Origin of the sequence: Hydrogenophaga palleronii, assembly GCF_031457455.1 — a bacterium.
In the GTDB taxonomy this organism is placed as follows: Bacteria; Pseudomonadota; Gammaproteobacteria; order Burkholderiales; family Burkholderiaceae_C; genus Hydrogenophaga; species Hydrogenophaga palleronii_A.
In genome coordinates, this window is sequence record NZ_JAVDWU010000007.1 from 56,652 (window position 1) to 170,195 (window position 113,544).

Annotated in this window: 105 protein-coding genes, 1 pseudogene and 1 riboswitch (2 of these 107 running past the window's edge); of the genes and pseudogenes, 51 read left to right on the top strand and 55 right to left on the bottom strand. The window is 65.0% G+C overall.

Annotation, left to right across the window (positions count from 1 at the left end; all coding sequences use genetic code 11):
- Positions 1–642 carry the 3' portion of an IS91 family transposase gene (locus tag J2W49_RS16420; protein WP_310318522.1) on the top strand. It extends 552 nt beyond the left edge of the window, so only the last 642 of its 1,194 coding nucleotides appear in the window; its start codon lies off the left edge, out of view; the stop codon is at positions 640–642.
- A gap of 517 nt (positions 643–1,159) precedes the next feature.
- On the opposite strand, the gene J2W49_RS16425 is transcribed toward J2W49_RS16420, so the two are convergent.
- The 4 genes from J2W49_RS16425 to J2W49_RS16440 all read right to left on the bottom strand — a co-directional run bounded on the left by J2W49_RS16425 (position 1,160) and on the right by J2W49_RS16440 (position 4,766).
- On the bottom strand, positions 1,160–2,104 hold the full coding sequence (locus J2W49_RS16425; RefSeq protein WP_405001042.1) for a DUF3298 domain-containing protein: 945 nt from the start codon (positions 2,102–2,104) through the stop codon (positions 1,160–1,162).
- Between the two features lie 44 nt (positions 2,105–2,148).
- On the bottom strand, positions 2,149–2,937 hold the full coding sequence (locus J2W49_RS16430; protein ID WP_310318528.1) for a hypothetical protein: 789 nt from the start codon (positions 2,935–2,937) through the stop codon (positions 2,149–2,151).
- A gap of 101 nt (positions 2,938–3,038) precedes the next feature.
- Positions 3,039–3,512, bottom strand: a complete 474-nt coding sequence (locus tag J2W49_RS16435) for a hypothetical protein (protein WP_310318531.1) — start codon at positions 3,510–3,512, stop codon at positions 3,039–3,041.
- A 366-nt stretch (positions 3,513–3,878) separates the two neighbouring features.
- Positions 3,879–4,766, bottom strand: a complete 888-nt coding sequence (locus tag J2W49_RS16440; RefSeq protein WP_310318534.1) for a LysR family transcriptional regulator — start codon at positions 4,764–4,766, stop codon at positions 3,879–3,881.
- Positions 4,767–4,871: 105 nt separating this feature from the next.
- On the opposite strand from J2W49_RS16440, the gene J2W49_RS16445 reads away from it, so the two are divergent.
- From J2W49_RS16445 to J2W49_RS16465, 5 genes are all read left to right on the top strand, one after another.
- Complete coding sequence (locus J2W49_RS16445) at positions 4,872–5,915, top strand: NAD-dependent epimerase/dehydratase family protein (RefSeq protein WP_310318537.1); 1,044 nt, start codon at positions 4,872–4,874, stop codon at positions 5,913–5,915.
- Between the two features lie 87 nt (positions 5,916–6,002).
- On the top strand, positions 6,003–6,947 hold the full coding sequence (locus J2W49_RS16450) for a chromate resistance protein ChrB domain-containing protein (RefSeq protein WP_310318540.1): 945 nt from the start codon (positions 6,003–6,005) through the stop codon (positions 6,945–6,947).
- Positions 6,944–7,264, top strand: coding sequence for a Fe-Mn family superoxide dismutase (locus tag J2W49_RS16455; RefSeq protein WP_310318542.1), 321 nt, complete (start codon positions 6,944–6,946; stop codon positions 7,262–7,264). Before J2W49_RS16450 ends, J2W49_RS16455 begins: the two co-directional genes overlap by 4 nt.
- A 10-nt stretch (positions 7,265–7,274) precedes the next feature.
- On the top strand, positions 7,275–8,201 hold the full coding sequence (locus J2W49_RS16460; RefSeq protein ID WP_310318545.1) for an amidohydrolase family protein: 927 nt from the start codon (positions 7,275–7,277) through the stop codon (positions 8,199–8,201).
- Between the two features lie 18 nt (positions 8,202–8,219).
- Positions 8,220–9,251 carry a Cj0069 family protein gene (locus J2W49_RS16465; protein WP_310318548.1) on the top strand — a complete coding sequence of 344 codons (1,032 nt, stop codon included), beginning with the start codon at positions 8,220–8,222 and terminating at the stop codon, positions 9,249–9,251.
- 93 nt (positions 9,252–9,344) lie between these two features.
- On the opposite strand, the gene J2W49_RS16470 is transcribed toward J2W49_RS16465, so the two are convergent.
- The 3 genes from J2W49_RS16470 to J2W49_RS16480 are packed head-to-tail and all read right to left on the bottom strand — an operon-like array spanning position 9,345 to position 12,918.
- Positions 9,345–10,328 (bottom strand): helix-turn-helix transcriptional regulator, encoded by a 984-nt coding sequence (locus J2W49_RS16470; RefSeq protein ID WP_310318551.1) that lies wholly within the window; start codon positions 10,326–10,328, stop codon positions 9,345–9,347.
- Positions 10,325–12,463 carry a xanthine dehydrogenase family protein molybdopterin-binding subunit gene (locus J2W49_RS16475; protein WP_310318554.1) on the bottom strand — a complete coding sequence of 713 codons (2,139 nt, stop codon included), beginning with the start codon at positions 12,461–12,463 and terminating at the stop codon, positions 10,325–10,327. The genes J2W49_RS16470 and J2W49_RS16475 overlap by 4 nt, the downstream gene beginning before the upstream one ends.
- Positions 12,460–12,918, bottom strand: coding sequence for a (2Fe-2S)-binding protein (locus J2W49_RS16480; RefSeq protein WP_310318556.1), 459 nt, complete (start codon positions 12,916–12,918; stop codon positions 12,460–12,462). Before J2W49_RS16480 ends, J2W49_RS16475 begins: the two co-directional genes overlap by 4 nt.
- Before the next feature lie 212 nt (positions 12,919–13,130).
- Here J2W49_RS16480 and J2W49_RS16485 point away from each other — a divergent pair, with 212 nt between their 5' ends.
- Positions 13,131–14,717: an alkaline phosphatase D family protein gene (locus J2W49_RS16485; protein ID WP_310318560.1), complete on the top strand. Its 1,587-nt coding sequence runs from the start codon at positions 13,131–13,133 to the stop codon at positions 14,715–14,717.
- Positions 14,718–14,801: 84 nt separating this feature from the next.
- Here the strand turns inward: J2W49_RS16485 and J2W49_RS16490 are convergent, their stop codons facing one another.
- On the bottom strand, positions 14,802–15,632 hold the full coding sequence (locus J2W49_RS16490) for a phosphodiesterase (protein WP_310318563.1): 831 nt from the start codon (positions 15,630–15,632) through the stop codon (positions 14,802–14,804).
- A 410-nt stretch (positions 15,633–16,042) separates the two neighbouring features.
- Between J2W49_RS16490 and J2W49_RS16495 the strand changes: the two genes are divergently transcribed.
- The 3 genes from J2W49_RS16495 to J2W49_RS16505 are packed head-to-tail and all read left to right on the top strand — an operon-like array spanning position 16,043 to position 18,755.
- Positions 16,043–18,214: a hypothetical protein gene (locus J2W49_RS16495; RefSeq protein WP_310318566.1), complete on the top strand. Its 2,172-nt coding sequence runs from the start codon at positions 16,043–16,045 to the stop codon at positions 18,212–18,214.
- Between the two features lie 2 nt (positions 18,215–18,216).
- The gene (locus J2W49_RS16500; RefSeq protein WP_310318569.1) at positions 18,217–18,522 is read left to right on the top strand and encodes a hypothetical protein; all 306 of its coding nucleotides are present in this window, start codon (positions 18,217–18,219) and stop codon (positions 18,520–18,522) included.
- A 26-nt stretch (positions 18,523–18,548) separates the two neighbouring features.
- Positions 18,549–18,755: a hypothetical protein gene (locus tag J2W49_RS16505; RefSeq protein ID WP_310318572.1), complete on the top strand. Its 207-nt coding sequence runs from the start codon at positions 18,549–18,551 to the stop codon at positions 18,753–18,755.
- A gap of 52 nt (positions 18,756–18,807) precedes the next feature.
- On the opposite strand, the gene J2W49_RS16510 is transcribed toward J2W49_RS16505, so the two are convergent.
- The 3 genes from J2W49_RS16510 to J2W49_RS16520 form a co-directional block, all read right to left on the bottom strand.
- Positions 18,808–19,185 carry a VOC family protein gene (locus J2W49_RS16510; protein ID WP_310318575.1) on the bottom strand — a complete coding sequence of 126 codons (378 nt, stop codon included), beginning with the start codon at positions 19,183–19,185 and terminating at the stop codon, positions 18,808–18,810.
- Between the two features lie 220 nt (positions 19,186–19,405).
- Positions 19,406–19,774, bottom strand: coding sequence for an antibiotic biosynthesis monooxygenase family protein (locus J2W49_RS16515; protein ID WP_310318578.1), 369 nt, complete (start codon positions 19,772–19,774; stop codon positions 19,406–19,408).
- 15 nt (positions 19,775–19,789) lie between these two features.
- The gene (locus J2W49_RS16520) at positions 19,790–20,557 is read right to left on the bottom strand and encodes a nuclear transport factor 2 family protein (protein WP_310318581.1); all 768 of its coding nucleotides are present in this window, start codon (positions 20,555–20,557) and stop codon (positions 19,790–19,792) included.
- Positions 20,558–20,789: 232 nt separating this feature from the next.
- Between J2W49_RS16520 and J2W49_RS16525 the strand changes: the two genes are divergently transcribed.
- On the top strand, positions 20,790–21,680 hold the full coding sequence (locus tag J2W49_RS16525) for an AraC family transcriptional regulator (protein WP_310318584.1): 891 nt from the start codon (positions 20,790–20,792) through the stop codon (positions 21,678–21,680).
- A 28-nt stretch (positions 21,681–21,708) separates the two neighbouring features.
- Here the strand turns inward: J2W49_RS16525 and J2W49_RS16530 are convergent, their stop codons facing one another.
- From J2W49_RS16530 to J2W49_RS16580, 11 genes are all read right to left on the bottom strand, one after another.
- A complete protein-coding gene (locus J2W49_RS16530) occupies positions 21,709–22,716 on the bottom strand; it encodes a zinc-binding alcohol dehydrogenase family protein (RefSeq protein WP_310318589.1) in 1,008 nt (335 codons plus the stop codon).
- A 14-nt stretch (positions 22,717–22,730) separates the two neighbouring features.
- Entirely contained in the window at positions 22,731–23,690 is a 960-nt protein-coding gene (locus tag J2W49_RS16535; protein WP_310318592.1) for a sugar kinase, read from the bottom strand.
- Positions 23,687–25,195, bottom strand: a complete 1,509-nt coding sequence (locus tag J2W49_RS16540) for a mannitol dehydrogenase family protein (RefSeq protein WP_310318595.1) — start codon at positions 25,193–25,195, stop codon at positions 23,687–23,689. Before J2W49_RS16540 ends, J2W49_RS16535 begins: the two co-directional genes overlap by 4 nt.
- Positions 25,196–25,203: 8 nt before the next feature.
- Positions 25,204–26,415 carry a D-mannonate dehydratase ManD gene (manD, locus tag J2W49_RS16545; RefSeq protein ID WP_310318597.1) on the bottom strand — a complete coding sequence of 404 codons (1,212 nt, stop codon included), beginning with the start codon at positions 26,413–26,415 and terminating at the stop codon, positions 25,204–25,206.
- Between the two features lie 22 nt (positions 26,416–26,437).
- The gene (locus J2W49_RS16550; protein WP_310318600.1) at positions 26,438–27,961 is read right to left on the bottom strand and encodes a UxaA family hydrolase; all 1,524 of its coding nucleotides are present in this window, start codon (positions 27,959–27,961) and stop codon (positions 26,438–26,440) included.
- Complete coding sequence (locus tag J2W49_RS16555) at positions 27,958–29,364, bottom strand: TRAP transporter large permease (RefSeq protein WP_310318603.1); 1,407 nt, start codon at positions 29,362–29,364, stop codon at positions 27,958–27,960. The genes J2W49_RS16550 and J2W49_RS16555 overlap by 4 nt, the downstream gene beginning before the upstream one ends.
- 74 nt (positions 29,365–29,438) lie before the next feature.
- The gene (locus J2W49_RS16560; RefSeq protein ID WP_310318607.1) at positions 29,439–30,050 is read right to left on the bottom strand and encodes a TRAP transporter small permease; all 612 of its coding nucleotides are present in this window, start codon (positions 30,048–30,050) and stop codon (positions 29,439–29,441) included.
- A gap of 10 nt (positions 30,051–30,060) precedes the next feature.
- On the bottom strand, positions 30,061–31,029 hold the full coding sequence (locus J2W49_RS16565; protein ID WP_310318609.1) for a sialic acid TRAP transporter substrate-binding protein SiaP: 969 nt from the start codon (positions 31,027–31,029) through the stop codon (positions 30,061–30,063).
- A gap of 41 nt (positions 31,030–31,070) precedes the next feature.
- The gene (locus tag J2W49_RS16570; protein WP_310318612.1) at positions 31,071–32,090 is read right to left on the bottom strand and encodes an L-idonate 5-dehydrogenase; all 1,020 of its coding nucleotides are present in this window, start codon (positions 32,088–32,090) and stop codon (positions 31,071–31,073) included.
- Between the two features lie 69 nt (positions 32,091–32,159).
- Entirely contained in the window at positions 32,160–32,873 is a 714-nt protein-coding gene (locus tag J2W49_RS16575) for a FadR/GntR family transcriptional regulator (protein WP_310318614.1), read from the bottom strand.
- Between the two features lie 133 nt (positions 32,874–33,006).
- Positions 33,007–33,846 carry an IclR family transcriptional regulator gene (locus tag J2W49_RS16580; protein WP_310318617.1) on the bottom strand — a complete coding sequence of 280 codons (840 nt, stop codon included), beginning with the start codon at positions 33,844–33,846 and terminating at the stop codon, positions 33,007–33,009.
- Between the two features lie 161 nt (positions 33,847–34,007).
- Between J2W49_RS16580 and J2W49_RS16585 the strand changes: the two genes are divergently transcribed.
- From J2W49_RS16585 to J2W49_RS16630, 10 genes are all read left to right on the top strand, one after another.
- Positions 34,008–34,769 carry an SDR family oxidoreductase gene (locus J2W49_RS16585; protein ID WP_310318619.1) on the top strand — a complete coding sequence of 254 codons (762 nt, stop codon included), beginning with the start codon at positions 34,008–34,010 and terminating at the stop codon, positions 34,767–34,769.
- 224 nt (positions 34,770–34,993) lie between these two features.
- The gene (locus tag J2W49_RS16590; protein WP_310318622.1) at positions 34,994–36,544 is read left to right on the top strand and encodes a sugar ABC transporter ATP-binding protein; all 1,551 of its coding nucleotides are present in this window, start codon (positions 34,994–34,996) and stop codon (positions 36,542–36,544) included.
- Between the two features lie 59 nt (positions 36,545–36,603).
- Positions 36,604–37,602 carry an ABC transporter permease gene (locus J2W49_RS16595; protein ID WP_310318624.1) on the top strand — a complete coding sequence of 333 codons (999 nt, stop codon included), beginning with the start codon at positions 36,604–36,606 and terminating at the stop codon, positions 37,600–37,602.
- A 94-nt stretch (positions 37,603–37,696) separates the two neighbouring features.
- The gene (locus J2W49_RS16600; protein WP_310318626.1) at positions 37,697–38,638 is read left to right on the top strand and encodes an ABC transporter substrate-binding protein; all 942 of its coding nucleotides are present in this window, start codon (positions 37,697–37,699) and stop codon (positions 38,636–38,638) included.
- 128 nt (positions 38,639–38,766) lie between these two features.
- Positions 38,767–39,621 carry a fumarylacetoacetate hydrolase family protein gene (locus tag J2W49_RS16605; RefSeq protein WP_310318630.1) on the top strand — a complete coding sequence of 285 codons (855 nt, stop codon included), beginning with the start codon at positions 38,767–38,769 and terminating at the stop codon, positions 39,619–39,621.
- Positions 39,622–39,641: 20 nt separating this feature from the next.
- Entirely contained in the window at positions 39,642–40,940 is a 1,299-nt protein-coding gene (locus tag J2W49_RS16610) for an L-fuconate dehydratase (protein ID WP_310318632.1), read from the top strand.
- Entirely contained in the window at positions 40,937–41,827 is an 891-nt protein-coding gene (locus J2W49_RS16615) for an L-fucono-1,5-lactonase (protein WP_310318633.1), read from the top strand. Before J2W49_RS16610 ends, J2W49_RS16615 begins: the two co-directional genes overlap by 4 nt.
- 37 nt (positions 41,828–41,864) lie before the next feature.
- Positions 41,865–42,641 (top strand): L-fucose dehydrogenase, encoded by a 777-nt coding sequence (locus J2W49_RS16620; protein ID WP_310318636.1) that lies wholly within the window; start codon positions 41,865–41,867, stop codon positions 42,639–42,641.
- Between the two features lie 27 nt (positions 42,642–42,668).
- Positions 42,669–43,007, top strand: a complete 339-nt coding sequence (locus tag J2W49_RS16625; protein ID WP_310318639.1) for an L-rhamnose mutarotase — start codon at positions 42,669–42,671, stop codon at positions 43,005–43,007.
- 333 nt (positions 43,008–43,340) lie between these two features.
- Positions 43,341–43,685, top strand: coding sequence for an RNA recognition motif domain-containing protein (locus J2W49_RS16630; protein WP_310318642.1), 345 nt, complete (start codon positions 43,341–43,343; stop codon positions 43,683–43,685).
- A 183-nt stretch (positions 43,686–43,868) separates the two neighbouring features.
- Here the strand turns inward: J2W49_RS16630 and J2W49_RS16635 are convergent, their stop codons facing one another.
- The 3 genes from J2W49_RS16635 to J2W49_RS16645 form a co-directional block, all read right to left on the bottom strand.
- Entirely contained in the window at positions 43,869–44,849 is a 981-nt protein-coding gene (locus J2W49_RS16635) for a hypothetical protein (RefSeq protein WP_310318646.1), read from the bottom strand.
- A 10-nt stretch (positions 44,850–44,859) separates the two neighbouring features.
- Positions 44,860–45,627 (bottom strand): ABC transporter permease, encoded by a 768-nt coding sequence (locus J2W49_RS16640; protein WP_405001043.1) that lies wholly within the window; start codon positions 45,625–45,627, stop codon positions 44,860–44,862.
- A gap of 73 nt (positions 45,628–45,700) precedes the next feature.
- Positions 45,701–46,714, bottom strand: coding sequence for an ABC transporter ATP-binding protein (locus tag J2W49_RS16645; RefSeq protein WP_310318649.1), 1,014 nt, complete (start codon positions 46,712–46,714; stop codon positions 45,701–45,703).
- 271 nt (positions 46,715–46,985) lie between these two features.
- On the opposite strand from J2W49_RS16645, the gene J2W49_RS16650 reads away from it, so the two are divergent.
- The 4 genes from J2W49_RS16650 (at position 46,986) to J2W49_RS16665 (ending at position 53,100) form a co-directional block, all read left to right on the top strand.
- Positions 46,986–48,656 (top strand): ShlB/FhaC/HecB family hemolysin secretion/activation protein, encoded by a 1,671-nt coding sequence (locus tag J2W49_RS16650; RefSeq protein ID WP_310318652.1) that lies wholly within the window; start codon positions 46,986–46,988, stop codon positions 48,654–48,656.
- A 75-nt stretch (positions 48,657–48,731) separates the two neighbouring features.
- Positions 48,732–51,167 (top strand): two-partner secretion domain-containing protein, encoded by a 2,436-nt coding sequence (locus J2W49_RS16655; RefSeq protein ID WP_310318654.1) that lies wholly within the window; start codon positions 48,732–48,734, stop codon positions 51,165–51,167.
- Positions 51,168–51,435: 268 nt separating this feature from the next.
- Positions 51,436–51,939, top strand: a complete 504-nt coding sequence (locus J2W49_RS16660) for a L,D-transpeptidase (RefSeq protein WP_310318658.1) — start codon at positions 51,436–51,438, stop codon at positions 51,937–51,939.
- Positions 51,940–52,002: 63 nt separating this feature from the next.
- The gene (locus tag J2W49_RS16665; RefSeq protein ID WP_310318660.1) at positions 52,003–53,100 is read left to right on the top strand and encodes a PA0069 family radical SAM protein; all 1,098 of its coding nucleotides are present in this window, start codon (positions 52,003–52,005) and stop codon (positions 53,098–53,100) included.
- 8 nt (positions 53,101–53,108) lie between these two features.
- Here J2W49_RS16665 and J2W49_RS16670 read toward each other — a convergent pair whose 3' ends face one another.
- The 21 genes and pseudogenes from J2W49_RS16670 to J2W49_RS16770 form a co-directional block, all read right to left on the bottom strand.
- Entirely contained in the window at positions 53,109–53,273 is a 165-nt protein-coding gene (locus J2W49_RS16670) for an oxidoreductase-like domain-containing protein (protein WP_310319170.1), read from the bottom strand.
- 93 nt (positions 53,274–53,366) lie between these two features.
- Positions 53,367–53,621 (bottom strand): annotated as a pseudogene (locus J2W49_RS16675) (DUF1653 domain-containing protein); the annotation flags it as partial.
- A 46-nt stretch (positions 53,622–53,667) separates the two neighbouring features.
- Complete coding sequence (locus J2W49_RS16680) at positions 53,668–54,582, bottom strand: universal stress protein (protein ID WP_310318663.1); 915 nt, start codon at positions 54,580–54,582, stop codon at positions 53,668–53,670.
- Positions 54,579–56,282 carry a cation:proton antiporter gene (locus J2W49_RS16685; protein ID WP_310318666.1) on the bottom strand — a complete coding sequence of 568 codons (1,704 nt, stop codon included), beginning with the start codon at positions 56,280–56,282 and terminating at the stop codon, positions 54,579–54,581. The genes J2W49_RS16680 and J2W49_RS16685 overlap by 4 nt, the downstream gene beginning before the upstream one ends.
- Before the next feature lie 111 nt (positions 56,283–56,393).
- Positions 56,394–56,939, bottom strand: a complete 546-nt coding sequence (locus J2W49_RS16690; protein ID WP_310318668.1) for a peroxiredoxin-like family protein — start codon at positions 56,937–56,939, stop codon at positions 56,394–56,396.
- A gap of 34 nt (positions 56,940–56,973) precedes the next feature.
- Entirely contained in the window at positions 56,974–57,258 is a 285-nt protein-coding gene (locus J2W49_RS16695) for a helix-turn-helix transcriptional regulator (protein ID WP_310318672.1), read from the bottom strand.
- Positions 57,219–57,863, bottom strand: coding sequence for a cupin domain-containing protein (locus J2W49_RS16700; RefSeq protein WP_310318675.1), 645 nt, complete (start codon positions 57,861–57,863; stop codon positions 57,219–57,221). Before J2W49_RS16700 ends, J2W49_RS16695 begins: the two co-directional genes overlap by 40 nt.
- Before the next feature lie 23 nt (positions 57,864–57,886).
- Positions 57,887–59,452 (bottom strand): bifunctional hydroxymethylpyrimidine kinase/phosphomethylpyrimidine kinase, encoded by a 1,566-nt coding sequence (gene thiD, locus J2W49_RS16705; protein ID WP_310318677.1) that lies wholly within the window; start codon positions 59,450–59,452, stop codon positions 57,887–57,889.
- Positions 59,453–59,456: 4 nt separating this feature from the next.
- Positions 59,457–60,263 carry a thiazole synthase gene (locus J2W49_RS16710; protein ID WP_310318680.1) on the bottom strand — a complete coding sequence of 269 codons (807 nt, stop codon included), beginning with the start codon at positions 60,261–60,263 and terminating at the stop codon, positions 59,457–59,459.
- 143 nt (positions 60,264–60,406) lie between these two features.
- Positions 60,407–60,634 (bottom strand): sulfur carrier protein ThiS, encoded by a 228-nt coding sequence (gene thiS / locus J2W49_RS16715; protein WP_310318683.1) that lies wholly within the window; start codon positions 60,632–60,634, stop codon positions 60,407–60,409.
- Between the two features lie 24 nt (positions 60,635–60,658).
- A complete protein-coding gene (locus tag J2W49_RS16720) occupies positions 60,659–61,987 on the bottom strand; it encodes an FAD-dependent oxidoreductase (RefSeq protein WP_310318686.1) in 1,329 nt (442 codons plus the stop codon).
- Positions 61,988–61,993: 6 nt separating this feature from the next.
- The gene (gene thiC, locus J2W49_RS16725; RefSeq protein ID WP_310318689.1) at positions 61,994–63,904 is read right to left on the bottom strand and encodes a phosphomethylpyrimidine synthase ThiC; all 1,911 of its coding nucleotides are present in this window, start codon (positions 63,902–63,904) and stop codon (positions 61,994–61,996) included.
- A gap of 117 nt (positions 63,905–64,021) precedes the next feature.
- A riboswitch (TPP riboswitch) is annotated at positions 64,022–64,136 on the bottom strand.
- 39 nt (positions 64,137–64,175) lie between these two features.
- Positions 64,176–65,516, bottom strand: a complete 1,341-nt coding sequence (locus tag J2W49_RS16730; protein ID WP_310318692.1) for a TRAP transporter large permease — start codon at positions 65,514–65,516, stop codon at positions 64,176–64,178.
- A gap of 3 nt (positions 65,517–65,519) precedes the next feature.
- Positions 65,520–66,062, bottom strand: coding sequence for a TRAP transporter small permease subunit (locus tag J2W49_RS16735; RefSeq protein WP_310318695.1), 543 nt, complete (start codon positions 66,060–66,062; stop codon positions 65,520–65,522).
- Positions 66,062–67,165, bottom strand: coding sequence for a TRAP transporter substrate-binding protein (locus tag J2W49_RS16740; RefSeq protein WP_310318698.1), 1,104 nt, complete (start codon positions 67,163–67,165; stop codon positions 66,062–66,064). The genes J2W49_RS16735 and J2W49_RS16740 overlap by 1 nt, the downstream gene beginning before the upstream one ends.
- Positions 67,166–67,283: 118 nt before the next feature.
- Complete coding sequence (gene eutC / locus J2W49_RS16745) at positions 67,284–68,063, bottom strand: ethanolamine ammonia-lyase subunit EutC (RefSeq protein ID WP_310318701.1); 780 nt, start codon at positions 68,061–68,063, stop codon at positions 67,284–67,286.
- Between the two features lie 31 nt (positions 68,064–68,094).
- Positions 68,095–69,492 carry an ethanolamine ammonia-lyase subunit EutB gene (locus tag J2W49_RS16750; protein WP_310318702.1) on the bottom strand — a complete coding sequence of 466 codons (1,398 nt, stop codon included), beginning with the start codon at positions 69,490–69,492 and terminating at the stop codon, positions 68,095–68,097.
- A 65-nt stretch (positions 69,493–69,557) separates the two neighbouring features.
- Positions 69,558–70,889, bottom strand: a complete 1,332-nt coding sequence (gene gudD, locus J2W49_RS16755) for a glucarate dehydratase (protein WP_310318706.1) — start codon at positions 70,887–70,889, stop codon at positions 69,558–69,560.
- A gap of 16 nt (positions 70,890–70,905) precedes the next feature.
- Positions 70,906–71,862: a Bug family tripartite tricarboxylate transporter substrate binding protein gene (locus tag J2W49_RS16760; protein ID WP_310318709.1), complete on the bottom strand. Its 957-nt coding sequence runs from the start codon at positions 71,860–71,862 to the stop codon at positions 70,906–70,908.
- A 68-nt stretch (positions 71,863–71,930) separates the two neighbouring features.
- Positions 71,931–72,842 (bottom strand): 5-dehydro-4-deoxyglucarate dehydratase, encoded by a 912-nt coding sequence (gene kdgD, locus J2W49_RS16765; protein ID WP_310319173.1) that lies wholly within the window; start codon positions 72,840–72,842, stop codon positions 71,931–71,933.
- 116 nt (positions 72,843–72,958) lie between these two features.
- The gene (locus J2W49_RS16770) at positions 72,959–74,011 is read right to left on the bottom strand and encodes a LacI family DNA-binding transcriptional regulator (protein ID WP_310318712.1); all 1,053 of its coding nucleotides are present in this window, start codon (positions 74,009–74,011) and stop codon (positions 72,959–72,961) included.
- Between the two features lie 169 nt (positions 74,012–74,180).
- Between J2W49_RS16770 and J2W49_RS16775 the strand changes: the two genes are divergently transcribed.
- From J2W49_RS16775 to J2W49_RS16790, 4 genes are all read left to right on the top strand, one after another.
- Positions 74,181–74,669 (top strand): hypothetical protein, encoded by a 489-nt coding sequence (locus J2W49_RS16775; protein ID WP_310318715.1) that lies wholly within the window; start codon positions 74,181–74,183, stop codon positions 74,667–74,669.
- Between the two features lie 47 nt (positions 74,670–74,716).
- On the top strand, positions 74,717–75,868 hold the full coding sequence (locus J2W49_RS16780; RefSeq protein WP_310318719.1) for an FAD-dependent oxidoreductase: 1,152 nt from the start codon (positions 74,717–74,719) through the stop codon (positions 75,866–75,868).
- A gap of 84 nt (positions 75,869–75,952) precedes the next feature.
- Entirely contained in the window at positions 75,953–76,951 is a 999-nt protein-coding gene (sigJ, locus tag J2W49_RS16785; RefSeq protein ID WP_310318722.1) for an RNA polymerase sigma factor SigJ, read from the top strand.
- Between the two features lie 99 nt (positions 76,952–77,050).
- Positions 77,051–77,554, top strand: a complete 504-nt coding sequence (locus tag J2W49_RS16790) for a carboxymuconolactone decarboxylase family protein (protein WP_310318726.1) — start codon at positions 77,051–77,053, stop codon at positions 77,552–77,554.
- Between the two features lie 351 nt (positions 77,555–77,905).
- Here J2W49_RS16790 and J2W49_RS16795 read toward each other — a convergent pair whose 3' ends face one another.
- Together J2W49_RS16795 and J2W49_RS16800 are read right to left on the bottom strand one after the other, a co-directional pair.
- Entirely contained in the window at positions 77,906–78,862 is a 957-nt protein-coding gene (locus J2W49_RS16795) for a ketopantoate reductase family protein (protein WP_310318729.1), read from the bottom strand.
- A 16-nt stretch (positions 78,863–78,878) separates the two neighbouring features.
- The gene (locus tag J2W49_RS16800; RefSeq protein ID WP_310318731.1) at positions 78,879–79,178 is read right to left on the bottom strand and encodes a hypothetical protein; all 300 of its coding nucleotides are present in this window, start codon (positions 79,176–79,178) and stop codon (positions 78,879–78,881) included.
- Positions 79,179–79,372: 194 nt separating this feature from the next.
- On the opposite strand from J2W49_RS16800, the gene J2W49_RS16805 reads away from it, so the two are divergent.
- The 9 genes from J2W49_RS16805 to J2W49_RS16845 all read left to right on the top strand — a co-directional run bounded on the left by J2W49_RS16805 (position 79,373) and on the right by J2W49_RS16845 (position 89,522).
- The gene (locus tag J2W49_RS16805; protein WP_310318736.1) at positions 79,373–80,374 is read left to right on the top strand and encodes a BMP family protein; all 1,002 of its coding nucleotides are present in this window, start codon (positions 79,373–79,375) and stop codon (positions 80,372–80,374) included.
- Positions 80,375–80,420: 46 nt separating this feature from the next.
- Positions 80,421–81,386: a 5'-methylthioadenosine/S-adenosylhomocysteine nucleosidase gene (locus J2W49_RS16810; RefSeq protein ID WP_310318739.1), complete on the top strand. Its 966-nt coding sequence runs from the start codon at positions 80,421–80,423 to the stop codon at positions 81,384–81,386.
- Positions 81,383–82,966: an ABC transporter ATP-binding protein gene (locus J2W49_RS16815; RefSeq protein WP_310318742.1), complete on the top strand. Its 1,584-nt coding sequence runs from the start codon at positions 81,383–81,385 to the stop codon at positions 82,964–82,966. The genes J2W49_RS16810 and J2W49_RS16815 overlap by 4 nt, the downstream gene beginning before the upstream one ends.
- Positions 82,956–84,014 carry an ABC transporter permease gene (locus J2W49_RS16820; protein ID WP_310318746.1) on the top strand — a complete coding sequence of 353 codons (1,059 nt, stop codon included), beginning with the start codon at positions 82,956–82,958 and terminating at the stop codon, positions 84,012–84,014. Before J2W49_RS16815 ends, J2W49_RS16820 begins: the two co-directional genes overlap by 11 nt.
- 15 nt (positions 84,015–84,029) lie before the next feature.
- The gene (locus J2W49_RS16825; protein WP_310318749.1) at positions 84,030–84,953 is read left to right on the top strand and encodes an ABC transporter permease; all 924 of its coding nucleotides are present in this window, start codon (positions 84,030–84,032) and stop codon (positions 84,951–84,953) included.
- Between the two features lies 1 nt (position 84,954).
- Entirely contained in the window at positions 84,955–85,593 is a 639-nt protein-coding gene (locus tag J2W49_RS16830) for a LysE family translocator (RefSeq protein WP_310318752.1), read from the top strand.
- Between the two features lie 12 nt (positions 85,594–85,605).
- Positions 85,606–86,919, top strand: coding sequence for an amidohydrolase family protein (locus J2W49_RS16835; protein WP_310318755.1), 1,314 nt, complete (start codon positions 85,606–85,608; stop codon positions 86,917–86,919).
- A complete protein-coding gene (locus J2W49_RS16840; RefSeq protein WP_310318758.1) occupies positions 86,916–88,034 on the top strand; it encodes an MBL fold metallo-hydrolase in 1,119 nt (372 codons plus the stop codon). The genes J2W49_RS16835 and J2W49_RS16840 overlap by 4 nt, the downstream gene beginning before the upstream one ends.
- A gap of 339 nt (positions 88,035–88,373) precedes the next feature.
- Positions 88,374–89,522: an alpha/beta fold hydrolase gene (locus J2W49_RS16845; protein WP_310318761.1), complete on the top strand. Its 1,149-nt coding sequence runs from the start codon at positions 88,374–88,376 to the stop codon at positions 89,520–89,522.
- A gap of 132 nt (positions 89,523–89,654) precedes the next feature.
- Here J2W49_RS16845 and J2W49_RS16850 read toward each other — a convergent pair whose 3' ends face one another.
- A complete protein-coding gene (locus J2W49_RS16850) occupies positions 89,655–90,014 on the bottom strand; it encodes a hypothetical protein (protein WP_310318763.1) in 360 nt (119 codons plus the stop codon).
- 230 nt (positions 90,015–90,244) lie between these two features.
- On the opposite strand from J2W49_RS16850, the gene J2W49_RS16855 reads away from it, so the two are divergent.
- A complete protein-coding gene (locus J2W49_RS16855; protein WP_310318765.1) occupies positions 90,245–91,852 on the top strand; it encodes a gamma-glutamyltransferase family protein in 1,608 nt (535 codons plus the stop codon).
- Between the two features lie 18 nt (positions 91,853–91,870).
- On the opposite strand, the gene xdhB is transcribed toward J2W49_RS16855, so the two are convergent.
- Complete coding sequence (gene xdhB / locus J2W49_RS16860) at positions 91,871–94,255, bottom strand: xanthine dehydrogenase molybdopterin binding subunit (RefSeq protein WP_310318768.1); 2,385 nt, start codon at positions 94,253–94,255, stop codon at positions 91,871–91,873.
- Positions 94,252–95,772 (bottom strand): xanthine dehydrogenase small subunit, encoded by a 1,521-nt coding sequence (xdhA, locus tag J2W49_RS16865; RefSeq protein WP_310318772.1) that lies wholly within the window; start codon positions 95,770–95,772, stop codon positions 94,252–94,254. Before xdhA ends, xdhB begins: the two co-directional genes overlap by 4 nt.
- Positions 95,773–95,866: 94 nt before the next feature.
- Between xdhA and J2W49_RS16870 the strand changes: the two genes are divergently transcribed.
- The 9 genes from J2W49_RS16870 (at position 95,867) to guaD (ending at position 106,434) form a co-directional block, all read left to right on the top strand.
- Positions 95,867–96,814: a LysR family transcriptional regulator gene (locus tag J2W49_RS16870; RefSeq protein WP_310318774.1), complete on the top strand. Its 948-nt coding sequence runs from the start codon at positions 95,867–95,869 to the stop codon at positions 96,812–96,814.
- Between the two features lie 22 nt (positions 96,815–96,836).
- Positions 96,837–98,375 (top strand): ABC transporter ATP-binding protein, encoded by a 1,539-nt coding sequence (locus J2W49_RS16875; protein ID WP_310318777.1) that lies wholly within the window; start codon positions 96,837–96,839, stop codon positions 98,373–98,375.
- On the top strand, positions 98,362–99,417 hold the full coding sequence (locus J2W49_RS16880; protein WP_310318779.1) for an ABC transporter permease: 1,056 nt from the start codon (positions 98,362–98,364) through the stop codon (positions 99,415–99,417). The genes J2W49_RS16875 and J2W49_RS16880 overlap by 14 nt, the downstream gene beginning before the upstream one ends.
- A 2-nt stretch (positions 99,418–99,419) precedes the next feature.
- Entirely contained in the window at positions 99,420–100,340 is a 921-nt protein-coding gene (locus tag J2W49_RS16885) for an ABC transporter permease (RefSeq protein WP_310318783.1), read from the top strand.
- 58 nt (positions 100,341–100,398) lie between these two features.
- Positions 100,399–101,553 (top strand): BMP family ABC transporter substrate-binding protein, encoded by a 1,155-nt coding sequence (locus tag J2W49_RS16890; protein ID WP_310318786.1) that lies wholly within the window; start codon positions 100,399–100,401, stop codon positions 101,551–101,553.
- Between the two features lie 171 nt (positions 101,554–101,724).
- Complete coding sequence (locus J2W49_RS16895; protein ID WP_310318789.1) at positions 101,725–102,750, top strand: aromatic ring-hydroxylating dioxygenase subunit alpha; 1,026 nt, start codon at positions 101,725–101,727, stop codon at positions 102,748–102,750.
- 10 nt (positions 102,751–102,760) lie between these two features.
- Positions 102,761–103,795, top strand: a complete 1,035-nt coding sequence (locus tag J2W49_RS16900) for an adenosine deaminase (protein ID WP_310318791.1) — start codon at positions 102,761–102,763, stop codon at positions 103,793–103,795.
- Between the two features lie 115 nt (positions 103,796–103,910).
- The gene (locus J2W49_RS16905) at positions 103,911–105,014 is read left to right on the top strand and encodes a BMP family ABC transporter substrate-binding protein (protein WP_310318795.1); all 1,104 of its coding nucleotides are present in this window, start codon (positions 103,911–103,913) and stop codon (positions 105,012–105,014) included.
- A gap of 139 nt (positions 105,015–105,153) precedes the next feature.
- Positions 105,154–106,434, top strand: a complete 1,281-nt coding sequence (gene guaD / locus J2W49_RS16910) for a guanine deaminase (RefSeq protein ID WP_310318798.1) — start codon at positions 105,154–105,156, stop codon at positions 106,432–106,434.
- Between the two features lie 421 nt (positions 106,435–106,855).
- Here the strand turns inward: guaD and J2W49_RS16915 are convergent, their stop codons facing one another.
- From J2W49_RS16915 to J2W49_RS16925, 3 genes are all read right to left on the bottom strand, one after another.
- Complete coding sequence (locus J2W49_RS16915; protein WP_310318801.1) at positions 106,856–107,863, bottom strand: cytochrome d ubiquinol oxidase subunit II; 1,008 nt, start codon at positions 107,861–107,863, stop codon at positions 106,856–106,858.
- Between the two features lie 181 nt (positions 107,864–108,044).
- Positions 108,045–109,412, bottom strand: coding sequence for a cytochrome ubiquinol oxidase subunit I (locus J2W49_RS16920; protein ID WP_310318804.1), 1,368 nt, complete (start codon positions 109,410–109,412; stop codon positions 108,045–108,047).
- A 37-nt stretch (positions 109,413–109,449) separates the two neighbouring features.
- Positions 109,450–110,055 carry a GbsR/MarR family transcriptional regulator gene (locus tag J2W49_RS16925; protein ID WP_310318809.1) on the bottom strand — a complete coding sequence of 202 codons (606 nt, stop codon included), beginning with the start codon at positions 110,053–110,055 and terminating at the stop codon, positions 109,450–109,452.
- A 168-nt stretch (positions 110,056–110,223) separates the two neighbouring features.
- Here J2W49_RS16925 and dcd point away from each other — a divergent pair, with 168 nt between their 5' ends.
- The 3 genes from dcd to J2W49_RS16940 all read left to right on the top strand — a co-directional run bounded on the left by dcd (position 110,224) and on the right by J2W49_RS16940 (position 113,483).
- Positions 110,224–110,790, top strand: a complete 567-nt coding sequence (gene dcd, locus J2W49_RS16930; protein ID WP_304911578.1) for a dCTP deaminase — start codon at positions 110,224–110,226, stop codon at positions 110,788–110,790.
- 101 nt (positions 110,791–110,891) lie between these two features.
- Complete coding sequence (ypfJ, locus tag J2W49_RS16935; protein WP_310318813.1) at positions 110,892–111,791, top strand: KPN_02809 family neutral zinc metallopeptidase; 900 nt, start codon at positions 110,892–110,894, stop codon at positions 111,789–111,791.
- 180 nt (positions 111,792–111,971) lie between these two features.
- Positions 111,972–113,483, top strand: a complete 1,512-nt coding sequence (locus J2W49_RS16940) for a DEAD/DEAH box helicase (RefSeq protein ID WP_310318816.1) — start codon at positions 111,972–111,974, stop codon at positions 113,481–113,483.
- A gap of 1 nt (position 113,484) precedes the next feature.
- Here J2W49_RS16940 and J2W49_RS16945 read toward each other — a convergent pair whose 3' ends face one another.
- Positions 113,485–113,544 carry the 3' end of a symmetrical bis(5'-nucleosyl)-tetraphosphatase gene (locus J2W49_RS16945; protein ID WP_310318819.1) on the bottom strand. 813 nt of this gene lie beyond the right edge of the window, so the window shows 60 of its 873 coding nt (coding positions 814–873); the start codon falls outside the window, past its right edge — the gene reads right to left on this strand; its stop codon occupies positions 113,485–113,487.

Below are 113,544 nucleotides of genomic sequence, written 5' to 3' on the forward strand. Positions count from 1 at the left end.
GGGTTCTTCCTGCCGGTGCGCGTGCTGTCCCGGCTGTTCAGGCGCCGCTTCCTGGAGGAGCTGCAGCGCTTGCACGATGGCGGCAAACTCAGGTTCTTCGGCGAGCATGCGGCGCTGACCAACACCGATGCCTTCAAGGCGTGGCTCGCGCCACTGCGCAAGAGCGAGTGGGTGGTCTATGCCAAGCGCCCGTTCGCCGGACCGCAGGCGGTGCTGGCCTACCTGTCGCGCTACACGCACCGCGTGGCCATCTCCAACAGCCGGCTGCTCGCGATGGACGAGCGCGGCGTCACCTTCCGCTGGAAGGACTACCGGGCGAACAAGCCTGGCAGGGGCAAGACGCGTCACAAGGCGATGACGCTGAGCCCGCAGGAGTTCATGCGCCGCTTCCTGCTGCATGTGCTGCCGGGCGGCTTCCATCGGATCCGGCACTACGGCCTGCTGGCCAACAGCAACCGGCGGGACAACCTGGCGCTGGCGCGTCAGTTGTTGCAGGTCGCACCGCCACCGACCGAAGCGGCGGGCGCCGATGGCTTGGACTCGCCACGTCCGACCTTCGTCTGCGCGCACTGCGGCCACGTGATGACGGTGCTGCAGATCTTCTTGCGCGACTGCTCGATTCGGGCGCCGCCGCCACCATGACCACGCTCGAACACCGCCGATCAACTCGACGCTGGACATGGCGTCCGGTGGGCTGCTGCGTGCGTCGCTTGGTCAGCGTCTGCGCAGGCTCGGCTAAGAACTACTGCCGTATCGAAGTGGCGCACGGATGGGCACCTGCGGTCATCGATGGGGTGTCGATGCTCAGTCGTAGGCTGCCAACTCGCGACGCGAGCGTAGAGCAATCGCCATAGCCACCGCGCTCGACAACTACCGTGGCGCTCGCCGCGGTTTCCTCCCTCGAGGCTTATGCAACACCTGCCCGACAGCGGTGAGGGGGTTCGACCGCTTGTGCGGCTGGGCAGGTGTCACACAAGCCTTAACTACTTGCGCCAGCGGGGGTCAGAGAAAGCGGTCGTTCGGCCCGGCTCTACAGCGGGTGTCGGCTTCCTGGCAAGGCCGTGAACTGGAAGTCCCGGCCAGGAGCGGTCTTTGTGCATCCGTAAAACCTACCGTTCAACGAGGTTGTAGAAAAACGTCCCAGGGCATGTTTTTACTGTCATGAGTCTGGTGAAGCGAGGGCGTAAAGCTGCTCTCGTTTGAATAGCTCAGCCAACTCTTCAAATGAGAGACTTACGTGCTGCGGTCCTTGCGCGTAGCACGCAACCTCATACGGATCGAACATGAAGGTAAGGCCATACTGATCGACTACGAACCTCGAGAAACGGTCCGGATCCGGCGCCGTACCAAACTCAACGTCAGTTGGATCTAGGTCTCCAACTGATAGCAGCTTTCGCCTGACTGCTTCCGCCAAAGGTTCTATCGCCTGAGGCGAAGCGAGAAGTTCCTCAAGCAGCATTGGCGAAAATGGGTCGACGAAGAAGTTTTGCACTCTTGTCTCGTACGACCGATGGGCAGCTCCAAAGGCCATTTGCTCAATGTCATATCGAACGCTGATAACTTGCGCATCTCGTCGGGAGACTTGGTAGGAGCCAGTAAGCCAACTGATCGGGTAGTCTGGTTTGGTTGGGTGTAGACGGTGCTCCGCATCCTGTGACTGACGAAACGTCGCCAAGAGTTCGAGCCCCCAGGCCTCAATGTTTTTTGAAACGATTCGAGCCGTTGGATTGACAAAGTCGGGGAACTCGAAGCTGAACGTGCATTCCGCACTCGCCGGATCCACCTCGTAGATGCGTCGCTTGATCTCCACCGCTGGAGCCGAGAACAGCGCTTCGCCGGAGACTTGGAATGAGGCCACCAAAGCAGCCTTGTAGAGATGAAGTGACTTACGGTCGATCTCACCCTTATGTGCACGGCGATGACAGTTTGGGCAAAGAGATATCAAGTTCGCGTACTCATGCTTACCGCAAGTCTCCCACGGAATGATGTGGTGGATATCCACCTCTCCATGCCCACATCGCGGAATGGCGCACTTGTGTCCGGCTTCAACTAGGACGGCGCGTCGAACAGCAGCGGGAATTGAGGGTCTAGAGGCGCGACTCATAACGATGGAGATCAGTCGGCCGCCTGGAATGGCTTGTTATACCTTTACTTGGCATCATCATTAGAAAACCATACTGATAGCCGCCTGAATTCTTTGCGTTTTATATAGTGCTCTAGGTCACGAAGCTCTTCATCCAGCTCATTGGTCAAGTTAGCCTTTTCTTCTTCGCCCAAAGAGCCAGAATTTGATATAGATTCAAGTACCTGTTCCACAAGATGGTCCTGATTCTTGATTTGCCGAAGGTCACGAAGGTTGCCAATTTCCTTGCCAACTTCGTTGCGAAGTTCAATCAGCCTTCTATATTCATCCATTCTTTCCGGCGTTATCGGCTGCTTGAATTCTCTAAGAGCCTTCTCCCTCTCTTGCTGAACCAGCTTCAGCTTCTCCGAAATTTTCTCAAAAACTGGGGTGGCCAGATCAAAGATATTATAATAGTGCCAGTCTTTCTTAGCTCGATCTAATTGAGAGTCTTCGACGCCGCACTTTTTTAGTTCGCTCTCAATCCTTTGCATAAGTTCATATTTTTGGGTTCTGGGCATACCAGAACCCCAACGACCAGACCTTGCAGCGGAAGAAATCAGCATTTCTGCAATTGGGGCGGTTATATCTCTAAGCTGCTTGAGAAGCCTGTCTGTTTCTTCTATCTTCTTATCGAGTAGCTCAGCCTCGATGCCTAGGCCTTTAAACTTCTTGAACTCAGGGAGAAAGGCAAAAATTAGACTCAAGACCGCGGCCGTGTACGTGACTGTTGCCGCTCCAACCTTATCCATATAACCAAGCCCAACGCCCGATAAAAAAAGGAGGATTGCCACGATGAAAATAATTATTTGCAAGCCTCAATCTCCTTGGCGGATATAATGATTAAGCTAAGGGGCTGGCTTTAGCCCGTCCCAGCGAACGAAGTGAGCTATTTGAGCGCATTGTTAGGTGCGAATTAGTAGATCTCGTTGACGCCTTTTGAAGTTAGTGAAATTTTCTCATTTGTATACTCAATGATCCCATCTTCTATTAGCTTGGATAGAGTGGCGTCAAACGCATTTTTTTGTTTTGGATTCCAGTGAGTCATGCGCTGATGATAGAAGGCCTGTGTATTCAATACATGCCCAGCATCGGCCTTGCTGTCGATGAAAAAGCCGAGGATATCGTTGCGCACAGAATTGCCAACCTCTGGATAGATTTTATTAACTCCAGCTTCTGTTATCGATATTTTTTCGTCTTTAACTTCAATTACCCCTTCGGAGGTCAGCTCCTCAATGGCTTGATCTAGCGAGTCTTTTTGTTTTGGGTTCCAATGCATCATGCGTTGATGGAGAAAAGCAGGTGTGTGTAAAACATGCCCTACATCCGATTTCCTTTCCTCAAAAAAGCCGATGATTTCATTTTTTACGAATTGAACTGGGTCTGACATGAATATCTCCTTGAGTACCTAACACTTTGATTTAAACGGCAAAACACCGGATACCCGCAATGCCAGTCCTTAAAAAAGTCGCATGCTTCCTCCGAAAGTTGTTTTTAATCAATCAGTTGGCTCAGTCTGGTGGTTCAGTGAGCAGGTATAACAGATCCGGCCAACTCGACCAAGCCCGAACACCCGACCGAGATCGCCGGTCAGTCCACCAAATCGCTTTGCCAGTTTACTGCGGCACTCACGTTTGACTCCACAGAACAGGCCGTTTGCGGCAATCGGGATGGCGGCCATGAGGTCCCTTGCTGAAAGACCGCCCCGGGTCGAAACCAGGCGCACATACCTTCTTGGCAATTGCCATACGCCGTCTCACTTCACATACCCCCTCAACCCCTTCACCAACCCATCAAACACCACCCTGCAACGCGGGCTGTTCCGCAACCCCTCGTGCATGGCCACCCAGGTGGTCAGTTTGAGGGCCAGGCGGGTGGGCAGCACACGCACCAGGTTCGGGTCGCGGCGGGCCAGGGCGGTCTGGCAGCCGCCGATGCCGGCGCCGGCGCGCAGCAGGGCCAGTTGGGCCAGATCGCTGTCGCAACGCCAGTGAAAGTTTTCGCGTTGCCAGATGGGCAGCTTGGCGGTGGCGCTGCGCAGGAACGGGGTTTCGCGGTCGAAGCCGATGAGCACGTGGTGGGCCAGGTCGGCCATTGACGTGGGCTTGCCGTGGCGTTCCAGGTAGCTGCGGTGGGCGTGCAGGCCCACTTCCACGTCGCCCACGCGGGTGGCCAGCAGCACCTCTTGTTTGGGTGGCGTCATGCGCACGGCGATGTCCACTTCGCGGCGCACCAGGTCTTGCAGGGCGTTGCTGGTGACCAGTTCCACGCGCAGGTCCGGGTGCTTCGCATGCAGCGCGGCCAGCATGGGTGGCAGCACTTCCACGCCCATCACTTCGCTGGCGGATATGCGCACCGTGCCGCGCACGCCTTCGCCCAGGCTGCGCGCGCTGCGTTCCAGCGATGCGGCCATGCTGTGCATGGCTTCGGCGCCGTCGCGCAGCGCCAGCGCGGCTTCGGTGGGTTGCAGGCCGGTCTGCGAGCGCATGAACAGGGTGGTGCCCAGCGCGGCTTCCAGCAGCGCCACGTGCCGGCCCACGGTGGGCTGCGTGAGGCCCAGCGTGCGCGCTGCGCCTGAGAGCGAGCCTTCTTCCAGCACCGCCAGCAGAGAGCGGTACAGCTCCCATCCAATTCTTTGGTCCATACAAAAACGTTGAGCATGTGTTAATGATTAGGCGTTTATTTTCTACACCGAAACGCCGACCATAACGCCATCACTACCCCATCACCCCTTTTTCAGGAGTTTTTCATGTCGGATTCATCAACGGTTCTGGTGCTTGGTGCCACGGGCGGCATTGGCGGGGAGATGGCTCGTCTGCTGCTGGCGCGGGGCTGGCAGGTGCGTGCCATGAAGCGGGGCTTGGGTGTTGCGCGCCAGCAGCAAGGTGGCATCGAATGGGTGGAAGGCGACGCACTGAAGGCGGCCGATGTGATGGCCGCTGCGCAGGGCTGTGCGGTGATCGTGCACGCGGTGAACCCGCCCGGCTATCACCGCTGGGCCGAATGGGTGCTGCCCATGATCGACAACACCATTGCCGCCGCCCAGGCCACTGGCGCCACGGTGGTGCTGCCGGGCACGGTCTACAACTACGGGCCAGACGCGTTTCCCCTGATTGGCGAAGACGCACCGCAAAACGCCCACACCACCAAGGGCCGCATTCGCGTGGCACTGGAGCAGCGCCTGGACAAAGCCGCGCGGGCGGGTCGCATGAAGGTGATCGTGGTGCGCGCAGGCGATTTTTTTGGTCCTCGCGCGGGCAACAACTGGTTCAGCCAGGGCATGGTCAAGCCCGGGCGCGCGGTGGGCACGGTGTACACACCGGCCGCCCCCGGCGTGGGCCACCAGTTTGCCTATCTGCCGGACGTGGCCCGCACCATGGAAGACCTGCTGGACCACCGCGAAACCCTGCCAGCCTTCGCCAGCTTCCACATGGCCGGCTACTGGGACGCCACCGGCACCGCCTTGGCTGAAGCCGTGCAGCGAGTGGTGGTGCGCCGAGGTGGGGCAGCGCCTGCCATCAAGGCCTTCCCGTGGTGGCTAGTGCGCATGGTGTCGCCCTTCGTGGTCACCTTTCGCGAACTGCTGGGCATGCGCTATCTGTGGCAACAGCCGGTGCGCATGGACAACCGCCGCCTGATTCAACAGCTGGGCCATGAGCCGCACACCCCGCTGGACGAAGCGGTGGAGGCCACGCTGGTGGGGCTGGGTTGTTTACCCAAGGTTGCACAGCCTTCCACGCCGCTTGGAAGCGCAGGTGCAGATGACAACCGGACACAGCGAGCACGCGCATGAACGCCGCCACCCCCTTCAACCAGCCGGCCACCCGGTTTGTTCCTTTGTGCTCTTGTATCGATTATCACATCATGTGATAATCGTTTCATGACTGATTGGCTTGTCCTCACCGCCACCCTGCCGACGAACCCCAGTGCTCTTCGAGTCCGGGTCTGGCGCGCACTGAAAGCCACCGGCGCGGGAGCCCTCCGCGACGGCGTTTATGTTCTCCCGGCATCGGCCCCGTCCGCCTTGGCGCTTCGTGAGCTGGCCACGACCATCCATGAAGCAGGCGCAGATGCCCACCTGCTTGAGCTGCGCGCGCGTGACGATGCACAGGAACAGGTTTTTCGGGCGCTGTTCGACCGCTCAGAGTTGTATGTCGAGCTGCTGCAGTCTGTGAAGGACGCCCGCAAGGGCGTGGGGAAAGCCACCGAAGTCGAGCTTCACAAGGCGTTGCGCAGCCTTGAACAGCAGCTGCAGCAGGTGCAGGCCAGCGACTTCTTTCCGGGTAAGGAGAGCGCTCGCGCGACGGACGCCGTCACGACCCTGCGGCGCGAGATCGAACTGCACCTCTCACCCGACGAGCCGTCCCCGACGAAGGCCGCCGTCACGTCGCTTTCCATCGAGGACTATCAAGGCCGCACCTGGGCGACCCGAAAGCGCCCATGGGTGGACCGCCTTGCCACGGCCTGGCTGGTTCAGCGCTTCGTCGACAGGTCGCCGACTTTCATCTGGCTGTCGGATGCAAAGAAGTGTCCGAAGTCGGCGCTCGGCTACGACTTTGATGGAGCAACCTTCACCCACGTGGGGGACCTGGTCACCTTTGAGGTTGTTGCGAAGCGCTTTGGGCTGGACAAGGAGCCCGGCCTGGCGCGGCTTTCCCAGCTCGTCCACTACATCGACGTCGGCGGCATTCCGCTGGACGAAGCGCCTGGCGTGGAGATGATGGTTCGTGGCATGCAACGGAAGCATCCCGACGACGACCAGTTGCTGCAGGCCGCATTCGGTCTCTTTGACTCTATTTACGCCGCATTGAAGGCTACCCCATGACAACCCTGACATCTCAGGCGGCGCTCGACATGTACGAGAACGCCTACCACCCGGACTTTGGTGCCGCAGCGGGCCGGTACGTCGACGCGCTCATGGAGAACGTCAACTGGACGCGCGTGTATGAGCGGTATCAGGTGGCAGTGGAAGCGACCAGTGAACCGCTGGTGAGCACGGCAGACGATCGCGTGTACGGGCACGAGGTCGAACGCTCTACAGCCATGCGTTTGCATTCGGCGGGCGTCGATGTCAAGTTCTTGCGCGGCGGCATCGACGGCTGGAAGGCCGAAGGTCGACCGCTTGCAGTGAAGCATGTCTGAGGACTGCGTCATGGATGTGATCGACTTTCACTGCCACTTCGCTGGTTCGGGCATTCCGATCGATGCGTCGAGGGGAAACCCCCCGGCCCAGAAGGAATTCTGGGACGGCGTGAGCAGGCGTCTGACGCAGGAAGAGGCCCTGCTAGCATCACTGCAGACAGCGGGTATCACGAGCCGTGTGATCAACACGTCCCTTGAGTTCGTGCTTGCGCCGGGTGAGGAGGCGGACCTCGACACCGTCCGTCGAATCAACGACTCGATTGCCGACGTCACACACCGCCACAGCGCTGTTCTGCATGGACTCGCCACGGTTGACGCATACCGCAGAGAGGCGTCGGCCCGCGAACTCACAAGAGCTGTCCGGGAGCTGGGCTTGAAGGGCGTGTTCATCGAGAGCGCAAAGGGCGACCTCCTTCCCGACGCACCCGAGGCGAGGCCGACCTTTCTCGCTGCGTCGGAACTGGGCGTTCCCGTTTTCCTGCACCCGGTGCCGGATGCCGTTCTGCGCCAGAAATTCGGTCGCACGGGGAAGTTCAGCGAGCGGCTCTCCCGCAGCGCGATCAACAGCGCCGCATTGCTTGCCATGGCGAACGCCGGCATGTTCGAGGAAATGCCGAACCTGAATGTGGTCGTGACTGCGCTCGCACTGGGCGGCTTGATGGTTGGCGAGTGCCTGGCAGACGGGGCACAGATCGGAAAACACGCGTTCCCGCGCCGCAACGTCTACATCGACACAACGGGTTTGCACTCGGTCCTGCTCCGTGCTGCCGTTGACCTCGTGGGGGCAGATCACGTCGTAATGGGCACAGATTGGCCTGTCGTGACGGAAACGAATCTGCCGGCGCGCCTCACGAATATGTTCGATCAATGCGGTCTGGGGGAGGCCGACAGAGACTTGATTGCTCACGCGAACGCGCGGCGTCTGCTGCACGTGTGAATGTCCGAGGCCTTGACCATGTCTGCCCCTTCCATCGCATTGCTCTATCCCGGCGATCGCCCCATGCGCGATCGCGCCGACCCGGCTGAGAGCCGCTTTGGGGCCTTGTTCGAAGCGTTCGCGAGCGCCGGTGTGAAAGCGGTGCCAGCTGTGTACAACGACGCCTTCGCCGATGAGGTAGAGCAGCAGTTGCACGACTGCCAACTTGTGCTTGCGTGGTGCAACCCCATCGAAGGCGGGCGAAGGCGAGACCTGCTGGATGCCATGTTGCGGCGGGTGGCGGACACGGGTGTCGTCGTCAGCGCACATCCCGATGCGATCCAGAAGCTGGGGACCAAGGACGTCCTGTTCGAGACACGTGACCTCCCGTTCGGCAGCGATGTCTGTCGCGTCGAGAACCTCAAGCAGCTGGAGGAAGAACTGCCGGAAAGACTTCTGCGGGGTGCGCGGGTGCTCAAGCAGTACCGCGGACACAGTGGAATCGGCGTTTGGCGGGTGGAATTGATGGAGGGTGCGACCAGGCGTCTGCGGGCGCGCCACGCGCAACGTGGCAGCGAAGAAGAGGTGCTGGAGCTTGGGGCGCTACTGGCGAAGCTGGCGCCGTATTTTGAAGTGGCGAGCGGCGGACACATGATCGACCAGGCGTGGCAACCACGGATGGTGGAGGGCATGATTCGCGCCTACCTGGTCGAAGACAGTGTCGCCGGGTTCGGGCATCAGTCGGTGAACGCCCTTTATCCCGGCATGCCTGGCGGACCAGCACCCGCACCAGGACCCAGGCTCTATTACGCTGCTGACCTGCCGCAATTCCAGGACCTGAGGCAACGCCTTGAGGCTGAATGGGTCGAACTGCTTCGTGCACGTGTTGGGCTTGCGCGGGAGCAGCTTCCTCTTCTGTGGGACTGCGACTTCATGTTGGGTGAACGTTCGGTCGGGGGTCCAGGGCGCTATGTGCTCTGTGAGATCAATGTCAGTAGCGTGTCCCCCTTCCCGCCGTCCGCCATCACGCCGCTCGTTTCCGCCGTGCAGCGTCGCCTCAGCGAGATCTGACCCGGCTCTTGGCCCCTTCGGAGGCGGAGGCGGAAAGGACTGCCTGTGGCCGAGGCTTTGAAGACGTATCGCGAAATGGCTGTGGTCAGAACGTCAGTCCACCGCAGCAAATTCCGTGCGAAAGCGCAGAGGCGTGAGGCCCACGCGGGTGCGAAAGTCGCGGGTGAAGTGGGGCTGGTCGGCGTAGCCGCTGACGAAACCCACCTCGGCAATGGGTGCCGGCGATTTCAGCAGCCACCATGACGCAGACCTGCAGCGCGCTTCAGAGAGCACATGTGTGTAGCTCAGTCCGGCGCGGCTCAGGTTGCGTTGCAGGCTGCGCGGTGCCTCGCCTTGAGCTTCCGCCAGCGCAGGCAGGGTCAGCGGGGCCATGAGGTCTTTGCTCAGTGTGCTGAAGCATTGTTGTGCGTGCGCTGGCCAGGTTTGTGGGGGCTCCAGATGGGGTGCGGGGGCTGCACCCATGAGGGGCGGTTCACGCCATGCATTGGCGGGCGCCCATGCCATGCGCCATTCCGCCGGGCTGTCTTGCTGCGCCAGCCGAGCCAGCGCGTGAGGATCGGGCGCCGGGTACACGGGCACATCGCCCACCCACGTGGTCACCTGGGTCGCGCCCACGGCTTCCAGAAATGCCACCAGCACGCCCAGCACCACCAGACTCTCGGCCAGCAGCGGTGGCGGCAGGCCGGTGCGGGCGCGGTGAGCGATGCGGGCGCTGCATTCAGTCAGGCCCAGCAGGTCAATGCGGTGGCGGGAATGGATGTACTGCTCCAGGCGCGCCCAGCGGTTGAACAGATCGCGTGCGTCGCGGGCAGACGCCAGCGCAATGTGGGTGGGCTCTTGTGCATAGCCGTGCAGGCCGCGCCCCAGCAAGGCCAGGCAGCCCCAGCCACCCTGTTCAATGGCCGACCGCACCAGCAGGCGTTTTTCGTCGATCGAGACCGTGGCGCGCTGGTCCGCTGCCAGGGGCATGGTTGCATCAGGGTTCAGCCCCAGCTCGCGCATGCCTTGGGCCAGCACGCGCACCATGGCGGCGCTGGCGAAGTCTGTCGTCGGTGCCTGGCGGGCAGGAGGCTTCATGGGCGGGAGGGAACGGTGGTGCTGGATGGAGTGCCCAACATTGTGCGCAAGTCTTCGGCCCGCACGGGCAGGCGCGTGGGCCTGACCCCCACGGCATCGCGGATCGCGTTGGCAATGGCTGCGGCCGATGCCACGATGGCCGTTTCGCCCGCGCCGGTGGGTGGCTCCGTGCTGTCCACCAGCAGCACCTGCATGGGCGGCACTTCGCCCAAGCGCGGAATGGGTGAATCGGCAAAGTTCATCGCAGCCACTTCCGATGTACCCACCGGCAGCTGTTCGATCAGCGCCATCCCCAGGCCCCACACCAGATTGCCTTCGCACTGGACGCGCACCTGGTCGGCGTTGATCACGTGGCCGCAGTCATGGGCGCACCACATCTGCAACACGCGTATCTCGCCGGTGGTCGGGTCCACCTGCACGTCGGCCACCACGGCGGCGTAACTCTTCTCCTTGTAGATGCCGCAGGAAACGCCACGTCCGCGTTTGGCATGCGGCATGGCGGCTGGTGCCTCCTTCGATTCAGCAGCTTTCACCGCCATGCGCAGCACGTCTGCCAGGCGTGGGTCGTCGATGTGGTCCAGGCGGAACTGCACCGGGTCTGCCCCGGCGGCCCTCGCGCATTCGTCCATCGCAGACTCCAGGGCCAACACGTTGGGACCAGCGCCCAGGCCGCGCCATGGGCCGGTGTGCACCGGCAGTCGCTCCAGGTCAAATTCAGATCGTCGTGCCTTGGCGCGGTAGGGCAGCGTGGCACCACGCGCCACACCCATGTCGCCGATCACGTGCGTCACCAGTTGCAGCCAGGGCGGCGCGGCAGCGGACGTGAGCAGGATGTGGCTGCTGGCGAAGCTGTGCCACCAGTGCTGCAGGCGACCATCTTGCAGCCGGGCGCGAATGCGGTGACTGGAAGGTGGGCGGTGAAAGCCGTGTTTGAATTCCTGCGCCCGGTTCCATTGCACCTTCACCGGTGCCTTGGCGGCGCGGGCCAGCACAGCCGCTTCCAGCTCCACCGTGCAGATGGTCTTGCCGCCAAACGCGCCGCCCACGCGCTGGCCGTGCACCTGCACCTGGTCTTCTGACAGCCCCAGCCGCTTGGCCACCGCGTCGCGCTGGTAGAAAACGTCTTGCGAACCCACCCACAGTTGCAGGTGCCCCTGCGCGTCAAACTCTGCCACGGCGGCACGGGGTTCAATGGCGGCGTGGGCGGCCAGCGGCACGTCGATGCGCAGGTCCACGTCCCACTCGCCTACTTCCTGGATCTTTTCATCGTGCACCTGGTGAGCGCGGCGCGGGCTGTCCGCCAGCCGGCGGTCGATGTCGATGGCGGCGTCGATGGTCGACTGTCCGAAGCCGCCGTCGATCTGCCAGGCCATGGCCAGGGCCTGTTCCACTCGGTCCAGCGCGCCCGGCGTGCGCGCAACAATGCCCACGCCCTCGCTGTTGCTCATGGTCAGCAAGGGATCGCGCACCAGCGCCACAAAGCCGGGAATGGCGCGGCCGGCTGCGTCGTTCATGGGGCCAGGGCGCGAACGCAGTTCCGGTGACACCGGCGCGCGCAGCACGCGACCAAACAGCATGCCGGGCCGGCGCACATCGGCCACATACAAGGGTTCACCGCGCACAATGGCGGTGCCCTGTTCCATGGGCAGGTGCGGCCCGGTGGGCAGCGGGCTGCGCGCTTGCAGAAAACGCAGCTGGTCCAGCGGTCTTTCCACCACGGTGAGCTGGCCTTGCGTCTGCCCGCTGGCCAGCGCGTCGCGCAGCGTGGCGCAGGCCTGCGCCAGGGGCAGGGCAAAGTCTTTCACCGAATCGCTGCCCACGGTGGCGCGCACACGGCCGATGGTGGTTGTGCTGTGCAGTTGGGCGTCCACGGTGTCCCAGGCCACACCCATTTCCAGGCAGACGATCTGCTTCAAGGCCGTGAGGATGTTCTGGCCCATTTCTACGCGCGGAATGATGAGCGTGGTGCGCCCGTCCACATGGCGTACCCAGCCCAGGGCGTCCTGCAGGCTGGGCTGCGGGCGCTTGGGGATCACGGGCAGCGCGCAGCCGGTGAGGCTGGGCACCACGGCCACGGTGAGGCCCCCAGCGCCCAGTTGCAGGAAGCGCCTGCGGGAGAGAGCGATAGTGTTCATGTGGCGATCCCCGCCGTCCGCTTCACCGCCTGCCTGATACGCTGCTGCGTGCCGCAGCGGCACAGGTTGCCCGCCAGCGCGCTGTCGATCTGTGTGTCGTCGGGCCGGGGCATGCGGCGCAGCAGTGCGACTGTGCTCATGATCTGCCCGGCCTGGCAGTAGCCGCACTGGGGCACGGCCACGTCCAGCCAGGCCTGCTGCACCGGGTGCAATGTGCCTGAACTGCTCAGGCCTTCGATGGTGGTGACGGCGGCATTGCCCACGTTGGTCACCGGCAGCACACAGCTGCGCACGGCTTCACCATCCAGCAAGACCGTGCACGCGCCGCACAGCCCCGCGCCGCAGCCGAACTTGGTGCCCACCAGGCCCAGCGGTTCGCGCAGCACGTTCAACAACGATTCATCGCGCCAGTCGGCCGGCACGGTCACCGTGCGCCCATTGACCTTCAACTGCATGGCAACTCCTTGCGGTGTGGAAGGCTTGCAGTCTGGCCGGTGGATGGCGTGTTGTATTGAACCTGCACGCCAACCTGACGGGGCGGTGCCACGAATCGCGGTCAGGCCGCTGAAGCATTCAAGCTCTGGCGAACTGACGCGCCGGCTTCATACGCATGACATCAAACGTGCGAACACTGAAGCGTTGTTGCAATCAATTTGGGAGCGTTTTGATGGATCGTCGTGTTTTCATGGCCCGTGGGGCCCTTCTTGGGGGCGCCGTGGTGGCGCCTGCGTCGCGGGTCTTGGCACAGGGCGCCACCGCACCCGCCATCGTCACGCGCGATGGCGCGCGCCCGCAAATGGCGCATGGCATTCAAAGCGGCGACCCGAAGGCCGACGGGGCGGTGATCTGGACGCGCAGCGACCGCCCCGCACGCCTGTGGCTGGAATGGGCCACCACCGCGAGCTTTGCCAACGCCACCCGCGTGCGCGGCCCGCACATGCTGGAGACATCTGATTTCACCGGTCGCGTGGACCTCAACGGCCTGCCTGCCGGTCAGGAGATCTTCTACCGCGTGGTGCTGCAGGATCTGCACAACGAACGTGTGCTGTCCGAACCCCTGCAGGGGCACTTGCGCCTGCCAGCGGCGGCCACCCATGGCCGGGCTGCGCGTGACGTGCGTTTTGTCTGGAGCGGTGACACCGCCGGGCAAGGTTGGGGCATCAACGAGGCCTGGGGCGGCATGAAGATCTACGAGCAGATGCGCAGCACCAACCCCGATTTCTTCCTGCACTGCGGCGACACCATCTACGCCGACGGCCCGATCAGCGCACAGGTGAAGCTGGCCGACGGCAGCCTGTGGAACAACCTGGTCACTGAAGAGGTGAGCAAGGTCGCTGAAACGCTGAACGAGTTCCGTGGCCGCTACCGCTACAACCTGATGGACGCCAACGTGCGCCGCATGGCGGCCGAAGTGCCCCAGATCTGGCAATGGGACGACCATGAGGTGGTCAACAACTACTCAGACGCCAAAGACCTGAGCGGCGACCAGCGCTACACCGAGAAGAACATTCCTTTGCTGGTGGCACGCGGCACCGTGGCCTTCAACGAGTACGCCCCGATGCGCCGAACCGCTGACGTGGAGGCTGAGCGCGTTTACCGCCACCTGCCGCAAGGCCCGCTGCTCGATCTGTTCGTGGTGGACATGCGCAGCTACCGCGGTCCCAACACCGCGAACCTGCAAACCCGCGAAAGCGCCGAGACCGTGTTCATGGGCAAGCCCCAGCTGGACTGGCTGCTGGACGGGCTCAAGCGCTCGAAGGCGGTGTGGAAGGTGATTGCTGCCGACATGCCGATCGGTCTGCACGTGCCCGATGGCAAGGACAAGTGGGAGGCCATGGCCAACGGGGAAGATGGCGCACCCAAAGGCCGGGAGCTGGAGCTGGCAGGTCTGCTGCGCGCGATCAAGCAGGCGGGCATCAAGAACGTGGTGTGGCTCACGGCTGACGTGCACTACACCGCGGCCCACTACTTCGATCCAGCCAAGGCGCAGTTCAGCGACTTCTCGCCATTCTGGGAATTTGTCTCCGGCCCGCTCAATGCCGGTGGCTTCGGCCCCAACAAGACCGATGCCACTTTCGGCATGCAGGTGATGTACCAGAAGGCCCCCACCGAAGTGAACGCACCGCCGTCCAGCGGCTTGCAGTTCTTCGGCCAGGTCGACATCGACGCCAGGACACGCGCGATGACGGTGACGCTGAAAGACCTCGCAGGCGCTTCGCTGTACAGCAAGACGCTGGCGCCGCAGCGGGCGTAGGCGCCGCTTTGGTGCTCTGGGCAGCATCGCTGCGCCAGAGTCCGGGCCGATTGCTGCGTTGCTTGCGGTTGGGCGCAGGCTCTTTCAGTGAAACAGTTGAGGCGCGCCGAAGTCACCCACCGACTGCAGGTGCGTCACCAGGTGCCCGGCCTGCACGGTGTGAACGTAGAAACCCGGCGGTTCGAAGAGGAAAGAGGGCGGACTGTCGGGCATCAGACCCAGCGTGATCTGGTGTGCGGTTGACGGCGCGGTCATGGCCACGGTGCCGCCGAAGCGGCGGGTGATGGGGCGGTGCAGGTGACCGCAGAGGATGCGTTCGACCTGTGGGTGCTGCCTGATGAGGGCTTCCAGGTCGCTGGCCCCTTCGCGCAGGCCCATGTCGTCCATGTGGCGGATGCCGGTGGCGAACGGCGGGTGGTGCATGGCCACGATTGTGGGTGTGCCGGGTGCGGCTTCCAGCTGCGCGCGCAGCCACGCCAAGCGGGCGGCGCACAGGCTGCCGTGGGGCTGGCCCGGCACCACGGTGTCGAGCGCCAGCAGGCGGCGGCTGCCCAGGCTGGCTTCAAACAGTGCGAAGCCTACAAGCGAAGGGTCGTGCGCCGTGCAGACCAGGTAGCGGTAATCCGCAAAGGCCTCGCGCAGCTGGGGCACTGCGTCGTGATTGCCCGGCATCAGCAGCACCGGGCAGGTCAGGGGCGCCAGCAGTTCGCGCAGGTGTGCGTATTCGTCCAACCCGCCGCGCTCGACCAGGTCGCCGGTGATGAGCACGTGGCTGGGCCCATGGTCCATCGCCATGATCTGTGCGATCGCGCGTTTCAGATAGCTGGCCGTGTCCACCTCGTTCATCAGCAACCGGCCTTTGGCGACGATGTGCGGGTCCGAGAGTTGAACGAAGCATTCAGGGGCAGCTGGCACGGGGTGAACTCCCTTTAGGGCCTGTTGACACTGTTTTTAACCCGTTCCCTTCGGGTTGCGGCCAAAAAGGCCATGCGCCGCGTTGCGAAGCCTCGCCGGGCCACCGGTCCGTCTGCGTTTCGCGCCTTGCGCATGGCCTTTTTGATCCGCAACGCATCTTGGAGAAACAGTGTTAACAGGCCCCAGTGGATATGGCGTTGACGCGATGTCAGGACGCGTTGTCATGCATTCTGTATCGGCTTGTAAAGCCTGACGCGACAGAGCGTGTGTTCACTCATTCAGGGGATGGCTTTCTCCCATGCGGGGGATGCGACAAGGGCTGCTGAATCGCACACTGAAAGTGATTGCTTCCCATGGGGCGTTGGTGCCATGCGAAGCGATCACATACCTCAAATCCACAAGGAGACGCCATGGCCAAGACACCCAGATCGAGTGCGGGCAGCGATGCCCGCAGCACCCCATCGCCCACCCCTGCCAAGGCGTCGGCCGTGGGAATGGAAGCGGCATTTGATGCCGCCGAATCGGCCGTCATCGGCAAGCTGGGTGCCGCGCGCCTGGCGGCACTCAGCGGGGCGCCGGTGGCCCGCCTGGCGGGCCAGCCGATCGCCAGCCTGAAAGCCAAGCTGGGCCATGTGCTGGACCCTCGCATGCTCTTCATGCAGCGGGTGTGCGGCAAGGTGGTGCGCACCGATGCGAGCACCGGCCGCCAGATGCCGGTGCCGCTGGCCACCGTGCAGGTGGAAGATACGGATTGTTCGCTGTTCGCCTTCCATCCGGTGGGATCGCCCTGGAGCTGGCTGTTTCCGTTCAACTGCAAGCGCGAAGTGATCGCCACCGTGAAGACGGACGCGTGCGGCAACTTCTGCGTCTGGATTCCGCGCTTTGACATTGACTGGGTGCTGCGCTGGCGCACGCTGCGGCTATGTTTTCCGGTGCTCTTCGAGCGCCCGAACTGGCGAGATCTGCTGGACGATTTGCGCCTGCGCATTCCGGACCTGACAGAGCGCGGCCCGATCGGCCCCATCCCCGGGCCAGACCCGGCACCGGACTTCACTGCCCTGCGGCAGCTTGCCGCCATGAGCGATTCGCGTGTGGCCGAGGCCCTGGCCCGCTTCGAGACGCTGCCCGGCCAGCGTTTTGGAGAAGACACATCCGCACTGGACCAGGCGCTGGACGCGCCGGCGGCGCTGCGCATGGCGCCGCCGCTGCCTGCCGACTTCCTGAGCGACGATGGTGGCAAGAAAGGCGCGCCTTCGCGCCTGGCACTGGACACGGTGGCCGCCCAGCTGAGGCTCGATCCGAAGGCCTTGGAGGGTTTCAGCCCGCAGCACTGGATCGGCCCGATGCGGCGTTGCGTGAGCATTCATTTGCCTGAGTGGGTGCCCATCATCGACGTGCCCGACATCACCTTCCGTGTGCTGCAAGACGTGGACGGCGACGGTGTGGAAGAGGTGATCTACGGCGAGAGCCACTTCGACGTGCGCTGGAACGCCGGCAACCTGCCTTTCGTGACGCTGGAAGCAGACGCCAGCGCCCGCGTCGCACCCGACTGCTTTCCCGACGAGCAGATCCCCTGCGGCAACACGCCAGCCATCGTCATGGCAGGGCGACTGCCTCTCACGGGTGACCCCAGCACCTTCAACAACGCCACCGGCTACAACCTGCGCACCAACCGCCCGCACCCGTCTGGCACCAGCGTCGATCCGCTGCCCAACCCGTCCGCGCGCTCGCCGGCCTTCGGCAAGTTGTCGCTGTTGGGCTGCCACCGCACGCACCCGGGCGCCACGCACTACCGTGTGCTGTACCGCCACCGCGCGCCAGGCAGCGCAGCCTTTGGCCCGCAAACGCCCTTTGTGGGTGTGAGCTGGTGGCTCTACCGGCTCAACGGCGCGGGCGTGGGCGAGTGGCATGCCCCCACCAGCAATGCCAACGGCTGGTACCCCATCAATCTGCCCGCTGGCCCCAACAGCTGGCTGCCCAGTGAACAGCTGTTGCTGGACTTGCCCACCGGTGGCACTTATCCCGACGGCACCTACGAGCTGGTGCTGCAGGTGGGCACGCTGCCCGGTACCGTGTTGGCGAGTTCTGCACCCGTGGCCGTGGTGGTGGACAACCGCGCGCCCGGGTTCGTGTTCGACATCGCGTGGCGCAAGGCTGGCGAGGCCGTCTGGCTCCCCATTGGGGGCAACTGCCCGGTGGTGCGGCGCGGTGCCACGCCGGTGGCGGTGGAGTTCCGGGTGACGATGGATGTGCACAGCGAACACTTCCGCAACGCCTACTTCCGCCCGACCGTTTGCGGCAGTGTGGGCATGGTGCGCACGAGCGGCAGCGGTGGCGCGGATGGGCCGCTCGGTTTTGAGCACTGGCACACCACGGTGGGTGACCAGGGTGGGCTGATGCAGGCGGTGTACACGTTGCCGGCCAATGCGTCCCAGGGGTCCTACGGTTTCTTTGCCCGCAGTGTTTCGCGGGCCTTCGATACCAACCAGGTGATGGCGCCACCCACACCGGCCTTCGAGTACGAGGCCACACGTGTGTACCAGGACGCGAGCCGCGCGTTCGCGGTGTTCGACGCCGACTGAGCATGTTCGCAGGCTTTGGCCCGGAGCCACCGTGGTTTGAAGCGGTTCTCTCGGTGCTGGCTGTGTGGCGGTTGGCCCGGTTGCTGGCGCGTGAGCGAGGTCCTTTCGACTTCGTCTCACGACTGCACGTGGCTGCGGCCGGCACGCGGCTGGCTGACGGCCTGGCTTGCGTGCATTGCCTCGCCCTCTGGCTGGCGGTGCTGCCCGCCGCGCTGCTGGCGCCTGGCTGGGCAGAAGGTTTGCTGCTGTGGTTGGCGGTGGCCGGCGGGGCGAGTGCAGTTGAACTGGCTGCGAAAGAGAACACGTGAGCTGTTGTCAACGATCATCGGCGCCCGTGCCAGACCGCTGGGCTTCTGCCGGTTCGGCGCAGCCGCAGGCGGCGACCGTGCCCGAGCGCCTGCGTTTCACCGGTGCCCGGGCACTCAGCCTCCCGGTGGGCCAACGCCGGGTGCTGGTCCAGCCTGGCGAGGAACTGCAGGGGATAAGCGAAGCAGAGCGCCATGTGTTGTGGCGCACTGGTTTGTTTGAGGCGGTGGGCTGAGGGGCTTACAGCAGCTCGACGAGGAACGCAGTGTTGCCGCTGAGCCTGCGCCTCAGCCCATGGAATGCAGACCCACCTTGTTGCCTTCGGTATCGATGAAGACGGCATAGAAGCCGAAGTTGTTGCCGATGTCGGTCTTGGGCACGGCAATGCGCCCGCCCGCACCCTCCACCCTGGCCAGCATGGGCGCCAGGTCGTCGCCTCCGTTCAGGTACACCATGGTGCCGGTCTGGGAAGGTGTGGCGCCTTCACCCTTGACCAGGGCACCACCCACCGCGGCGGATTCGTCGGACAAAAAGCCCATGATCGTGGGGCCCATCTCCATGGGCGGAATGGGCCTGCCCAGCACCTTCTCGTAGAAGGCCTGGGCGCGCGCGAAGTCGTTCACCGGAATCTCGAACCAGTTCAGGGCGTTGGGGGCTGATGCCATGGGGTGCTCCTCAGTGAAGTGGGGACGGTGGCCGTGCCCTGGGGATGCACAGTGGATCGCATGCCGGTTCCAGGCGGCGAGGTGCAAATCGGGCAGGCCTCAAGTCGAAGATCAACATCTTCCCTCAGATCGTGCGCCGATGGAAGCCGTGCAGTTGCCGAATGATGGCCTGCCCGGCGCATGGCTCTGCGCCAGGCGCGCTCTGGTTGACTCCCGTGCGTTACTTCTCGTAGCGCTTCATGCGCATTGTCGAGGCCTCGATCTTCGACATGAACGGTGCGGCGGCGGGCGCTTTTTCGAAAGTCGCCATCGATGCGTCGGCGTCTTTCGCCGACCGCCAATGCACGATCACCAGCCACTCGCCGTCCGCACCGTGCGCGCTTTCGCGCGACACGAAGCCCGGCTGCTTGGCGACGTGTTCACGCTCCACCGCCTTATCAATCGGAGCGAATTCGGAGGCAGCGACACCCGCCTTGAGCTTGAATGTCACGACTTCGATGACTTTGCCGCCCTGGCCGGCGGCCAGGGCCGGCTGGACCGCGAAGGTTGCAGACAGAACGCTGCTCAGCAAGAACTTCCAGGGATTCATACCTTCGTCCCTGCGTCAGAACTTGCCGTTCGAGTTCTTCCACTCCGAGCGGGGCGGAATGGTTTCGATCGTGTCCCAGTGCTCGGCGATCTTGCCGTTCTCCACCCGGAAGAGGTCGTAGAACGCGCTGGGCTTGCCGGCGAATTCACCCTCGCTGGCGACGAGCACGAAGTTGCCTTCGCCCAGGACCTTGTGGACCTTGTGGTACTTCATCGTCACACCCGCCTTGGCCATGGCCTGCAGCGCCGCACCGAGGCCGGACAGGCCGTCGGCGATCTGCGGGTTGTGCTGGTGGTAGTTGTCGCCGTCGTAGTAGCCCGCCAGGCGGTCCATGCGGCCGTTCACCAGGATGTCATCGACGAACGACGCGACCAGTTGCTTGTTCGCTGCCGTCTTGTCCAGATCCTTTGCCACGGTGGGCCCGTCGATCATGGTACGCCCGCTCGGATTGGGCTGGGCCGGCGTCTCTTGCAGGTTGTCCCAGTGTTCGACGATCTTGCCGTCTTCAAAGCGGAAGATGTCGAAGCCGATCTTCGGGCCGAAGAAGTTGTAGTCGGTGTGCGTGAAGACAAATTCACCGTCCTGGAAAACACGCACCGTGTTCACTTTCGCGGAACCCTTGGGCAAGGCCTGCAGCACCGCGCCGAAGCCGGCCAGGCCGTCGCCGACGGCGAGGTTGTGCTGGATGTACTTGGCGGGGTTGACGACGGCGACCGGTGCCGATTCGCCGGTTTCGATGGCCTTGAGCAGCGCAACGACTTGCGCCTTGGGATCAGATGACATGGAGGCTCCTTGGGAAGAAGAGGGGGACGATGCACATCCAGCGACGATCGCCAGAACGCCCAATGTGACGAGTTGCTTGGAGAGGGTTCGAAAGGAAGGCATCGGGGTTGAACGTTGGTTGGTTTGAAGCACGTACTTTGCCGGCATCGAGGCCCTTCGGCTAGGTCGTCGTCGGGCAATTGATGGTAGAAATCGAGCATCCATGCCCATCGGCGTACGGAAAGGATGGTTCGTGACCCAGACCCCCAAGGCACTGCGCGAGACGCGCTTCGAGAGTGCCCGACTGAACCCCATCGGCGTGGAACTGATGACCTTGTCGGAGTTGCGTGCCCGGGTGTCCGCGAGCCTGTTTGTCGTGACGGAGCGCGTCGAGTTCTTCATGGTCCTCGTGGCGACCGGAGGGCGTGGAGAACACCTGGTCGACTTCGAGCGCATCGGGCTGCACACCGGCCATGCCGTTTTTGTGAGGCCTGGACAGGTGCAGCAGTGGCAGCCCACCAATGGCCTCGAAGCCGACGTGCTGCTGATCGATCCGGCCGTTGTGCAGCCAAAGGCATCGAAGTCTCAACAGGGAGCGATGGCGCTGCTGCACTTGGAGGATTGGCCAGTCCACTTCAAGCTGGACGCAGACGGGCTGGCCGCCTGGAAGTCTTTGGCGGCGATGCTCCGCAGAGAACTGGATCGGCCGTTGCTGGACGAGCTATCGGCCGCCATGGCGCGCGAGTTGCTCGTGTGTCAGATGCTCAGTCTCAGCCGATCGGCGACGGGACAGGCGACAGCGCCAACGGTGCAATCTGCGCTGGTTCGGCGTTTGCGGCACGAGCTGGAACGATGGGTCGACACCCGTCCGTCGGTGGCACGGCTCGCTGGCAGCTTGCGCGTTTCAACGAGCACCCTGACGCGCGCCTGCAGGGACGTGCTGGGGCATTCGGCCAAAGACGAAGTGGATCGGCGTGTGGCGCTGGAGGCTCAGCGCTTGCTCGTGCACAGCACGTCGACGTCGGTCGCGATCGGCGAGCTTCTGGGCTTCAGCGAGCCGACGAACTTCGTCAAGTTCTTCCGGCGGCGCGTGGGGATGACGCCGGAGGCCTTCCGGCAGGCGCACCGCCTGCAGCGTCGCTAGCGGCTTGAGACACCAGGGGCGGGCCCGCTCAACACTCGACGATGGCCTTGATCACACCGGCGGAGGGGTCGAGCAGGTTCTGGAACTGGGTGGGCACATCGGCCAGCGCCAGGCGGTGGGTATTCAGGCTGGTCGGGATCAGGCCCGCGCGCATGGCGTCGAGCACGGTGCTGAAATCTTCGGGGGTGGCGTTGCGGCTGCCCAGCAGCGTCATCTCGCGCTTGTGGAATTCGGGGTCGGAAAAAGTGATGTTCGCGCCGACCACCGAGATCAGCACGTAGCTGCCGCCGTGGGCCACGAACCTGAAGCCGCGCTCCATGGCCAGGGGGTTGCCGGTGGCGTCAAATACCACGTCGAAAAACTCGCCGCCCGTGAGCTTGGCGAGTTGCGCCTCGTCGCCTTCGCCCAGCGGCACACCGGCGTGGATGCCCAGTGCACCGGTGCAGAAGTCGACCCGGTCCTGGCGGCCGTCCAGCGCGGTGACGTTGGCCCCGCGCAGCTGCGCAAAGATCATGGCGGCCATGCCGATGGGGCCGGCGCCCACCACCAGCACGCGTTGCCCGGCGCGCAGGCCCGAGCGGCGCACGGCGTGGGCGCCGATGGCCAGAAACTCCACCATGGCGGCCTGGTCGAGCGACACGCCTTCGGCCTTGTGCACGAAGGCCTGGGGCACGGTGAGGTATTCAGTGAACGCGCCGTCGCGGTGCACGCCGAGCACCTGGATATTCGTGCAGCAATTCGTCTTGCCCGCGCGGCAGGCGATGCAGGTACCGCACGACAAGTAGGGCATGACGTAGACCGTGTCACCGGGGCGCAGGGCGCTGTCGGCTGGGGCGGCTTCGACGATGCCCGAGAGCTCATGGCCCATCACGCGGGGGTAGCTCAGGTAAGGCTGCTTGCCGGTGAAGATGTGCAGGTCGGTGCCGCACACGCCCACGCGCTTGACGCGCAGCAGCACCTCTTTGGCGCCGCGTTCGGGCATGGGGCGGTCCTGGGCCAGCAGGGTGCCGGGGGTTTCGCAGACAACGGTCAGCATGGGGTTCCTAGGGTTCAGACAATGTTGTGTTTCGTGAGCTCGCTGCGGGTGGGCAGGCCTTCCATGTCGCCGATCACCTGCAGCGCGCGCGAGGCGATCCAGTTGGCGCGATTCAGGGCCTGTGGCCAGGCCATGCCCTCCAGCTGGGCGCTGATGATGCCCACGGCAAAGGCGTCGCCGGCGCCCACGGTGTCCACCACCACGGGCACGGGCACACCGGGCACCTGGCCGTGGTCGCCGCTGGCGGTGCGGAAGTAAGCGCCTTCGGTGCCCATCTTTACCACCACGGCTTTTGCGCCCCGGTCGATGTACCAGGCGGCGATGTCGGCGGGGCTGCTCTGGCCGGTCAGCAACTGGCCTTCGGCGTGGCCGGGCAGCACCCAGTCGGCGTGCCGGGCGAGGTCGTTGAGCGTGTCGCGCATGGTGGCCGTGTCGGGCCACAAACTCGGGCGCAGGTTGGGGTCGAACGAGACGCTGCGGCCCGCCCTGCGCAGGGTCGTCATGGCGTGTGCCACCAGCTCGCGTGCGGCGGGCGACAGGGCGGGGGTGATGCCGGTGGTGTGCAGGTGCCGGGCCTTTAGCGCGTAGTCGGGCTTCAGGTGCGCCACGGCGAGCTGGCTGGCGGCCGAGCCGCGGCGGTAGTACTCGATGGCTGGGTCGCTGCCGTCCACGCTGCGTGACTTGAGCATGAAGCCGGTGGAGCGGTTCGGGTCCACCTCCACCTGAGAGGTGTCCACGCCCTCGGCTTCAATGGTCTGGCGCACGTAGGTGCCAAAAGAGTCGGCCCCCACGCGGCTGATCCAGCCCACTTTGAAACCCAGGCGCGCCAGGCCGATGGCGACGTTGCTGTCGGCACCGGCCAGCCGTTTGCTGAAGCTCTGCACCTGGTCCAGCGGCCCGGGCTCCTGGGCCACCAGCAGCGCCATGGTTTCGCCAATCGACAAGACGTCGAGTTGATCGGGCGCAGTGTTCATTGGGCGAGTTCTCCGCGGTTCATGGCGACCAGCGTGGCCAGCACGCCGTGCGCCTGCAGCGATTGCAAAGCGCTCAGCAGCGCGGCCGCCAGCGCTGCGTTGCCCGCCAGATCGCCAAACACCGGCGCATAGGACAGCATGGCCTGCACGGCTTCGATGCTCGCGCCTTGGCCCAGCGAGCGTTGGTAGAGCGCCGTCAGTTCGGCGGCGTGGGGGTCGTCGATGGGGTAGGGCTGGCCGAGTTCGTCCACGCCGCGCAGGTAGTGCATCCAGGCCGCAACGCCCAGGGCCATGCGGGGCACGGGCAAGCCTTGGGCCAGCCGGTCGCGCACGGTGCCGAGCAGGCGCTGGGGCAGCTTTTGCGAGCCGTCCATGGCGATCTGCTGCGTGCGGTGTGCCAGGGCGGGGTTGGCATAGCGGGCAAGCAGGTTGGCCCGGTAGCCGGGCAGGTCCAGGCCGGGAAGATCGGCCAAGGTCGGTTCGATCTCATCGCGCATCAGGGCTTCCATGTGCTCGCGCAGCGCCGCCTGGGAAATGGCCTTGTCCACGGTTTCCCAGCCCGCCATGGCGCCCAGGTAGGCGATGCTGGAGTGCGTGCCGTTGACCATGCGCAGCTTGAGCCGTTCGAAGGGTTCGGCGTCGGTCACGAAGCGGGCGCCGCCCAGTGTCCAGTCTGGGCGGTCTGCAGCGAAGTGGTCTTCAACCGCCCAGTCGAAGAAGGGTTCGCCCAGCACTGGCCAGTGGTCTTCGCACCCGAGCGCCTGGCTTACCGAAGCCCGGTCGGCGTCGGTGGTGCGCGGCACGATGCGGTCCACCATGGAGCAGGGGAAGCGGCATTCGGCGCCAATGCGATGGGCCAGTGCCGGGTCTACGGCTTCGGCAAAACGCAGCACCGCGCCGCACAGCACGCGGCCATTGGCGGGCAGGTTGTCCAGCGACATCAGCGTGAGCGGACCATGGTCGCGCGCAAAGCGCAGCTGCAGCCCGAACACCAGCATGCCGATGGCGGAGCGCGGCGCGTGCGGGTTCTCCAGGTCGTGCACGATGTCCGGGTGGTCCAGTCGCAGCGCGCCGGTGGCCGGGTCGTGGCAATAGCCTTTTTCGGTGACGGTCAGGCTCACGATGCGCGCATCGGCAGCGGCAATGCTTTCCAGCACCGCCTGAGGATTTTCAGGGGCCACCAGCAAGGCATGCACCGCGCCGATCACCTGCAGGCGCTGGCGCGGCTGGCCGTGCTCGTCGGCGTCGCGGATCGCCAGGGTGTACAGGCCGTCTTGCGGTTGCAGCGCGTCGCGTGTGTCGGGCTGGCGCAGCGACACGCCGACGATGCCCCAGCGCAAATCGCCCGCAGCCAGGGTCGCTTCGGTGGCGGCGGCCATGTGGGCGCGCATGAAGGCGCCGATGCCCAGATGCACGATGCCGGTCTGCAGCGCCCTGCGGTCGTAGGCGGGGCGCGTCACGGCGGCAGGCAATGCGCCCAACGTGCTGTCGTTCAAACGGTTCATATCCACCATCACCAGTTGGTCAACGTGCCGTCGTGCTGCAGACGGTTCACCGGCAGGTAGGCACGCTTGTAGGGGTACTTGGCGGCCAGGGTTTCATCGATGGTCACGCCATGGCCCGGGGCTTCGCCGGGGTGCATGAAGCCGTCCTTGAAGCTGTAGGCGTGGGGGAACACGGCGTCGGTCTCGTCGGTGTGGCGCATGTATTCCTGGATGCCGAAGTTGGGCACCCACAGGTCGAAGTTCAACGCCGCGCCCATGCACACGGGTGACAGGTCGGTGGCGCCGTGCGAGCCGGTGCGCACCTGGTAGAGCGCGGCCAGGTCGGCGATGCGGCGCAGGTGCGTGATGCCGCCGGCGTGGACCACGGTGGTGCGGATGTAGTCGATCAGCTGGTTCTGGATCAGGTCCTTGCAGTCCCAGATGGTGTTGAAGATCTCGCCCACCGCCAGCGGCGTGGTGGTGTGCTGGCGGATCAGGCGGAAAGACTCCTGGTTCTCAGCCGGCGTGGTGTCCTCCAGCCAGAACAGGCGGTAGGGCTCCAGGTCCTTGCCCAGGCGCGCGGCTTCGATGGGTGTGAGGCGGTGGTGCGCGTCGTGCAGCAGGTGGATGTCCGGTCCCACGGCGACGCGCACCTGGTCGAACAGCTCGGGCGTGTGGCGCAGGTATTTTTCGGTGGACCAGTCGTGTTCGCTGGGCAGGTCGGCATCGGCCGGCTCGTAGAACATGCTGCCGCGGCCCACGCCGTACACCTTCTCCAGGCCGGGCACGCCGCTCTGCGCGCGGATGGCCTTGTAGCCCATCTCCTTGTAGCGCAGCACTTCTTCCACGGTCTGGCTGATGTCTTTGCCGTTGGCGTGGCCGTAGACCATCACGCCGGTGCGGCTCTTGCCGCCCAGCAGCTGGTACAGCGGCATGTTGGCGGCCTTGGCCTTGATGTCCCACAGCGCAGTGTCCACGCCCGCGATCGCGCTCATGGTCACCGGGCCGCGCCGCCAGTAGGCGCCTTTGTAGAGGTACTGCCAGATGTCTTCGATCTGCTGCGGGTCGCGCCCGATCAGGCAGGGAATGACGTGGTCGGTCAGGTAACTGGCCACGGCCAGCTCGCGGCCGTTCAGCGTGGCGTCGCCGATGCCGGTCAGGCCTTCATCGGTCTCGATCTTCAGGGTCACGAAGTTGCGGCTGGGCGCGCACACGATGACTTTGGCGGCGGTGATCTTCATGGTGTTGCTGATGATGTAGGGGTTACATGACGGCGCCCAGCGCCCAGGGCACGAACTCGTTTTGCCCGTAGCCGTGTTGTTCGCTCTTGGTCTTGCGGCCCGAAGCGGCGGCCAGCATGTCCCGGAAGATGCGTTCGCCCAGCTGCTCCACGCTTTCACTGCCGTCGATGACGGTGCCGCAGTTGATGTCCATGTCTTCTTCCTGCTTGGCCCACAGCGCGCTGTTGGTGGCCAGCTTGAGCGAAGGCGAGGGCGCGCAGCCATAGGCCGAGCCGCGCCCGGTGGTGAAGCAGATGAGGTTGGCCCCACCCGCCACCTGGCCGGTGGCCGACACCGGGTCGTAGCCCGGCGTGTCCATGTACACAAAGCCTTTGGCGCTGATGGGCTGGGCGTATTCGTACACGTCCACCAAGGGCGTGGTGCCGCCCTTGGCGATGGCGCCCAGCGACTTTTCCAGGATGGTGGTCAGGCCGCCCGCCTTGTTGCCGGCCGAGGGGTTGTTGTCCATCTCTGCGTGGTGGCGCGTGCAGTACTCGGTCCACCAGCGCAGGCGGGCTTCGAGCTTGTCGGCCACGGTTTGCGACACCGCACGCTGCAGCAACAGGTGTTCGCCGCCGTAGATTTCGGGGGTTTCAGACAGCACGGCCGTGCCGCCGTGGCGCACCACCAGGTCCACCGCAGCGCCCAGCGCCGGGTTGGCGCTGATGCCGGAATAACCGTCAGACCCGCCGCACTGCAGGCCCACCACCAGGTGGCTGGCGGGCACGGGCTGGCGCTGAACGGCGTTGGCTTCGGACAGCAGGGCTTGCACGGCCTCGATGCCGCGCGCCACGCTCTTGGCGGTGCCGCCCGTGTCCTGGATGCTGAAGGTCACGAGCTTGGCACCTTCGCGCAGGCCTTCCTGCGCCAGCAGGCCCTGGATCTGATTCGTCTCGCAGCCCAGGCCCACCACGATGACGGCGGCAAAGTTCGCGTGCCGTGCGTAACCTGCCAGCGTGCGGCGCAGCACGTGCAGACCCTCGCCTTCACTGTCGGTGGCACAGCCCGCGCCGTGGGTCAGCGCGACGATGCCGTCCACGTTCGGGAATGCGGCCAGCGCCTCGGGGTGGATGTCGCGGCGGAAGTGGTCGGCGATGGCGCGCGCCACCGTGGCCGAACAGTTCACGCTGGTCAACACGCCGATGTAGTTGCGCGTGGCCACGCGGCCATCGGCGCGCACGATGCCGTCGAAGGTGGCGGGCGTGTCCACATAGGCCACGGGCCGCACGTCGCCGCCCACGGTGTGGCCGCGGTCAAAGCTGCTGAAAGCCAGGTTGTGTGTGTGCACGTGCTGCCCGGGCGCGATGGCCTGGGTGGCGGTGCCGATGATCTGGTTGTAGCGCCGCACCGGTTCATCCGCCGCGATGGCGCGCACCGCGATCTTGTGGCCCGGCGGCACCAGGCCCGACACGGTGATGCCTTCGGATGTGATGTGCGTGCCGCCCAGCAGCTGCTGGCGGGCGATGACGACGTCGTCGTTCGGGTGAATGCGGATGACAGGGTTCATTTCAATAGCCCTAGCTGCTGTGGCAGCCACAGCGTCAGCGCCGGGATGTAGGTGATGGCGACGAGTCCGATCACCAGCGGAATCAGCCAGGGCAGGATGGCCATGGTGGCGCGTTCCACCGAGAGCCTGGATATGCGCGCCAGCACGAACAGCACCATGCCCAGCGGTGGCGTCATCAGGCCGATCATCAGGTTCAGCGTCACGATGACGCCGAACTGGACCGGGTCGATGCCCAGCAGGAGCACGATGGGCAGCAGGATGGGAACCAGGATCGTGATGGCTGCGATGGTGTCGATGAAGCAGCCCACGAACAGGATCAGCAAGTTGGCCATCAACAGGAACACCCACTTGTTGCTGGTGATGGAAAGGATCCAGTCGGCCAGGGCCTGCGCGGCCTGCGTGGTGGTGAGCAGCCAGGCAAAGATGGAGGCGGCGGTGACGATGAACAGCACCGAAGCGGTGGTTTCGATGGTGTCGAAGGTGGCTTGCGCCAGCGTCTTGAGGTTCATGCTGCGGTAGCGCACCAGGCCCAGGAACAGGGCCCAGAGCACGGCGGCCACGGCGGCCTCGGTGGGCGTGAACCAGCCCATGGTCATGCCGCCGATCAGGATCACCGGTGCCATGAGGGCCAGCACGGCGGAGAAGTTGAAGCGCCAGTCCAGCAACAGCAGCACCACGAATGCCGTGATGGCGGCCGTGTTCACCGACACACCCGCTTTCACGGCCAGCCACACGGCCATGGGGAAGGCCAGCACAATCAGGACCTCCAGCCCGGCGCTGCCGAGGCGGCCCCAGTGGAAGGCCACGTCACCACCCCAGCCATTGCGGCGCGCGAAATAGGTGACCGTGAGCATCATCAGCACGGTAAGGAACAGGCCCGGCAGAATGCCGGCCACGAACAACGCGCCGATGGAGACGTTGGCCATCATCCCGTAGATGACGAAGGGCAACGACGGCGGAAAGATCGGCCCAAGCGTGGACGACGCGGCGGTCACCCCCACCGCAAATTCGGTGGCGTAGCCGTGATCTTTCATGGCCTTGATTTCGATAGAGCCCAGCCCCGCCGCATCGGCAATGGCCGTGCCCGACATGCCGGAGAAGATCACCGAGCCGACGATGTTGACCTGTCCCAGGCCTCCCTTCATCCAGCCGACCAGCGCGATCGCAAAGTTGTAGATCCGACTGGTGATGCCGGCGATGTTCATCAGGTTGCCGGCCAGGATGAAGAAGGGCACGGCCAGCAGCGGGAAGGACTCGATGCCGGAGATCATGCGCTGCGCCAACACGATGTCGGGCACGCTGCCCGAGACCAGGATGTAGATCAACGAGCCGCCCGCCATGGCCACGGCCACCGGCAGGCCGCAGAGCATCAGCCCCACGAAGGAAAGAATCAGGATGAGCATGGGGTTCCGTTCAGAGGCTGAGAGTTTTTTGGCCGAACCCGAAAGGCGCGCATGGATAGAAGACTCGCAGTCTCTCAACTGGCCGAGCCGTCGAAAAAGCCGGGGTTCTGCAGTGGCGAGAAGCCGCGCCGCCAGTTGTTCACCGCCACCTGCACGCCGCGCACGGTCATCAGGGCAAAGCCGGCAAAGGCCAGCCAGTACACGTAGCTCTTGTTCCAGTCGATGGTGGTCATGGGTTCGTTGTTCACCGCCAGCGCGTAGCGCGCCACCAGCCAGCTGGCGTACCCGTAGAAGGCGATGGCTGCCAAATCCACCAGGGTGGAGAGCACCCGGCCCGCCGAAGTGGGCAGGTGGCTGTACACCAGGTTGACCTGGATGTGCCGCACCCGCCGCACACACATGGACGCGCCGATGAAGACCACCGGCATCAGGCAGTACACGGCCAGTTCCTCGGTCCAGGCGAACGAGTCGTTCAGCACGTAGCGGCTGAAGAACTGCAGGAACACCAGACCGGCCATGGTCCAGAAAAAGCCGAGGCAGATCCAGTCTTCGATGCCGTAGACCGAGAGATTCACCTTGTGCTGGTCGGCCTCGGCGAAGCTGGCGACCAGCGCTTCCGCGCTGGTCTCGACCGGGTGCGACGCCGCTGCGCCACTCGCAACGGGCAGAGCGCTGTGAAGCGACATGCGGTGCGCCTTACTTGACGGCCTGGATGCGGTCCCAGTCTGCCTTCTGGTAGCCGAACTGCTCGAAGCTCACATTCTTCAGCACGGTGTCGCGGAACTCGCTGGTGTCCACCTCGGTCACGCTCACGCCCTTTCCACGGAACACGGCGGCCAGTTCCTTTTCCCGGGCGGCCACTTCTTTCGATGCCTTGGCGGCGGCTTCCTGAGTCACTTCAACGAACATCTTCTTGTCGGCGTCAGACAGCTTCTTCCACAGGCCGCCGGCCACCACGGTGTTCAGGTGGTCCACGATGTGGCCGGTCAGCACAATGTGCTTCTGCACCTCGAAGAACTTTTTGGCTTCGATGGTGGGCAGCGGGTTTTCCTGGGCTTCCACAGTGCCGTTTTGCAGCGCCAGGTAGACCTCGGCGAAGGCGATGGGCGAGGTGTTGGCGCCGCAGGCGCGCGGCATGGCCAAGTAGGCCGGCACATCGGGCACGCGCATCTTCAGGCCCTTCATGTCGGCGCACTTGGCAATCGGCTTGTTGCTCGTGGTGTGGCGGGTGCCGTAGTAGGTGGTGGCGACGATTTCGTTGCCGCTCTTTTGCACGTAGCCCGCGGTCAGTTCCTTGTAGATGTCGCTCTTGGTGTAGGCCAGCAGGTGGTCCACATCGCGGAAGGTGTAGGGGTAGTAGGTGACGCCGATGCGCGGGAAGGCCTTGGCCGCAAAGCTGGAGCCGGAAATGATGATGTCCACCGTGCCCAGGCTCAGTCCCTGGTTGATGTCGTTTTCCTTGCCCAACTGCGAAGCGGGGTACACATCGATCTGGTAGCGGCCGCCGCTGCGCTTCTTGATCTCTTCGGCCGCCCACACGGAGGCGGTATGGAACGGCTCTGAGGTTTCGTACACGTGGGCCCATTTGAGCTTGGTCTGGGCGAAGGCGGGGGCGGCGACGATCAGACCGGCGGCCAGGGTCAGGGTGATGCGTTGGGTGTTCATTCGGTGTCTCCTGTCGTTGTGGAAAGGGTGTCAGCGCGCCCCTAGCCGGGGATGAGCTGCACTTTGGTGCTGCGGCTGCGGTCCAGAGCCAAATCGAAGGCCGCCTTCGATTCGCTGATCGGGATCTGTGCACTGATGAGCGGGCGCACGTCGGCGCGCCGGCTGCGGATGGCCTGCACGGCCCAGTCGAATTCGACGTCGGCGCGAAACGCACCCACGTAGTCCAGCTCGCGGGTCATGATGTCGTTGGCTGGAAAGAGCAGCTCGAGCGGCAGCGTGCCCACCTGCACGATGCGCGCACCCCGGCGCACGGCCGACAGGCAGCCCGCGAGCGCGGATGGATGCCCAGCCGCTTCGATCGCCACATCGACCTGGCCGGTCCAGGTGCTGGTGCTGGTGTCGGGCTGTGCCTCGTCGGCACCCACGGTGAGCGCCATCGCACGCGCCCGATCATTGGGGTCGCTGCACAGCACACGGGCGGCGCCGGCCAGCCGCGCGGCGATCACCGCCATGCAACCAATGGTGCCGGCACCGGTGACCAGCACCGTGGCGCCCAGCAGTGAGCCGGCGCGGCGCACCGCGTGCAGGCCCACGGACAGCGGCTCTGCGCAGGCGATCTCGCCCAGGCTCACGTCCTCAGTCACCGCCGTGAGCTGCGATTCGGCCACCACGAACTGCTCTCTGAACAGGCCCGGCAGGTGCGGAAAAATCGCCGCACTGCCCAGGAACACCATGTGGTCGCAGAGGTTGCTGCGGCCGGCGCGGCATGCCGGGCAGATGCCACAAGGGTGGGCCGGGTTCACGGCCACCTTCTGGCCCACGCGCACACGGGTGACGCCGGCGCCCACCGCCTCGACCACGCCGGAAGCTTCGTGGCCCGGCACGAAGGGCGCGCGAATGGCGAAGGCGCCCGCGCGACCGTGCTGGTAGTAGTGCAGATCAGAACCGCAGATGCCGCCGGCGCCCAGGCGCAGACGCACCTGGCCCGCCGCCGGTTCGACCGATGCCAGCTCCTCCACACTCAGGTGCATAGGGCCGTGCAGTGTGCAAGCCAGGCTCATCCCCGCCTCCGCCGAGCCGCCTCAAGGAGGCTGAAGCCCCCTCGGGGGGCAGTGAACGTGGGGGTCATTTCAGCTTCCTTGGGCTTCGGTTTCCGTCGGCGCGGCCCAGCCCGCAGAGAAGCGCTCGTGCGAGTGCTTCAGGTGGCTGTCCATGGCTGTGCGGGCGGCTTGCGGGTCGTGGCGCTCGATCGCCTTGACCACCGCCCGGTGTTCGGCCAGGGCCTGCTTCCAGGTGGTTTCACGCTCGAAATGGCTGCCCAGGCGCGTGAACAACGGGCCATTGCGTTCGTCGAAAAGTTGCGTGACGACAGCCAGCAAAGGGCTGTTGTCGCTCGCTTGGGCGATGCGCAGGTGGAAATTGCGGTCGCCCTCAATGGGCAGCGTTCGCTGGGCGATGGCGCTCTCCATCTCGCGCAAGGACTCTTCCAGATCGGGCACCAGGGTGCTGTCTTCGCTGCGCGCGGCCACGGCGGCCAGTTCACATTCGATCAATTGGCGGGCCCGGATGATTTCCAGTGGCCCGTGCGCGTTGTCCAGCCGCCGCAGCGGCTCGCGGCCGATGACCACGATGCCCGAACCCACGCGCACTTCGATGAGCCCTTGCACTTCCAGTGCGATCAGCGCTTCGCGCACGGACGGCCGCGACACCCCCATCTTCTGCGCCAGATCGCGTTCGGCCGGCAGGCGCGAGCCTACGGCGAATTCGCCGCTCTGGATGAGTTGGCGCAGTTGGTCGGCAATCTGGCGATAGAGCCGTCGCGGTTCGATGGGTTGGAAGGGCATGGGTGGTCAGTTGGTAAATTGGTCAGACCAATTGACCGCAGTGTAGGTGGCACCTGCCGGCATGCGTATGGGGGTTTACCAGGGGGCCGTGTTTCGACGGTCGTTCCGAACCGCCCGGCCGCGTCACGCGGTGCTACGCCGTGTTCATGCCCTGGGTCAGCGACAGCGCGCGGGCCGCAGCGCGCAGGTATTCGCGCACCTGGGCCATCTCCGGCCCCACGTGCCGGTCGATACGACGGATGTAGGGGCAGGTGAGCGTGGCCAGGGCGGTGTTGTCCGGGCCAAGGATGGGGAAGGAGATGTCCACCACACCCTGGGTCTGCGCGCTGTCGCGCTCCAGGTAGCCGCGCTCCCGGATGCTGGCTAGCGTGGCCTGCAGCGCTTCCAGGGTGGTGGGCACTTCGCCGTCGACCGGGGTGTGCTCGGCCAGCATGCGCTTGAAGCTGCCCTCGTCGGCGAAGGCCAGCAGCAGGTGGCCGGAGGCCGTGTCCAGCAGGCCCACGCGGGCGCCTCGCTGCACGGCAAAGCTCCAGCCGCTGGGGCTGTTGATCTGTGCGCTGATCAGCACGTTGCCCCGGTCGTACACCCCCATGTGGCACGACTGTTCGGCCTTGCGGGTGAAGTCGTCCATGATGGGCAGCGCCTGGTTGATCAGGCGGCTCAAGGGGGGGTGCATGTGGGCCAGCGCGAACAGTTTGAGGCTGAGCGCATAGCGGTCGCCTGAAGGGGTGCGCATCACGTACTGGCGAGCCACCAGGCGTTCGAGCATGCGGTAGATCTCGCTGGCGCTGCGGTCCATCTCTTTCACGATTTCTGCGCGCGTGAGGCCGTGCGGCTGCGTGGCCAGCAATTCCAGGATGTCCAGCCCCTTGTCCAGCGCGGGCGCGCGGTAGCGGTCGTCGATGGCGGTATCGGGCGTGACCTCGCTGGTCTTGGGGCGGCGCCCGCGGGGTTTGGGTGTGGCGGCTGGCATGTGGATCTCGAAATGTTGGCGTCTGGCGGTGGCGATTTGTACCGCAGGGAGGCATTGACTAGGGAAACTACCGAGCCGGTCGCTGAACGATCGCACCTATGATTTTGTTCATACATGGATTATTTGTTTATATGTGAATTTAATCAACCGAGATTTCCCCTATGCGTGAAGGTCGTCTGGCAGGCAAAACCATCCTCATCACGGCCGCCGCACAGGGCATTGGCCGCGCCAGCGCCCTGGCCTGCGCCACCGAGGGCGCGCGGGTCATTGCCACCGACATCAACCAGCCGCTGCTGGACCAACTGGCGGGCGAACACGCGGGCATCGAAGCGGTGCGGCTGGACGTGCGCGACAGCGAAGCCGTGCAGGCGCTGGCGCAGCGCACGCCCGCGCTGGATGCCTTGTTCAATTGCGCGGGCATGGTGGCCAACGGCAGCGTGCTCGACTGCACCGAGGCCGACTGGGACCTGAGCTTCGACCTGAACGTGAAAAGCATGTTTCGCATGACGCGCGCCTTTATGCCGGCGATGCTGGAGAAGGCCCGCACGCAGGCATGCAGCGTGTCGGTCATCAACATGGCTTCGATGGCGTCAAGCATCAAGGGCTTTGCCAACCGCTGTGCCTACGGGGCGACCAAGGCCGCCGTGATCGGGCTGACCAAGTCGCTCGCTGCCGACTACGTGAAGCAGGGCCTGCGCGCCAACGCGCTGTGCCCGGGCACGGTGGACACGCCCTCTCTGCGCGGCCGCATCGCCGCCGCGGCCGACCCGGTGCAGGCCGAAATAGACTTCATCGCGCGCCAGCCCATGGGCCGCCTGGCCTCGGTGGACGACATCACGCCCATGGTGGTGTTCCTGGCCAGCGATGAGTCGCGCTTCGTGACCGGCCAGACCTTGCTGGTCGATGGTGGCGTGACCATCTAGGATGAAACACCCCCGCGCCGCTTCGCGTGCCTTGCAGGCCGCAGCATCGACGGAGTCGATGCTTCTTCGGGCTGTCCAAGCCTGCGCAGGCAGGCTCGGAGCCGCGGCCCTCAGCCCCCTCCAGGGGGCGGCACTGGCCGTCCGGCAAAGCCGGCCCGGCGGTGCCACTGGACTGGACCGTTTCATGCGTCGTGGGTCGCGCGCTTCGCGGTGGAGCAACTGACATGACCAGCCTGTCCAGCCAAGGCCCCGCCGTGACACCACTGATTTCGGTTGAGAACCTCAGCAAGTCGTTTCCCGGCGTCAAGGCGCTGGACAAGGTGCGGTTCGACCTGCGCCCCGGCGAAGTTCACGCGCTGATGGGTGAAAACGGCGCGGGCAAATCCACACTGATGAAGATCCTGGCAGGGGTCTACCGCAAGGACAGTGGCGAGGTGCGGCTCGATGGTGAACCGGTGGAGATCGAGAGCCCGGCGCACGCGCAGTCGCTGGCCATCGGCATCATCCACCAGGAACTGCACCTGATGGCGCACCTCACGGCGGCGCAGAACATCTTTCTGGGGCGTGAGCCGCGCAAGGCCGCAGGCCTGCTGCTGGACGAAGACCAGCTCAACCGCGACACCCAGGCCCTGTTCGACCGCCTGCACCTGGTGCTCGCGCCCACCACCCCGGTGGGCGAACTCACGGTGGCACGCCAGCAGATGGTGGAGATCGCCAAGGCGCTCTCGTTCAAGACGCGCGTGCTCATCATGGACGAGCCCACCGCCGCGCTGAACAACGCCGAGATCGGCGAGCTGTTCCGCATCATCCGCCAGCTTCGCAGCGAGGGCGTGGGCATTGTCTATATCTCGCACAAGATGGACGAGATCCAGCGCATCGCGGACCGCGTCACCGTGATGCGCGACGGCGCCACCATCGACACCGTGCCCGCCGACACCCCGATGGCGCAGGTGATCGCGATGATGGTGGGGCGCTACCTGGAGCACGCCGACAAACACATCCCCGACACCTCGGCCAACGAGGTGCTGCTGGAGGCGCGTGGCCTGACCCGGGGCCGCGCCATCCGCGACGTGAGTTTCTCGGTGCGCCGCGGTGAGATCGTCGGCTTCGCCGGCCTCATGGGCGCAGGGCGCACGGAAGTGGCGCGCGCGGTGTTTGGCGCCGACCCGCTGGACGCCGGCGAAATATTTGTGCGCGGCCAGCACGTGCGCATCCGTTCGCCGCAAGACGCGGTACGCGCCGGCATGGGCTATCTTTCCGAAGACCGCAAACACTTTGGCCTGGCCACGGGCATGGACGTGGAATCCAACATCACCTTGCCCAGCCTCAAGCGCTGGCTGAAGTGGGGGATGTTCCTGAACCGCGCGGCGATTCACCAGGTGTCGCAGCAGATGGTGGAGAAGCTGCGCATCAAGACGCCTTCTCTCACCCAGACCGCGCGCCTGCTGTCTGGCGGCAACCAGCAGAAGGTGGTGATCGCGAAGTGGCTGGTACAGGACTGCGACATCCTGATCTTCGATGAGCCCACGCGCGGCATCGACGTGGGCGCCAAGAGCGAAATCTACAAACTGCTGATCGACCTGGCCGCGCAGGGCCGCGCCATCGTGGTGATCTCATCCGAGCTGCCCGAGGTGCTGCAGCTGAGCCACCGCGTGCTGGTGATGTGCGAGGGCCGCATCACCGGCGAGGTGCCGGGCAGCGAGGCAACGCAGGAGAACCTGATGGCCCTGGCCACCCGGCGCGAGGCGGCCACCGCGCCAGTCACCGAGCACTGATCACCACGCACGGATGCCCGGATCACCAACACACCGAAAAAGAAACCCTGGATCTCACGATGACCCCACCTGCCAAGTCTTCCTGGTTGTCCCGTCTGGCGAGCGCACAGGCCAAACAAAAGCTGCTGGCCTTCGCCAGCCTGATCGCGCTGATCGTGGTGTTCAGCGTGCTCAAACCTGAAGCCTTCATGACGCAGGACAACTTCATTGGCATCCTGCAGTCCACCACGGTCATCGGCGTGCTCGCCATCGCCAGTACGTTCGTCATCATCACCTCGGGCATCGACCTCTCGGTGGGCGTGCTGATGACCTTCTGCGCCGTGATGGCAGGCGTCTTCATCGTCAACCTGGGGCTGCCCCTGCCGCTGGGCATCGTGCTTGCGCTGGCCATGGGCGCACTGTCGGGCTGTGTGTCGGGCCTGGTCATCACCAAGCTCAAGGTGCCGCCCTTCATTGCCACGCTGGGCATGATGATGCTGCTCAAGGGCCTGTCCCTGCTGATCACGCAGACGCGCCCCATCTACTTCAGCGACGTGGAGGGCTTCGACCAGATCGCGCTGGGTTCGCTCATCGGCGAAGTGTTCCCCTCGCTGCCGATTCCCAACGGCGTGCTCATCATGTTTGTGGTGGCCGTGGTCTGCGCCGTGGTGCTGAACAAAACGGCGCTGGGCCGCTACACCTTTGCACTGGGCAGCAATGAAGAAGCGGTGCGCCTGTCGGGCGTGAACGTGGACCGCTGGAAAGTCATCGTCTACACCTTTGCCGGCACCATCTGCGGCATCGCCGGCCTGCTGATCGCCTCGCGGCTGAATTCGGCACAACCGGCCCTGGGCCAGGGCTACGAGCTGGACGCGATTGCCGCCGTGGTCATTGGCGGCACCTCGCTCAGCGGCGGTGTGGGCACCATCCTGGGCACCCTCATCGGTGCTTTCATCATGAGCGTGCTGATCAATGGCCTGCGCATCATGTCTGTGGCGCAGGAGTGGCAGATGGTGCTCACCGGGCTGATCATCATCCTGGCCGTCTACACCGACAACCTGCGCCGCAACAAGAAATAGGGAGACCGTGCCGCGCCACAGCCCTCTACCTTGCCCCTTGCTTTCCCCGTCCCGCGATTCCGTTCAACAAACATTTTTTCAACAGGAGACAAACATGAACACAAAGAGAAAACTGCTGGCCCTGACAGCCGGCCTGGCCTTGGCCGGCTTCACCAGCTTCGCGTCGGCTCAGGAGATCTACATTCCCCTGGTGTCCAAGGGCTTCCAGCACCAGTTCTGGCAGGCCGTGAAGCAAGGCGCCGATCAGGCCGGCAAGGACTACAAGGTGAGGGTCACCTTCGAGGGTCCCGAGACCGAACAGCAGGTGGACAAGCAGATCGACATGCTCTCGGCCGCCATGGCCAAGAAGCCCTCCGCGATCGGCTTCGCCGCACTCGACAGCAAGGCCGCCATCCCGCTGCTGCGCAAGGCCAAGGCCGCCAACATCCCGGTGATCGCGTTTGACTCGGGCGTGGACAGCGACATTCCCGTGACCACGGCCACCACCAACAACCTGGCCGCCGCCGCCCTGGCCGCCGACAAGCTGGCCGAGAAGATCGGCGGCGAAGGCGAAGTGGCCGTGATCGCCCACGACCAGACCAGCCGCACCGGTGTGGACCGCCGCGACGGCTTCCTCAACCAGATCAAGGCCAAGTACCCCAAGATCAAGGTGGTGGACGTGCAGTACGGCGGCGACCAGCTGAAGTCGGCCGAGATTGCCAAGACGCTGGTGCAGGCGCACCCCAAGCTCAAGGGCATCTTTGGCACCAACGAACCTGGCGCCATCGGCGCGGGCAAGGGCATCAAGGAAGCCAAGAAGAGCGGTATCGTGATCATCGGCTTCGACTCCGGCAAGGCCCAGAAAGACATGATCAACGACGGCACCATCGCCGGCTCCATCACCCAGAACCCGGTGGGCATTGGCTACAAGACAGTGGAAGCGGCCGTGAAGACACTCAAGGGAGAAAAGCTGCCCACGATCATCGACACCGGCTTCTACTACTACGACAAGTCGAACATGAGCGACCCCCAGATCTCGGCCGTTCTGTACGACTGATCCACCACCTACCAACCCACTCCCGCTCCGCTCCAGAACACGGCGGAACCGGCTTTGCCGGGCCGCTCGTGTTGCCCCCTGGGGGGTGACGCGCCCTGGCGCGGCGCGGGGGCATTCAAGGACTCACTGTGAAACTCTTGCGCTATGGTCCCGCCCGCCAAGAAAAGCCTGGCTTGCTGGACGCCCAGGGTCGCGTGCGCGACCTCTCCGGCGTGATCGCCGACGTGGCCGGTGCGGCCCTGCTGCCCGAGAGCCTGGCGCGCCTGCGAAGCCTGAACATCGACAGCCTGCCGCTGGTGGCCGGCACGCCGCAACAGGACCTGCGCCTGGGTGCCTGCGTGGGCCAGGTGGGCAAGTTCATCTGCATCGGACTCAATTACTCTGACCACGCGGCCGAGAGCGGCATGCCCGTGCCGCCCGAGCCGGTGGTGTTCAACAAATGGACCAGCGCGATCGTCGGCCCCGACGACAACGTGGAGATTCCCCGCGGCTCGGTGAAGACCGACTGGGAAGTGGAGCTGGGCGTGGTCATCGGCCAGGGCGGGCGCTACATCGAGGAAGCCGACGCGATGTCTCACGTGGCGGGCTACTGCGTGGTGAACGATGTGTCCGAACGCGAATACCAGCTCGACCGCAGCGGTACGTGGGACAAGGGCAAGGGCTGCGACACCTTCGGCCCCACCGGCCCCTGGCTGGTGACCACCGACGAAGTGCCCGACCCTCAGGCGCTGCGCATGTGGCTGGAGGTGGACAGCAAGCGCTACCAGGACGGCAGCACCGCCACCATGGTCTACGGCGTGGCCTTCCTGATCAGTTATCTGAGCCGTTTCATGAGCCTGCAGCCGGGTGACGTGATCTCCACCGGCACCCCCCCGGGCGTGGGCCTGGGGCAGAAGCCACCGGTGTACCTGCGCGCCGGGCAGACCATGCGCCTGGGCATCGAGGGCCTGGGTGTGCAGACACAAACCACTGTCCAAGCCTAGACCTCCGACACAGGTACCCCATGAGCGTCATTGTTTCCCTGCGCGTTATCGACGTGCGCTTTCCCACGTCCCAGCATCTGGATGGCTCGGACGCAATGAACCCAGACCCGGACTATTCCGCGGCCTACGTGGTGCTGGAAACCGACCAGTCCGGGCTCGAAGGCCACGGCCTGACCTTCACCATTGGGCGCGGCAATGAAATCTGCTGCGCCGCCATCGAAGCCATGCGCCACCTGGTGGTGGGCCTGGACATGGACTGGGTGGCCGAGGACATGGGGCGCTTCTGGCGCTACATCACTTCCGACAGCCAGCTGCGCTGGATCGGCCCCGACAAGGGCGCCATCCACCTCGCCACGGGCGCGGTCGTCAACGCAGTGTGGGACCTCTGGGCCAAGCAGGAAGGCGTGCCGGTGTGGGAGCTGGTGGCGCGCATGAGCCCGGAAGAGATCGTCAAGCTGATCGACTTCCGCTACATCACCGACTGCATCACGCCTGAAGAAGCGCTGGCGCTGCTCAAGGCGCGCGCCGTGGGCAAGGAAGAGCGCTGGGCCACGCTGCAGCGCGAGGGCTACCCCTGCTACACCACCTCGGCCGGCTGGCTGGGCTACGACGACGACAAACTGCGCCGCCTGTGCCAGGAGGCTATCGACGCGGGCTTCAACCACATCAAGCTCAAGGTGGGCCGCGACAAGGCCGACGACATCCGCCGTCTGCGCATCGCGCGCGAGGTGCTGGGACCGGGCCGCCACCTGATGATCGACGCCAACCAGGTGTGGGAGGTGAACCAGGCGGTGGACTGGGTGCGCGAACTGGCCTTTGCCAAGCCCTGGTTCATCGAAGAGCCGACCAGCCCGGACGACATCGAAGGCCACCGCGTGATCCGCGAGGGCGTGGCGCCGGTCAAGGTGGCCACGGGCGAGATGTGCCAGAACCGCATCATCTTCAAGCAGCTCATCATGCGCGGCGCGATCGACGTGGTGCAGATCGACGCTTGCCGCCTGGGCGGTGTGAACGAGATCCTCGCGGTGATGCTGATGGCGGCCAAATACGGTCTGCCGGTGTGCCCGCACGCCGGCGGCGTGGGGCTGTGCGAGTACGTGCAGCACCTGTCGATGATCGACTACCTTTGCATCGCCGGCACGCGCGAAGGTCGGGTGATTGAATTTGTGGACCACCTGCACGAGCACTTCAAGGATCCTTGCATCATCCGTGGCGCGGCCTACATGCCGCCGCGGGCCCCGGGCTTCTCGATCGAGATGAAGCCAGCGTCATTGAAGCAATACCAATACCAATACCAATTCCAGCCCCAGGCCGCATGAAGATCGACACCCACCAGCACTACTGGCACTACAACGCACCAGCGTTTCCCTGGATCAGCGAGGCCATGCCGGCACTGCGGCGCGACTGCCTGCCCGAGGACCGCGCGCTGGCCATGCGCACAGCGGGGATTGATGTCGCGCTGGCCGTGCAGGCGCGCACCGACACCGCCGAAACCGACTTCCTGCTGCAGGTGGCCACGCAGCACTCCGAGGTGGTGGGTGTGGTGGGCTGGGCCGATCTGCGTGCAGACGACCTGGAGCCCCGGCTCGACGCCTGGAGTGCCCATTCGGCTTTCAAGGGCTTGCGCCACATCCTGCAGGACGAGCCCGATGTCCGGGCCTGGGTGGACGAGCCGCTGAACCGGCGCGGTCTGCGCACGCTGCAGAATCGGCAACTGGTGTACGAGGTGCTGGTCTTCGAGCACCAGCTGCCTTCGGTCATTCTCTTTTGCGCCCGACACGACCGACACTGGCTGGTGCTGGACCATGTGGGCAAGCCCGCGCTACGCAATTGGGCCACCGGCGATCGAGAGCTCAGGCAGCACTGGCGCCAGCACATCCGGCAGCTCGCAGCGCTCTCGCATGTGATGTGCAAGCTCTCCGGCGTGGTGACCGAAACCGCCTGGCAGCACCAGCCCGCGCTGACACCGCAGGACATCGAAAACACTCTGTGGTGCTTCGACGAAGCACTAGAAGCCTTTGGCCCGCGCCGGCTGATGTTCGGCTCCGACTGGCCGGTGTGCCAGCTCGCCGCGTCGTACGAAGCGGTACAGGGACTGGCCCAGCGGTGGGCACAGTCCCGCCTGAGCGCATGGGAGCAGGACGCCTTCTGGCGCGGCAATGCCATGCGCTGCTACGGCCTTACCGTGCCGGTATGCACCACCTGATCGCTTAAGCACAGCAACAACCCGATCATCATTGCCCATGGACCTGCATCTCAAAGACAAGATCGTCATCGTCACCGGCGGCGCCAGTGGCATTGGCGGCGCCATCTCGCTCACCCTGGCGCAGGAAGGCGCCGTGCCCGTGATCCTGGGCAAGAGCCAGATGTCGGCGGAATTCACGCAACAGCTGCAGGCCACGGGTGCGCGCCACCGGTTCATCCAGCTGGAGCTGACCGACGAAGCCGCCTGCGCCGCTGCGGTGGCCCAGACGGTGAGCGAGTTCGGCCGCATCGACGGTCTGGTGAACAACGCGGGCGTCAACGACAGCGTGGGCCTGGACGCCGGGCGCGACGCCTTCATCGGTTCGCTGGAGCGCAACCTGATCCACTACTACGTGATGGCGCACCATTGCGTGCCGCACCTGAAGGCCACGCGCGGCGCCATCGTCAACGTATCGTCCAAGACCGCGCTCACCGGCCAGGGCAACACCAGCGGCTACACCGCGTCCAAGGGTGCACAACTGTCGCTGACGCGGGAGTGGGCGGCGTCGCTGTTGAACGACGGCGTGCGCGTGAATGCACTGATCCCGGCCGAGGTGATGACCCCGCTGTACGCGCGCTGGATCCAGTCCTTCGAAAACCCCGAAGAAAAGTTGGCCAGCATCACGCGCAAGATTCCGCTGGGCCAACGCATGACGACCCCAGAGGAGATGGCGCGTACCTGCGTGTTCCTGCTGTCCGACGCCTCGTCCCACACCACCGGGCAATGGGTGTTTGTGGATGGGGGCTACACCCACCTGGACCGCGCGCTGTCCTGAGCCATCCACGGAAAAGAAAGAACACGCATGCGCTACGCACTCGCACTTGATCTGGTGGACGACGCTCAGCGCATCGCCGAGTACGAACAAGCCCATCAACGCATCTGGCCCGAGGTGCGCGACCACCTGCGCGCGCAGGGTGTGCTGGACATGGAGATCTACCGCCTGGGCACCCGCCTGTTCATGGTGATGGAGGTGGATCCCGCCGTGTACAGCGTGCAGGGAATGGCCGAGGCCTCGCAGGCCAATCCGGTCATCCAGCGCTGGGAAACACTGATGTGGACCTACCAGGTGCCCACGCCCTGGACGCCGGCAGGGGAGAAATGGGTGTTTATGGACCGCATCTTCTCCCTTGCCGGCCAGTAGGTATCCATGGGCGCCTCTGCTGCTGGCAGGGCGCCTTGGGGACACATTCCCGGGAAAGCCACCATCGGGTCGTGCGAGGTGGAGGTGCACCGATACCCTCGCCTTGAGCACTTCAACAGTAGAAATTTGTCGCCAGATGCCGTGTTTGATGTTTTTTGGAGAAAGAATGGGAGAGGTTGGGTGGCCATGGGTGCACAATGGCAACGCGCGGGCGAACAAGTCCGCGCATCTTTCAGGTGATCGGTCAGTTTCGCGCGCTACGGCGGCACCTTCCAGGTTTGTTGTGCTTTCGGGACCCCATCGCTTTGTTTTATGTGTATCTGAGGAGTCCCCATGGGCAATAAACTTTACGTCGGCAACCTGCCGTACACCGTCCGCGACGAAGACTTGCAACAGTCTTTCAGCGAATTCGGCTCTGTCACCAGCGCCAAGGTCATGATGGAGCGCGACACCGGTCGCTCCAAAGGCTTTGGTTTCGTCGAAATGGGCAACGATGCCGAGGCGCAAGCCGCCATTCAGGGCATGAACGGCCAGTCACTGGGTGGCCGCAGCGTCACCGTGAACGAAGCCCGTCCGATGGAGGCACGTCCTCCCCGCACTGGCGGCTACGGTGGTGGCGGCGGTGACCGCTCCGGTGGCGGCGGCTACGGCGGCGGTGGCGGTCGCGGCGGCTACTGAGCCAAGACCCCATTGCCCCTTGGCCTCAGCCCCGCGCTGAGGTCAACCCGAAAGGCTTCGAAACGCAGGTTTCGAGGCCTTTTTTTCGCATGCCACGTCATCTCAACAAGCTGGTCATAGACGAGATACAGATCTGCCTTCCAAGCGTCCCTCGTTCTTCGCCGGTACCGCAGTCGGTCGCCATCAAGCGATGGGCATTCCCTGGCGAAGGGCTCGTGTTTCGCGGTCGTGCAACTCCACCACCGGCATCACGTCAATATGCTCGGTGGCTGAACCCAGAGACTCGACGAACCGGCATGCAGAAAAAGCACGGGCCTGGGCCTCGTACCTCTCGATCCAAGCCTCCCGCACGGGCAGGTGTTCGGGGTTCACTGGCCAGATCCCCGGACGCGGACGCATATGAGCCCTCACGCCGATGCGCCAAGGCTTGGCCGTGAGGCGTGCGCGGAAGCAGCGCTGGTTGATGCACATGCGGACGTATCGCGGATCGGCGCCAACGGCCGAAAAGAACTCCTGCGCTTCTGGTGCGTCTGCACGGAAAGTCTGATGTGTGGCAAGTACCCGAAGCCCTGCTGGTGTGCGGTAGACCCGAACGCCCCACAGCGGATGCTGGGTCAGGTATGCATTCAGACGACGGCGAGCCATGGCCTCGCGACCACCCTGCGTCGCCACCCATATGGCATGGGCGCTGGCCGCCAGCGCGTAGGCCAGCAGCAATGAAGCGAAGGCGCCCACCAAGGCTACGGATGCGCTCTGCATCCACAAACCTGCCATCAGTGAAGTGGTCAGCAAAACAGCCATACTCCAAGCGGTCCAGCGGCGTGGGACGTTCGAAGCGAAGTCAATGTCGGCGAACAACACATGGGGAGTGTTCAAGCAGTGGGCGCCATAGGCATTTCGAGTGATTACGGTCTCACCCAGGCGGGTCAGTACCTCTTCGCGTATGGGCACGCCATCTGCCCCGTTGTAGGCAGCCTTCTTTTCACGGCGGTCCAGTTGCCTGCCCGACAGGAGATCTGTCAGGGCCTCGTTGGCGCGCTGCTCGGCCATGGCTTGTGCTTCTGCCTCGGATTCGAGCGACCAGCCAAAGCGGCGAACGGTGATTTGCTTGGAGGATGTCTTGTGTTGGCGACGGGCCTCAGCCCAGTGGTTGGGAACAATCATCGAGTGATTTTCAACGACGGATCCTGTGCCCCGTCTTGAACACCCACCACACCACACCCAGGCAGGCCAGCATGAAGGCCAGCGTCATGGCCGTGCTCACGGCGATGTGCACGTCGGCCGCGCCGTAGAAGGCCCAGCGCAGGCCGCTGATGAGGTAGACCACGGGGTTGAACAGCGAGACCGTCTGCCACACCGGTGGAAGCATGTTGATGCTGTAGAACGCGCCGCCCAGGAAGGTGAGCGGCGTGATGATGAGCAGCGGGATCACCTGCAGTTTCTGAAAGCTGTCGGCCCACAAGCCGATGATGAAGCCGAACAGGCAGAAGGTGACGGCGGTGAGCACCAGGAAGCCCACCATCCACACCGGATGGGCGATCTCGTAAGGCACGAACACGCGCGCGGTGATCAGGATCAGTGTGCCCAGCATCAGGCTTTTGCTGGCGGCCGCGCCCACGTAGCCCATGAGCACCTCCACCCAGCTCACCGGGGCGCTGAGCAGTTCGTAGATGGTGCCGGACCATTTGGGCATATAGATGCCGAAGGAGGCGTTGGAAATGCTCTCGCTCAACAGCGAGAGCATGAGCAAACCGGGAATGATGTAGGCGCCGTAGCTCACGCCGTCGATCTCGCCCATGCGCGATCCAATGGCCGTGCCAAAGACGATGAAATACAGCGAGGTGGAGAGCACCGGCGCGATGATGCTTTGCATCCAGGTGCGGAAAGCGCGGTTCATCTCAAACTGGTAGATGGCGCGCGCGCCGTGCAGGTTCAGATTCATAAGGCCCCTATGCTGGTCGCTTCGTGTACTGCGCTGTCCCCCAAGTGGGTGTGAGCTTGCGTTGCTCTCATGCTCATGCTGTCACCCTCCGATCGGTGTGAGGTTCTGGATGCTTTTCTTTCGCCACATCGGCCTTGGTTTCGTGGACCAGGCTCACGAAGATGTCTTCCAGCGAGCTTTCGCTGGACTGCAGGTCTTTGAAGTGGATGTCTTCTGCGCTCAGGGCGGCCAGCAGCTGGGCAATACCGGTGTCGTCCTTCTGTGCGTCGAAGGTGTAGGTCAGGATCTGGCCGTCTGCCGAGAGCGCGAGCGACCACCCAGCCAGCGAAGCGGGCAGGTTGGTCACAGGCTGCTGCAGGGTGAGCACCAGTTGCTTCTGGCCCAGCTGGCGCATGAGGGTGTGCTTGTCTTGCACCAGGATCAGTTCGCCCTTGCGGATCACGCCGATGCGGTCGGCCATGTCTTCGGCCTCTTCGATGTAGTGCGTGGTGAGGATGATGGTGGTGCCGGCTTCGCGCAGCTTGCGCACCATGCGCCACATGTCGTGCCTCAGTTCCACGTCCACACCGGCGCTGGGTTCGTCCAGGAACAGCACCTTGGGTTCGTGTGACAGCGCCTTGGCGATCAGCACACGGCGCTTCATGCCGCCCGAGAGCGCCATGATCTTGGTGTCCTTCTTGTCCCACAGCGAGAGGTCTTTCAGCACCTTCTCGATGTAGGCCGGATCAGGTGCCTTGCCGAACAGCCCGCGGCTGAAGTTCACCGTGGCCCACACGGTCTCGAACGAATCGGTGTGCAGCTCCTGGGGCACCAGGCCAATGAGCGATCGCGCTGCGCGATAGTCGCGCACGGTGTCATGGCCGTCGGCCGTCACGCTGCCTTCGCTGGCGTTGGCCATGCCGCAGATGATGCTGATCAGCGTGGTCTTGCCCGCGCCGTTGGGGCCGAGCAGGGCAAAGATCTCGCCCCGGTGGATGTCGAGGTTGATGTTCCGGAGCGCCTGGAACCCGCCTGCGTAGGTCTTGCTGAGATTGCGCACGCTCACGATGGCATCGCCGGTAGGCGCCGCTTGGGAAGGAGGGGTCATGGTGTCTCTGTGGGCAGGGGATGTGCCGCATCTGGGCAAAGCAGTCATTGTGACCGCTTGATCAAAACCCGCGGTGACGTGCGGGCTCGGTGCGGCATGTGCCGCCTGTGCCGGAAAACGGCGCCACGAATTGGCCGGCGTGTGACCGATTCCGTGCAAAAGGACCGAACAAATGGAGGTGTGTCGTCTTTCCGTGCGTTGGGGTACAGACGGCGTCAGTCGCGGCGCGCAGGCTGGGCCCATACATCACCTCTCTAGCCAAAGGCCTTCCGTGCTCAAAAACCTTATGCTGCCGGTCGCTCTTCTGGTGCTGAGTCAGGTCGCATATGCCCAGCAGCCACCCAGTGCGGGCAGCCAGCTCCGGCAGATTCCGCCGGCACCCGCGCCGCAGGAACTGGCGCCGGACATCCGCATCGAGTCTGGTCCCACACCCGCCACACCTGCGTCTGACGCGGTCAAGATCATGGTCAATCGCTTGCAGGTGACTGGCGCGACCGTTTACCTCGAAGCCGAACTGCTCGCACTGACCGGTTTTCGGCCCGGCAGCGAACTGAGCCTGGCCGACTTGCGCGTCATGGCTCAGAAGATCACCGACCGCTATCGCAGCCAGGGGTACTTCCTGGCTCAGGCCTACCTGCCGGCCCAGGAGATCAAGGACGGCGTGGTCGCCATCGCCGTGATCGAGGGCCAGTTCGGCAAGATCGACGTGCGCAACAAAAGCACACTGTCCGACGCCCAGATCCAGCGACAACTGGAGGGGCTCAACAGCGGCGACACGATTCTTATCGCGCCAATCGAGAGCCGGTTGTTGCGGCTGTCAGACACGCCCGGCGTGAAAGTCAGCTCGACCCTGACCCCAGGGGCATCCCTCGGCACCTCCGACCTGATCGTTGACGTGGTGCCGGGCAAGCGCGTCTCGGGCAGCATCGATGCCGACAACGCCGGCAACCGCTACACCGGCGAATACCGCGTGGGGGCCACGCTGAACCTGAACAACCCGGCCGGGCTGGGCGACGTGGCTTCACTGCGGGCGCTGACCTCAGGCCCGGGGCTGACCTATGCGCGGGCCTCCTACCAGGTGCCGGTGGGCCGGGCGACGGTGGGTGTGGCCTACAGCTGGTTGAACTACGAACTGGGCAAGGAGTTTGCGTTCGCGCAGGCCACTGGAACGGCCAGGATCGCAAGCGTGTACGGCACTTACCCCCTTATCCGCACGCGCAACACCCATCTGCACGCCGGCCTGGCCTTTGACGCCAAGACGTTTCAGGACAAGCGGCCACTGAACCCGGACATGCCGGTGGAAGACAAGAAGGCCCAGGTGCTGATGGCGAGCTTGCGGGGTGAACACCGCGACCAACTGGGCCGGGGCGGGGTGACCGGCTTTTCACTGACCTGGTCGACCGGCAACATCGATCTACAAACGCCCGGTCTGGTACTGGCCGACGCGCCGGTGCAAAGCAACGGGCATTTCAACAAGCTGGGCTTGCACGCCTCGCGGCTGCAAAGCGTGACCGACACCGTTTCGCTCTACGCCGGTGTCAGCGGCCAGTTGGCCTCGAAGAACCTCGATGCGTCCGAAAAGATGGGGCTGGGCGGCATGTACGGCGTGCGGGCCTACCCGGAAGGCGAAGCCTATGCTGACCAGGGCTACATGGCAACCCTCGAAGCCCGGGTGCGGCTGCCCAAACCCGATCAATTGCCCGGGCAGCTGCACCTGATCGGCTTTGTCGACACCGGCAGCGTGACCATCAACAAGAACCCGTGGTCGCACGCTACGCCGAACACCAGAACCCTGCACGGCGCCGGTGTGGGCGTGAACTGGGCTGAGCCCAACAACTTCGCGGTGCGGGCGTACTACGCCCGCAAGCTGGGCAATGAACCTGCCACCTCGGCGCCCGACAAATCGGGCCGGTTCTGGATCCAGGCCATCAAGTATTTCTGAACCTGTCCAGCGCGGGCCTGGCCTGGGCTGATGTTGCTCCGAAGTCGAGCCTTGAAGAAACCGCGAAAGAACGCCATGAACCGTATTCACCGATCCATCTGGAACGACCAGACCGGCACCTTCGTGGCCGTGGCTGAAAACACCCGCAGTGCCGGCAAGAAGGGCTCGTCCTGTTCGTCAGCCGCTGCGGCGGCTGGCGCTTGCTTCAGGCTGAAGGCCCTGGCCGTTTCGCTGATGCTGGCCTGCGGGGGAACTGCTTTTGCGCAACCCACAGGCGGCACGGTCTCGGCAGGCAGTGCCACCATAGGGGGCACACCCGGCGCCATGGTCATCACCCAGACCACGGCCAACGTGGCCATCAACTGGGAGAGCTTTGGCATCCAGGCCGGCGAGTCGGTTCAGTTTGTGCAGCCAGGCACCAGCTCGGTGGTCATGAACCGGGTCGTCGGTCCGGACCCCACGAGCATCCTGGGCAGCCTCACATCCAACGGCAAGGTGTTCCTGGTCAACCCCAACGGCATCCTTTTTGGCCCGAGCGCTTCAGTCAATGTGGGCGGGCTGGTGGCATCCACGCTGGGCATTTCCGATGCCGACTTCATGGCCGGCAACTACACGTTCTCTGGTGCGGGCACAGGATCGGTGGTCAACGAAGGCGAGATCACCGCAGCCGACGGTGGCTACGTGGCGCTGCTGGGTGCGAATGTGAGCAACGACGGGGACATCGTCGCCCGGTTCGGTACGGTCGCGCTGGCCGCTGGTGATGCGATGACGCTGGACATGGCGGGTGATCAGTTGCTCAGCGTCACCGTCGACGAGGGTGTGGTCAATGCACTGGTGGAAAACGGCGGCTTGATCCAGGCCGATGGCGGCCGGGTGCTGATGACCACCCGGGCCGCAGGCAGCCTGTTGTCCAATGCGGTCAACAACACCGGCGTGATTCAGGCGCAGACGATTCTCAGCGAAGAGGGCACCATCCTGCTCACAGGCGGCCTGGAAAATGGCGATGTGACCGTGGATGGCACCCTGGACGCTTCTGCGCCCGGCGGTGGTGATGGCGGTTTCATCGAAACCTCCGCAGCCGATGTGAAGATCGCCACCACGGCGACCGTGACCACGCTCGCGCCCACGGGTGAAACAGGCGAGTGGCTGATTGGCTCGCAAGACTTCATCATTGAAGACACGCCCACGGCCAACTTTTCTGCAACCACGCTTTCAGACATGCTGGTGACCAACAGCGTGACCATCAGCACGGCCACTGATGCCGATGGCGAGCTCATCCGCAGCTTGTCGACGTCCGATCTTTACGCTCCGGCGGCCGGCGGTGGCGGCATCAAAGTCAACGATGCCCTCGTATGGACAGCAAGTTCCACCCCGACGACGCTGACCTTGTTGTCCGGTCGCGATGTGATCATTGATGCCCCCATCACCGCGACCAACGGCAACCTGGCCGTTTGCTGTGGTCGCGATGTGGATGTGATGCTGGGCGCTGACATCACAACGACCAATGGAAGTGTGTTGCTGGGTGCCGGGAGGGACATCGATCTGAGCGCCGCACTGACCACCACTAACGGCAATGTCACCATGTGCGCCGCCAACGATATCGTCATCAGTGGTGAGATCACCCTGACCCACACCACGTCCATCATTGACGGGCAAAGCCTGGGCCTGCCTTTGGGACTGGTGCTGGCCGCCGGGTATGGCGCTGGCGCCCCGGGCCCTGACGGTGGAACGGTTGCATTTGCGCCGTTGGCGCCGCCAGCGACGGTCACAGGTGCGCCGACCACAGTCATCTACAACCCGGACGCCTACACCACGCCTACCGACTACGCCCCCAACTTCACCGGCGCGGCACCCGTTCAGCGTATGCTGGTCTATGCCCAGGCCGAGGACAAGGTCGCCGACGGCAACACCACGGCCACCATCTTGCCTTTGCTGCAGGGTGACCCGGAGGGCGATGTGTCGTTGGTGGCGGGTTCCGGCAACGCCGCCAACTTCAATACCGCGACCGTCGGCACGAACAAGCTCGTGACCTTGAGCGGTTACAGCCTGAGCGGCGCAGACGCCAGCCAATATGCGCTCGCAGTCCCTTGCTGCGGGCCCGCCGTGTCCAGGACAAGCGCCAGCATCACGGCGGCACCAGCACCAGCACCAGCACCAGCACCAGCACCAGCACCAGCACCAGCACCAGCACCAGCACCAGCACCAGCACCAGCACCAGCACCAGCACCGCCACCGCCACCGGTGGCCGCTGCCACGGTGGTGTCGTCTCAGCTTGTGGACACCGGGTCCCTGCCTTCCCTGATGTCGCCATACACACGGGCCGCCTTCGTTTCACAGGGCTACGTTTTCACGATGTCGCCAGCAGCACCTTTGCCCCATTCAACCCTGGTGGTGGAGGCTCCGGCGGAGAAGGAGGCGCAGGCAGCTGAGGTGCCGCTGGCATCGCCCATTGCAGTGCCGCTCCCCATCTACCGAGCGCCGGTGCGCGTTCCCAAACCGGAACGGAACTGAGCCCACGGTGGGGACAATTGAAAAAAGGCAAGGGTCTTCAGCCGATAAATGGCTTTGGGGATGGCTGCTTGTCTGTTTGATCGGCGCGCAGGCTCATGCGGCCCAGGATGAGGCGCCACAACCCGTCCAGAAAGGGGAGCAAGCGCAATTCCCCGAGAGCGCCCAGCGCTCGAGACGGGCCGACTTCAACCAGATCAGAGCCTCCGAAGATGCCCGGCTCCTGGCCCATTGGGTGGTGGGTTCGGGCGATAACCTGAACAAGCCTTTTGTGATCGTTGACAAGCGGGAAGCCAGGGTGCTCGTGTTCGATGCCAGGGGGAAGTTGCGGGGCGCATCCCCCGCGCTGATTGGACTGGCCATCGGCGATCACTCGGTGCCCGGCATCGGCGACAAGAAGCTGTCGGACATTCGCCCGGAAGAACGCACCACGCCGGCAGGCCGTTTTGTGGCTCATCTGGACAAGAACCTCAGGGGCCAGGAAATGCTCTGGGTGGACTACGACACAGCCGTCTCCCTGCACCCGGTGGTCAAAGGCCATCCCATGGAGCGCCGTGCTCAAAGGCTGGCCAGTTCTTCGCCGGCAGAGCGGCGCATTTCCTACGGGTGCATCAACGTTCCCGCGCATTTTTACAAGCAGGTGGTGAGCCCTGCCTTTACCGGGACGGACGGCATTGTTTATGTGCTGCCCGAAGTTCGATCCATGCAGGAGGTTTTCGGGACCGACGATGGCTGGAAAGAAGGCAGCCGGCAGAGCAAGGGCATCCACAGGTAGCTCTCCCGGTGGTTTGGCGCTAAAGTATGGATGTATATCCAGTAGTTTGCCGGCGCCGCTGCCATGACCCACGATCACATTCCCATCCACGTCCTCAAGGGCCGCGGCATCGCCCACCACCAGCCACACCGGTTTGAGGCCGACACGCGTGCTGCGTTCGACGATGGCTGGGGCACGCTTGATGAGACCGTGGCTGCTGGCGAAGAGGCGGCAGCCCCCGCCACCCAGGTCAGCTTTGAAGAAGCGCGCAGCGCCATCACTCGCAATGCATCGCCCGACCTCGGCTTCACGCTGGGCCTGAACCCGTACCGGGGCTGCGAGCACGGCTGTGTGTACTGCTACGCCCGCCCCACCCACAGCTACCTGAACCTCTCGCCCGGGCTGGACTTTGAAACCCGGCTGGTGGCCAAGCGCAACATCGCGGCGGTGCTGCGCGAAGAGCTGTTGCGCCCGGGCTTTGTGCCTGAGCGACTGGCGGTGGGCACCGTGACCGACGCCTACCAACCCATCGAGCGTGACTTGCAGCTCACGCGCGAGGTGCTGGCCGTGTTGAGCGCCGCACACTTCCCGCTGGCCATGGTGACCAAGGGCAGTGGCGTGGAGCGCGACCTGGACCTGCTCGCCCCCATGGGAGCCCAAAGGCTGGCGGCGGTGTACGTGACCATCACCACGCTCGACGCGAAGCTCGCGCGCATTCTGGAGCCACGCGCCGCCGCACCGCACCGGCGTCTGCGCACCATCCGCACGATGGCCGAGGCGGGTGTGCCCGTGGGCGTGAGCGTGTCGCCCCAGATCCCGTTCATCAACACCGACATGGAACAGGTGCTGGAAGCCGCCTATGAAGCCGGCGCGCGCCGGGCCTTCTATCAGGTGCTGCGCCTGCCCTGGGAGCTCAAGCCCATGTTCCGCCAGTGGCTGCAGCTGCACTACCCGGACCGGGCCGAGCGCGTGATGGCCCGCGTGCAGGACCTGCACGGCGGCAAGGACTACGACGCCGACTTCGCCACGCGCATGAAGGGCCAGGGCATCTGGGCCGATCTGCTGCGCCAGCGCTTCACCAAAACCTGCGACCGTCTGGGCTTCAACCGCGACCGTGAACCGCTGGACCTGAACCAGTTCCGGCCGGCGGCGCTGCGGGGGCAGCGTGATCTGTTTGGTTGACGGCGCGCTCAGGCCGCAGCTTGAGGAGGCTTTTGGCTGATCAGTTCAATCGCATCGTCCCGCCAATAGCCCATGGCGTTGTAGAAGCCTTCCCACACACAGCCGTTGCAGCCGCGTTCGCAGCAGGTGGTGGGTTCGGGCGGCGGTGGGCGCAGGGCGGCGTCCAGGTCCATGCCCCGGCGCTGCGCCTGGTCGCGCAGATAGGCCACCAGGGCGTGCGCGGTGGGCAGGTCGGCCAAAGGCACTTCGGCGGGGTTCCAGGGCACAAACCGGCGCTGATGCCGCCCGTCGAATTCCGCGCTTTGATTGAACATGGCGGCCGGGCGCACCCACAGGCCCAAGCCGCCGTACAAGGCGCGGTACACGGTCATGCCCTGCAGGGTTTCGCTGCAGCGCACTGTGTCGATCACCGCGTACCAGCCACCTTTGTAGTGGCGGTACAGGCCCGGTGGCGTGGCGTCCAGCGGGGGCAGGTCGGTGTCGGTGGGATCGGACGCGGGCGTGACGGGTGAAAAGCTCATGGCGACCGGATTGTCACCGATCGGTCCGGCTCCATGTCCGGCTGCGTCAGTCGCCGTGATGGGTGGATACCAGCACGTCCACCTCGGCTTCCGCCAGCACATGTCTGGTCACGCTGCCCAGCAGCAGTTCTTCTGCCGCCTGGCGCCCGTGCTTGCCAATCACGATCAGGTCGCAGGCGCGTTCGCCGGCCTGCATGAGGATGTGCATGGGCGCATCGCCTTCGGTCAGGCTCAGGGTGAACTGGTCGGGCAGCAGGCTGTGGCGGTCCACAAGGGCTTCCAGGTGGTCGCGGGCGTCTTGCCTGGCGCGCTCGCGGTAGTGGCTCAGGGTGGCGTCGTCCACACCCGCAAAGCGCAGTTTTTCTTCGAACGGAATCGAGAAGCTGTGCATGAGCACCAGGTGTGCGCCGGGGGCCACTGCGCGTGCGACGTCCACCGCATGCTCAGACCATCTGGAAAAATCCAGCGGCACCAAAACGCGCTGGTAGGGCGCACTGGCTTCGGTGCGCACCGCCAGCAACGGCACGTTTGTCTTGCCCATCAGGCGCTCGGCGGTGGTGCCGATCAACAGGTGGTGCAGCGGGTTGGTGCCGCGCACACCCACCACCACAAGGCCAGCTTCCACCGCGTCAGCCTGCTCGCAGATCTCGCTCACCGGCGGCCCCTCAACGATGTGTGTGAGCAGGATGAGGTCACCACCCAGTTCGCCCAGCAACCGGACCCCTTCGTCGTCCAGGCGTTTGCGCGTCTGTTGCGACATGCGCACCTGCCACAGCTTGCTGTTGTCCAGCCAGGCCTTCATGTCGTCAAGCAGGTTGCCGTGGACCACGTGCAGCAGATGCAGGGGCAGCGACTGGTCGCGGGCGATGAGGGCGGCTCGGTCGGTGGCGCGCCTGGCCGCCGTTGAAAAGTCCGTGGCGACCACGATGGCGTTGAGGTCGATCTTGTTGCGTGTGGTCATGAGGGTTCCTGTGCGGGGGCGTTGGGGGTGTCGCTCACATCATGCACCTGCAGCAAAGCTTCGCACATCTTGTGCGTGGCCTGCTCTGCCGCATCGTCGAACAGGTTGAACACGCGGTCAATACCTGCGGCGGCCAACAAGGCAGATTGTGTCTCGTCGCGCACGGCCACCGCCACCTTGCCGGTGTAGCCGCTGGCGCGCAGCGCATGCAGCAAGGCACGGTTCGATTCGCCCGAGGGCAGCGTGCTCACCACCCAGCGGGTGTGTGGCAGCGGCAGCGATTCAAGGAAGTCCGGGTCTTCCACATCGCCAAAGCGCACCGGCAGACCCCGCTTGTGCCAGTCGCGCACAGCTTCCGGGTCGAAGTCCACCCCCACGGCCTGCACACCCTGCGCGCGCAGGCGCTGCAGCAGGCGGCTGCCGTAGCGCCCCATGCCGAAGACCAGAATGTCGGCGCCAGCCTGCGCATCCTGCCGGTCTTCCACCGCCATCTCCCGAAACGGCGTGGAACGCTCGAACACCCGCAACCAGGGCGCCAGCCAGTCGAACAGGTGGTGCGAGTAAAGGATCATGTAGGTGGACAGCGTGATCGTGATCAGACCCACCAGCGTGGTCAGCCCCAGCGCGGTCACGCCCACGTGGCCCAGGGTGATGCCCATGGCCACGAACACGATGGAGAACTCGCTGATCTGCGCCACCGTGAGTCCGGCCAGAAAGCCGGTGCGACGCCGGTAGCCCATGAAGCCCATGATGGCCATCACGATCAGGGGATTCCCGATCAGCACGAACACCGAGAGCACCGCCGCCGCGCCCAGTTCAGCACCCAGCGTGGACATCTCCAGCTTGGCGCCCAGGTCGATGAAGAAGAACAGCAGCAGGAAGTCACGTATGCCGGTCAAGCGCGCATTTACCGATTCGCGGTAGGGGGTGGAAGCGAGCGAGAAGCCGGCAAGGAAGGCGCCGGCTTCCTTGCTGAAACCCGCCCACTCGCCCAGCGCGGCCAACGCCACGCCCCAGGCCAGCGCGAAGATCAGCAGCAACTCCTGCGATTTCGCCATGATGGCCACTACGCGTGGCAACACGTAACGCATCAGCACCGCCATCACCACCACCGCAGCCAGCACACGCCCCGCCAGTGATGCCGCCACCGTTACCCAGCCCAGCTCACCTGCCGCGTCCGCCTCAGTGACCTTGAGTGCGCTCATGGCCATCATGGCCAGCACCACCGCCAGGTCCTGCACGATCAGAAAGCCCACCGCGATGCGACCGTGCAGGCTGTCGAGTTCGCGCTTGTCCGACAGCAGCTTGACGATGATGATGGTGCTGGAGAACGTGAGCGCCACCGCCACGTACAAGGCCTCCACTGGCGGCTTGCCCAGCAGCAGGATGAGCACGAAACCAAAGACGATGGTGAAGGCCAGCTGCCCCAAGCCCGTGGCCAGCGCCACCGGGCCGATGTGGCGCACATGCTGCAGGTCCAGCTTCAGGCCCACCACGAACAGCAGCACCGTGACGCCGATCTGCGCCAGCAGGTCGATCTGGTCGTGCGCCTGCACCAGCGAAAAGCCCGCCGGGCCCAGCGCAATGCCAATGACGATGTAGGCGATCAGTACCGGTTGCTTGAGCCGCACAAACAGCGCACCGGCCAGGGCGGCGGCCATCAGCAACAGGGCGAATTCTGTGAAAGGCGCGGCATGCATCGAACCATTCTAGGAACGAAGGCCGGACAAGTGGTTGATCATGGGGCTTGACAGTGCCTTCTGTCTTGGCAGGCCGACGCGGTGTTCTCCTGCCCGGCGCCTGACCGCAGGTCAGGCTTTGCTTGGCGCAAGGCTCTTGGCCAGCGCCAGCAGTTCATCCAGTGGCCATTGATCGTCCGCATGGCTGCCGTAGTGGACGGCCAGGACGCGACCGTCTGGCGCGATGAGGAAGTCCGCAGGCAGCCCCAGCATGGACTCCCCTTGGCCGGGAAGGCCAAAGCCATGCCGCAGCAGACCCCGCACGCCCGCAGGCCAGGAACGGGGATCCCATATGGCGTGCCACCCTGCCTCCACGCCGAACTGACGGTACAAGGCCTTGTGCGGATCGGCGATCAGCGCAAAGGGTGCGTGTGCATGCTGCGCCAGCAGATCGGCCGTGCTGGAGTGGAACACCGCGACTTCCTGGATACCCGTCTGTCGCAGCTCGTCGTGCCGCCGCACGAAGCTATGGATGTGCAGGTTGCACATGGGGCAGCCTGCGAAGCGGCGAAACTGCAGATGGGTCAGCGCCTCGGGGTGAGGCACGTCGATGGTTTGTCCATTGATGGCCGTGAGTTGAAGTGAATCGATGGGGTCGCCGGGGTGCAGGTGGGGCATGAGGCTGGTCTGTAGCCAAGGAAGTGCCTGCATGCTAGAGGGCGGTGTGCGAGGCAGGTTGTCCGATCGTCTCGTTGTGTGGTTGGATCGGGTTGTGCAATTGCGCCACCCAAAGGGAAGGCGGCACGCCCGCCAGGCGGGCGAACGCCTTGCTGAACGCACTCACCGTGGCAAAGCCCACATCGCCCGCCACCTGCTTGATGGGCGAGCCCTTGCGCAGCAACCGCTGCGCCGTGGTGATGCGCCAGGCGGCGACATAGTGCATGGGAGCGTCGCCAGTCACCTGCCGGAACAGCAGGGCCAGACGGGAGCGGGACATGTGGGCCAGGCCGGCCATGCGCGCCAGCGTCCAGTCGGCATCGGGCTGCTGGTGGATCGCCTGCAGCACTGCGCGAGTCGGGGATGGGCCAGTCCCGCCAGCGTGCCAGGGCGGGAGATGTTGTTCTGCACACAGTGCCGCATCAGGCGCACCGCCACGATCTCGCAGCAACGGTCCAGCACCGCCTTCCGGCCGATGCCCTGACCAAATGCTTCGGCGAACAGGGTCGCCAGCAAGCCATCGAGGTCGGGCAGGTCCGCCAGCGGCACCACGATCACATCGGGCAAGGCACTGGTGACGGGGTTCCAGCCGCCCAGGCCCAACTGCACCGTGCCGCACACCATGTCGGAACCGGCATCGTTGTCCACCACCAGCCGGTGGGCGCCCGGGCGCGTCAGGAAGAGCAGGGTGGGCTGGTCGATGACGATGGCGGTTTTCTGGACGCCCAGAATGCGCACCCGCCCGGACCGGATCACATGCAAATGGCCCCGCCCCATGTCATCAGGAAAGCCATGGTGGCCGCACAGGTTGCCGGCGAAAAAAGCGCCGGCGCGCAGGGTGTACTGGTCGAGCAGGGTGGTCAGGCTGTCCATGGTGGTCGCCATGGTAGTGGCCCGATGAACGCGCTTCAGAGGCTGGGGTGAGGCAACGCCGGCACGGTGTGCTTCTGCGCAGCCTGCCCCACATCCCAGGCCTGTTGCCATGTGGGCAAGGTGCGGGCCGGGTCGTCGCCCAGACCGCGCACGACGCAGCCGCCGCTTGCGCCACACGCGGCGGCCTGTGCCAGGTGGTCGGGTGTGAGGATGCCGCCAATGGCCACCACCGGTGCGGGGGCCATGTGCGCCCACCAGGCCAGGTTGTGCAGGCCTTGCGGGTGCCAGGGCATGTCTTTGGTGGTGGTGGGCCACACGGGGCCGCAGGCCACGTAGTCGGGCAGCAGGGTATGGGCGCGGCACAGTTCCCACAGGCTGTGCGAACTCAGGCCCAGTGCCATGCCCTGGGCGCGGGCGTGGGCGAGCTGAACATGTTCGGCGGGAGCGAGCGAGAGCAGATCTTCCTGGCCCAGGTGGAGGGCGCGGGCGCCGTTGGCCAGCGCATGTTGCCAGTGATCGTTGATGTAGAGCGTGGCACCGGCGGCGTCGGAGGCCGACTGGGCCAACTGGATTTCTGTGGCCAGTTGTTCGCGCCAGGTGGGGTCGTCTGCCGGCGTGATCGACGGCCGCTTGATGCGCAGCTGCACGGTGCGCGCGCCCGCGTCCACGCACTGGCGCACGCGCTCTGCGCTGTCCACGATGGCGTAGACACCCGGGGCTTGTCCGCGCGGGCGTGTGGTCCAGCTTGTCGGTGCTTCGCTGTCGAGCGACAGCCTCGGAAGCAATGAAGGGTCGATACCGAAACCCTCGCGAGCGATCACGGGCCCCACACCCCGTCCCACCGCACGCGCATGGCGCAGCGCATGAGTGGCGGCCATCTTGGCGAGCACGGCTGCGTCGGCCAGCACCCAGCCCAGTGCCAGCGCGGCCGCCATGGCCGAAGCAAAGGTGCAGCCTGTGCCATGGTTGTGGGGTGTGTTCTCGCGCGGCAGGCTGAGCCAGCCCTGGGCGTGTGGTGTGTCCAGCCAGTCCATGGAAAGGCTTTCACGGCGCCCCGTGGCTCCGGCGTCGCCCCCGGTGATCACCACGGCTTCGCAACCGAGCGCGCGCAAGGCAAGCGACTGCGCGGGAATGTCGCCGGGAAAGTCGTCACCCAGCAGTGCCACCGCCTCGGCCTGGTTGGGTGTGATGACCGTGGCACGCGGCAGCAGCAGTTCGCAATAGGCGGCGCGCAGTTCGGCATCCGCCAGGGCGGCGCCGGTGCTGGAACGCAGCACCGGGTCCACCACCAGCGCCAGCGGGTCGTTCTTTCGCAACTGGTCAACGAATCGGGCGAACACGCGCACGTTGTCGGCGCTGCCCAGCAGACCGGTCTTGATCACACGCGGCGGCATGTCGGCCGCGAGCGTGGCGAGCTGGGCCTGAAGCACCGCAGGCGGCGTGGCTTCGATGTGGGTGACTTCGGTGGTGCTCTGCGCCGTGATGGCGGCGACCACGGTGCAGCAGTGCACGCCGAACGCGTCGGCCGCGCGCTGATCGGCTGCGAGGCCTGCACCGCCGCCGCTGTCGGTGCCGGCGATGCTCCAGATAATGGGTGTCATGGTGTCATCCGATCAAGAAGGGATGGCCGCTGACCGGCGTACTCGCCACCGCCATGTCCTGCGGCGCCATCACCCCGGCTTCAAAAGCGGAGCGACCGGCTTCAATGGCCAGGCCAAAAGCGCGCGCCATGCGCACCGGGTCCACTGCCTGGCTCACGGCGGAATTCAGCAGCACGGCATCAAAGCCCAGCTCCATGGCAGCAGCGGCATGCGAAGGCGCGCCAATGCCGGCGTCCACCACCAGCGGCACGCCGGGCAGGCGTGCGCGCAGTGTGCGCAGAGCAAAGGGGTTGATGAGACCTTGCCCGGAGCCAATGGGGGCGCCCCAGGGCATCAGCACCTCGCAACCCGCGTCGAGCAGGCGCTGGCAGGTGACCAGGTCGTCGGTGCAGTAGGGGAACACGGCAAAGCCGTCTTTCGTGAGCTGCGCCGCCGCTTCCACCGTGCCCCAGGGATCAGGCTGCAAGGTGTGCTCGTCGCCCACCACTTCCAGCTTGATCCAGTGCGTGCCGTACAGCTCGCGCGCCATGTGGGCCAGGGTGATGGCTTCGCGCGCGGTGCGGCAGCCGGCGGTGTTGGGCAGCAGGCGCGCGCCGCGCTCTTTCATGGCGGAGCGGATGATCTCGATGAAGCCGTTGTCGCCGCCTGCGGCCAGGGTGCGCTTGAGGCCCACGGTGACCACCTGTGTGCCGCTGGCAGCGATGCTGTCCGCGAGTACCTCTGGAGAGGGGTAGCCGGCCGTGCCGAGCAGGAAGCGGCTGGTGAGTTCGACGCCGTAAGGCGACAAGGATAAGGTGGGTGCTTGATTCATTTCAATGACTCCTTGGATTCAGAGCACAGCGCTTCCCGCGCGAAGTGCCCCACCCAGAGATACCGTCGGGCCGGCTTTGCCGGACGACTGGTATCGCCCCCTTGAGGGGGTGACGCCGCAGGCGGCGCGGGGGTGTTCCATGCCTAGCCTCCGACGATGGCTTGAAAAGTCAGCACCGTGTCGCCGGGCTTGAGTGTGGTGGAGGCACGCATCGCGAAGGGCACGAATTCACCGTTGACCGCCGTGGCCACTTGGTTGGAGGCCACACCTTGTGCTTCCAGCAGCGCGGCCAGCGTCTGGCCTTGCGGGCAGGGTAGGCTGCGGTCGTTGAAGCGCAATTGGGCTTCTTGATGGGTAAGAGTGTCTGACATGGGCATTCCTCTGGTTAACCTGAGTCAGTGGTTCTGCTGGGATTCAAGCGCTTGCTCAGGCGTGCCCCTCACCCCAGCCCTCTCCCAAGAGGGGCGAGGGAGTGAGGTCCCTTCTGTCGCGAGGGTGGTGCGATGGCGTGAAACTCCCTCTCCCGCTTGCGGGAGAGGGTTGGGGTGAGGGTCTTCGGGTGCACGTGACACAGCTTCCATCTGAGCTACTGCATCTTCCACCAGCGCAGGCGCCAGCAACCAGCCATGTCGAAACAGACCATTGATGCGCAGCAGACCCGGCTCGCTGTGGGTGAGGGGCTCGTTGTCGGGCAAGGCAGGGCGCAGGTTGGCTTCCATGTGCACGATGCGCGCTTCGGCCAGTTCGGGGATCACGCTGTGCGCGGCAGCCATCAGTTCTACCGCGCTGCGCAGGCTCACAGGCGAGCGGTCTTCGCTTTCAATTTCGCTGGCACCCACCACGAACAGGTCGCCAGGGCGCGGCACGATGTACACGCGGTGGCGCGGATGCAGCAGACGCACTGGGCGCTGCAGCTTCACACCGGGAGCGTGCAGCCAGATCACTTCACCGCGTACGCCGCGAACGGCCATGTCCCCATCAAGAGCCTGCGCGGAACCGGCTTCGCCGGGCCGCTGCAGGTGCCCCCTTGAGGGGGTGACGCCGAAGGCGGCGCGGGGGTGGGTCAAATTCACGCCGCGAACATCAATCACCAGATCAAAATCCACTGGCCCTTCATCTGCCACATGCAGCACCCCAGACTCCACACTGGTCACACGCTCACCCCAGCACCACTCGACCAGGGGCGCGTGCACGGCCAGCGCGGTCAGCATCTCGCGCGACATCACTTGCGCCTCTTCGGGCAGCAACCAGGCGTGCACGCCCGGCGCCAGCGCAGGCTCCAGAGCGGCTAACGCAGAGCGGTCCAGCACCTGTGGCGCAGGCAGCTCGGCGGCCAGCGTGGGCGCGGTCTCCAGCCGGGCCAGCACGCGGCGCGCGGCGCCCAGGTCGGCACCGTGCGCCACCATCAGGCTGCCGTTCTGAGCAAACAGCGGATCGGTACAACCGTCGGCACACAGCGCGTCGGCGACCTCACGCCAGAGCGCCAGCGAGCGCCAGCCCAAGCGGGCAATCTCGGGACCGGCGTTGTCCAGCTCGGCGACGGGGCTGAGCATGCCGGCCGCCGTGAAACCGGCCGCATGCGGCACGGCAGCACCCAGTTGACCGATGGCCGGCGCAGCGGGGCCTGCCGCCGGGTCGAACACCGTCACCGCATGCCCGGCCCGTGACAGCCGCCATGCCAGCAGCCGCCCCAGCACGCCCGCACCAGCAATGCCAATGCGCATCACGCTTCAGCCCTTCTTGCCGATGGTGTCCACCGGTACGTAGAACTCGCCGCCCACGGCCTTGAACTCCGCGCTCTTCTGCGCCATGCCTTCGGCCAGTGCCGCTTCTTCGCTCACACCTTTTGCGGCGGCGTAGTCGCGCACGTCCTGCGTGATCTTCATGCTGCAGAATTTTGGCCCGCACATGGAGCAGAAGTGCGCTTCCTTGCTCGAGTCCTTGGGCAGGGTTTCGTCGTGGTAGTCCTCGGCGGTCTGCGGGTCCAGACCCAGCGCGAACTGGTCGCGCCAGCGGAACTCGAAGCGTGCCTTGCTCATGGCGTCGTCGCGGGCGCGGGCGCCGGGGTGGCCCTTGGCGATATCGGCCGCGTGGGCCGCGATCTTGTAGGCAATGATGCCCTGCTTCACGTCGTCGCGGTCGGGCAGGCCCAGGTGTTCCTTGGGTGTCACGTAGCAGAGCATGGACGTGCCCATCCAGCCGATCATGGCCGCGCCTACGGCACTGGCAATGTGGTCGTAGCCGGGCGCGATGTCGATGGTGAGTGGGCCCAGTGTGTAGAACGGCGCCTCGTGGCAGTGCTTCAGTTGCTCGTCCATGTTGGCCTGGATCAGGTGCATGGGCACGTGGCCAGGGCCTTCGATCATGGTCTGCACGTCGTGCTTCCAGGCCACCTGCGTCAACTCGCCCAGCGTCTTGAGTTCGGCGAACTGCGCTTCGTCGTTCGCGTCTGCGGCACTACCGGGCCGCAGGCCGTCGCCGAGCGAGAAGCTCACGTCGTAGGCCTTCATGATTTCGCAGATCTCTTCGAAGTGCGTGTAGAGGAAGTTTTCCTTGTGGTGGGTGATGCACCACTTGGCCAGGATGCTGCCGCCGCGGCTGACGATGCCGGTGCGGCGCTGGGCCGTGAGGTGGATGTAGGCCAGGCGCACGCCGGCGTGGATGGTGAAGTAGTCCACGCCCTGTTCGGCCTGCTCGATCAGCGTGTCGCGGTAGATTTCCCAGGTGAGGTCTTCGGCCACGCCGCCCACTTTTTCCAGTGCCTGGTAGATGGGCACCGTGCCGATGGGCACCGGGCTGTTGCGCACGATCCAGTCGCGCGTGGTGTGGATGTTCTTGCCGGTGGACAGGTCCATCACGTTGTCGGCGCCCCAACGGATCGCCCACACCAGCTTGTCCACTTCTTCCTCGATGCTGGAGGTGACAGCCGAGTTGCCGATGTTGGCGTTGATCTTCACGCCGAAGTTGCGCCCGATGGCCATGGGCTCGACCTCGGGGTGGTTGATATTGGCCGGGATGATGGCGCGGCCGCGTGCCACCTCGTCGCGCACGAACTCGGGTGTGAACACTTCCGGAATGCGCGCACCCATGGGGTTGCCACGCAGGCGGGCCTCGCGCGCCGGGTCGCCCAGGTACTCGCGCATCCACTCGCGCTTGCCGTTCTCGCGCAGGGCCACGTATTCCATTTCGGGGGTGACGATGCCTTTGCGCGCGTAGTGCATCTGGCTCACGTTCATGCCGCTCTTGGCGCGGCGCGGCGTGCGCTGCAGGCCGGCGGCTTCTGCACGCAGGGCCTCGATGCGTTCGATGGTGGTGCCGTTCTGTGCGGCTTCGTTCTTGATGCCGTCGTCCAGCGCGGCACGCTGGCGGCCAGCGTAGGTCTCGGTGTCGCCGCGTGCATCGATCCAGGCGCCGCGCACATCGGCCAGGCCGGTGCGCACGTCGATGGCGGCGGCCGGGTCGCTGTAGGGGCCGGAGGTGTCGTACACCGTGACGCGCTCGCCATTGGTCAGCAGGATTTCCCGCATGGGCACCTGGATGCTGGATTGCGAGCCGGGCACGTAGATCTTACGGGAAGCGGGGAAGGGCTCGCGGCTGAGGGCAAACTGATCGGCGAAGGGAATCTTGTCGGGGGCGTTCATGGCGGCGGTCTCCTGTGTGGGGCTGTGGATGCTCCGGAGACCGCCCTTCAAACCATGCGCCCATGCCTCCTGGATGGAGGCACACACGTCGGCGGAGGACGGGTGGCGGGTGCAGGCCCTTCAGGGCTGCGCTCTTCTTTCGCTGGTACTAGCCAGATCAAGTTCACGGGTTCGGTCTTTCAACCATCTCAGCGCCGGGCCTTGGCAGGCCCGTGCACCCCGGAGCAGTGGCAAGTGTATAGGGAACGCCGCCGCAATGCCAGTTTGGCGTTCAGGCCCCTGCGAAACGCTCAGGCAGCCACAAAGCGATCTGCGGGAAGATCATCACCAGGGCAATGGCCACCACCATGAGCAACACGAAGGGCACGACGGACAGGTAGATGTCCTTGATCGTGAAATCGGGCGGTGACATGGCGCGCATCAGGAACAGGTTGTAGCCGAACGGCGGTGTGAGGTAGGCGATCTGGCAGGTGAGCACGTACAGCACACCAAACCAGATGGGCGAAAAACCCAGCGTGTCGATGATGGGGATGTACAGCGGCGCCACGATGATGAGCATGGCCGTGTCGTCCAGGAAGATGCCCATGATCACGAAGGAGAGGATCATCAGCGTCAGCACCTGCCAGGGCGTGAGCCCCCAATCTTCCAGGAAGAGCGCTTCCACCGCCCGCACTGCGCCCAGGCCATCGAACACCGCCGCAAAGGCCAGCGCGGCCATCATGATCCACATGAACATTGCGCTGGCATTGAGGGTCTGGCGCAGCGCGTTTGTGAACACCAGCCAGCTCAGCCGCCGGCGGACGAACGCGATCACGATGGACGCCAGCGCACCGATGGCCGAACTCTCGACCAGGCTGGCGTAGCCCAGAAAGAAGGAGCCGATCACGGCCGCCATCAGCAGCAGCGGAAGAATGCCGGCGCTGAGCACCTGGAGCTTTTCGGCCAGGGTGTGGCGGTTCTCTTCGGGCGGGATGGCCGGACCCAGTTCGGGCTGTAGCCAGCAGCGCACCACGATATAGACCAGGAACAGTGCCGCCAGCAGCAGGCCCGGCACGATGCCGGCCAGCCAGAGCGCGTCCACCGGCTGGCGCGCGATCATGGCGTAGAGCACCAGCACAACGCTGGGCGGCACCAGAATGCCCAGCGAACTGCCGGCCTGGATGATGCCGCTGATCATGCGCTTGTCGTAGTGGCGCTTGACCAGTTCGGGCAACGCCACGCTGCAGCCAATGGCCATGCCGGCCACCGACAGGCCGTTCATGCAGGAGATCATCACCATCAGGAACAGCGTGCCCACGCCCAGCCCGCCGCGCAGCGAACCCATCCACACGTGCAGGGCGTGGTAGAGGTCGTCGGCAATGCCGGACTCCGCCAGCATGTAGCCCATGAAGATGAACATGGGCAGCGTGAGCAGCGGGTACCAGTTGAAGAGCTTGATGGCGGCGTTGAAGCCCATGTCGGTGGCCCCGCCATCGCCGCCCCACAACCACATGGCCGCGGCCACGCCCACGAACCCCATGACCCCGAACACCCGCTGGCCCGTGGCCATCAGGAGCATGAGGCACGAGAACATCAGGACGATGATGACTTCCGGCGCGAGGCTGATGTCCATGATTCAGGTATTCGCCGTGTCGAAGGGATGGCCCAGGGCCCGCGCGATGTCCTTGCACAGCTCGGACAGCGACTGCAGCAGCATGAGGGCCATGCCTGTGGTCATGATGATCTTGACCGGTGCCATGTAGGGGCGCCAGAGCGAGCGGCTGCGCTGCCCAGAGTCCAGGGCGTAGGCCGTGCTTTCCCAGCCGCCGACCACTAGCATCACCAGGAAAAAAATGAGGAAGACGGAGGTGAACGAGTCCACCACGCTGCGGGTGCGGGGCCGCCAGTGCGAATAGAACACGTCCATGCGCACGTGCACGCCCCGCTGCATCGTCCAGGCGCCGCCCAGCAGGTAGTACGACACCAGGGTGAACTGGGCCATTTCAATGACCCAGACCGAACGCACATCAATGGCCTGCGACGCAATGCCCCAGACCAGCACGGCCAGCATCAGCACCAGCAGCCACATGGCGAACTGGCCCACCCAGGCATTGAGCGCATCCACCCCCCGCGTGAAGCGGCGGGCGGTGCGCCACACCAATCCCTCTGTGCCCGCCATCAGCCGTAGCGGTAGGGTTTGCCGGCCTTGGCCATCAGCGCGTTGTACTTGCGGAAGACCGCCACGATCTTGGCGGCGGTGGGGTTCTTCTTGGCTTTTTCATCCCAGAACTTCACGGCTTCGGCTTCCACCGTGGCCCATTCCGCGTCGGGGATGGAGGTGAGCTGGAGCTTGGGACCGTTCACGCGCAACTCGGCTTCGCCACCCCAGTACCAGTGCTGCCGGTAGTAGTGCGAGCTGTCCATGGCCAGCCTGAACAGGGCCTGCAGGTGCGGCGGCACTTTGTTCCAGGACTTGGTGTTGGCAAAGAAGTGGCCGATCCAGGCACCCGAGATGTTGTTGGTCAGGAAGTACTTGGTGCCGTCGGCCCAGCCCACGGTGTAGTCCTCGGTGATGCCGCTCCAGGCCACGCCGTCGAGCTCGCCGGTCTTGAGCGCGATGATCACGTCTTCATAAGGCAGGTCCACCGGCACCACGCCAAAGCGCGCGAGGAACTGGCCGGCGGTGGGGAATGTGTAGATCTTCTTGCCCTTGAGGTCGGCCAGCTTGTTGATGGGCGTGCGGGTGGCGAAATGGCAGGGGTCCCAGGCGCCGGCGCTCAGCCAGGTGACGTTGTCGACCTTGGCGTAAGACTCTTCCCAGATCTTGTCAAGGCCGAACTGGTTGAACAGCACGGGCACGTCCAGGCTGTAGCGGGTGGCGAAGGGAAAGTAGCCGCCGAACTCGCGCACATCGGCCGGTGAAGCCATGGAGTCGTCATCGCTCTGCACGGCGTCCAGCGTGCCTTTCTGCATGGCGCGCACCAGTTCGCCCGTAGGCACCAACTGGTCGGCGTAGTACAGCTCGATCGTCATTTCGCCGTTGGCTGCCTTGTTGAAGGCTTCGATCGCAGGTTTGATGACGTGAGCCCCCAGAGCCGCTCCCGCGTAGGTCTGCATGCGCCATTTGATGCCGGTCTTTTTCTGGGCCAGCACAAAAGGGGCTGCGCTCAAGGCGGCGGCGCCAACGGCTGCCTGCTTGAGCGCCTGGCGGCGCGAAGGCACGGTTTCGGTGCTGGGTGCGGTGTCAACGGACTGGGCATGCGGAAGGGTCGGCAGGGGCATGGGGACTCCAGAAAAAAGGTTGGGTCACCATGCGTAAGCAGGGAGCGTGCCTGACCGGAAGTCCCTCCCGGGCGTGGGTGCGCAAAGCCATCCCAGTGGCCTCAGCGTGCCGTTGTGTTCAGCTGCCCAGTGAAGGCGGCGTGTCTCCAGGCAGGGCCACCGCGTCGCTGCGGTCTTTCAGCTGCACGCCGGTGAGCTGCAGCCGCCGGGCGGCCTGACAGAGCCACCAGAGCCGAGCAGCCGCCAGCTCAGGGGCCTGGCCTTCGGGTCGCACGTTGGAGATGCAGTTGCGCTGGCCGTCATGGCGGCCGGGCTCTGGTGCCCAGGTCAGGTAGATGCCCAGACTGTCGGGCGAAGACAGACCCGGGCGCTCGCCGATCAGCATCGCCACGAGGCGCGCATCCAGCAGCGCGCCGACCTCGTCGCCCAGTGCCACACGGGCCTGGGTGGCGACGATCACCGGGCCCAGCGTCCAGTCGGCGGGCGCCTGCCGGCGAATGGCCTCCACCACCGGCACCGCCTGGCGGGCGATGGCTTGGGAAGACAGGCCATCACCAATCACCAGCAGCAGATCGATGCCACCTGCTGGTGCCAGGTAAGGGAGCCGCTGCGCTTCGTCCGGGTGCAGGCGCCGCCCCAAATCGGGTCGCAGCAGGTAGGTGGCCCGGTCACTGGCCGCGCTGCGCACCGTGTGGGTGGCGCAGCCCAGCGCCTGCAGTTGCGCTTCCAGCGCCGGCACGTCGAGCGGAATGTGCACGGCGTCGCGCGCCTGCGCATGGGCCAGGCCGAAGCGCAGCAGCTCGTCCGTGGGCAGGGCCGCACCGCTGCGGCCCAGCGCAATGCGTGCGGCGGTGTGCTCGCGCAGGTGGGCCCATGGATCAGGCTGTGCGTCTCTCACCAGGGTATCTCCGCTCTTTGGGCAGCGGCGCTCATGCCGTGACCCCCAACTGGTGCATGCGGGTCAGCGCGGGGTGGTGTGCCCCACTGGGCAGCAGGCGACCGGCGCCATCGATGATCTGCATCTGCTGCAGCCAGGCCTCGAACTCGGGCGCGTGTCGCAGGCCCAGGGTCTGGCGCACATAGAGCGCGTCGTGAAAAGACGTGCTCTGGTAATTGAGCATGATGTCGTCCGCACCCGGCACGCCCATCACGAAGTTCACGCCCGCCGCGCCCAGCAGGGTGAGCAGGTTGTCCATGTCGTCCTGGTCGGCCTCGGCGTGGTTGGTGTAGCAGACGTCCACGCCCAGCGGCACACCCAGCAGCTTGCCGCAGAAATGGTCTTCCAGCCCGGCGCGCACGATCTGCTTGCCATCGTACAGGTACTCCGGGCCAATGAAGCCGACAACCGTGTTGGTGAGCAGGGGGTCGAAGGCGCGGGCGACTGCGTAGGCCCGCACCTCACAGGTCTGCTGGTCCACGCCGTGGTGGGCGTTGGCCGAGAGCGCGCTGCCCTGGCCGGTTTCAAAGTACATGACGTTGTGGCCCACGGTGCCCCGGTTCAGCGAGAGCGCTGCCTCGCGCGCTTCCTTGAGGAGGGACAGGTTGATACCGAAGCCGGTGTTGGCGGCTTCGGTGCCGGCCACCGACTGGAAGACCAGATCCACCGGGGCCCCCATCTCGATCATCTGCAGCGTGTTGGTCACGTGGGTGAGCACACAGGTCTGCGTGGGAATCTGCAGGCGTTCCACCACCTCGCCCAGACGGTGCACGAGCTGGGTCAGCACACCCACGCTGTCGCTGGCCGGGTTGACGCCAATCACCGCGTCGCCGCAGCCATAGAGCAGGCCGTCGATCATGCTCGCCGCGATGCCGCGCACATCGTCGGTGGGGTGGTTGGGCTGCAGGCGCACGGCCAGCCGGCCCGGCAGGCCGATGGTGTCTCGAAAAGCCGTGACCACACGGCACTTGCGCGCCACCGCGATCAGGTCCTGGTTGCGCATGAGCTTGCTCACGGCGGCCACCATCTCGGGCGTGAGGCCCATGCGCACGGCGGTCAGGGCTTCGCTGGTGGTGTGTTCGCTGAGCAGCCAGTCGCGAAAGCCACCGACCGTCAGGTGGGCGACGGGTTCGAAGGCCGCCGCGTCGTGGCTGTCGATGATGAGCCGGGTGACCTCGTCAGACTCGTAGGGCACGAGCGCTTCATTCAGAAAGGTGCTCAGCGGCAGATCGGCCAGCGCCATGCGGGCCGCGATGCGCTCCACCGCCGAAGCCGCGGCGATGCCGGCCAGCGCGTCGCCGGAACGCAGCGGCGTGGCCTTGGCCATCAGATCGCGCAGATCGCGAAACTGCCAGACCTGTTGGGCGATGGAGTGTTGGTAGGCGGGCATGAGCAACTGTGGAAGCAGCAACTATGCCAGTCAACGCGCGGGTGCGCGAGTGCGTACCCGCTGTCTCAACGCACCATGCAGGGACGCTTGCTGTCGAAGGTCCAGTCCGGGATCAGGTACTGCATGGCCATGGCATCGTTGCGCACGCCCAGGCCGTGCTGCTGGTACAGCGCATGCGCGCGCTCCACCGCCGCCATGTCCAGCGTCACGCCCAGGCCCGGCTGGGTGGGCACCTTCACGTGGCCGTTCACGATTTTCAGCGGGTCCTGCGTAAGCGCCTGACCGTCCTGCCAGATCCAGTGGGTGTCGATGGCGGTGACCTTGCCCGGAGCCGCAGCGGCCACGTGGGTGAACATGGCCAGCGACACGTCGAAGTGGTTGTTGGAGTGCGAGCCCCAGGTCAGACCCCAATCGCGGCAGGTCTGGGCCACGCGCACCGAGCCGGCCATGGTCCAGAAATGCGGGTCGGCCAGCGGAATGTCCACGCTTTGCAGCGACAGGGCATGCACCAGTTGCCGCCAGTCGGTGGCCACCATGTTGGTGGCGGTGGGCAGGCCGGTGGCGCGGCGGAATTCGGCCATCACCTCGCGGGAAGAAAAACCGTCCTCGGCACCGCAGGGGTCTTCCGCGTAGGCGAGCACACCGCGCATGTCACGCATCAGGCGCACCGCGTCTTTCAGCAGCCAGCCGCCGTTCGGGTCCAGGGTGACGCGGGCCTTGGGAAAGCGCTGGTGCAGCGCGGTCACCGCTTCGATCTCTTCTTCGCCGCGCAGCACGCCGCCCTTGAGCTTGAAATCGTTGAAGCCGTAGCGCTCGTGGGCCGCTTCGGCCAGGCGCACCACGGCCTCGGGTGTCATGGCCATCTCGTGGCGCAGGCGGCACCAGGCGTCGGCGGGTTCGTCTTCCGGCGAGGCATAGGGCAGGTCTGTGCGGCGGCGGTCGCCCACAAAGAACAGATAGCCCAGCATCTCCACCGAATCGCGCTGCTGCCCTTCGCCCAGCAAGGCCGCCACCGGCAACTCCAGGTGCTGGCCCAGCAGGTCCAGCATGGCCGATTCGATAGCCGTGGCCGCGTGGATGGTGGTGCGCAGGTCGAAGGTCTGTGCGCCACGACCACCCGCATCGCGGTGGCCAAACGTCTGCTGCACCGAGCGCAGCACCGCCTGCACGTTGCCCACCGGCTGCCCCACCACCAGGTCGCCCGCATCTTCCAGCGTCTGGCGAATCGGTTCACCCCCGGGTACTTCGCCCACCCCGGTGCGCCCGGCGCTGTCGGTGAGCAGCAGCAGGTTGCGGGTGAAGAACGGTGCGTGTGCGCCGCTCAGGTTCATCAGCATGCAGTCGCGGCCCGCCACAGGGATGGCGCGCAGGCTGCGCACAACGGGGGTGTTCGTCATGATGGGTGCTCGTCCTTCAGTCGGCGGTGATGTTGCGGGATTGGATCAGGGATTTCCAGCGCTGGAACTCCTGCTGCTGGAAGGCGGTGAACTGCTCCGGTGTGTTGGCCACGATCTCGAAGCCTTGCTCGATCAGGCGGGGCTTCACCTGAGGGTCGTTGATGGCCGCCACCAGGGCTTCGTGGATTTTCTTCTTCATGTCTGCGCTGAGGCCTTTGGGGGCGGCAATCGCCTGCCAGGAGTACACGTCCGCGTCTTTCACACCGGCCTCGCTCAGCGTGGGCACGTCGGGCATCAGGGTGGAACGCTTGTCACCGGTCACGGCCAAGGCGCGCAGTTTGCCGGCCTTCACATGTTGCACGATGGCGTTGATGTTCTGGAACGAGGCCTGCACCTGGTTGCCCAGCAGGTCGTTGATGGCCGGCGCGCCGCCGCGGTAGGGAATGTGCACACCCTGGGTGCCCGTCTGCTGCCAGAACAGTTCGGCGGTGAGGTGGTCTGAAGAGCCGTTGCCGGATGAGGCGAACGCCACCTTGCCCGGGTTGGCTTTTAAGTCGGCGATCACGTCGGCCACGCTTTTGTTCGCCGACGCCGCTGGCACCACCAGCACGTTGGGGGCCTGCACCGCCACCGTGAGGTAGTCAAAGTCTTTCAAGGCGTCGTAAGGCACGCTCTTGAGCAGGTGCGGTGCGATCACATAGGGACCCAGCGAGGCCACCAGGATGGTGTGGCCATCCGGCGCCGATCGCGCCACGTGGTTGGCTCCAATGGTGCCGGTGGCGCCCGCGCGGTTGTCCACGATGAAGGTCTGGCCGCTTTTCGCCTGCATGACGTTGGCCAGCGTGCGGGCAATGGTGTCGGTGGAGCCGCCCGGCGGGAAGGGCACCACCACGTTGACGGTTTTGTCGGGCCAGGCCATGGCGGCGGTGCTCATGCCCAGGGTCAGGGCGAGGGTGATGAGGGTCTTTTTCATGGATGTCTCCTGTTGGCGATGAAGTGAGGGCGGTGAAGAAAACGGGGGAGTGGTTGGATGGCGTGGGCTCACTGCGGACCCAGTGCCCGGATCAGCGCATCCAGCTGCTCCATCTCGGCCGGTTTGAGATCGGTCAGCGGCGCACGCACCGGTCCGGCCCCATGGCCCACCAGTTGTGCCCCAGCCTTGACGATGCTCACCGCGTAACCCTGGCCCCGGTTGCGGATGTCCAGGTAGGGCATGAAGAATTCTTTCAGCAGGCGGTGCTGCGTGGCCATGTCGTCGGTGCGCACGGCCTCGTAGAACTGCATGGCGGTCTTGGGGATGAAGTTGAAGACGGCTGAGGAATACACCGGTGTGCCCAGCGCCTTGTAGGCCGCGGCATACACCTCGGCCGTGGGCAGGCCACCCAGGTAGGCAAAGCGCTCGCCCATCTTCATGTAGACCGATGACATCAGCTCGATGTCGCCCACGCCGTCTTTGAAGCCGATCAGGTTGGGGCAGCGATCGGCCAGGATGGCCAGTGATTCCGGCGTGAGCTTGCAGACGTTGCGGTTGTAGACGATGACACCGAACTTAACGCTCTTGCAGACCTGCTCCACGTGGGCAATGAGGCCTTCCTGGCCGGCTTCGGTGAGGTAGTGCGGCAGCAGCAGGATGCCGTGGGCGCCGGCCTTCTCAGCCGCCTGTGCGCACTGGATGGCAAAGCGGGTGGGGCCACCGGCGCCGGCAATGATGGGCACCTTGCCGCGGCAGGTGTCCACAGCGGTTTTGATGATGGCGGGGTACTCCTCTGCGGTGAGGGAGAAGAACTCACCGGTGCCGCCGGCGGCAAAGAGGGCGGAGGCGCCGTAAGGGGCCAACCACTCCAGGCGCTCGGCGTAGCCCTTGGAGTTGAAGTCGCCCTGGGCGTCGAAGTCGGTCAGCGGGAATGACAGCAGGCCGCTGGACATGACTTGCTTGAGGTCTTGAGGTGATATTTGCATGGCGGTGATCTGGATATGAAAGCGGTTCCATAAAATGGTAGCGGTTCCATTTCGAGATCACAAGCCACAAAAATCAGGGTTTACCCGGGATGTCGACGGGCGGTCGGCGATCAGGCGCTGGCGCGTTCCACGATGGAAAAACCCACGTCCACCACCGGCTGGGCCACGGCGTGGCCTTCGGCCCGGGCCACCAGGAAACGCGCGGCCTGCTCGCCAATGGCCGCGCCATTGATGCGCACCGATGTGAGGGCTGGTTCCAGATCGGCCACAAAATCGAAGTCGCCGAACCCCACCACGCCCAGATCTTGGCCGACGCGCAGCTCACGGCTTTGGGCCTCGGTCATCACACCCAGGGCGAGCAGGTCGGAGCTGCAGAACACGGCGTCCGGGCGTGAGCCGCTTTCCGCGAGCCGGGCCAGTGCGGTACGGCCACTGCTCAGCGTGCGCGAACCGCCCACACTGATGCGCTGCACCGGAGGCAATCCCAGTTCCAGCGCGGTGGCCTCAAAGGCGGATGCACGCCGGCGGGCACGCTCGTCGTCCGCCGTGACCAGCGCCAGTTGTTGACGCCCCCGACCGGCCAGGTAGCGGGCCACGGAAGAGCCAATGTCGCGGTGCGAGAAGCCCACCAGCATGTCAATGGGATGGTCGGTGAGGTCCCAGGTTTCGACCACGGGAATGCCCGCACCCAGCAGGCGTTGCCGGCTCTGCGCGGAATGATCCACACCGGTGAGCACGATGCCGTCGGGGCGGCGGCCGATGATCGCCTCCAGCAGGGCATCCTCACGCTCGGGCGAATACCCGGTCTGGCCGAGCATCAGCTGGTAGTCCGCGTCGAACAGTGTGTCGGTGAGCGACTGCACCGTCTGCAGGAACACCGACATGGTGATGGTGGGCACGATGGCGGCAATCAGGTTGCTGCGCGTGGACGCCAGGCCACCCGCCAGCCGGTTGGGCACATAGCCGGTCTCACGAATCACCGCCAGCACCCGCTCCCGCACCTCGGGCGACACCACATCGGGTGTGTTGAGCACGCGCGAGACGGTCACAGGCGCCACGTCAGCCAGTTGCGCCACCTGCCGCAAGGTCATGGCGCCGGTGTTGCGCCGGTGTCTGCGCTGCGTTCCTTTGCCGCCTGCTGCTGATTCGTCGTTCACGCTCATAAAGCTCGCTTGAAGTGAAGGGGGATTCTAGGCAAGGACGCATGAGGCGTCTTTCCTTGCGTGCATAGCAGCCATGTCGGTCACATCGGTCGCACGAGAGGCACCCATTCTGCTCTGCGACAATGCGCAGCCGCCCGGGTTGAGGCGGGGACAAAATTGGGAAGAGGACATGAGAAAACTGTTTTGGCTCGGCGTGCTGGCGGCTGCGTTCTATGGACACAGCCGCTTTGTTTTTTCTGAGCCGAGTGTGATGAGCTGGATGCAGAAGCAGAACCAGATGGCCATGCAAGGCAAGGACGGCATGTGCGACGTCTATGCCTCGGACCTTCAGTTTGAATTGCGCATGCAGACCGCTCGGGGAGAGCAGCAGATGGGCGGCGACAAGGGAGCCCTGTGCGAAACGCTCAAGACCGCCAGCGCGGCGTTCAGAGCCACCCAGGCTTCGGTGGACACCAACCTCGAACTGGTCGGTGTCGAGCCATCCGGGTTCCCCTGGTTATCGGCCACCGTCAAGGTGCGGCAGTCCACCACGGTCCGTATGCGGGGTGCGCCCGCTCTTAAAGAAGTGGCGGAGTCCACGCTGTTGGTTCGGCGCACGCTGAACGGCAGGGAGATTGCCAGCATCGACTCCACCAGCACGGCATCCATCAGTCAATGAAGACTGCGTGAATCTGGCAGCGGCAAGCTGCGAGAAATGGGTGCAACATGAAAATCGCAGTCGTGGGCGCGGGCATCGGCGGTCTGGCCCTGGCCAGTCTGGCCGCGCGGGCCGGGCACGAGGTGTGTCTGTGGGAACGCTTCGAGCAGCCCCGTCCGGTGGGTTCCGGCCTGGTGATCCAGCCGGTGGGGCTGGCCGTTCTGGACCGCATCGGTGTGGGCGAAGAGGCGCGTGCGCTCGGTGCACCCATTGCCCGCATGCAGGGGCACCTGGCCAGTGGCCGCTCGGTGTTGGACGTGTCTTACCGCGTCAGTACGCCAGGACTGGCCATGCACCGCTCGGCGCTGTTCAGCCTGCTGTGGCAAGCGGCACGGCAGGCTGGCGTGGCGGTGCGCACGGGAACGGAAATCCATACCGCTCCGCAGGTGCAGGGCCGGCGAACGCTCTGCCTGCCAGACGGGCAGACGGTGGACGACGTGGACCTGGTGGTGGACGCCAGCGGTGCCGGCTCGCGACTCTCGCCCTTGCAGGCGCGGCCGCTGCGCTTTGGCGCGATCTGGGGCACGGTGCCCTGGCCGGCTCAAACGGCGTTGCCCATCAACGAACTGCGTCAGCGCTACCGGGCCGCCAGCCGCATGGTGGGCGTGCTGCCGGTGGGGCGCATGCACGCCAGTGATGTGCAACGGGCAGCGGTGTTCTGGTCCATGCCCACCGATGCGCTGGCCACCTGGGGCCAGTCGCGCATCGATGCCTGGCGCGACGAAGCGGTGGCCCTGTGGCCGGAGGTGGCGCCTTTTCTGGAGACCATCATCGATGTGAGCCACATGACGCCCGCGCGCTATGCACACGGCACTTTGCGCCGACCTTATGCGCCTGGCCTGGTGTTCATTGGCGACGCCGCGCACCGCGCCAGCCCGCAACTGGGGCAGGGCGCCAACATGGCCTTGCTGGATGCCTGGGCCCTGTTCACCGCCCTGCAAAGCCGCCCGCTGGATGAGGCCCTACCACGCTATGCCGCCATGCGCCGCTGGCATGTGCGCATGTACCAGATGATGAGTGCGCTGTTCACCCCCATGTACCAGTCCGGAAGCCGCAGCCTGCCGGTGTTGCGCGACCACCTGCTGGCGCCGGCCACCCATCTGCCAGGGGTGCCGCGGCTGCTCACGGCATTGGTGTCTGGCGATTTGTTGCGGCCTTGATGATCGAAACGGCGACGGCTGACCGGCGCGTCTGCCAGGAGGCGTGGTCCCGGCGCACAATGCTTGCCGTGTGGCCTTTGCGCCATGTCACACCACAAGGCGCTGCGTCGTCTTGCCTGTATGAACGCCTTCGATCCTTCGTCCAACGACCACGCCCAGACCGCCCGCGCCCTGCGCTTTGACCGTGAGCACGTCCGCTCCCTGCGGGCACTGGCCTACCGCATGCTGGGCTCAAGAGCCGAAGCGGAAGACATCGTGCAGGAGACCTGGCTGCGCTGGGCCGGCGTGGACGAGCAGGGTGTGGACCACGCTGGGGCGTTTCTCTCGCGCATCGCCACCAACTTGTGCCTGGATCGCCTGGGTTCGGCGGCAGCCCGGCGCGAACAGTACGTGGGCGTGTGGTTGCCCGATCCGCTGCTGGACGATGAGGCGCAAGGCGATTGGGCACCCAACCCCGAAACGCAGGCCGAGTTCGCGCAGGATGTTTCAGTGGCCTTCATGTTGGCGTTGGAGCGGCTGTCTCCGTTGGAGCGCGCGTCTTTCCTGTTGCATGAAGTGTTCGACATGGATTTTGAAGAGATCGCCCAGCGGCTGCAGCGCAGTGCCGCGGCCTGTCGCCAACTGGCCAGCCGTGCGCGCCAGCATGTGAAGGCCGACTACGCACGCCATGACGTGGCAAAAGAAGAGCGCGACCGCCTGTTTGACCTGTTCGCCGAGGCGGTGCGCAATCGCGACGTGGAAGCGCTGGCACGCGTGCTCACCGAAGACGCGCTGATGCTGGCCGACGGTGGGGGCAAGGTCAGCGCGGCGCCGCGGCCCCTGCAGGGTGGTGGACGGATTGCCCAGGCTTTTATCGGTTTTGCGAACCTGCCTGCCAGCCAGGGCTGGCGGCTGGAGCCGGCGCGGGTCAATGGCTTGCCGGGCGTGCTGGTGTTTGATGACCTGAACGGCGGGCGGCTGCTGCAGACCATCGCGCTCGCGCCATCGGCCTCTGAGCCGGGGCGTGTGGGTGCCATCTACATCCAGCGCAATCCCGAAAAACTGCAGGGTGTGCTCGCCGCTCTTGCCCGCCGACCCGCGTGACCGGGCGGGTCGATGTCACAGTGGCCCGCGCTGTGTCGTCTTGTGAATGTGTGTGCTGAACACACGCATTTCATCCACCTTCACAAAGCACATCCAACCATGAGCACGTCTACCTCTCTCGCCCAGCCCCGCGTCAACTACATGAAGCAGTCACCCGAGCTGTTTCAGAAATTCCTGGACTTCAGCATGGCCATTGCTCGCGATGGTGACATTGAACCGGGCATGGCGCACCTGGTTGACATCCGCGCCTCACAAATGAACGGCTGCGCCTTCTGCCTGGACATGCACGTCAAGCAGGCCCATCTGCACAAGGAAACCGCCTTGCGGCTGCACCATGTGGCCATCTGGCGCGAGTCACCCCTGTTCACCGAGCGCGAGCGCGCTGCACTGGCCTGGACCGAGGCGTTAACCCGGATTGATGCCCATGGTGTGTCTGACGCGCTGTACGAGCAAGTGCGCGAACACTTCTCCGAAAAAGAACTCTCTGCGCTCACATTTCAGGTGATGTCGGTCAACGGCTGGAACCGCGTGAATGTGGCCTTTCGCAGCGTGCCGGGTTCCAGGGACAAGATGTTTGGCCTCGACAAGGCCGGTCTGGCGTGAGTGTGGCCGGGCAGATGACCCACCCGCCCGGCCCACCAGGCTTTCCCCCATGCACCGGTGCCACCCTCAGTGTGTACGCGGGGTACACGCCATGGCGCCGGTGTCATTTTTTCTTCCCTCTTCCTTGTGACAGCAAGTACTCAATTTTGGCATTTTGTTGTCACCAATCTCTTAAAAATGCGTACCTTTATCCTATGTTGTCGACCAGCGGCCGTTTCTGGCTGACAGACGCAACGCGCCTGGAGGCGACCGCCTCAGCTGTGCGCGAGCGCTTTTCGGCTTTGGGCCTGGAGGTGCTGCGACCCGGTTTTTCTGCTGGCAGAGAGCTGAAGTACTGCCCGAAAGCCTTGGTCAACGCCGTGGCTGCTGCTCTGCGGGCCGCGAGTCGGCGAAAGCGTGTTCTGCCAGCTTCACCATCGTCCACAGCACACGGTTGGCTGGGGTAGGCACACCGAGCGCCTCGCCACGTTGCATCACATGACCATTGAGGTGATCGATCTCGGTGGGTTTGCCGCGCATCAGGTCTTGCGCGGTTGATGAGAACTGGGTCGGCATGGTCTCGGGTATGCGGCGCACGGTGGCATCCACGTCGGGTGGCAGGGTCACGCCTTCTGCCTGCGCCACGGCCTTGCATTCGGCCACCACGTCGCGCATCACGTCGACCACACCGGGACGCTGCACCAGCTCGCCATAGGGCAGGCGCGCCAGGGCGGACAGGGCGTTGTAGGCGCAGTTGAGGATCAGCTTGGCCCACAAGGCGCCGCGCACGTTGCCGGACACCTCGGTGGGCACGCCGGCTTCCGCCAGCGCCTGCGCGATCTGCGTGCTGTGTGGCGAAGGCTCGATCAGCAGTTCGCCGCGTCCATGGTGGCGCAGGTGGCCCGGCCCGGCCATTTCGGTGGCTACGTAGACCACGGCGGCGGCCACCGCGTGGTCGGGCAACACGCTGCGCAGCCGCTCGGCGTTGTCCACACCGTTCTGCAGGCACAGCACCAGCGCGTCGGGCGCCAGGTGAGGGCCCATGGCGGCGCCAGCGCTTTCGGTGTCGGGTGATTTCACGGCGAACAGCACCACGTCTGCGCCCGCCACCGCGCTGGCGTCGGTGCTGACCCGCAGGGCCACCGCTTCATCGAACCACTGGGTCTGCATGCGCAGCCCATGTGTCCTGATGGCATCGACATGCGTCGGCCGCCCGATCAGCGTCACCGAGTGGCCGGCGCGCGCCAGCATGCCGCCGTGGAAGCAGCCGACGGCGCCCGCGCCCATCACGGCGATAGCGAGCCTTGGTGGTGAGGATGTGGTGACCATGGGTCCGAGGCGCTTGTCAGATCGGGTCGCCCAGCAGCTTTGACAGGGCGGCAATGTTGGCCGCACTGGGCACCTGCGGCTTCACTTCGTCTTCTTCGGCGGTGGCGTTTTCATGCGCCTGGATCGCGTTGACCATCGCGTACTGGTTTTCCCATGAAAGCGTTTTGCCGGGTGGGCACAGGTCGCGCAGGGTGCCGAACCAGTAGTAGCCGTCCTTGCCACCAAAGAGCTTGTCGATGCCGCCCGCATCGCCGGGTTTGAGGCCCTGGGCGGCGAGGATCAGGTTGAGCTTGTGGTGGGAGACGGAGTAGTGCATGGGTTGTCCTGTTCGGGTGGCGTCGGGGTGGGCGATTCTACTGAAGGGCGGTGCGCACCGGTTGACCAGACCCAAACGTGCACAGGTGCTTGGCACTGCAATTGCTTGCGTGTTTGAATGCAGGGCGTGCGCCACAGCGACGAGCTGTGGCTGGCTTCCTGCTCCCATCCTTCCACCCTTCGAGGAGTCTCCTGATGTCCGTTCCCGCCTTTCGCCGCCGCCCCATGATTGCACTGGCTGCCTCGCTGGCCCTTGCGTTGCCCGGCTGGGCACAGGCACAAACCAAGCTCAAGGTCGCCGCGATCTACACCGTGCCTTTTGAGCAGCAGTGGGTGAGCCGCATCCACAAGGCACTCAAGGCAGCGGAGGCGCGCGGTGAGATCGAATACAAGGCGAGCGAAAACGTGGCCAACGCAGACTACGAGCGCGTGATGCGCGAGTACGCCAACGGCGGAAACCAGCTCATCGTGGGCGAGGCTTTTGCGGTGGAGGCTGCGGCTCGCAAGGTGGCCAAGGACTTCCCCAAGACATCGTTCCTGATGGGCTCATCCGGCAAGCCGCAGGCGCCCAACTTCGGCGTGTTCGACAACTACATCCAGGAACCCGCCTACCTCACCGGCATGATCGCAGGCGGCATGACCAAAAGCAACCAGATCGGACTGGTGGGCGGCTTCCCGATTCCAGAGGTGAACCGCCTGATGCATGCCTTCATGGCCGGCGCGAAGGAAACCAACCCCAAGGTGAGCTTCACCGTGACCTTCATCAACAGCTGGTTCGATCCTCCCAAGGCCAAGGAGGCGGCCTTCGCCATGATCGACAAGGGTGCCGACGTGATGTACGCCGAGCGCTTTGGCGTGAGCGACGCGGCCAAGGAACGCAAGGTGCTGGCCATCGGCAACGTGATCGACACCCAGCCCGACTACCCCGAGACGGTGGTCGCTTCCGCCATCTGGCACATGGAGCCCAGCATCGACGCAGCGATCAAGGCGGTGAAGGCTGGCAGCTTCAAGGCAGAGGACTACGGCCCGTATTCGATGATGAAACACAAGGGCAGCAGCCTGAGCCCTCTGGGCACCTTCGAAGGCAAGGTGCCAGCCGACATCGTGGCCAAGGTCAAGGCCCGGGAGGCCGATATTCTGGCAGGCAAATTCACCGTGAAGGTGGACGACAGCCAGCCCAAATCAAGCGCCAAATGAGTCGTGTTGAAGCCACCACCGCCGCCAATCAGAAAAGTGAGTTGACATGACTGGACCGTTTCGCCTTCGCTACTTGCTGGCAGCCTGCGCCATCGGCACGAGCCTGTGGCTGGGTGGCTGCGCGGCTGTGCCGCCGCAGTCCCCGGGTGTGACCAGCGCTGAGGCCGTGCGCCTGGACGCTGCGCCACGTGTGGCGGTGCTCACGGCCTTTGCCCCTGAAATTGTGCTGCTGCGCAAACAGCTGCAAAACCCGGTGAGCCACCAGATCCACGGGGTGGAGTTCATCACCGGTCAGCTCGCTGGGCGCCCTGTCGTGCTCTTCCTCTCGGGCATCAGCATGGTCAACGCGGCCATGAACACGCAGCGTGTGCTGGACCACTTCAATGTGCAGGCGCTGGTGTTCAGCGGCATCGCTGGCGGGGTGAACCCCGGCTTGCACATCGGCGACGTGACGGTGCCGCAGCAGTGGGGGCAGTACCTGGAGGTGCTGATGGCGCGCGAGACGGCGCCGGGCAAGTACACCGCACCGGGCTTCATGAAAGACCCGATGTTCCCGAACTACGGCATGCTTTTTCCGCGTGGCGTGGAAGTGCTGACCAGCGAAAAGCCGGAGGTGCACCGGAAGTTCTGGTTTGAAGTTGACCCGAACATGCTGGCCACGGCGCGCAACCTGCAGGTGGGGCTCGCGGCTTGCACAGCGCCAGGCAAATGCCTGACAAGCCCCCCGAAGCTGGTGGTGGGCGGCAATGGCGTGTCTGGCCAGGCCTTCATGGACAACGCAGCGTTCCGCGACTACACCTTCAAGACCTTCGAAGCCAACGTGCTCGACATGGAGACCGCCGCCGTGGGGCAGGTCGCCTACAGCAACCGGGTGCCGTACATTGCCTTCCGTTCGCTCAGCGACCTGGCCGGTGGCGGCGAAGGTGAAAACGAGATGGGCACTTTCTTCGGGCTCGCGGCCGACAACTCGGCCAAGGTCTTGATGGCATTTCTGGCCGCCTGGAAGCCGTGACGGTACCCGCGCGAGCGCCGGGCGAACCGGTATTGCGCCTTTCCGGCATCACCAAGCACTTCGGTTCGCTCGTCGCCAACGACGGCATTTCGCTCACGCTTGGCGAGGGTGAAGTGCTGGCCCTGCTGGGGGAGAACGGGGCGGGCAAGTCCACGCTGGTGTCGATCCTGTTCGGGCACTACGTGGCCGACGCCGGCAGCATCGAGGTGCTGGGCCAGCCGCTGCCGCCGGGCAACCCGCGCGCAGCGCTGGCGGCTGGCATTGGCATGGTGCACCAGCACTTCACGCTGGCCGACAACCTTTCTGTGCTGGACAACGTGCTCATGGGCACCGAGCCGCTGTGGTGGCCACTGTCGCGCAAGCGGGCGGCGCGTGAGCGCCTGCTGGCGGTGGCCGAACGCTTTGGCTTGCCGGTGGCGCCCGAGGCTCTGGTGGGCAGCCTCTCCGTGGGCGAGCGGCAGCGGGTGGAGATCCTCAAGGCGCTGTACCGGGGTGCGCGCATTCTCATTCTTGACGAGCCCACGGCGGTGCTCACGCCCCAGGAAAGCGAAGCGCTGTTCGACACGCTGTCGCAAATGGTGGCGCAGGGTCTGTCGATCATTTTCATCAGCCACAAGCTGGCCGAGGTGCTGCGGGTCTCTCACCGCGTGGCGGTGCTGCGCCAGGGCAGGCTGGTGGCCGAAGCACCAGCAGAAGGAACCACGCCCGCGCAACTCGCGCAATGGATGGTGGGGCACGCCGTGAACGAACCCGAGCGCCGTCCCACGAAGGAAGTGGGTGACGTGGTGTGCGAGCTGGCGGGCGTGAGCACGCCGGCCGGTGTGCGCGAGCGGCTGGAAAACGTGTCGCTCACGCTGTGTGCTGGCGAGATCGTCGCCATTGCTGGGGTGTCGGGGAATGGTCAGTCGGCGTTGGCCGAGCTGCTCTGTGGTGTGCGAAAAGCCAGCAGCGGCCATGTCACCCTGCAGGGCGAAGCCTTCCCCGCCTCACCCGCCAGACTCGCGGCGGCTGGCGTGGCCCGCATCCCGGAAGACCGCCACGCCGTGGGCGTGGTGGGTGATCTGCCAGTGTGGGAGAACGCAGTGTCCGAGCGCCTGCGCAGCCGTGCTTTTGCCTTCGGCCCCTTTGTGCGGCGTGGCACGGCACGCCAGCACGCACAGCGCGTGATAGAGGCTTTTGACGTGCGCGGCGGCGGCCCGCTCACACCGGCGCGGTCGCTTTCGGGGGGCAACATGCAGAAGCTGATTCTGGGGAGGGCGCTGATGTCACTGGGAGGCAATCAAACAGGTAAGCAAGCCCAGTCAAGCTCCGAGGTACCTGTGCTTGTTGTGGCGCACCAGCCCACGTGGGGTCTGGACATCGGCGCGGTTTCGTATGTGCAGCAGCAACTGATCGCCGCGCGCGACGCGGGCTCAGCCGTGCTGTTGATCTCGGACGATCTGGAAGAGGTGATGACCCTGGGCGACCGCATCGCCGTCATGCACCACGGTCATCTGAGCGAAGCGCTGCCGGCCGAGGTGTGGACGCGCGAGTCCATTGGCCTGGCCATGGCCGGGCATGGAGCAACCCATGCGGCTTGAACGGCGCACACAGGCCTCGGCGGCGGCGCTGGTGCTGGCACCGCTGGGAGCGATCGGCTTCACACTGCTCGTCAGCAGCGCGCTGGTGCTGTGGGCAGGCGCTCCGGTGGCGCAGACCTACGGCTTACTGTTGCAAGGCGCTTTTGGTTCGCTGTTCGCCTGGAGCGAAACGCTCACCCGGGCGGTTCCGCTGATCCTCACCGGGCTGGCGGCCACGGTGGCCTTCAAGGCGAGGCTGTTCAACATCGGCGCCGAGGGGCAGCTCTATGCCGGCGCGCTGGCGGCAGTGGCGGTGGGTGGCATGCACGGCGGTACCGGGCTGGAATGGCCGGTGTGGCTGCTGTTCCCGCTGATGATGCTGGCGGCGGCGCTAGCCGGTGCCTTGTTGCTGCTGGGGCCTGCGCTGATGAAGCAGCGCCTGGGGGTGGACGAGGTGGTCACCACCCTGCTGCTCAACTTCATCGTGCTGCTCATGGTGTCGGCCGCGCTCGACGGACCCATGAAGGACCCGCTGGCCATGGGCTGGCCGCAGAGCGTGTCACTGGTGGGCGATCTGGAACTGTCGCGCCTGATCGAGGGCACGCGGGTGCACACAGGGCTGATCTGGGCCTTTGCGCTGGCGGTGCTGGTCTGGGTGTTGTTCAAGTACACCGTGCTCGGCTTCGACATCCGCGCCGTGGGTGCCAATGCACGAGCTGCCGCTTTTGCGGGCGTGCCAGTCACGCGCACCGTGGTGATGGTCGCGCTGCTGTCGGGGGCGCTGGCCGGGCTGGCCGGCGCCATCGAGGTCGCGGGCCGCGCCAGCTACGTGACGCTGGACATGTCGCCGGGCTATGGCTACACCGGCATCGTGATCGCCATGCTGGCTGGCTTGAACCCGCTGGGGGTGATTGCGGCGGGCGTGTTCGTGGCAGGCGTGCTGGTGGGCGCCGACAGCATGAGCCGAGCCATCGGTGTGCCCACCTACCTGGCTGACGTGATTGTGGCGGTGGCTTTGCTTTCCGTATTGGTTTCCACGCTGCTGGCCCAATACCGAGTTCGTCGATGATAGAAGGCTGCCGGCATGGCTGAAGTGATCGACATCCTCATCAACCCCGCTTTCTGGGTCGCGGTGTTGCGCATCGCCACGCCGCTGATCCTGGGCACACTGGGTGTGTTGTGGTGTGAGCGGGCGGGGGTGCTCAATCTGGGCATCGAAGGCATCATGGTGGCGGGTGCCTTTGCCGGCTGGTTCGCGGTCTACCAGGGCTTGCCGCTGTGGGGCGGCGTGGCCGTGGCCGCGTTGACGGGCGCGGCGTTCGGCCTGTTGCACGCGGGGTTGACCGTGGGGCTGGCGCTGTCGCAGCACGTGGCCGGTCTGGGTATCACGCTGTTGGCGACCTCGCTTTCGTATTACGGCTACCGCGTGAGCTTTCCCAAGGTCAACACACCGCCGACCATCACGCCTTTCGCCCCCATGGACTGGCTGGGCATTCCGGTGCTGGTTGCGCAGACGCCGCTGACTTTGCTGGCCATTGCATTGGTCCCGTTGTCGGCCTGGGTGCTGTACCGCACCCCGGTGGGCTTGGCGGTGCGCATGGTGGGTGAGCACCCGCAGGCCGCCGAAGGGCAGGGCGTGTCGGTGGCGGCGGTTCGCACAGGCGCCATCGTGGCGGGCTCGGCGCTCATGGGCATGGCCGGCAGTTTCCTCACGCTCTCTGCCTTCAACGCTTTCTTTTTCAACATGATCAACGGCCGCGGCTGGATCTGCGTGGCGCTGGTGGTGTTTGCATCATGGCGTCCTGGCAAGGCCTTGCTGGGCGCGCTGCTGTTTGCTTTTTTTGATGCGCTGCAGCTGCGCCTGCAGCAGTCGGGCGACGCGTGGCTGCCGTATCAGTTCTATCTGATGTTGCCTTACCTGCTGTCCATTCTGGCGCTGGTGCTGGTCGCGCGTCGCGCGGCGTATCCTCAGGCCCTGATGAAGCCCTACCGGAAAGGGGAACGCTGAGATGATCGCCACACAGACCTTGTTGATGTTCGCCACCGCCTCGCTGGCGCTGGCGGTGATACCGGGGCCCACCATGTTGCTGGCGCTGTCCAACGGCATGCATGGCGGCATGCGCCGCGCGGCCTGGGGCGTGGTCGGTGCTTGCCTGGGCAGTGGGGTCGTGATCGCGGTGGTGGCTGTGGGCCTGGGATCGTTGTTGACGGCGTCGATCTGGCTGTTTGAAGCGGTGCGTGCGCTGGGTGTGCTGTACCTGCTCTGGCTGGCGGTGCAGCTCTGGCGCAGCCCGCCGGTGAACCTGCAGGCCGCCATCAGTGGGCTGCCCGGGCAGCAGGGCGCGGGGCGCGCGGCCTTGTTGCGCAGCCTGATCGTGGCGCTGTCCAACCCCAAGGCCTTGCTGTTCTTCGCGGCCTTCCTGCCGCAGTTCATTGATCCCATGCAGCCGCTGGCACCGCAGTACGCCACGCTTGGCGGTCTGTTTCTTGCCATTGATGCGCTGGTGATGGTGGCTTACGCGGTGGCCGGGCGGCAGGCAGTGCGCTGGCTGTCACAGACCGGCCTGCGCTGGCTGAACAGGGGGTGTGCCGTGGGCATGGGCGCACTGGCGATCCTGCTGGCCGGTTATCGCCGCCACGCTGCCTGAAAGGAAAGCCCCGTGCTGGATTTGCTCATCACCCACGCCACCTTGCCCGACGGCCGCACCGACATGAGCGTGGCCGTGCAGGACGGACGCATCGCCGAAGTGGCCCAGGGCCTGCAGGCGCCTGCGCGCGAGACACTGGATGCCGAAGGCCAACTGCTCACGCCACCGTTCTGCGACCCGCACTTTCACATGGACGCCACGCTCAGCTACGGCCTGCCGCGCGTCAATCAGAGCGGCACGCTGCTTGAAGGCATAGCGCTTTGGGGCGAGCTCAAACCCCTGCTAACCGAAGAGGCCCTGGTGGAGCGTGCACTGGTATACGGCGACTGGGCCGTGGCCAAAGGCTTGCTGGCCATTCGCAGCCACGTGGACACCAGCGACCCCAGCCTGCGGCCGGTGCGCGCCATGCTTGAAGCGAAGAAGCGCATGGCACCTTACATCGACCTTCAACTGGTGGCCTTCCCGCAGGACGGCGTGCTGCGCAGCCCCGGCGGCCTCGACAACCTGCGGCGCGCGCTCGACCTGGGCGTGGACGTGGTGGGTGGCATCCCGCATTTCGAGCGCACCATGGCTGACGGCGCGGCCAGCGTGAAGCTGCTGTGCGAACTGGCCGCCGAGCGTGGCTTGCCGGTGGACATGCATTGCGACGAAAGCGACGATCCCCTCTCGCGCCACATCGAAACCCTGGCCTTCGAGACACAGCGCCTGGGTCTGCAGGGCAGGGTGAATGGCTCGCACCTCACCTCCATGCACAGTATGGACAACTACTACGTGAGCAAGCTCATTCCGCTGATCGCCGAAGCCGGCGTGAGCGCAGTGGCCAACCCGCTCATCAACATCACGCTGCAGGGCCGCCACGACACCTACCCCAAGCGCCGCGGCATGACCCGCGTGCCCGAACTCATGGCGGCCGGCGTGACCGTGGCGTTCGGTCACGACTGTGTGATGGACCCGTGGTATTCGCTGGGCAGCGGCGACATGCTGGAGGTGGCACACATGGGCCTGCACGTGGCGCAGATGACCAGTCAGGCCGGTATGCGCCAATGCTTTGAGGCGGTGACCACCAACGCCGCCAGGGTGATGGGGCTGGCCGGCTACGGCATCGAAGCGGGCAGCGACGCTAGCTTCGTGCTGCTGCAGGCGCGCGATCCCGTCGAGGCCATCCGCCTGCGCGCGTCGCGGTTGAAGGTGTGGCGCAAAGGCAAGCTTCTGGCACAGACAGCGCCCGCCAGCGCGCGCCTGAACCTGCCGGGACGGGGCGACTCAATCGCGTTCAGGTCGGACAGACAGCCAGCGGCTGCGGCCAACAAGGGAGCACCCAAGTGAATTCTTTCGGCAAACGAGCTGAGGGCGAACGCCTGGAGCGCATGCGGACCTCTGCGTTGTGGGACGGCCAGGGGTTTCGCAACCGGCATCCGGTGTTGCCCGGGCTGCGCGATGCCACCGTGCCCCGACCCACACTCAAGGAACTCCTCAGCCCGGGCGGGCGCCGCACACCTGCGGGCCCGCTGCCCCTGACGGACCCGCGCGAAGCCTGGTCGCGTCCGGTACAAAGCGGATTGAGGGCCACCTGGCTGGGGCATTCCACGGTGCTGATCGAAATGGACGGCCACCGGGTACTCACCGACCCGGTCTGGGGCACCCGCGCGTCGCCGTTTCGCCTGGTCGGCCCCAAGCGCTTTCAACCGATGCCGCTGCGCCTCAGGCACATGCCCGAGGTGGATGTGGTGGTGGTTTCCCACGACCACTACGACCATCTGGACTACCCCACCATCCGGGCGCTGGCCCGGCACAGCCGGGTGCCGTTCGTGACGTCACTCGGCGTGGGGGCCCATCTTCAGGCCTGGGGTGTGGCGGCCGAACGCATCACCGAGCTGGACTGGTGGGAAAGCCACCGCGTGCCAGGCACGGGCCTGACCATCACCGCAGCTCCTTCCCAGCATTTTTCCGGTCGCGGTCTCAAGGACCGCAATGCCACCCTGTGGTCCTCGATGGTGATGCGCACCGACAGGCACAAGGTCTTCTTCAGCGGCGACACCGGCCTCACCACCGAGTACAGCACCATCCGTGATCGCCTCGGCCCGTTCGATCTGGTCATGCTGGAAGTGGGCGCCTTTCACCCGTCGTGGGGCGACATCCACCTGGGTCCGGTCAATGCCTTGAAGGCCCATGCGCTGCTCGGTGGCGGAGCGTTCCTTCCCGTGCACTGGGGCACCTTCGGGCTGGCCATGCACGACTGGGACGAGCCGGTGGAAACGCTTCTGCAACTGGCGCCTGCACAGGGTGTTCCGCTGCTCATGCCTCGCATGGGCGAAGCCGTGGAGCCCGCCCATGGGCCGTCCGTTCGCCCGTGGTGGCGCACAAATGCGGCACCGGGCGAAGCACCTCGACCCGTGAGCCAGACGCCGATGGAACGCGAGCTGCCCTGGCCGCTGGACTGAACGCCCTTCGCCGCAAGTTCTAAAAGCCCTAGCGAAGCCCGAAGAACGACAGGACCGCGACGACAACGACCACAAGGCCGACGATGTAAATGATGCTGCTCATGGGGAAACCTTTCTGATTGAAGTTGGCAACAGAACAAGGACGGAATAAGTGACCTTGTTCCCGAATCCATGGATTCCGAACATTCATTGAACCGCTCGCGCACAGCCCTGTCGGTGTGCTAGCGAACATATGCGCAGGCGGTGGGTTGCGCCCTGCGTTTGTGCGCAACCGAACAGACAATCCCGCGCGCTCCGCGCCATATGGCTGCTCCACCTTCAACTCACCCGGAGCGGCACATGAACCCCTTGACCACCCCCACGCCCGACACCCCTGTCGTGGACCAGGACCTCGCCGAGCAGGCCAAACCCGGCCACGGCATTCCATCGCAGGACCCGGACCCTGCGGCACAAACACCGCTGCCTACCGATGAGATCGAGCGCGAGGCCAAGTCGGCGCTGGTGGGCGGTGGCATGGTGGCCGGTGCGGTCACGGGCGCCGCCATCGGGGTCGCGGTGGGCGGCCCGGTTGGCATCCTGGCCGGTGCCTCATTGGGTGCGGTGGCCGGTGTGGTGGGCGGTAGCGCCGCCGGGGCTGCGGCGGGCCCGGACGACGCCCGCAACACCGCCGACACACCCTCAGGGCAGCACGTGCGCCTGCACATCGAAGACACGGGCGGCAGCGGCCGACCGGTGGTGCTGATCCATGGCTGGCCGCTGTCTGCACAGGCCTGGGCGGCGCAGGTGCCGGTGCTGGAAGAGGCGGGCTACCGCGTGGTGGCCTACGACCGGCGTGGCTTCGGTCGTTCAGACAAGCCGACCTCAGGCTACAGCTACGACACGCTTGCCGACGACCTGCAACGCGTGCTGGACGCCTGCAAATTGCAGGACGTCACCCTGGTGGGCTTTTCGATGGGCGGGGGCGAAGTGGCCCGCTATGTGGCCCGGCACGGCGAATCGCGCCTGCGCAGCGTGGTGTTTGCGGCGGCCGTGCCGCCGTGCCTGATGAAGTCGGCCGACAACCCCGAAGGACCGCTCACGCCAGAGAAGGCGCAAGAGAAGAAAGCGGGGCTTGAAGCTGGCCGCGCAGCGTACTTCGACGCGTTCACGCAGAGCTTCTTTTCGGCCAACGGTCAGTTGCTGGTGAGCGAGGCGCAGCGGGGCGAGGCAATCGCCGTGTGCCTGGAGTCGGCACCCCATGCGGCCCTGGCCTGCATGGATTCGTTCGCCACCACGGATTTCCGAGACGACCTGAAAAAGATCACCGTGCCCACGCTGGTGATTCATGGCGACGCCGACGGCATCGTGCCCATCGAAGGATCCGGCCTGCGCACCCACCGGGCCGTGCCCCACAGCCACTTGGTGACGGTGCCCGGTGCGCCGCACGGGCTGAACGTGTCGCACGCGCAGGTTTTCAACGATGCGCTGCTGGCGTTTCTGCAACGCTGAAATGACGTGGCTGGGGCGGGTCATCGTATGTTGCATTGACCGGTTGAATCCGCCGCCCTAAGCGTTGTTTGTGCATCTGTAATAACCGCCGTTCGACGCCACCGTGACTGGCCTTGTCAGATGCACACCTTCTCAACCACCATACGACTCGATTCGTTTGACTTGATGGCATTTTGTCGAGGTGAACTCGATGATGTGGCAAAAGCGCTGCTCACCTTCACCGTGTTCCGCGCGCCCATTCACAGCTCCAACCTTTCCGTGGGATATAGCGTGATCGATTGTCAAGGCTGTCGGTTTAACCTGAGGACTTAGCGTGTCCAGAATTTTTTCTGCGGTGGCCGTTCTGCTGCTCAGATAAATCCATACAGCCTCAGAATCAAGGATGGTGGAAAGGCGCTCACAATCGCGCATTTCTAACGCGATACCGATGTCTTCCACCATCTTGTTCTTGGGCGAGTTCCCACAATCGGCGCTTCTATTTAATTTCGTCATCTGTGCACTCCGATGAGCATCTAACGTTTGATTGGTTGTTCGTCGCGCCCGCCTTTGGGCGCCGGTATCGCATCGACGAACGACAGGAAGCCAATTCGACATGACCTGCCTGGCAGGAGGACCATGGCGGCGCTGGCCCGCAGGCCGTGCGACAGGCTCTGAATCGTGCTCGCCCGCTTCACCATTGATCTGCCTCCGCCTTGCCTCTACCGCCAAAGACCATAGACGCCATGACCTTCCATTGGACCAATCCCTACCCCACACTGCGCAGCCCAGTGATGGCGCGCAACGTGGTCGCCACTTCCCATCCGCTGGCCTCGCAGGCGGGCCTGCGCATGCTCCTCAAGGGTGGCAACGCGGTGGACGCCATCATTGCTGCGGCGGCCGCGCTGACCATCGTCGAGCCCATCTCCAACGGCATTGGCAGCGACAACTTCGCCATCCTGTGGGACGGCCAGCAACTGCACGGCCTGAACTCATCGGGCGCAGCGCCAGCCGCCTGGACGCCTGCTTACTTCCGCAAAAAATACGGCGACGCCATGCCCCAGCGTGGCTGGGACAGCGTGAGCACCCCGGGTGCGGTGGCTGGCTGGGTGGCGCTCTCCCAGCGCTTTGGAAAACTGCCTTTTGCCGACCTGATGGAGTCGGCCATTGAGCTCGCCGAGCGTGGCCATGGTGTGGGCGTGATCGTGGCCGACAAGTGGGCGCGCCAGGTGCCTGCTTTGAAGAACCAGCCTGGCTATGCGCAGGCCTTTTTGCCGCGTGGGAGTGCGCCCACGGCCGGTGAGCGGTTCATGTTTGCGGAGGCCGGCGCCACGCTGCGCAAGATCGCCGATACCAAAGGCGAGGCCTTTTACCGCGGCGAGATTGCCGAGAAGCTGGTGGCGCATGCTGCAGCCAATGGCGGCAGCATGACGATGGCCGACCTGGCGGGCTGCGCGCCCGAGTGGGTCAAGCCCATCGAGAAGAACTTTGCCGGCCACACCGTGCACGAAATTCCACCCAACGGCCAGGGCATTGCCGCGCTGATGGCCCTGGGCATGCTGGAGAAGCTGGACCTGGGCGGCCTGCCGGTGGACAGCGTGGCATCCCAGCACCTGCAGATCGAGGCCATGAAGCTGGCCTTTGCCGACACCTACCGCTGGGTGGCCGACGAGCGCTACATGACCGAGATGACGGCGGCCGACCTGCTGAGCGACGGCTACCTGAGCGAACGCGCCAAGCTGATCCGCCCCGACCGCGCCAGCGTGTTCGAACACGGCACACCGCCCAAGGGCGGCACGGTGTACCTCACGGCGGCGGACGAAAGCGGCTGCATGATCAGCCTCATCCAGTCCAACTACATGGGCTTTGGCAGTGGCGTGGTGGTGCCGGGCACGGGTGTGAGTCTGCAGAACCGCGGCCATGGTTTCACCCTGAAGGACGGCCACCCCAACCAGGTGGCGCCGGGCAAGCGGCCGTTCCACACCATCATTCCCGGCTTCCTCACCAGGAATGGCCGCCCGCAGATGAGCTTTGGCGTGATGGGTGGCAACATGCAGCCACAGGGGCACCTGCAAACGCTGGTGCGCATGCTGGTGCACCAGCAGCAGCCCCAGGCCGCGTGCGACGCGCCGCGCTGGAAGGTGGGTGAGGGCCTGAGTGTGGATTTCGAGTCCACCATGTCGCGCGAGCTGGTCAACGGCCTCAAGGTCCTGGGCCACCAGTTCAACCCCACGGCAGACACCTACATGGACTTCGGCAGCGGCCAGTTCATCTGGCGCCTCAGTGATGACATGGAAGACGGCTATGTGGCCGCCAGCGATTCGCGGCGCGACGGGCAGGCGGTCGGCTTCTGAGCTTCTTCGTCTCCGGACTTACCCCATCACCGCCCGCAACACCTCTTCGGCGGTGGCGGGCGCGTTCATCGCTTCCGGGTTCCCGCCAGCCTGGGCCACGGCATCGCGCAGCGCTTCAAACACGCTGATGGCCAGCATGAACGGCGGCTCGCCTACGGCCTTGCTGCCGTGCACGTTGTCCTCGCGGTTGGCTTCGGGCCACAGATCGATTTTGAAGTGTTCGGGAATGTCGCCAGTGGCGGGGATCTTGTAGGTGCTGGGCGCGTGGGTTTGCAGCAAACCCTTGCCGTTCCACACCAGTTGCTCGGTGGTCAACCAGCCCATGCCCTGCACGAAGCCGCCCTCGATCTGCCCGATGTCGATGGCCGGGTTGATGCTGCGGCCGACGTCGTGGAGGATGTCCACCTTGAGCACACGGCTCTCGCCGGTGAGCGTGTCGATGGCGACCTCGCTCACGGCTGCCCCGTAGGCGAAGTAGTAGAACGGCCGGCCGGTGAGGGTGGTCTTGTCGTAGTGGATCTTGGGCGTGCGGTAGAAGCCGTCGCTCCACAGCTGAATGCGGTTGGCATAGGCCGCGCTCACCACGTCTTCAAACTGGCGCGTGGTGGTGGGGGTGATGACCTGGCCGCCTTCGAAGCGCACCGCACCCGCGCCGCAGCCGTCCAGGCCAGACACAAAAGCGGCCAGGTTGTCTCGCACGTTGCGCGCGGCGAACTGAGCGGCGCGGCCGTTCAGGTCCGTGCCGCTGCTGGCGGCGGTGGCGCTGGCGTTGGGCACCTTGCTGGTGTCGGCGGCGGTGCTCAGCACGCGCTCAAACGGCACGCCCAGCTCGTCGGCCACAATGGCCGCCACCTTGGTGTTCAATCCCTGGCCCATTTCGGTGCCGCCGTGGTTCACCTGCACGCTGCCGTCGGTGTACACGTGCACCAGGGCGCCTGCCTGGTTGAACAGCGTGGCGGTGAAGCTGATGCCGAACTTCACTGGCGTGAGCGAAATGCCCTTTTTGATGACGGGGCTCTTGGCGTTCCACGCGGCGATCTGTTCGCGGCGTTCGCGGTAGCCACTGGTCAGGGCCAGTTGCGTCATCAGGGGGTCGAGGATGTTGTCCTCCACCTTCATTTGGTAGTGGGTGGTGTGGCGGGTCTCGATGCCGTAGAGATTGCGCAGACGGACATCCAGCGGGTCCAGGCCCAACGTGCGTGCGATGTCGCTCAGAATGCGCTCGATCACGATCACGCCCTGCGGCCCGCCAAAGCCGCGAAACGCGGTGTGGCTTTGCGTGTTCGTCTTGCAGCGGTAGGAGCTGATGGCCACGTCTTCCAGGAAGTAGGCGTTGTCGGCGTGGAAGATGGCGCGGTCGGCCACGGGGCCGGAGAGGTCGGCGCTGAAGCCGCAGTTGGCCAGCATCTCCAGTTCCAGCCCGGACAGCAGACCGGTGTGATCAAACCCCACGCGGTAGTGGTAGGCAAAGGGGTGGCGCTTGCCGGTGATCATGAAATCGTCGTCGCGGTCCAGCCGCAGCTTCACCGGACATTGGAGCTTGTTCGCTGCAATGGCGGCCCACACAGCCAGGTGGCCGGCCTGTGTTTCCTTGCCGCCAAAGCCGCCGCCCATGCGCCGGCATTCCACCGTCACCACATGGTTCTGCAGACCCAGTGCGTGCGACACCCAGTGCTGCACTTCGCCCGGGTGCTGCGTGCTGGTGTAAACCCACCATTGGTTCTGCTCCAGCGGCATCACGTAGGCCACCTGGCCTTCCAGGTAGAAGTGTTCCTGGCCGCCCACTTCGAAACTGCCTTCCAGCCTGTGATCGGCGCGCTTGAGCGCAGCCTTGGCATTGCCGCGGTTCACGTGCACCGGCGGCAGCACATAGCTTTCCAGCGCGTGGGCCTCGTGCACGCTGAGCACAGGGTCCAGCGCTTCGATGTGCCACTTCACCAGACGCGCGGCGCGGCGCGCGGTCATCACGTCGTCGGCCAGAATGAGCCCACCGACCTGGCCCAGGAACTGCACCGTGTCTTGTGCGAACACGGGTTCGTCGTGTGCAAAGGCGGCCAGGGTGGTGTCGCCGGGAATGTCCAGCGCGCTCACGAAACCGCGCACGCCGGGCAGCGCCAGGGCGGCGCTGGCGTCCAGGCCCTTGAGCCTGCCATGGGCCACTGGCGAACACACCGGTGCAGCGTGCAGCGTGCCTCGCACTTCGGGAATGTCGTCGATGTAGGTGGCGGCGCCGGCCACCTGGGCGCGTGCGCTTTCGTGGAAGCGAGAGACACCGGCCGCTGGCGCCGTTCGTGCTGGGCTTGCCGAGGGGGAGGGCACCTCGTCGGGTGCCGCGACGGCGTCCGCCCGGGAAGAGATCACCACGGGGGTGACGGCGTCTGTATTCTGGTCTCGCGCGTTCATGCCACGGCCTCCAGGTCGGAAGCGGTCAGGCTTTCGAGGTTGATGCGCTGCAGTCCCTGGCTCTCCAGCCAATACCGCTGCAACAGATTGCCCAGCACGGTCTGGCGGTAGTGGGCGCTGGCGCGCATGTCTGAAATCGGCTGGAACTCGGCACGCAGCGCAGCGGTGGCGGCCATCACCGTGTCGGCTGTCCAGGGCTGGCCCAGCAGGGCGGCTTCGGTCTGGCGGGCGCGCACCGGGGTGGCGGCCACACCGCCGGCGCCGATGGAAACCTCTTTCACCACTCCATTGGCCACTGTCATGCGGATGGCCAGGCAAGCGGCGGAGATGTCGTCGTCGAAGCGCTTACTGATTTTGTAGACGCGGAGGAGTTCCTGGCCCGGCGCCGCGCTCGACGCCTTCCCCGCACGCGGCACCTTGATCCAGCACAGCAACTCATCCGCCTTCATCACATTCGTGCGGTACCCGGTGTACAGGTCTTCCAGCCGCAGTTCCCGGTGAGCCACCTGTTGCCGCTTCTTGTCCCAGCGCATCAGCACCACGTTCGCGCCCAATGCAATCAGCAGCGGCATGGCGTCGCCGATGGGCGAGCCGTTGGCCACGTTGCCGCCCAGCGTGCCGGCGTTGCGCACCGGCAGGCCGGCGAAGCGTTGGGCAAAGGTTTTCAGGGGTGGGTACTCGCTCACCAGCGCAGCGAACGCATCGGTGAGGGTCACGGCGGCACCGATGGCGAGGTGGTGCGGGTAGGTCTCCACCCGGCGCAGCTCGCGTGCGGCTGTCACGTCCAGCACCTGATCAAACCGCTTGTGCAGCTTGGTGACCCAAAGGCCCACGTCGGTGCAGCCGGCCACCACCTGCGCCCTGGGGTGGGCCGCGCGGGCCTGTAGCAGTGCGGGCAGGGTGGCAGGGCGCAGGTAAGTGTCGCTGGCCTGCGACCTGGGGCGAATCGATTTCAACGCCGCGAGGGTGGCCGCCTCATTCACCTCGCAGCCGGGCGGCAAAGGCAGGCTGCCCATTTGCTGCGCCGCATCCAGAATGGGGCGGTAGCCGGTGCAGCGGCACAGGTTGCCGGACAGGTCCGCCTGAGCCTGCTCACGGGTGATGTCTTGTCCGCCCCCCGTGTTCTGGTACATGCCAAACAGGCTCATGACAAACCCTGGCGTGCAAAATCCGCATTGGCTCCCATGGCACTGCACCATGGCCTCCTGTGACGGATGTTGTTCTCCAGTGTCGGATGCCAGATCCTCCGCGGTGAAAACCGCCATCCCTTCCACCGAATGCGCCAGCTTGATGCAGCTGTTCACCGCCTTGTAAGTGAGCTTGCCATCCACCGCCTCGCCGATCACCACGGTGCAGGCGCCGCAGTCGCCTTCGCCGCAGCCTTCCTTGGTGCCCGTGCAGTGAAGGTCTTCGCGCAGCACCTCCAGCAGGGTGCGGTCGGGTGGTACATTGCCCACCGTCACGGGCTGGCCGCGCCGCAAAAAAGTCAGGGGGCGGGTGGTTTTTTCGAGCTTCATGCGCGCCAGCATAGCGTTTACCCCATGGCACAACATATGCTCAGCCGTATGGTCAGAATGCCAAAACCACCATCCTCACGCATAGTCGCCGGGTATGAAATACATGTCGATGTTCGACAAGATTGACCTGCACCTGATCCGCGTGCTGCATACCGTGCTCACCGAGCGCAGCGTGTCGCGCGCGGCTTTGCGGCTGGGCATGTACCAGCCGGCGGTCAGTGCGTCGCTCAAGCGACTGCGTGAACTGGCCGGTGACCCGCTTTTGGTGCGTTCAGGCGCCGGCATGGTGCCCACGGTGGCCGGCTTGCGCATGATCGAACCGGCCGCCGACATCCTGCGCAGCGCCGAGGTGCTGTTCTCCGACGCCCGCAGCTTCGACCCGCCCACCGCCCACCACAGCTTCAGCCTGGCCGCCAGCGACTACCTCGACCCCCTGTTCCTGCCCCAGCTGGTGGTGCAGATCAAATCGCTGGCACCCCATTGCCCGATCGACATCCACCCCCTTTCGCGGGATTCCGATTACAGAAACCACCTGGCGCAAGGCGATGTGGACGTGGTTGTGGGCAATTGGCCCAAACCGCCCGACGACCTGCACCTGGGCCGGCTGTTTGGCGACGAGGTGGTGTGCCTGGTCTCCACCCAGCACCCGGCGGCACGGCGCGGCTGGGACGTGGAGGCCTGGCTGGCGGCCGAGCACATCGCGCCCACACCCACCCATCCCGGTGCGCGCGGCTTCATCGACGACCACCTGGCCGCCCAGGGCCTGGTGCGCAACATCACCGCCCGTTGCCCGCATTTCGGCCTGATTCCCGCCATGGTCGCGGGCAGCCTGCTGGTGCTCACCACCGGTCGCCAGTATTGCGAGCGCTTTGTGGGCAACCTGCCGGTGCAGATCCTGCCGTGCCCGGTGCCGTTTCCCCGCATGATGTACTACCAGCTCTGGCACGAACGCACGCACGCGTCCAACGCGGCGCGCTGGTTGCGTGAGCAGATCAAGAGTGTGGCGGCATCGTTGCGGCGGCCCGAACCAGAGTTGGCTTGAGACAAATAAGAAGGACATCGCCTTGACGACCCCCAGACTGCAATTGACCGGCATCACCAAGCGCTACCCCGGTGTGGTGGCCAACAGCGAGGTGTCGCTGACGGTGGCGCCGGGCGAAATCCACGCGGTGCTGGGCGAAAACGGTGCCGGCAAATCGACCTTGATGAAGGTCATCTACGGCTCCATCAAGCCCGACGAAGGCACTGTCACTTTCAACGGGCGGCCGGTGCAGGTGCGCAACCCGCAGGAGGCGAGGGCACTGGGCATCAGCATGGTGTTCCAGCACTTCAGCCTGTTCGACACACTCAGCGTGGCCGAAAACGTGTGGCTGGGGCTGGACAAGTCGCTGTCGCTGCCCGAGGTGAGCGCGAGCATCACCGCCAAGGCGGCCGAATACGGTCTGGACATCGACCCCGCGCGACCGGTGCACACCCTCAGCGTGGGCGAGATGCAGCGGGTGGAGATCATCCGTTCGCTGCTCACGAATCCGCAGTTGCTGATTCTGGACGAACCCACTTCGGTGCTCACGCCCCAGGCGGTGGAAAAGCTCTTTGTGGTGCTCAACAAACTGGCGCATGAGGGCTGCAGCATTCTCTACATCAGCCACAAGCTGCACGAAATCCGTGAGCTGTGCACCGCCTGCACCGTGCTGCGGGGCGGCAAGGTCACCGGTGTGTGCGATCCCCGGCAGGAAAGCAACGCCTCGCTGTCGCGCCTGATGATCGGTGCTGAACCGCCCGCGCTGGATGTGCGGGCCCTGCACGCGGGGGCGAACGTGCTGGAAGTGAGCGGCCTGAGCCTGCAGAGCGCCGATCCCTTCGGCACCCACCTGAGTGACATCGCGCTCACCGTGCGTGCTGGCGAAGTGGTGGGCATCGCGGGCGTGTCGGGCAACGGACAGAGCGAGCTCATGGTCTGCCTGTCAGGCGAAGACACGCGTGCGCCTGCCGGCAGTATCCGTGTGGCAGGCCAGGATGCTGCGCGCCTGAGCCCTGGCCGCCGTCGCGCACTGGGCCTGCACTTTGTGCCGGAAGAACGCCTGGGGCGCGGTGCAGTGCCCACGCTTTCATTGGCGCACAACCTGTTGCTGACCCGGCGTGATGCGGTGGGCAAGGGCGGCTGGCTGCGGCTGGGTGCGTTGCGCGCGCAGGCCGCCGACATCATCCAGCGCTACAACGTCAAGGCCAACGGGCCGGACGCGGCAGCCAAGTCGCTCTCCGGCGGCAACCTGCAGAAATTCATCGTGGGCCGCGAGATCGAGGCCAAACCCAAGCTGCTCATCGTCAGCCAGCCCACCTGGGGCGTGGATGTGGGTGCCGCGGCTCAGATTCGCGGCGAAATCCTGGCGCTGCGCGATGCGGGTTGTGCGGTGCTGGTGGTCAGCGAAGAGCTGGACGAACTGTTCGAGATCAGCGATCGCCTGCACGTGATCGCCAAGGGTCGCCTGTCACCCAGTCTGGACCGGGCCGACGCGACCATCGAGCGCATTGGTGAATGGATGTCGGGCTTGTGGGACGACCAGCAGAACAACAACAGGGAGACCGCCCATGCTGCGGCTTGAAGTCCGCCCGCAGCCGTCCAAGGGCTGGGGCTACGCGTCGCCCCTGCTGGCGCTCGCGATCACGGTGGTCATCGGCATCCTGTTGTTTGCCGTGCTCGGCAAAGACCCGGTGCGCGGCCTGCAGGTGTTTTTCTGGGAACCGATCAAGAGCACTTACGCGCTGTCCGAGCTCATGGTCAAGGCCACGCCGTTGTTGATCATCGCGCTCGGTCTGGCTGTGTGTTTCCGTTCCAACGTATGGAACATCGGTGCCGAAGGGCAGTACATCCTGGGCGCGATTTTTGCGGCAGGCGTGGCGCTCACGGCCGACAAGACCACCGGCCCGTGGATCGTGCCGGCCGTGTTGGCCGCAGGTGTGGTCGGCGGCATGGTGTGGGCCGGTATCGTGGCGCTGCTGCGCGACCGCTTCAACGCCAACGAGATTCTGGTGAGCCTGATGCTGGTGTACGTGGCCATTCAGGTGCTCAATTTCCTGGTCTACGGGCCGTGGAAAGACCCGCAGGGCTACAACTTTCCGCAGACCAAGACCTTCGAGGCGGTGACGCAGATCCCGCGCCTGATGGACGGCTCGCGCGTGAACGTGGGGCTGCTGCTGGCGCTGGCGGGCGTGGCGGCGGTGTGGGTGTTTCTGTTCCGCACCTACGCGGGTTACGCGCAGCTGGTGGGCGGCCTGGCACCTGCGGCCGCGCGGTACGCCGGCTTCGCCTCGCGCAGGGCGCTCTGGACGGCGCTGCTGGTGTCGGGCGGTGCGGCCGGGTTGGCGGGCGGGCTCGAGGTGGCCGGGCCGATTGGTCAGCTCACGCCGTATGTCCCGGCGGGATACGGCTTCGCGGCCATCATCGTGGCCTTTGTGGGCCGGCTGCACCCGGTGGGCATCGTGTTCTCGGCCATTCTCATGAGCATGTTCTACATCGGCGGGGAACTGGCGCAGTCGCGCATGGGGTTGCCGAAGTCCATCACCGGGGTGTTCCAAGGGCTGTTGCTGTTTGCCCTTCTCGCATGTGACACGCTGATTGCCTATCGACTCGTCTGGAAGAAATGACCATGGAACCCCTTGCTCTGCTCTTCGCCGCCTCGCTCAACGCCGGCACCGTGCTGGCCATTGCTTCGCTGGGCCTGCTCATCAACGAGAAGGCCGGCATCGTCAACCTGGGCGCCGAAGGCATGATGCTGTGTGCCGCGCTGGCCGGCTTTGCCACTGTGGTGCACACCGGCAGCACGATGCTGGGCTTTGCCGCCGGCATGGCGGCGGGCGCGCTGCTGGCGGCCATCTTCGGCGGGCTGGTGATCTGGCTCAACACCAACCAGTACGCCACCGGGCTGGCGCTCAGCCTGTTCGGTGCCGGCTTTTCTGCCTTTGCCGGTTCGCGTTACGTGCAGGAAAAACTGCCCGAACAAAGCCAGTTCGCCATTCCTTATCTGTCTGACATCCCCTTGCTGGGCTCGGCGCTGTTTCGCCACCACCCCATGGTCTATGCCTGCGTGGCGCTGGTGTTCGGTCTCATCTGGTTTCTGTACCGAACGCGCGCCGGCCTGGTGCTGCGCAGCGTGGGCGAGAGTCCTGAATCTGCCCATGCGCTGGGTTACCCGGTGCGTCGCATCCGCCTGATGGCGGTGATGGCCGGCGGTGCGCTGTGTGGCCTGGCCGGTGCCTATGTGTCCACCGTCTACACGCCGCTGTGGGTGGAGGGCATGATCGCCGGCAAGGGCTGGATCGCCCTGGCGCTCACCACCTTTGCCACCTGGCGACCCGCGCGCGTGCTGCTGGGCGCCTACCTGTTCGGCGGCGTGACCATGCTGCAGTTCCACCTGCAGGGCATCGGGGTGAATGTGCCCAGCCAGTTCCTGACCATGATGCCGTATGTGGCCACCATCGTTGTGCTGGTGCTGATCTCGCGCAACCCGACCTGGATCCGCATCAACATGCCGACGTCCATCGGGAAACCGTTCTACCCCGGCGCATAATGTTTTTTTGATTTTTTTCCGCGTTTTCACACCACTTTTTCAACCCTGAGGTTCACCCATGACAGACTTGAGCAAACGTTCCCTGATGAAGGTCGCTGCGCTGACCGCCCTGAGCAGCGCTGTGCTGATCGGCTGTGGCAAGAAGGAAGAAGTAGCCGCGCCCGCAGCGGCACCGACCCCAGCCCCCGCCGTGGCCGAGGCGCCCAAGGCCGAGCCGCTGAAGATCGCGTTTGCTTACGTCGGCCCAGTGGGCGACGGTGGCTGGACCTTTGCGCACGACAATGGCCGCAAAGCGATCGAAGCCGAGTTTGGCGACAAGGTGGTGACCAGTTTCGTGGAGAACGTGCCCGAGAGCGCCGACGCCGAACGCGTGATCCGCGATCTGGCCGGCCAGGGCAACAAGCTGATTTTCGGCACCACCTTCGGTTACATGGAGCCCATGCTCAAGGTCGCGCCCGACTTCAAGGACGTGAAGTTCGAGCACGCCACCGGCTACAAGACCGCAGAGAACCTGCGCACCTACGACAGCCGCACCTACGAAGGCGCGTACATGGCGGGCGTGATCGCTGGCAGCATGACCAAGAGCAACAAGCTCGGTGTCGTGGCTTCGATCCCAATTCCGGAAGTGATCCGCAACATCAACAGCTTCACCCTGGGCGCGCAATCGGTGAACCCCAAGGTCATGACCAGCGTGGTCTGGGTCAACGGCTGGTTCGATCCACCGAAAGAAACCGAAGCCGCCACCTCGCTGATCAACGGAGGTGCCGACGTGTTGTTCCAGAACACCGATTCGTCAGCCGTGCTGCAGACTGCCGAGAAGCTGGGCAAGCGCGCCTTCGGCTGGGACTCCGACATGACCGCCTACGGCCCCAAGGCCCACCTGGGATCGGCCATCATCAACTGGGCGCCTTATTACATCAAGGCCACCAAGGACGCGCTGGAAGGCACCTGGTCCACCGGCGGCGTGTGGTGGGGCGTGAAAGAAGGCGCGATCGACATGGTGTCCGTGGCCGAAGACGTGCCTGCAGAAGTCAAGGCCAAGGTCGACACGATCCGCGCCGGCTTGAAAGACGGCAGCTTCCACATCTGGAAGGGCCCGATCGTGGACCAGGGCGGCAAGGAAGTGCTGGCTGCCGACGCGGTCGCCGATGACGCTTTCCTCGGTGGTGTGAAGTTCTATGTGAAGGGCGTTGAAGGCAAAGTCCCGAATTGACCCACCCCCGCCGTGCTTCGCGCGACCCCCTCAAGGGGGCGGCACGTGGGGACCGGCGAAGCTGGACCCGCCGTGCCCTGGAATGGAAGGCCGCCTCCGGGCGGCTTTCTTGTTGGGGCGAAAGAAAATGAAGTGCTGAGGGACCGAGCGAAACCGCAGGATGATGACAAGGTGATCGAAAAGCAACTCTGGCACCCCGTGATCGCCTCGCACCAGGTGCGTGACGCACCCGTGGCCTGCGCGTTGCTCGGGCAGTCGCTGGTGCTCTGGCGCGAACCCCAGCGCGAGCATGGACACCACATTGACCGGGTGCACGCCTGGGCCGACCAGTGCCCGCACCGGGGGGCACAGCTTTCGTTGGGCCGGGTGCTGATCGGTGTGCACGGCGCCCGGCTGGAGTGCCCCTACCACGGGTGGCAGTTCGGTCACACCGGCCATTGCCAGCTCATTCCTGCCGCACCCGACTTCACCCCGCCCGCTGGCCACGTGGCCACGGTGTTCGAGGCCCGTGAACGCTTCGGGCTGGTGTGGGTGCGGCTGCAGGCGCCAGGGGACACGCTGGGAGTGCTCGATGAACCGCCCATGTTCGCCGTGGGAGAGGACGATGCCTGGCGCCGTGTGGTCTGCGGCCCCTACGAGCTCGACACCAGCGCACCGCGTCTGGTGGAAAACTTCCTCGACCTCAGCCACTTCGGCTTCGTGCACGAAGGCTGGCTGGGTGAGCGCAGCCATGCGAAGGTGGACGCCGGGCAGGTGGAGGAGGGCGCCAATGGACTGGCCGTGCTCAACGCACGCGCCTGGCAACCCCGCGCCTACGCGGGTGCCGACGAGGGCGCCTGGATCCACTACCGCTACGAGGTGCCCCACCCGTTTGCCGCCATCCTGCGCAAGGATGCGAGCGAGGGCGACCCGGTGAGCAATGCGATCGCGCTGTTCATTCGCCCTGACGGCGATACCAGTTGCACGGCGTGGTTCGTGATGGCCACGCAGGGCGACGCGTCGAGCGATCAGGAACTGGTTGAATTCCAGAACACCGTGTTTGCCCAGGACCGCCCCGTGGTGGAATCGCAGACACCGCGCACGCTGCCCATCGGCCGCACCGCGCCCGTGACCGAGGTGCACGGGCCCGCCGACCGGGTGTCGAGCGCCTACCGCCGCTATCTGAAACGACTTGCCATCTCCTTGGGCACCTGTTGAGCACATTCACATGAACACGACCATGACCATGACCATGACCCCCACCGAACTCGCCGCCGCCATCCCCAAGGCCGAACTCCACATCCACATCGAAGGTTCACTTGAGCCCGAGCTGATCTTTGCGCTCGCGCAGCGCAACGGATTGAGCCTGCCGTATGCCAGCGAAGCGGCGCTGCGCGAGGCCTATGCCTTCACCAACCTGCAGAGCTTTCTGGACATTTACTACGCGGGTGCCAGTGTGCTGCTGCATGAAGCCGACTTCCACGACATGGCCTGGGCCTACTTCCTGCGCGCCAAGGCCGACAACGTGGTGCATGCCGAACTCTTCTTCGACCCGCAGACCCACACCGCGCGCGGCGTGTCCGTGGCCACGGTGATCCAGGGCCTGGCGAGTGCCTGTGCCCGGGCAAAGGCCGAACTGGGCATCAGCGCCGAACTCATCCTGTGTTTTCTGCGCCACCTGAGCGAAGAAGAGGCGTTCGCCACACTGGAAGCTGCGCTGCCGCACCGCGAACAGTTCATTGGCGTGGGGCTGGATTCGAGCGAGGTCGGCCACCCGCCGAGCAAGTTCTCGCGGGTGTTCGCGCGCTGCCGCGAGCTGGGCTTGCGCATCGTCGCGCACGCGGGCGAAGAGGGGCCGCCGGCCTACATCTGGGAAGCGCTGAACGATCTGAAGACCGAACGCATCGACCACGGCGTGCGCTCGCTCGAAGACCCTGCGCTCGTGGCCGAGCTGGCAAAACGCCGCACACCGCTCACGGTGTGCCCGCTCTCCAACCTCAAGCTCTGCGTGGTGAACGACCTGGGCGATCACCCCATGAAACGGCTGCTCGACGCCGGCCTGTGTGCCACCGTGAACTCGGACGATCCGGCCTACTTCGGTGGCTACATGAACGCCAATTTCACCCAGACCGTGCAAGCGCTGGATCTGTCCCGCGAGCACGTGATCACCCTGGCGCGCAACAGCTTCGAGGCCAGCTTTGTGAGCGGGGCGCGCCGCGCCGAACTCATGGCCGCGCTGGATCGCGCAGTGGCAACCGCCTGATGACGGACACGTTCTGAAAAGGGCGGCGGTGGCCTGATCGCCTAAAATCAGGCCACGCGAGCCGGTGCTTCCCCGGCTCGCTTTTTCATTCACGGAAGCCATGTAGAGGAACACCATGTACAAAAACCTCGTGGCCCGGCGCGTCTGCGCGTTGTTGGCCGCCAGTTTTTTCATCCCCATTTCATTGGCGCAGGCGCAGGCACCGAAGCCCGCAGGTAAGCCACTCAAGGCCGCGTTCGTCTATGTCGCACCACTGACCGACGCCGGCTGGGTGCGCCAGCACGAACAAGGCCGTCTGGCGGTGCAGGCTGCGCTGGGCAACCAGGTGCAGACCCACTATGTGGAGAACGTGCCAGAGGGTCCCGATGCCGAGCGTGTGATCCGCGATCTGGCACGGCAAGGGCATCGCATCATCTTCACGCCCAGCTTTGGCTACATGGAGCCCACCCTGAAGGTGGCGCGTGATTTTCCGGACGTGAAGTTCGAGTCGATCACCGGCTACAAGACCGCGCGCAATGTGGCCACGGCCAACGCGCGCTACTACGAAGGCCGCTACCTGGCCGGCGTGGCGGCGGGCCGCATGGCCACGCAGGCTGGTTACGTGGCCGGCTTCCCCATTCCGGAAGTGATCCAGGGCATCAATGCCTTCACGCTGGGCATGCGCTCGGTGAACCCCAAGGCGCAGACACGCGTGGTGTTTTTGGGCGAATGGTTCAACCCGCCTCGCGAACGCGATGCGGCCATGTCGCTGATGAACCAGGGCGCCGAGGTACTGGCTTTCCACACCGGCTCCACGGCGGTGATGGCGGCCGCGCAGGAACGCGGCAAGCTGGCCGTGGCCTACCACTCCGACATGCGAAAGGTGGCCCCCGACGCCCAGATCGCGGCCGTCACCCATGTCTGGTCCGCCTACTACACCGCTCGCGTCAAGGCGGTGCTCGATGATTCGTGGGAGAGTGGCAGCGTGTGGGGCGGGGTGCGCGAAGGCATGATCCGCGTTGACAGCTTTGGCAGCAAGGTGCCCAAGGCGGTGCAGGACGAAGTGCTGGCCCGCCAGGCCGACATGGCCGCCGGGCGGCTGCGCCCATTTGCGGCAAAGGCCGCGATCAAGGACAACGAAGGCCGCATCGCCATTGCCGAGAACACCATGCCCAGCGACGATGAGATCCTGAAGATGGACTGGCTGGTGGATGGGGTGGTGGGCAAGCTGGCACGCTGAGGGGAAACGTGGCGGTTCATGAACCATACGGCGTATGTGAGATCCCGTATGGCGGCCCGCACGTAGGCGGTTAAGCTCGACGCTTGGCGCGCGTCTTCACACGTGCGTTGCTCCATTCATCAGCCCCCTTTCGCCCTCCATGCAAGGCTACCGCGCTTCCATCCTGCGATTCACCGACGACGCCAGCCCGGTTTTTGAAGCGGATGGTCTGCTGGTGGTGGGTCCATCTGGCGAAGGTCCCAGGGTGGTGCACGCAGTGGGCGATCACGCCGCATTGGTCGGGCAGTTTCCTGGTCTGGTGGTGGAGGACTTGCGAGGCCACATCATTGCGCCCGGATTCGTGGACATGCATGTGCATTACCCGCAGACCGACGTGATCGGTGCGCCCGCCGCAGGCCTGCTGCCGTGGTTGAGGGACTACACCTTCCCTCACGAATCGCGCTTTCACGATCCGGACTATGCCACCGAGGTGGCGGCCTTCTTCTTTGATGAACTGCTGCGCCAGGGCGTGACCACCGCGCTCACTTTTGCCACGTCGCATGTGGCGTCAGTGAATGCCGCATTCGAGGTGGCGAAGTCGCGCGGTCTGCGCTTCATCACCGGCAAGGTGCTGCAGGACCGCCACAGCCCGGATGGCGTGCGCGACGACACCGAACAAAGCCTGATCGACACCGAAAGCCTGATCCGGCGCTGGCACGGGGTGGATCGCCTGGGCTATGCCATCACGCCACGTTTCGCGCCCACAAGCTCGCTCGAGCAGCTGCGCGGCGCGGGTGAGCTGGCCGCCAAGTACCCGCAGGTGTGGATCCAGTCGCACGTGGCGGAAAACCTGGACGAAATCCGCTGGGTAGCCGAGCTGTTTCCCCAGTCGCGCAGCTACCTGGCGGTGTATGGCGATTTTGGTCTGCTGCGCCAGCGCGCGGTGTATGCCCACTGCATTCACCTGAACGAAGAAGACCGGGCTCAGATGGCCCGCAGCGGCGCCGTGGTCGCCGTGAGTCCCACCAGCAACCTGTTTCTGGGCAGCGGCTTCTTCGACTACCTGGCTGCTGATACCGCCGGCATGCGCTACGGCCTGGCCAGCGACGTGGGCGGCGGCACCAGCTTCTCGCCCTTTCACACCATGCTGGCTGCCTACTACGTGGGCCGCGAGAGCCAGACCAAGACAGGCCTGAGCCTCACCCCCGGGCAACTGTGGTGGCAGCACACTGCAGGTGCTGCTCAGGCTCTGGGCCTGGGTGGCGTGGTAGGCAACGTGCAGCCGGGCTGTGAAGCCGACTTCGTGGTGCTCGACCCCAAGGCCACACCGCTTCTGGCGCGCAAGACTTCGCAGGCGAACAGTCTGGACGAGTTGTTGTTTGCGCTGATCGTGTTGGGGGATGATCGGGTGGTGGTTCGTAGCGTGGTGGCTGGCGGCTGATCTTTTCGTTGCACTGGTGCACGGGAGGTGGGCCCGTTTCGTATGTTCCTTTTGTGGCGGGGCGGGCGGGCCGGGTACGCGTTCTCCGGTCCAGCTCGCGGTCGGACGCCCGGGCATGCTGCCGCTTTCTCATCAACACCATGTATGGCGAGCGAACTCTGTGGCAACCGCGAATCGTCCCTGCGCCCGCGCACCCAACCCGCCCACCTCTGAAAGGTGTAGGCGCACAGAGACAAGGAGGGGAGCATGGGGTAGCTGATCCCCTCCGGAGCGAGGTGTCCCCGTCCAGGGCACCCGTGGAACCGGCTTTGCCGGGCCACAGGGTGCGTCCCCCCTCGAAGCGCCGAAGGCGCGCAACAGAGGGGGGAAGCCGTGTCAGCGGCGCAGGGGGGTGTTCAGAATCCTGCGCAGGGGGGAGTTCCTAGTTGTATGTCAATGCCCGAGCCTTTCCCCAGAAGACGCGGTACATGTAAATCGTGTAGACGATGATCATCGGCAGTGTGATCGCCACACCCACGAAGATGACCGTGAGCGAACCGGTGGAGATGGCGGCTTCCCAGACCGTCATGCGGCCGATCACGATGTCAGGAAAGATGCTGTAGGCCAGGCCGAAGAAGGACAGCACGAAGATCAACACGGTGGATGCGAACACCACCCAGCCATAGCCCGCCTTCACCACATTCGGGTGGGTCACCACCCAGCGCACAGCGAAGAATGCAATGGCGCAGCTCAGCGGGATCGGCATCAGTGCGAACACCTCAGGCACGCTGAACCATTTGTCCACCACACCCGGATTCACCAGCGGCGTGGCGGCCGAGATCGCCACCAGCGCAACGCCCATGGGCCAGATCACGCGTCGCGCCCACCGCACGGCGTGCGCCTGCAACTCACCTTCGGTCTTCATGATCAGCCAGCCCGCGCCGAGCAGCACATAGCCTGCCGGCAGGGTGAGCGCAATGCCCAGGCTGAACGCCAGGCCCAGCCAGCCGCTGTCAAAGCCCGTGATGTAGCTGCCCAGCATCCAGCCCTGGGAGGCGCTGGCCAGCAACGAGCCGCCAAAAAAGGCGCGGTTCCAGAACGGCAGGTAGCGCGTGGGTGCCTTGACGCGGAAGTCGAACGCCACGCCGCGCAGGATCAGGCCGATCAGCATCACCGCCACCGGCAGGTACAGGGCCTGCAGCACCAGACCGTGCGCCATCGGAAACGCCACCAGCAGCACGCCCACACCCAGCACCAGCCAGGTTTCGTTGGCGTCCCAGAACGGGCCGATGCTGGAGATCATGGTGTCCTTCTGCTCCTTGCTGGTGGCCAGCGGCAGCAGCAGGCCCACGCCCAGGTCGTAGCCATCGAGCACCACATAGGCCAGCAAGGACAGGCCCATCACGGCGAGAAAGATGAGGGGGAGCAGTTCGGCCCAGCTCGTGTTCATGGTGTGTTCTCTCTGCGATTGACTGTTGTTGCCAGGTTCAGCCTGGATGCTCCACCGCGCAGCGCGACCCGCGACGCATGAAACGGTCCAGACCAGTGGCACCGCCGGGCCGGCTTTGCCGGACGGCCAGTGCCGCCCCCTTGAGGGGGTGACGCGAAGCGGCGCGGGGGTGTTTCCAGGCTCAAACGCCGGCCTTGCCGAGTTCGGCACCATGCGGCGCCTCTGGGGCATGTTTGACCGGGTGTTCGGCCATGTACTTGAGCACGCCGACGTAGGTGATGAGCAGCAGCCCGTACACGATGAGGTAGGCGGCCAGGGTGGTCGCGATCAAGGGGGAAGGCAGGCTGGTGGCCACATCGGCGGTGCGCAGGTGGCCGTAGACCACAAAGGGCTGGCGACCGATTTCGGTGACGTACCACCCGGCGAGCGTGGCCAGCCACCCCGAGAAGGTCATGGCAGCGAGCACGTAGAGCGTTGGTCGTGGGAGCGAGGTTTCATCTGCTGCGGCTTCACGTCGCTTGCGCCACATCAGCCAGGCTGTGCCCCAGGCCACCACCAGCATCAGCGTGCCCACGCCCACCATCACACGGAAAGCCCAGAAGATAGGCGCCACGGGCGGGTGTGCGTTGGGGAATTCGTTGAGGCCCTGGAGTTCGGCGTCCATGTCGTGCGCCAGGATCAGGCTGGCCATCTTGGGGAGCTTCACGGCGTAGTGCGTGGTGCGTGCCTCTTCGTCGGGAATGCCGAACAGCGTGAGCGGCGCACCCTTCTCGGTTTGCCAGAGGCCTTCCAGCGCAGCGATCTTGGCCGGCTGGTGTTCCAGGGTGTTCAGTCCGTGCAGGTCCCCGGCAAAAAACTGCAGTGGCATGGCGACCGAGGCTGCAATCACGGCGGTGCGCAAGGCTTTGTGCGTGCCCGGCAAGGCACTGCCCTTGATGAGCTGCCAGGCGCACAGACCTGCGATCAGGAACGAGGCGGTGAGCGTGGAGGCCAGCAACTTGTGCGCGAGGCGGTACGGGAACGACGGGTTGAACACCACGGCGAACCAGTCGACCGGGATGAACTTGCCATCGACAATCTCGAAGCCCGCAGGCGTCTGCATCCACGAGTTCAGGCTCAGGATCCAGAACGCTGACAAGGTGGTGCCGAATGCCACCAGAAACGTGGCGACCAGGTGCACGCGCTCACTCACGCGCCCCCGCCCGAACAGCATGATGCCAAGGAAGCTGGCCTCCAGGAAGAACGCGGTGATCACCTCGTAGCCCAGCAAAGGGCCAGAGATGTCGCCGGTCTTTTCCATGAAGCCGGGCCAGTTCGTGCCGAACTGGAAACTCATGACCACACCTGAGACCACGCCGAGCGCAAACGACAGCGCAAACACCTTGGTCCAGAAGTAGTAGGCCTCTTCCCACGCCGGGTCGCGCGTCTGGATGTGGCGGATCCGGAAATACAGAAGAAACCAGCCCAGCGCGATCGTGATGGTGGGGAACAAGATGTGAAAGCTGATGTTGGCTGCGAACTGGATTCGCGACAGGATCAAGGCGTCCATGGTGTTTTTCCGGTGGGCGGTTCAGTACAAGCTGGGGTCAGGTTGCGGCGTCCTGAGAGGCGTCTGGTGGAGGCGCCGTGCGCTTGGGCGACTTGCCTGTAAGGCGGTCTTTCAGTTCCAGCACACGCGTGACCTGGGTGCCCATGCCCATAAGCTGCATGGCGGTTTCGGGCGCGAGTTTCTGCACATCGTCGAACCAGTTCATGAGGCGGTCGATCAAATCGTGCATTTCGCGCATGCGGGCCTGGGCATGGCGTTCGGCGTCGGTGGTGGGCTGCTCCAGCAAAGCGGTGCGCAGCATCGACAGGGTGGGCTCCACCTCACGCCGTCGGCGCTCCTCGGCCAGCACCCTGAAGATTTCCCACACATCGGCCGGGGCCTCGAAGTACTCACGCCGGTCGCCTGGCTGGTGGCGCAGGCGCACCAGGCGCCAGGCCTGCAGCTCCTTCAGGCCCATGCTCACGTTGGAACGTGAAAACTCCAGGGTCTCGGCGATCTCGTCGGCATTGAGTGCCTTCGACGAAATGAAGAGCAGGGCGTAGATCTGGCCGACGGTGCGGTTGATGCCCCAGCGGCTGCCCATTTCGCCGAAGTGGGCCACGAATTCGCGGTTCAGGGGAGGGAGGTGGTCTTGCAGCGACATGGGGGCAATGTAGCGAGTTCAGATTGAATTTTCAGGAATTACTGAAATTACATGAAGATCTGTGAGGTCATTTTCCTTGCGTTGCGGCAAGGCCCGCCAGCGGCCCGGTGATTCCGGTGGCGACCGAAATCCGCATGGCTGCAGCGGACCTCCCTACAATGGCGGCCCATGAGCATCAAAAGCGACAAATGGATTCGGCGCATGGCCGAGCAGCACGGCCTGATTGACCCCTTCGAGCCCGGCCAGGTGCGTGAAGTGGATGGCAAGCGCGTCATCAGCTATGGCACCAGCAGCTACGGCTACGACATCCGCTGCGCTCCCGAATTCAAGGTGTTCACCAACATCCACAGCACGGTGGTCGACCCGAAGAACTTCGACGAGAAAAGCTTCGTCGACATGCACGGCGATTACTGCATCATCCCGCCCAACAGCTTTGCGCTGGCGCGCACGGTCGAGTACTTCCGCATCCCGCGCAACGTGCTCACCATCTGCCTGGGCAAGAGCACCTATGCGCGTTGCGGCATCATCGTCAACGTGACGCCCTTCGAGCCCGAATGGGAAGGCTATGTGACGCTGGAGTTCAGCAACACCACCCCGCTGCCGGCCAAGATCTACGCGGGTGAGGGCTGCGCCCAGGTGCTGTTCTTTGAAAGCGACGAAGTCTGCGAGACCAGCTACCGCGATCGCGGTGGCAAATACCAGGGTCAGGTCGGCGTCACCCTGCCCAAGGCCTGAGAAGCTGAGCACTCGCTGATCCTGCCGGGGGGCTGGTGTTCCCATGAGCGGCGTGGTATGACTGCGTCCGGCGCCATCGCCCCAACCCGAGGACCCAGACCATGAAGTGGGAAAAGAACCGCCAGTCCGATCAGGTGGAAGACCGCCGTTCCCAACCGGGTGGCGGCATGTTCGGTGGGGGCGGGGGACGCCGCACGGGCGGTCGCAACATCGGCCTGGGCACCATTGTGGTGGCCCTGGTGGCCGGCTGGATCTTCGGCATCAACCCCATCACCATCCTGGGGGCGCTCAGCGGCGGCGGTGACCTGATGGCGCCGACACAGACCCAGACCGCTCCCGGACCCGCCCAGGCACCCACCGACGACATGGGCCGTTTCGTGGCGGCCGTGCTGGGCGGTACCGAAGACGTGTGGGGCCAGGTGTTCAAGGACGGTGGCGCCCAGTACCGCAAACCCCGCCTGGTGCTGTTTCGAGGCGCCACGCCCACGGCTTGCGGCACCGGACAGTCTGCGATGGGGCCGTTTTACTGCCCTGGCGATGAAAAGGTCTACATTGACCTGGGCTTCTACGACACCTTGCGCAGCCAGCTGGGCGCGCCCGGCGATTTTGCACAGGCGTACGTGATCGCGCACGAAGTGGGCCATCACGTGCAGAACCTGATGGGCATCACCGACAAGATGGACCAGATGCGTGGCCGTGTGAGCCAGCGCGAATACAACGCGCTGAGCGTGCGCCTGGAACTGCAGGCGGATTGTTTTGCCGGCATCTGGGCGCACCACAACCACAAGTCGCAGGCCATTCTGGAGCCGGGCGATGTGGAAGAGGCGCTCAATGCGGCGGCCGCCATCGGCGACGACGCACTGCAACGCAAAAGCCAGGGACAGGTCGTGCCCGACAGCTTCACCCACGGCACGAGCGCGCAACGCCAGCGCTGGTTCGACGCCGGTCTGCAGACCGGCAGTGTGACCGCGTGTGACACGTTCAAAGCCAGGGAGTTGTGACCCCCCGCGCCGCAGGTGATCGCCCCCCCGCGCCGCCTGCGGCGTCACCCCCAGGGGGCGGCACTGGCGGCCCGGCGGAGCCGGTTCCGCGGTGCCCTGGACGGGGTAGGGCACGTGCTATCGGAGTTTTTCTTCGAAAAATCATCAAAGTGAGACAATACCCGGCTAACTTTGAAGCCAATGACCCAATCTTTCTCTGAACTTTCTCTCTCTCCGTCGCTTGAGAAGGCCGTGGCCGAAATGGGCTACGAGAACATGACGCCGATCCAGGCGCAAGCGATTCCCGTGGTGCTGCAAGGCCGGGACGTGATGGGCGCGGCCCAGACCGGTACCGGCAAAACGGCCGCCTTCACGCTGCCCCTGCTGCAGCGGATGATGAAGCACGACAACACGTCCACCTCACCCGCCCGCCACCCCGTGCGTGCGCTGGTGCTGCTGCCCACGCGCGAGCTGGCCGACCAGGTGGCCGAGCAGGTCAAGCTTTATGCCAAGTACACGAACCTGCGCAGCATGGTGGTGTTCGGTGGCATGGACATGAAGCCGCAGACCGCCGAACTGAAAAAGGGTGTGGAGGTGCTGGTGGCCACGCCAGGGCGCCTGCTGGACCATATCGAGGCCAAGAACTGTGTGCTCAACCAGGTCGAGTACGTGGTGTTGGATGAAGCCGATCGCATGCTCGACATCGGGTTCCTGCCCGATCTGCAGCGCATTCTTTCTTACCTGCCCAAGCAACGCACCACGCTGCTGTTCTCGGCCACGTTCTCGCCCGAAATCAAGCGCCTGGCCAACAGCTACCTGCAAGATCCGGTGACCATCGAGGTCGCGCGTTCCAACGCCACCGCGTCCACTGTGGAGCAGCACTTCTACCGGGTGGACGACGACGACAAACGCGGCGTGCTCAAGCAGATCCTGCGCGAACGCGGCCTCAAGCAGGCCTTCGTGTTCGTCAACAGCAAGCTCGGTTGTGCACGGCTGGCGCGTTCGCTGGAGCGTGAGGGGCTCAACACCACCGCGCTGCACGGCGACAAGAGCCAGGACGAGCGGCTGAAGGCGCTCGACGCCTTCAAGACCGGCGCGGTCGATCTGCTGGTGTGCACCGACGTGGCCGCGCGCGGCCTGGACATCAAGGACGTGCCGGCGGTGTTCAATTTCGACATTCCGTTCAACGCCGAAGATTACGTGCACCGCATCGGCCGCACCGGTCGCGCGGGTGCATCGGGTCTGGCGGTATCGTTCGTGAGCGGGCGCGATGCGCGACTCATGGGCGACCTGGAAAAGCTGCTGGGCAAGAAGCTCGAACTCGAAGCCCTGGAGCTGGAAGCCGATCGCCGCCCGGCCGGTCACTTCAATGACGGCCAACGGGCGTGGCAGCAGGGCGAGGGCAGCGAGCGACCGGTGCGCGAAGCGCGGGCCCCGCGCGGTGAAGCGCCACCGCCACGCGCACCGCGGGCGCCGCGCCAGCCTGCAGATCCCCTGTTCGACAAGCCCTACGAGCCGGCCCTTCCCGCTGATGCACCGCCCCCCTCGTGGGAGCAATCACAGCGGCCTGTGGCTCGCAGCACCTCGCCCAACATCAAGAGCCGCAAAAAGGTTCCTGCCCTGTTCAAGCGGGCAGAAGTGCAAGCTGCGCCCCCGGCGCCCGAGGCCGCTGAGGAGCCGCAACAGCCCGCTCTTGAACAGAACGAGCGCTGAATCAACCGGGGCGCCCTTGAGCCTGTTCTGAGGTGCCCTGCTTTTTTCCAGGCTTGCGAGC

Coding starts and splice junctions, on each gene's coding strand:
- J2W49_RS16425 (WP_405001042.1), bottom strand. CDS start 2,104: ATGAGTCGCGCCTCTAGACCCTCAATTCCCGCTGCTGTTCGACGCGCC.
- J2W49_RS16435 (WP_310318531.1), bottom strand. CDS start 3,512: ATGTCAGACCCAGTTCAATTCGTAAAAAATGAAATCATCGGCTTTTTT.
- J2W49_RS16440 (WP_310318534.1), bottom strand. CDS start 4,766: ATGGACCAAAGAATTGGATGGGAGCTGTACCGCTCTCTGCTGGCGGTG.
- J2W49_RS16445 (WP_310318537.1), top strand. CDS start 4,872: ATGTCGGATTCATCAACGGTTCTGGTGCTTGGTGCCACGGGCGGCATT.
- J2W49_RS16450 (WP_310318540.1), top strand. CDS start 6,003: ATGACTGATTGGCTTGTCCTCACCGCCACCCTGCCGACGAACCCCAGT.
- J2W49_RS16455 (WP_310318542.1), top strand. CDS start 6,944: ATGACAACCCTGACATCTCAGGCGGCGCTCGACATGTACGAGAACGCC.
- J2W49_RS16460 (WP_310318545.1), top strand. CDS start 7,275: ATGGATGTGATCGACTTTCACTGCCACTTCGCTGGTTCGGGCATTCCG.
- J2W49_RS16465 (WP_310318548.1), top strand. CDS start 8,220: ATGTCTGCCCCTTCCATCGCATTGCTCTATCCCGGCGATCGCCCCATG.
- J2W49_RS16470 (WP_310318551.1), bottom strand. CDS start 10,328: ATGAAGCCTCCTGCCCGCCAGGCACCGACGACAGACTTCGCCAGCGCC.
- J2W49_RS16475 (WP_310318554.1), bottom strand. CDS start 12,463: ATGAACACTATCGCTCTCTCCCGCAGGCGCTTCCTGCAACTGGGCGCT.
- J2W49_RS16480 (WP_310318556.1), bottom strand. CDS start 12,918: ATGCAGTTGAAGGTCAATGGGCGCACGGTGACCGTGCCGGCCGACTGG.
- J2W49_RS16485 (WP_310318560.1), top strand. CDS start 13,131: ATGGATCGTCGTGTTTTCATGGCCCGTGGGGCCCTTCTTGGGGGCGCC.
- J2W49_RS16495 (WP_310318566.1), top strand. CDS start 16,043: ATGGCCAAGACACCCAGATCGAGTGCGGGCAGCGATGCCCGCAGCACC.
- J2W49_RS16500 (WP_310318569.1), top strand. CDS start 18,217: ATGTTCGCAGGCTTTGGCCCGGAGCCACCGTGGTTTGAAGCGGTTCTC.
- J2W49_RS16510 (WP_310318575.1), bottom strand. CDS start 19,185: ATGGCATCAGCCCCCAACGCCCTGAACTGGTTCGAGATTCCGGTGAAC.
- J2W49_RS16515 (WP_310318578.1), bottom strand. CDS start 19,774: ATGAATCCCTGGAAGTTCTTGCTGAGCAGCGTTCTGTCTGCAACCTTC.
- J2W49_RS16520 (WP_310318581.1), bottom strand. CDS start 20,557: ATGTCATCTGATCCCAAGGCGCAAGTCGTTGCGCTGCTCAAGGCCATC.
- J2W49_RS16530 (WP_310318589.1), bottom strand. CDS start 22,716: ATGCTGACCGTTGTCTGCGAAACCCCCGGCACCCTGCTGGCCCAGGAC.
- J2W49_RS16535 (WP_310318592.1), bottom strand. CDS start 23,690: ATGAACACTGCGCCCGATCAACTCGACGTCTTGTCGATTGGCGAAACC.
- J2W49_RS16540 (WP_310318595.1), bottom strand. CDS start 25,195: ATGAACCGTTTGAACGACAGCACGTTGGGCGCATTGCCTGCCGCCGTG.
- manD (WP_310318597.1), bottom strand. CDS start 26,415: ATGAAGATCACCGCCGCCAAAGTCATCGTGTGCGCGCCCAGCCGCAAC.
- J2W49_RS16550 (WP_310318600.1), bottom strand. CDS start 27,961: ATGAACCCTGTCATCCGCATTCACCCGAACGACGACGTCGTCATCGCC.
- J2W49_RS16555 (WP_310318603.1), bottom strand. CDS start 29,364: ATGCTCATCCTGATTCTTTCCTTCGTGGGGCTGATGCTCTGCGGCCTG.
- J2W49_RS16560 (WP_310318607.1), bottom strand. CDS start 30,050: ATGTCGCTTCACAGCGCTCTGCCCGTTGCGAGTGGCGCAGCGGCGTCG.
- J2W49_RS16565 (WP_310318609.1), bottom strand. CDS start 31,029: ATGAACACCCAACGCATCACCCTGACCCTGGCCGCCGGTCTGATCGTC.
- J2W49_RS16570 (WP_310318612.1), bottom strand. CDS start 32,090: ATGAGCCTGGCTTGCACACTGCACGGCCCTATGCACCTGAGTGTGGAG.
- J2W49_RS16575 (WP_310318614.1), bottom strand. CDS start 32,873: ATGCCCTTCCAACCCATCGAACCGCGACGGCTCTATCGCCAGATTGCC.
- J2W49_RS16580 (WP_310318617.1), bottom strand. CDS start 33,846: ATGCCAGCCGCCACACCCAAACCCCGCGGGCGCCGCCCCAAGACCAGC.
- J2W49_RS16585 (WP_310318619.1), top strand. CDS start 34,008: ATGCGTGAAGGTCGTCTGGCAGGCAAAACCATCCTCATCACGGCCGCC.
- J2W49_RS16590 (WP_310318622.1), top strand. CDS start 34,994: ATGACCAGCCTGTCCAGCCAAGGCCCCGCCGTGACACCACTGATTTCG.
- J2W49_RS16595 (WP_310318624.1), top strand. CDS start 36,604: ATGACCCCACCTGCCAAGTCTTCCTGGTTGTCCCGTCTGGCGAGCGCA.
- J2W49_RS16600 (WP_310318626.1), top strand. CDS start 37,697: ATGAACACAAAGAGAAAACTGCTGGCCCTGACAGCCGGCCTGGCCTTG.
- J2W49_RS16610 (WP_310318632.1), top strand. CDS start 39,642: ATGAGCGTCATTGTTTCCCTGCGCGTTATCGACGTGCGCTTTCCCACG.
- J2W49_RS16615 (WP_310318633.1), top strand. CDS start 40,937: ATGAAGATCGACACCCACCAGCACTACTGGCACTACAACGCACCAGCG.
- J2W49_RS16620 (WP_310318636.1), top strand. CDS start 41,865: ATGGACCTGCATCTCAAAGACAAGATCGTCATCGTCACCGGCGGCGCC.
- J2W49_RS16625 (WP_310318639.1), top strand. CDS start 42,669: ATGCGCTACGCACTCGCACTTGATCTGGTGGACGACGCTCAGCGCATC.
- J2W49_RS16630 (WP_310318642.1), top strand. CDS start 43,341: ATGGGCAATAAACTTTACGTCGGCAACCTGCCGTACACCGTCCGCGAC.
- J2W49_RS16635 (WP_310318646.1), bottom strand. CDS start 44,849: ATGATTGTTCCCAACCACTGGGCTGAGGCCCGTCGCCAACACAAGACA.
- J2W49_RS16640 (WP_405001043.1), bottom strand. CDS start 45,627: ATGAATCTGAACCTGCACGGCGCGCGCGCCATCTACCAGTTTGAGATG.
- J2W49_RS16645 (WP_310318649.1), bottom strand. CDS start 46,714: ATGACCCCTCCTTCCCAAGCGGCGCCTACCGGCGATGCCATCGTGAGC.
- J2W49_RS16655 (WP_310318654.1), top strand. CDS start 48,732: ATGAACCGTATTCACCGATCCATCTGGAACGACCAGACCGGCACCTTC.
- J2W49_RS16665 (WP_310318660.1), top strand. CDS start 52,003: ATGACCCACGATCACATTCCCATCCACGTCCTCAAGGGCCGCGGCATC.
- J2W49_RS16670 (WP_310319170.1), bottom strand. CDS start 53,273: ATGGACCTGGACGCCGCCCTGCGCCCACCGCCGCCCGAACCCACCACC.
- J2W49_RS16680 (WP_310318663.1), bottom strand. CDS start 54,582: ATGACCACACGCAACAAGATCGACCTCAACGCCATCGTGGTCGCCACG.
- J2W49_RS16685 (WP_310318666.1), bottom strand. CDS start 56,282: ATGCATGCCGCGCCTTTCACAGAATTCGCCCTGTTGCTGATGGCCGCC.
- J2W49_RS16690 (WP_310318668.1), bottom strand. CDS start 56,939: ATGCCCCACCTGCACCCCGGCGACCCCATCGATTCACTTCAACTCACG.
- J2W49_RS16695 (WP_310318672.1), bottom strand. CDS start 57,258: ATGTCCCGCTCCCGTCTGGCCCTGCTGTTCCGGCAGGTGACTGGCGAC.
- J2W49_RS16700 (WP_310318675.1), bottom strand. CDS start 57,863: ATGGCGACCACCATGGACAGCCTGACCACCCTGCTCGACCAGTACACC.
- thiD (WP_310318677.1), bottom strand. CDS start 59,452: ATGACACCCATTATCTGGAGCATCGCCGGCACCGACAGCGGCGGCGGT.
- J2W49_RS16710 (WP_310318680.1), bottom strand. CDS start 60,263: ATGAATCAAGCACCCACCTTATCCTTGTCGCCTTACGGCGTCGAACTC.
- thiS (WP_310318683.1), bottom strand. CDS start 60,634: ATGTCAGACACTCTTACCCATCAAGAAGCCCAATTGCGCTTCAACGAC.
- J2W49_RS16720 (WP_310318686.1), bottom strand. CDS start 61,987: ATGCGCATTGGCATTGCTGGTGCGGGCGTGCTGGGGCGGCTGCTGGCA.
- thiC (WP_310318689.1), bottom strand. CDS start 63,904: ATGAACGCCCCCGACAAGATTCCCTTCGCCGATCAGTTTGCCCTCAGC.
- J2W49_RS16730 (WP_310318692.1), bottom strand. CDS start 65,516: ATGGACATCAGCCTCGCGCCGGAAGTCATCATCGTCCTGATGTTCTCG.
- J2W49_RS16735 (WP_310318695.1), bottom strand. CDS start 66,062: ATGGCGGGCACAGAGGGATTGGTGTGGCGCACCGCCCGCCGCTTCACG.
- J2W49_RS16740 (WP_310318698.1), bottom strand. CDS start 67,165: ATGCCCCTGCCGACCCTTCCGCATGCCCAGTCCGTTGACACCGCACCC.
- J2W49_RS16750 (WP_310318702.1), bottom strand. CDS start 69,492: ATGCCCGCCTACCAACACTCCATCGCCCAACAGGTCTGGCAGTTTCGC.
- gudD (WP_310318706.1), bottom strand. CDS start 70,889: ATGACGAACACCCCCGTTGTGCGCAGCCTGCGCGCCATCCCTGTGGCG.
- J2W49_RS16760 (WP_310318709.1), bottom strand. CDS start 71,862: ATGAAAAAGACCCTCATCACCCTCGCCCTGACCCTGGGCATGAGCACC.
- J2W49_RS16770 (WP_310318712.1), bottom strand. CDS start 74,011: ATGAGCGTGAACGACGAATCAGCAGCAGGCGGCAAAGGAACGCAGCGC.
- J2W49_RS16775 (WP_310318715.1), top strand. CDS start 74,181: ATGAGAAAACTGTTTTGGCTCGGCGTGCTGGCGGCTGCGTTCTATGGA.
- J2W49_RS16780 (WP_310318719.1), top strand. CDS start 74,717: ATGAAAATCGCAGTCGTGGGCGCGGGCATCGGCGGTCTGGCCCTGGCC.
- sigJ (WP_310318722.1), top strand. CDS start 75,953: ATGTCACACCACAAGGCGCTGCGTCGTCTTGCCTGTATGAACGCCTTC.
- J2W49_RS16790 (WP_310318726.1), top strand. CDS start 77,051: ATGAGCACGTCTACCTCTCTCGCCCAGCCCCGCGTCAACTACATGAAG.
- J2W49_RS16795 (WP_310318729.1), bottom strand. CDS start 78,862: ATGGTCACCACATCCTCACCACCAAGGCTCGCTATCGCCGTGATGGGC.
- J2W49_RS16800 (WP_310318731.1), bottom strand. CDS start 79,178: ATGCACTACTCCGTCTCCCACCACAAGCTCAACCTGATCCTCGCCGCC.
- J2W49_RS16805 (WP_310318736.1), top strand. CDS start 79,373: ATGTCCGTTCCCGCCTTTCGCCGCCGCCCCATGATTGCACTGGCTGCC.
- J2W49_RS16810 (WP_310318739.1), top strand. CDS start 80,421: ATGACTGGACCGTTTCGCCTTCGCTACTTGCTGGCAGCCTGCGCCATC.
- J2W49_RS16820 (WP_310318746.1), top strand. CDS start 82,956: ATGCGGCTTGAACGGCGCACACAGGCCTCGGCGGCGGCGCTGGTGCTG.
- J2W49_RS16825 (WP_310318749.1), top strand. CDS start 84,030: ATGGCTGAAGTGATCGACATCCTCATCAACCCCGCTTTCTGGGTCGCG.
- J2W49_RS16830 (WP_310318752.1), top strand. CDS start 84,955: ATGATCGCCACACAGACCTTGTTGATGTTCGCCACCGCCTCGCTGGCG.
- J2W49_RS16845 (WP_310318761.1), top strand. CDS start 88,374: ATGAACCCCTTGACCACCCCCACGCCCGACACCCCTGTCGTGGACCAG.
- J2W49_RS16850 (WP_310318763.1), bottom strand. CDS start 90,014: ATGACGAAATTAAATAGAAGCGCCGATTGTGGGAACTCGCCCAAGAAC.
- J2W49_RS16855 (WP_310318765.1), top strand. CDS start 90,245: ATGACCTTCCATTGGACCAATCCCTACCCCACACTGCGCAGCCCAGTG.
- xdhB (WP_310318768.1), bottom strand. CDS start 94,255: ATGAACGCGCGAGACCAGAATACAGACGCCGTCACCCCCGTGGTGATC.
- xdhA (WP_310318772.1), bottom strand. CDS start 95,772: ATGAAGCTCGAAAAAACCACCCGCCCCCTGACTTTTTTGCGGCGCGGC.
- J2W49_RS16870 (WP_310318774.1), top strand. CDS start 95,867: ATGAAATACATGTCGATGTTCGACAAGATTGACCTGCACCTGATCCGC.
- J2W49_RS16880 (WP_310318779.1), top strand. CDS start 98,362: ATGCTGCGGCTTGAAGTCCGCCCGCAGCCGTCCAAGGGCTGGGGCTAC.
- J2W49_RS16885 (WP_310318783.1), top strand. CDS start 99,420: ATGGAACCCCTTGCTCTGCTCTTCGCCGCCTCGCTCAACGCCGGCACC.
- J2W49_RS16890 (WP_310318786.1), top strand. CDS start 100,399: ATGACAGACTTGAGCAAACGTTCCCTGATGAAGGTCGCTGCGCTGACC.
- J2W49_RS16900 (WP_310318791.1), top strand. CDS start 102,761: ATGAACACGACCATGACCATGACCATGACCCCCACCGAACTCGCCGCC.
- J2W49_RS16905 (WP_310318795.1), top strand. CDS start 103,911: ATGTACAAAAACCTCGTGGCCCGGCGCGTCTGCGCGTTGTTGGCCGCC.
- guaD (WP_310318798.1), top strand. CDS start 105,154: ATGCAAGGCTACCGCGCTTCCATCCTGCGATTCACCGACGACGCCAGC.
- J2W49_RS16915 (WP_310318801.1), bottom strand. CDS start 107,863: ATGAACACGAGCTGGGCCGAACTGCTCCCCCTCATCTTTCTCGCCGTG.
- J2W49_RS16920 (WP_310318804.1), bottom strand. CDS start 109,412: ATGGACGCCTTGATCCTGTCGCGAATCCAGTTCGCAGCCAACATCAGC.
- J2W49_RS16925 (WP_310318809.1), bottom strand. CDS start 110,055: ATGTCGCTGCAAGACCACCTCCCTCCCCTGAACCGCGAATTCGTGGCC.
- dcd (WP_304911578.1), top strand. CDS start 110,224: ATGAGCATCAAAAGCGACAAATGGATTCGGCGCATGGCCGAGCAGCAC.
- ypfJ (WP_310318813.1), top strand. CDS start 110,892: ATGAAGTGGGAAAAGAACCGCCAGTCCGATCAGGTGGAAGACCGCCGT.
- J2W49_RS16940 (WP_310318816.1), top strand. CDS start 111,972: ATGACCCAATCTTTCTCTGAACTTTCTCTCTCTCCGTCGCTTGAGAAG.